The organism is Actinospineispora eucalypti (genome assembly GCF_039543365.1).
Taxonomy (GTDB): domain Bacteria; phylum Actinomycetota; class Actinomycetes; order Mycobacteriales; family Pseudonocardiaceae; genus Pseudonocardia; species Pseudonocardia eucalypti.
In genome coordinates, this window is sequence record NZ_BAABJP010000064.1 from 1 (window position 1) to 115,343 (window position 115,343).

General features: G+C 71.3%; 35 protein-coding genes (1 of these 35 running past the window's edge). 13 read left to right on the forward strand and 22 right to left on the reverse strand.

Features of this window, described 5'->3' with window-relative positions; all coding sequences use genetic code 11:
* Window positions 1-65 precede the first annotated feature (65 nt).
* Both ABEB12_RS39560 and ABEB12_RS39565 read left to right on the forward strand, forming a co-directional pair.
* Window positions 66-7,184, forward strand: coding sequence for an HNH endonuclease signature motif containing protein (locus ABEB12_RS39560; protein ID WP_345703543.1), 7,119 nt, complete (start codon window positions 66-68; stop codon window positions 7,182-7,184).
* A 61-nt stretch (window positions 7,185-7,245) separates the two neighbouring features.
* On the forward strand, window positions 7,246-7,794 hold the full coding sequence (locus tag ABEB12_RS39565) for a LysM peptidoglycan-binding domain-containing protein (RefSeq protein WP_185063275.1): 549 nt from the start codon (window positions 7,246-7,248) through the stop codon (window positions 7,792-7,794).
* Window positions 7,795-7,856: 62 nt separating this feature from the next.
* Here ABEB12_RS39565 and ABEB12_RS39570 read toward each other — a convergent pair whose 3' ends face one another.
* From ABEB12_RS39570 to ABEB12_RS39600, 7 genes are all read right to left on the reverse strand, one after another.
* Window positions 7,857-8,534 carry a winged helix-turn-helix domain-containing protein gene (locus ABEB12_RS39570; RefSeq protein WP_185063274.1) on the reverse strand — a complete coding sequence of 226 codons (678 nt, stop codon included), beginning with the start codon at window positions 8,532-8,534 and terminating at the stop codon, window positions 7,857-7,859.
* A complete protein-coding gene (locus ABEB12_RS39575; RefSeq protein ID WP_185063273.1) occupies window positions 8,535-9,347 on the reverse strand; it encodes a hypothetical protein in 813 nt (270 codons plus the stop codon).
* A complete protein-coding gene (locus tag ABEB12_RS39580) occupies window positions 9,337-10,227 on the reverse strand; it encodes an EamA family transporter (RefSeq protein ID WP_185063272.1) in 891 nt (296 codons plus the stop codon). The genes ABEB12_RS39575 and ABEB12_RS39580 overlap by 11 nt, the downstream gene beginning before the upstream one ends.
* Window positions 10,224-11,288 (reverse strand): 4-hydroxyphenylpyruvate dioxygenase, encoded by a 1,065-nt coding sequence (gene hppD / locus ABEB12_RS39585; RefSeq protein WP_185063271.1) that lies wholly within the window; start codon window positions 11,286-11,288, stop codon window positions 10,224-10,226. Before hppD ends, ABEB12_RS39580 begins: the two co-directional genes overlap by 4 nt.
* 512 nt (window positions 11,289-11,800) lie before the next feature.
* Window positions 11,801-12,535 carry a winged helix-turn-helix domain-containing protein gene (locus ABEB12_RS39590; RefSeq protein ID WP_185063270.1) on the reverse strand — a complete coding sequence of 245 codons (735 nt, stop codon included), beginning with the start codon at window positions 12,533-12,535 and terminating at the stop codon, window positions 11,801-11,803.
* A gap of 60 nt (window positions 12,536-12,595) precedes the next feature.
* Window positions 12,596-13,219 carry a response regulator transcription factor gene (locus ABEB12_RS39595; RefSeq protein ID WP_345703544.1) on the reverse strand — a complete coding sequence of 208 codons (624 nt, stop codon included), beginning with the start codon at window positions 13,217-13,219 and terminating at the stop codon, window positions 12,596-12,598.
* A gap of 290 nt (window positions 13,220-13,509) precedes the next feature.
* The gene (locus ABEB12_RS39600; protein WP_221498436.1) at window positions 13,510-13,860 is read right to left on the reverse strand and encodes a helix-turn-helix domain-containing protein; all 351 of its coding nucleotides are present in this window, start codon (window positions 13,858-13,860) and stop codon (window positions 13,510-13,512) included.
* A gap of 436 nt (window positions 13,861-14,296) precedes the next feature.
* On the opposite strand from ABEB12_RS39600, the gene ABEB12_RS39605 reads away from it, so the two are divergent.
* Entirely contained in the window at window positions 14,297-16,570 is a 2,274-nt protein-coding gene (locus ABEB12_RS39605) for a helix-turn-helix transcriptional regulator (RefSeq protein WP_345703545.1), read from the forward strand.
* Between the two features lie 95 nt (window positions 16,571-16,665).
* Here ABEB12_RS39605 and ABEB12_RS39610 read toward each other — a convergent pair whose 3' ends face one another.
* The 5 genes from ABEB12_RS39610 to ABEB12_RS39630 are packed head-to-tail and all read right to left on the reverse strand — an operon-like array spanning window position 16,666 to window position 20,676.
* Window positions 16,666-17,298 (reverse strand): hypothetical protein, encoded by a 633-nt coding sequence (locus ABEB12_RS39610; protein WP_345703546.1) that lies wholly within the window; start codon window positions 17,296-17,298, stop codon window positions 16,666-16,668.
* Between the two features lie 51 nt (window positions 17,299-17,349).
* Window positions 17,350-18,246 (reverse strand): serine hydrolase, encoded by an 897-nt coding sequence (locus ABEB12_RS39615; protein ID WP_185063266.1) that lies wholly within the window; start codon window positions 18,244-18,246, stop codon window positions 17,350-17,352.
* Between the two features lie 13 nt (window positions 18,247-18,259).
* Window positions 18,260-18,502: a hypothetical protein gene (locus tag ABEB12_RS39620; RefSeq protein WP_185063387.1), complete on the reverse strand. Its 243-nt coding sequence runs from the start codon at window positions 18,500-18,502 to the stop codon at window positions 18,260-18,262.
* Window positions 18,499-19,782, reverse strand: a complete 1,284-nt coding sequence (locus ABEB12_RS39625) for a hypothetical protein (protein WP_185063265.1) — start codon at window positions 19,780-19,782, stop codon at window positions 18,499-18,501. Before ABEB12_RS39625 ends, ABEB12_RS39620 begins: the two co-directional genes overlap by 4 nt.
* 3 nt (window positions 19,783-19,785) lie before the next feature.
* A complete protein-coding gene (locus ABEB12_RS39630; RefSeq protein ID WP_185063264.1) occupies window positions 19,786-20,676 on the reverse strand; it encodes a LysR family transcriptional regulator in 891 nt (296 codons plus the stop codon).
* 229 nt (window positions 20,677-20,905) lie between these two features.
* On the opposite strand from ABEB12_RS39630, the gene bla reads away from it, so the two are divergent.
* Together bla and ABEB12_RS39640 are read left to right on the forward strand one after the other, a co-directional pair.
* Window positions 20,906-21,886, forward strand: a complete 981-nt coding sequence (bla, locus tag ABEB12_RS39635; protein WP_425572315.1) for a class A beta-lactamase — start codon at window positions 20,906-20,908, stop codon at window positions 21,884-21,886.
* A gap of 71 nt (window positions 21,887-21,957) precedes the next feature.
* Entirely contained in the window at window positions 21,958-23,400 is a 1,443-nt protein-coding gene (locus ABEB12_RS39640; protein WP_221498435.1) for an NAD(P)-binding domain-containing protein, read from the forward strand.
* Between the two features lie 6 nt (window positions 23,401-23,406).
* Here the strand turns inward: ABEB12_RS39640 and ABEB12_RS39645 are convergent, their stop codons facing one another.
* Window positions 23,407-24,060 (reverse strand): TetR family transcriptional regulator, encoded by a 654-nt coding sequence (locus ABEB12_RS39645; RefSeq protein ID WP_185063263.1) that lies wholly within the window; start codon window positions 24,058-24,060, stop codon window positions 23,407-23,409.
* Window positions 24,061-24,103: 43 nt separating this feature from the next.
* Between ABEB12_RS39645 and ABEB12_RS39650 the strand changes: the two genes are divergently transcribed.
* The 3 genes from ABEB12_RS39650 to ABEB12_RS39660 all read left to right on the forward strand — a co-directional run bounded on the left by ABEB12_RS39650 (window position 24,104) and on the right by ABEB12_RS39660 (window position 27,861).
* Window positions 24,104-24,847 carry a WHG domain-containing protein gene (locus tag ABEB12_RS39650; protein ID WP_185063262.1) on the forward strand — a complete coding sequence of 248 codons (744 nt, stop codon included), beginning with the start codon at window positions 24,104-24,106 and terminating at the stop codon, window positions 24,845-24,847.
* A 73-nt stretch (window positions 24,848-24,920) separates the two neighbouring features.
* Complete coding sequence (locus tag ABEB12_RS39655) at window positions 24,921-25,337, forward strand: hypothetical protein (RefSeq protein WP_185063261.1); 417 nt, start codon at window positions 24,921-24,923, stop codon at window positions 25,335-25,337.
* 1,183 nt (window positions 25,338-26,520) lie between these two features.
* Window positions 26,521-27,861: an ABC transporter permease gene (locus tag ABEB12_RS39660; protein WP_185063260.1), complete on the forward strand. Its 1,341-nt coding sequence runs from the start codon at window positions 26,521-26,523 to the stop codon at window positions 27,859-27,861.
* Here ABEB12_RS39660 and ABEB12_RS39665 read toward each other — a convergent pair.
* The 7 genes from ABEB12_RS39665 to ABEB12_RS39695 form a co-directional block, all read right to left on the reverse strand.
* Window positions 27,778-28,479: a replication-relaxation family protein gene (locus tag ABEB12_RS39665; RefSeq protein ID WP_185063259.1), complete on the reverse strand. Its 702-nt coding sequence runs from the start codon at window positions 28,477-28,479 to the stop codon at window positions 27,778-27,780. The genes ABEB12_RS39660 and ABEB12_RS39665 overlap by 84 nt on opposite strands.
* A 388-nt stretch (window positions 28,480-28,867) precedes the next feature.
* The gene (locus ABEB12_RS39670; RefSeq protein ID WP_185063258.1) at window positions 28,868-29,281 is read right to left on the reverse strand and encodes a hypothetical protein; all 414 of its coding nucleotides are present in this window, start codon (window positions 29,279-29,281) and stop codon (window positions 28,868-28,870) included.
* A 907-nt stretch (window positions 29,282-30,188) separates the two neighbouring features.
* On the reverse strand, window positions 30,189-31,214 hold the full coding sequence (locus ABEB12_RS39675) for an ABC transporter substrate-binding protein (protein WP_185063257.1): 1,026 nt from the start codon (window positions 31,212-31,214) through the stop codon (window positions 30,189-30,191).
* On the reverse strand, window positions 31,211-31,984 hold the full coding sequence (locus tag ABEB12_RS39680) for a GntR family transcriptional regulator (RefSeq protein ID WP_345703550.1): 774 nt from the start codon (window positions 31,982-31,984) through the stop codon (window positions 31,211-31,213). Before ABEB12_RS39680 ends, ABEB12_RS39675 begins: the two co-directional genes overlap by 4 nt.
* Before the next feature lie 159 nt (window positions 31,985-32,143).
* Window positions 32,144-32,386: a hypothetical protein gene (locus ABEB12_RS39685; protein ID WP_185063255.1), complete on the reverse strand. Its 243-nt coding sequence runs from the start codon at window positions 32,384-32,386 to the stop codon at window positions 32,144-32,146.
* Between the two features lie 35 nt (window positions 32,387-32,421).
* Window positions 32,422-33,090, reverse strand: a complete 669-nt coding sequence (locus ABEB12_RS39690; RefSeq protein ID WP_185063254.1) for a TetR family transcriptional regulator — start codon at window positions 33,088-33,090, stop codon at window positions 32,422-32,424.
* A gap of 31 nt (window positions 33,091-33,121) precedes the next feature.
* A complete protein-coding gene (locus tag ABEB12_RS39695; protein WP_425572317.1) occupies window positions 33,122-96,925 on the reverse strand; it encodes an MFS transporter in 63,804 nt (21,267 codons plus the stop codon).
* A gap of 572 nt (window positions 96,926-97,497) precedes the next feature.
* On the opposite strand from ABEB12_RS39695, the gene ABEB12_RS39700 reads away from it, so the two are divergent.
* From ABEB12_RS39700 to ABEB12_RS39715, 4 genes are all read left to right on the forward strand, one after another.
* Complete coding sequence (locus tag ABEB12_RS39700) at window positions 97,498-97,953, forward strand: hypothetical protein (RefSeq protein ID WP_185063252.1); 456 nt, start codon at window positions 97,498-97,500, stop codon at window positions 97,951-97,953.
* A 36-nt stretch (window positions 97,954-97,989) separates the two neighbouring features.
* A complete protein-coding gene (locus ABEB12_RS39705) occupies window positions 97,990-98,637 on the forward strand; it encodes a TetR family transcriptional regulator (protein WP_185063376.1) in 648 nt (215 codons plus the stop codon).
* Window positions 98,638-98,966: 329 nt separating this feature from the next.
* Complete coding sequence (locus tag ABEB12_RS39710) at window positions 98,967-99,515, forward strand: winged helix-turn-helix domain-containing protein (protein WP_185063251.1); 549 nt, start codon at window positions 98,967-98,969, stop codon at window positions 99,513-99,515.
* Entirely contained in the window at window positions 99,512-100,534 is a 1,023-nt protein-coding gene (locus tag ABEB12_RS39715; RefSeq protein ID WP_185063250.1) for a nucleotide-binding protein, read from the forward strand. Before ABEB12_RS39710 ends, ABEB12_RS39715 begins: the two co-directional genes overlap by 4 nt.
* Here the strand turns inward: ABEB12_RS39715 and ABEB12_RS39720 are convergent.
* Window positions 100,447-101,085 carry a hypothetical protein gene (locus tag ABEB12_RS39720; protein WP_345703548.1) on the reverse strand — a complete coding sequence of 213 codons (639 nt, stop codon included), beginning with the start codon at window positions 101,083-101,085 and terminating at the stop codon, window positions 100,447-100,449. The two genes, ABEB12_RS39715 and ABEB12_RS39720, sit on opposite strands and share 88 nt — an antisense overlap.
* A gap of 83 nt (window positions 101,086-101,168) precedes the next feature.
* Window positions 101,169-101,807 carry a hypothetical protein gene (locus ABEB12_RS39725; protein ID WP_185063248.1) on the reverse strand — a complete coding sequence of 213 codons (639 nt, stop codon included), beginning with the start codon at window positions 101,805-101,807 and terminating at the stop codon, window positions 101,169-101,171.
* Window positions 101,808-102,711: 904 nt separating this feature from the next.
* Here ABEB12_RS39725 and ABEB12_RS39730 point away from each other — a divergent pair.
* Window positions 102,712-115,343: part of a preprotein translocase subunit SecA coding region (locus ABEB12_RS39730; protein ID WP_345703549.1), annotated on the forward strand (this coding region is incomplete at its 3' end). The annotated region continues 22,430 nt past the right edge of the window; the window shows 12,632 of its 35,062 annotated nt.

A 115,343-nucleotide genomic window follows, 5' to 3' on the forward strand; every position in this document is an offset into this window, starting at 1 on the left:
CCCTGGGCACACTCCTGCTCATCGACCCCGGTTTCGGGGCCGCCAGCACGGCCGTCGTCGCGCCGATGCCGGGTCGTCCGGGGACCGGCGAGCGGACCGCCCGGGCGTGGTCCGGACTGCTCCGGTGGTTCGGTCGGATCGCGGTGGTCGTGGGCACCGTGCTGGTGGGCATGCTGGCGATGGCCGGCCCGGCGTGGGCGGGGCCGGCGCTGGCCGAAGGCTTCATGTCCAGCGGGCACCTGGACTGGGCGCGCCTCATCGTCACCGTCACGGCCTCGGCACTGGCGCTGACCTGGGGAATCAGCTACCGCCTGCGCGGCCGCTCACCCCCGGACACCACCGAAGCCGAGTCGGCCCGGCGGCCCGGGTGGCTCCGGCGGGCGTGGGCGGCGGTCCGGGGGCTGTTGCGGCTGGACAAGCGGGTGGTCGTCGGGTTGGCCCTGTTCGGCGGGCTGTTCGTGGTCGGCACCCTGGGCGTGCCCGCCGCCACCTACCTGTCCGCGCCGTCCCCGCTGGCCATGACCGCCGCGATCCTGGGCGGCACGCTGACCGTGCTCGAGGCACTGACCGCACACACCATCCGCGTCGCCGAGGCCGCCGATCCGGTGCGCCAGCCGAGGGTTCCGGTACGCGTCGTGCTGGCGGCGATCGGCACCGCCGCGGTGGCCGGAGCGGCCGTGTTCGCCGTGTTCGGTTCACTGTTCGTGCCGATCAGCGCGGTCCTGGTCGCCGCAGCGGTCACCGAGGGGGCGCTGATCTGGGCCGGCCGGGCAGCGCTGGCCGGACCGGCGGCACCGCCCGCCACCCCCAGCCCCGAAACAACGAACACGACCCACGTCCCGGCGACGGTCGCGGGCACCCCGCTGGCCGCGCAATGGCCGCGGATCCGGGCGGCCCGCACCGCACGACACGCGCTGGCCGTGCTGTTCACCGCCACCGCCATCGCGTTCGGCCTCACCCTGAACCAACTGGTCGCGCAGGTGGAGACAGGCCTGCCGGCGCACGCCTTCGAGACCTGGGACCCGGAGACGTTCACCTACCAGATCGACTACCTCAAGCTGGTAATGGTGCTGGCCGGCAGCAGCCTGCTGCCCGGCGTCTTCAACTACGTGCGCACGGTCATGGCCACCATCGGGCCGAGCTTCCTGGCGCTGGGCGCGGAGCGGGTGTCCACACCGCGCCTGCTGTCGCGGCTCGGCGCCGGCATCGGGCTGGCCACCGTCGGGCTCGGTACCACGTTCGTGGCCATGACGGTCGGCTTCGGGAAGGTGTTCCTCGGCGCGCCGCTGATGACCGTGGCGATCGGCGCCACCGGCATGCTCGCCAACGCGATCGCCACCCGGCTCTACCAGACACACCGCAACCCCACCGGACGCGCGCTGTCCCGGCACGCCATCGGCGGCACCCTGATCGGCGCGGGCACGGTGGCGGTCGGCCTCGGTTCGCTGGCCGGCCTGCCGGCGCTCGGGCAGGCGGCCGGGGTGGTGATCGGTGGCCTGGTGATCGTCGTCGGTCTGACCACGATCGCGGACATGCCGCTGACGCTGCGCCACCCGCTGCGCGCCATGGCCCAGCTGGCCCGCGCGCTGCCCGGCATGCCGCTGCTGCTGGCGCGTCGGCTGCTGGACATCCCGGAGGTGGTGCGGGACGTGGTCACCCTGGTCAAGGTGTACGCGCGTTTCGCGCGGACCGAGGACGCGAGCTTCTCGCTCACCGAGGAGGAACTCGCCGACCGGGCGTTCCTGGCCGTCATCGAGTCCAGCCCGCGCTACGCCGTGCGCGGTGACCGGCTGGTGGACACGTACCGGATCTGGCGGGACTGGTCGTCGCTGACCGAGCTCCCGGACGACCTCACCGACCTGCAACGCCGCTCCGCGCGCGCCGCCATCGCGGCCGGACTCAGCCGTGGAGAAACCGCCCGACTGCTCGGCGTCAAACGACGGACCCTGCGCCGCTGGCTCCGCACGAACGAGAACGAGCACGGGGACGGTGGGCCGCTGGTCGCCGACATGCCCAACCGCCTGGCCCGGCTGCTGATGCTCCCGATCATCCGCCGGTTGCTGGCCGGCGCCCAGAAACTGTCCGCCGACGTGTTCCCCAACCTGGCCCGGGGTCCGCCGGAACTGGTCCGGCTGGTCCGGATCACCGACCAGGCGCCGCTGGGCGGGCGGCTGGTCGGCTTCGGCTGGCGCGCTCGCGGCGCGGCACCGGAGGACGGCCGCATCCTGGTCCCCCGGCACATCGCGGAACTGGTCGAGTGGCTGATCTCTGTCGACCCCGGGTTCGCCCAGTGGTGGGAAGACTTCCTGCGCCACGAGTGGGACCACATCAACGGCGCCAAGCACACCGGCCACGAGCACGATGCGCAGGCCGCCGAGCTGCTCCGCCGGCTGCACGAAGCCATCGCCCGGGCCGTCGCGAACGCCACCCGCGCGGACCTGGCCGAGACGCCCGACAGGCCGAACAGCCGGTCGCCCCCGTCCCGGTCGTGGTGGCGCGCCCTGTGGTCGTGGCTCGGGACCGTCGTGCTGGCCGTGCTCGGCTGGAACCTGGCCGCCCTCGGCGGCGCACCCGCCGCCCACGCCGCCGAACAGACCGCCACCAAGGTCGTACCGACGCAGGCCGGGGTCGCGCTCGCCTCGGCCGGCGCCGCCGCCGACGGGGCGACGCTGCTGGTCGCGGCGGTGGCCGCCGTGGTGATCACCGCGATAGCCGAGAAGGTGTGGAAGGCCCTGGTCCAGGCCAGCGAACGCGCAACGGCGGCGATCCAGGCCCGACTGGCATGGCTGCAAGCCCGAGCCGGCCGCATGGTCGCCGGGGTCTTCACCGGATTCGGGCTGGCCGCACTGGCCGACCACTGGTTGGCGGCCGAACCGCTCGTGTGGGCCGGCGTGGTGCTGGCGATCGGCGACCTGATCCTGCGCGTGATGCCGAACGCGATACTGCGCGACCTCGGCAAGGACTGGACCAAGGCCAACCCACCCGTTCGGCTGTTCGGCGCGGGCCTCGCATTCGGCGCCTTCTGGTGGCTACACGCGATGGTCCCCACCACCACCCTCGTATGGGCACTCACCCTGCCCGTAGCCGCGGTCGCCACCCTCGCCGGCGGCATCACCGCCCTGGTCCACTGGCGCCACGACATCGGCACCGCACTCCACAAAGTACTGACGACGCTGGTCAGGAACCTGAATGTCGCATATTTCCACGCAGAGCCAAAGCTGCGTGAAGCGATCCGCACGGCACTCTCCTCCCCCACCGCCCGCACCGTGCGCCGCTGGTTCCCCGCCGACCGGGTGGCGCTGCTGGCCGGCGGATTCGTCGGCGTCGGACTGGTAATGGCGATCGGGCACGCGTTCGTCGTGCTGGCCATCGGGGCGCTGCTGGTCGCGGTCGCCGCTCTGATCAACGCGGTCGGGCAGAACGCCGGTTGGCAGGGCGGCTGGTCACAGCGCGGGCCACCGCTGATTACCCGGCTCGGCGTCGGAGTGCTGCTCGGCGCGGCCGTCGCCGCGCTGCTGCTCGGCGGACCCGCCTACGCGGCAACTCGGGACGCCCCGCACGGGCCGGTCGACCCCACAGGCGGCCTGATTGCGCTGTTCGCCATGGTCGGGTTGGTCGTAGCGGCGCGCGCGGGGCACTGGATCTACGGGCGCATCTGGCGCCGCGCGGAGGTCGCCCGGCTGATCAAGCTGAACGAGCGCGGCTGGGTGCACGCCGTGCGCCGCGCCCGCTGGTACTACAACCTCGAACCCGAGGACTACGAGGACGAACTGGCCGACGCCGAATGGACCGGCGTCCGCGCCCACCCGATGGGCACCCCCGAAGCGGCCAAGATCCTGGCCGAACACAAGATCGTGCTGTGGGTGCTGCGCCTCGACGGCACCCTCTGGGTCGTCCCCGCCTTCGGCGAACGCCGCGGCACCGACCTGCGGATCAAACACACCATTGTCTCCGAGGGTGGGGCGGTGGTCGCCGCCGGCATGGTCCGGGTGCGCAACGGCCGGGGCATCCGGATCAACAACTGGAGCGGGCACTACCACCGCGACCTCAGAAACCGACCCGACCCCACCTCCCGCGCCCTCGGCCGAGCGGCGTTCGCCCGCCACGGCATCACCTTCCGCAGCCCCCTGCACCGGCTGGTGCACCGGGGCCACGACGGGGCGCTGGCCTGGTTCCTGGCCAAGGGCTGGGAGGACGCCATCCGGACCGCCCTGCGGGCGGTGCCGGTGGTGCTGCTGGTGGACCCGGTGGAGTACAGCTGGTCGCGACGCGGGCCGCCGCCGAACGTGGCGCTGGTGTCGGCCGTCGACCTGGCCCGGCTGCTGGACACCGAGCTGGGCGAAGGCCTCGGCGCGCAGGTGACGGCCCACCTGATCGCCTACACCATCGGTAACCGGATCTACGTGGTGGACGCCTGGTGGAGCCGGCTCAGCGCCGAGCAGCGGGCACTGGTCATCGCCCACGAGTACGACGCACACGTCGCCGGCGCGATCACCGACCACGAACGGCACGCCCGCGAGACCCTGCGCGACGCGGAGCTGAACCCGGCCGACATCCAGACCGTGTTCGAGGCGGTGACCGAAGCGGTCCGGGAGTCGGCGCTGTGGGTGAACGAGCCGACGGCGGACTTCGACTGGCGCGCCGACCCGTTGCGCGTCGACCTCAACGGACCGCTCGAGATCAGCCTCAGCGCCCCGACCGACCACGGCTACGACCGGCTCTACCCAAGCCCGCACACCATCGACGGCGAGGCCCAGGAGCTGCTGGGCAGCTCGCAGTGCTTCGCGCTGGCCGCCGCGCTGCACGAACTGACCGGCTGGCGGATCGTGGTCTTCGACATCTTCGTGGACGGCGCCTGGTGGCCGGCGCACGGCGCGGTGCTCACCCCGGACGGCCACGTACTGGACATCTTCGGCCGGGCCACCCTCGCCGCCACCGAACAGAAGTACCGCGAGATCAACGACGCCGAGGTCCGGCACCGGATCGTCGCCGTGCACGACATGCCCGGTGACGTGTGGGAGGAGATCGCGCACCTGCACGGCGACCCGCTGTGGTGGGCGGCGGAGAACACCATCGAGATGGTCGCTCTGTACAGCCACTTCGCGCGGCTCCTCGTCCAGGAGAACGGCCACGCGGAAGCCGTCGAGTTCGGGGCCGGTCGACCCACCGCGTTCGACGAGAGCACCCCGACCCGCGGCCCTCCGCTCTGGCAGCGGTTCGGCGGGTTCTTCCAGCGGCTGATCACCGCCACCACGACCGCCGTGCTCGGCATGGTCGCACTGGCCACACCGGCGATGGCCGACACCGGGACCCAGCCGCCGGCGGGGACGTCCACCGGCCCGGTACTCCTCGGCGTCGGCGCCGCCATCGGGCTGGCCGCCCTGGCCCACCGGATCTGGCGACACGCGCCCACCGCCGTGACCCTGCTCGGCGTAGCGGTCGCCGCCATCACCGGTGTGCACATCGCCGGCATCGGCCAGCTCACCCCGGTCAGCAACACCGTCAGCGGCTACGTCGCCGCGCCCGGCGGCTTCACTTTCCTCGCCGTCGGCATGGTCGCCATGGCCGCCGCCGTCGAGTTCATCCGCCTCGTCGTACGCGCGGACACCTTCACCCGGGTCCTGCTGCGGCTGTCCAGCATCGCCCTGGTCCTCGTCGCGGTCTTTCCCACCGTCCCCGACGACCTGGCCGCGTTCTCCTCGCGGATGCACCAGGTGGCGGCCGGCGTGCTGTTCATTGTCCTGCCCTGGGCCGCAGTCCGGCTGGCTCGCGCGGTGCCGGGAACGCGGGCCATGCGCGTCCTGGCCTGGGCGTTCGCCGGCACCGCAGCCGCCACCATCGTCCGCTCCCTGCTCACCACGATCGAGGCCGTCGACCTGCCGGAGGCGCTGTCCCTCGGCGTCGTCGAACGCGTCGCGCTCGCCATCGGTGTGGTCACGGTCGGTCTCATCGCCCGGCCGCTGCCGAGGGGTTCCCCGGTCCGACAGGTGCCGTTCGGCGGCCGCAAGCCGCACGGCTCGTCGCTGACCGCGCGGCAGATCGCCGCCGAGCTGCGTGGTGAGCGGCTGCCGCTGGGGTTGCGCCAGATCGTCGCGTCCCAGGCCCGGCAGGTGGCCGAGCTGCCCTCGGGGTTCCGGCACCAGGCGTGGTACCTGCGCCGCTGGCCGCTGGCGTTGGCCGAGCTGCTCGAGGGTCGGCGCGACGGGCCGGTGCTCACCGAGCTGGCCGACCGGGCGGAGCGGGTGCTCGGCTACCGCCCCGAACTGCCGGACGTGCGGTTCCACATGCTCGAGGCCCCGATCCCCGACCCGTCCATCGGGCTGGCCGCCGACGCGGGCTACCGCCGTTCCAGGGACGTGCTACGGATCTACGCAAGCTGGCCGGACTCCGCCGCTGGCGTAGCCGGCGCGCCGGGTCGGGCGGCCAGTTTGGCGCCCGACGGGTACGCAGCCGGGGCACTGCACGAGCTCGTCGAGGCCGAGCTGGCCCGCTGGGCCGGGCTGGGCCGCCACCAGGCGCACACCGTCGCGGTCCTGGCCGAGCGGGCACTGGTCACCCAGCGACACCGACCCCGTTCCTGGCTGACCCGCCGCGCGATCGCCGAACTGAACCATCTGGCCGCACACCACCGCGACGTCCTGCTCGCGCAGACCGCCGCCTACCCCGGCCAGCTGGTCCACCTGGAGCAGCTGTTCGCCGACCAACCCGGCTGGGGCGCGCTCGCGGCCCGCTACGCCGAGCGCTATCACCACGCCGCCACGGTCCGCGCCCGTCAGCTGCCGAGACGCTGGGCCGCCCCTCGCGGCCCACCACCGACCCGCCGGCTCAGCCGACCGGTGATCAAGCTCGGCAGCGCCGGTGGGCTCACGGCCGGCGAGCCTTTCCCTGCCCAGATCGTTCACGCGGCCAAAGCCGACGATCCCACCGCGACCTGCGTGTTCTGCGGCCGGCCGGGCACCGGCACCCAGGTCGACCACGTTATCCCCCGGGCACGCGGGGGAAACGCCACGCTGCCCAATGCCCAACTGGCCTGCCCGCACTGCAACCAGTCCAAGGGCGACCAAGACTACCCACTGCACGCCCCGCCGGGCCACCTCGGCGCCTGGCCGCCGGCGCACTGGCCGGCCCGCGCCATCGGCGGACACCACGTCACCGAGCCGACCGAGCCGGACAAGCCCCCGTAGCCGGCGCGCGCCCACATCCCCGAAGACACCCAAAACAACCACCAAATCCAAGGAGAAAATCGTGAATATCGTCCTGAACAAGACCTTCGGCGCCGTCCTGGCCGTACGGAGGTTCCTGGACCGCAACTTCGTCCGGATCCTCAAGTACGGCGCCCTCGGCCTCCTGGTGGCCCTGCTGGTGATCGGCCAGGTCAACTCCATGACCTACACCGACACCAGCGCCGCAGCCGCCCGCCCGAGCACGAACGCCACCGCGCCCAAAGCCCCAGCGGCACCGGCGCCGGCGGCGGCAGCGCCTGCTTCGGGCGGGTCCGCCACCTACCAGGTGGCGGCCGGGGACACCCTGGCCGGCGTCGCGATGCGCCACCGCGTCGGGTACCGGCAGATCGCCGCAGCCAACGGCATCACCGATCCGAACCGGATCACCCCAGGACAGCGGCTGGCCATCCCGCCGGCCGCCCCCGGGACGGTGCTGATCGCCCCCGGCGACACCCTCACCGCGCACGCCGCACGCGCCAGGCTCACCGTGGCCCAGGTGCGGGCGCTCAACCCGCAGGTCCACGACCCGGACCTGATCATGGCCGGCGACCAGCTGCGGCTGCGGCCGTAAGTTAGGCAGGTTGTGCGGGGCGCGCGCTGGGGGTCGAACCTCAGCCGCGCCCCGCGCCCCCCTCATGTCTTCTCGGCGGTTGGTTTCCGTAGGCAGAACCCGAGCCCGCGCACGGTATGGATCAAAGGCGGTTGAACCCGGTTGACCTTGCGACGAAGCCTGCCTATGCACATGTCCGCCGCTCGGTCGTCGCCGGCATAGTCATAGGGCCACACGTGTTCCAAGATCTGCATCCGGGTGAGTACCTGGCCAGCGTTGTACATCAGGTAACGCAGCAAACTGAACTCCGTGGGAGTCAGCTCAATGGTTTGACCAGCTCGACGCACGTCACGCGTATCCTCAACCAATTCCAGATCGGCACATCGCAGCACAGCGGTCGCGCCGGTCGTGTCAGTGCTGTGCACGTGACGCAGGACGGTGCGCACCGTGGCAATCAGCTCCACCGAGCTGAATGGTTTGGCGAGATATTCACCGCCGCCGAGCGTCAAGCCCGGCAACATGCTTTGAAACTGATCCCCGGGGGTGACGAAAACAGCCGGAACGCGGCGGCGTTGCCCACGCACCGACCTGGTGATCTCGAATCCGTCCTGCACCACGATGCCGGGCGCCCATTGCTCGGCCGCCTCGATCGCGTCGGCGCCCGAACCAGCCGTTCGTATCCGATGGCCGGAGCCGCGCAGCGCAGCGCCCAGAAACGCCACCATGCGCGGGTCCTCGCCAACGACCAGTACTCGAACCATTTAACACACGGCCTGTCCACCGAGCGTCGCCGTCGCACGTTGGTGGTTGGCTCGGTATGACGCAATTAGTCTCGTGTACGCAGCATAGGTGGGGTCCTGAGGTCGGTGCGCCGCCAGCCAGGCAAGGCTTCTGGACACCTCCAGATATATCTGGTTCACCGGGTCCGACGCTTGGTCGACCGATACCGCCGCCGCCCTGTCGCAATATCCGAGCATTTTGGACTCATGGATGTCACCGCCATCGGTGCGTGGCCGCGCCGGGTACCGTGCACCGTTTCCCTGAAAGTTCCACTCCACCCGAATCAAATTGGGAAGGAAGCGTTCCCAAATGATTTGAGCAGAGCTTTTCGCGGGATCATCTTGGTCTCGATACGGCGCGAGACCCTCATCGATTTGACGCATCTCCGCGGGGGTGAAGCTTGACATCTCCGTCGTGCCGCCCACCAGGACCATTCGGTCGGCCAGACGCGCGGAGCTTGGCACATGTCTGGAGTCCTCGGCGTAGACGGACACAAGGAGGTCCCACAACGTCAGCCACCAGAACTCGAACTGGGCGGCAACTTGTTGCCTGTTGGAAATCGCCAGGTGACCGCGCGGCAGCCGACGGCTCCTGATACGCGGCACGAGCTCGTCCCGAACAGCCGGATCGATTGACACGCCTTGTTCTCTAAGAATGCGGGCATAGCTTTCAATGAAATGTATTTGAAGTCTCTGGTCGCCCTGGGCGTGCCGAAACGACTCGTAGAGCAGAGTTTGAACTGTTCTTCGGAAGTCTGCGCCGGCCCGCCGGCCGGAAGGCTGGCTAGTGCGCATCGGACCTCCGGTTCGGTGACGGACTCCCGATCAGTTGGGCGCCGAGAACCAGGGTCATGCCCATGAGCTGCGCCGAGGTGAGCGCCTCACCGGCAAGGATCCAGCCCAGTAGCGCGGCCACCAGTGGACTAAGCAGGGCCGACCGGGACACCGCGGCCGGTGGCACGCCGTCGTGCAGTCCCCCGAAAAACAGCGCGAACGCGGCGGCCGTGGCGGCCATCGCCAACCAGGTCGCGGCCAGCAGCTGCCCCGGTGACATGGCCGGCGGAAGGCCTTCGGCCACACACGCCAGCGGTATCAGCGTGACCCCACCGGCCAACATCTGCCAGGAGGTGGCGGCGAGGTGGTGCACCCCGGGTGGGGTGGCCCACCGCCGAGTCAGCAGCATCCCGACGGCGGCCGAGCCGGCCAGCACCAACGCGGCACCGACCCCTACCGGGTCCAACTGGTTTCCCGCGCGCGCCACCAACAGCGCCACCCCGAACACACCCAGCGCCGCCGCACCCACCTGCCGCGTCTCGATGCGCTCGCCGAACAGCCCGACCAGCAGCGGCACCAGGAGCGCCTGGCCGGCGGTGATGGTCGCCACCACCGCGCCGGGCAGCCGGTGCGCGGCAAGGGCCTGCAACGCGAAGAACGCGCCGAAGTTCAGCACGCCCAACCCCAGCGAACGTGTCCACCAGTGCCCCCGGGGCAGCGCCGGGCGCAGCGCCAGCAGCGCGAGGCCGGCGGGGAGCACCCGTTCCACCGCGTTCCACAACGGGGTGACCGACAGTTGCTGGGTGGCCAGGAACGCGGTACCCAGGAGGCAGGGACCCAGCGCGCAGCTCAGGGCCGCGTGCCGCCGCTGCCCGGGTGCCGCACTGGTTTCGGTCGTCACGAGACGGACCGAACGTCGGAGTCCTGGTCCAGCTCGCGCTGCTTGGCCTCGAACAGCGCCTTGACGTTGTTGGCACCGAAGGTGGTGGCTCCATCACGCTCGACGATCTCTGTGAAGTACGTGCCTCGAGGGTGGCCCGACTGGGCGAAGATCTGGTAGAGGTCGCCGTTGTGGTCCCTGTCGGCCAGTACCCCGAGGCGTCGCAGCCGGAGCAGCTCGTGCCGTGTGCGGGCGAGCCGATTCGGCAGCTCCGCGTAGTAGGCCGCCGGGGTGTGCCCGAACTTCACACCCCGGGCCGCAAGCGCACCAACCGTGGCCACGATGTCGTTCGTGCGCAACGCCATGTGTTGCACACCCGCCCCGCCGTGCCGGCCTAGGAAGTAGTCGATCTGTCCCGGTTGCGCCCCGGCCGGTTCGATCAAGGTGAACACCGCCCCGCGGTCCCGGCTGGCCACCACCACCGAATCCATCGCCTGCGCGCCCACCTCGATGCGCTCGGCGAAGATGCGCTCGAACCCCCACGCGAGCTGGTAATGGGCGGCCACCCGGGCCAGTTCACCGGGTGGCACACAGATCGCGAAGTGGTCGATCTCCTGTAGTCCCAGTTCGGCGTGCACCGGTCCGCGCGGCACCGAGCCGATACCGGGCAGGAACACGGTCGGCGTGTCCGGCGGTTGCTCGACCAGGGTGTGCACCACGTCACCCACGCCGCCCACCGCGGCCATCCACACCGGCCGGAACCGGCGCGGCGGTTCGATCACACGCGCGCCACCGGCCACCGCCCGGGCGTACACCGAGCGCAGGTCCGTGCAGCTGAAGCCGATCCGCGCCAACCCATCCCCGTGTGCGTCCAGGAAGTCCCGGCCCGGCCCCGCCGCGCCCGGCTCGGTCAACGCCACCACGATCGAGCCCTGGCCCAACACCACCGACCGAGCCGCCGTCCCACCGGACGGCTCGGCCAAGAGCTCGACGAATCCGTACGCCGCTGTCAGCTCCTCGGCCGTCGCGCACAGGTCTTCGACATAGAACTGGACATGGTCACACCTGATCGCACCATTCATGGCGAGCCCCTCGGATCTTGATGGGACCTTGATTTAGCCCTCGCCGGCCTGGGCTGGCTATCCACATAGCGCACGCTCTATCCAGTGAGATCATCATTAGTAGCCCTGGACCCAGGCGGTGCACACAACCTGTTGGCCACCGAGCTGCTTCGGGAACCACGAGCACCCTCTATAGCGAGCGCCGCGCGGACCCGGCGTGTACTGCGCGAGGCCGTTCCCGTGGGCTAGGTGGTTGGCTCGATCACTATCAATCCACACATTTTCGGTTGTTCCGACGGGCCTGCCTGCCTTCACCACCGTCGGATACGCGGTGACGGTGATGAAATCGTTCCCCAAGTAGGTCCGGCAAAAGCGGTATCCGTTTTGCTGGGGGCACCCGTTGTCGGCAAGGGCACTGGGCGCACCAACCACACTAAGTGCTAGCAGAGCAAAGGTCGTACTGAGTATCACGCATATCCCGCGTCCTGGCTGACGTTCCGAGCCGCCCATCAGTTCCCTTTCCCGTTCGTGTGTCATACGTGAGCCTCACTGACGCGGCTGTGCCCAAGGCGGTATCCGCAGCCGCGAACCGTGAGCAGCAGGTTGGGCCGCGCGAGTTTGCCGCGTATGGTCGCGATATGCACGTCCAAATTCCTGGACACAGCCGTACTGGCTCGGCCCCACACCGCGCACATGATTTCTTCGCGCCCCACGACCTTGCCCGTGTTGCGGGCTAGTACCGCCACGATCTCGGACTCCCTCGGCGTCAAATGGATCAGCTTTTCCCTGGTTGCCACCACACGCGCCGCAACATGAATCTCGATGTCTCCCACACTCAGGACTTCGTCCAATGGGTCGGTTGCCACCCGACGACATAACGCATTTACCCGAGCGATCAGCTCTCGCGGCCGCATGGGCTCCACCATGTAGTCGTCCGCTCCGCGTTGAAGAGCCTCGACAACAGCATCGGCGTCCGTTCGCCTGGAATAAGCCAAGATGGGCACGGAACTTGACGACCGAAGCTCAGCCAGGAAACTGTAGCCGTCTACATCAGGAATTCCCAGGTCGAGAAGCACGATATCGGCTGTGGAGTTTCTGGCCAGCACCGCGCATGAAGCGCGACAGATAACCACCTGGTAGCCACTCGAGTCGAGGGCGGCTAGAACACTGCTGGTGGTCGGCTCACCGTGCCCGACCACAATTGCACGCTTCCGCAGCGACGGCTGTTTGCTCACATCAGTGGTCACCACTTCAGTAACTGCACTCACTATTACACCCCCAAGACTCGTCCCGAATTGACCGAGCAACCCCTTATGCGCGCGGCAACTTCAGGCTGTAGCCGACCCCACGCACGGTATGGATGAGCCGCGAGCCTGTCCGATCCAATTCCGTCGAAGTTTGAGTACGTAGGCGTCGACGAGCTGTTCATTACCCGTGAAGTCGTACGGCCAGACGTGATCCAGGATTTGCGCCCTGGTCAGCACCTTGTCCGCGTTGTGCATCAAGTAGCGGAGCAGCCTGAATTCAGTGAGCGAGAGCACGATCGGTTTACCGGCCCGAAGTACGTCGTAACTGTCCTCGTGAAGCTCGAGGTCCGCGAACCTCAGCACGCCGTCATCCCGCTGATCGGCGGATTCAGGACGAGCGCGACGCAGCACGGCGCGCGCACTGGCGATCAGTTCGTCGGGACTGAATGGTTTGGCGAGGTAACTCCCCCCGCCCACGGTCAGGCCGGGCAGCTCGCGGCTCAGTCGGTCTCCCGGAGACAGGAAGACCGCGGGAACGACATGCCGACGTCCGCGCACGTAACGCGCCACCGTGAAGCCATCTTGAACCATGAACGTCGGCGCCCATGCCGCGGCCGAGGCGGCGGCGTCGTCGCCGGCGTCGGCGATGCGCACCTCATACCCGGCAAGCCGCAGCACCGCACGCATGGCCTCGTCGTCGCTCACGACCAGGACGCGAACCGCCTCGGTCGCGCTCTGCTGGTGCCACTCGGTATCTCGCTGAACCATCGGAGCGGCCGTCACGGTTCCGCCCTCGCGAGGCCGCGCACGACCGGTACAGCATGCAACGAATTGATCATCGGCCTTCACTCCTAGGGCACGTCGAAAAGACGTCTGAACACCTAGGAACGGCCAAACCTTCTGACGGGTCCCGTGCGATAACTCCGGTACCACAATTTACCACTGGCACCCTTACATTGGTAAAGCCTCCTCTCGTCACGAATCCGGGGTTTCAGTCACGACCGCAGCGTGATGGAGGGGGCGACCCCCCAGCGCTCGCGGTACGACGCGGAGAAGCGGCCAAGGTGCCAGAACCCCCAGCCCGTCGCCACGGCCGACACCGTCGTCGTGGTCGGGTCGGCGGCCACGAGTTCGGCGTGCGCGCCGGCCAACCGTGCCTCACGCAACCGGGACAGCGGGGTGGTTCCGAAGTGACGCCTGAAGCCCACTTGGAGACCGCGCACCGAGAGCCCCACCGCTTCGGCGATGTCCGTCACCGTCAGCGGCTCGCGCGCATGCTTGACGATCAGGGCCTCGGCCCTGCGGATGGGGCGCGGCGGCACGTTGACCGTGTCGGCCCGGTGCACAGCGGTGATCCACTGGGCCAGCAGCTGCCCGCTGTGGATAACGGCGGGTCCGGCTTGGCCATGTGCTAATCGCGACCGTGACATGTGCGCGCGCTCCGTGTCGATGGCTGTTTCGGCGGACAGCGAATTCTGAGAATTCTCAAGTTTCGGTATGGCGCACGCGCGAATATCAATCGCCTATGAATCAGTTAGTGGTGGCTGGTCAAGGGATTCTTGGGCTGGAGGTCATCTGCTGCCCGACATGGTTGAGCACGCAGCGCCTGTGCCGCATCCGCCGAGATGCGTAGATCGGTACGTAGCTGGCTAGGGTTCGCCTGTGTCGGCAAGGCGGACGGGTCTTAGCTCGGTGGGCAATCTGCCCGCCGAGGTAACTGATTTCATCGGCCGCGCGGGTCAAATCAAGCAAGCCCGGACAGTGCTGGCGGAGTCCCGTTTGGTGACGATGACCGGCGTGGGCGGAGTGGGAAAAACCCGGTTCGCGTTGCGCCTGGCCACCGAGGTGTCCCACGTGTTCTCCGATGGGGTGTGGTTGGTCGAGTTGGCGAACCTGCCGGCCACCGCGGACTCGTCGTTGCTCGAGCAAACGGTCGCCGAGGCATTCGACCTCAGTGACTTCTCGGCGCAGCGACCGCGGCGGGCACTGGCCGACTACCTGGCCGATCGGCACTGCCTTCTGGTGTTGGACAACTGCGAGCACCTCGCCGAGGAAGCCACGGCGCTGGTGACCTACCTGCTGCGCGCCGCACCAGACCTGCACGTACTGGTCACGAGCCGCAAGCTGCTCGGATGCGCCGGTGAGCACATGATCTCGGTGCCGCCGCTGAGCGTCCCGGACAGCTCCGCGCCCCCCGGTGGTGAGGCGCTGGAGCTGTTAGGGCAACGCGCCGCGGCGCTCGGTGTCCCGGTGACGCCGGCCAGCCTCGACTCGGCCATGGAGATCTGCCGCCGACTGGACGGATTGCCGCTGGCCATCGAGCTCGCGGCCGGACGAATGCACACCCTGTCGGTCGCGGAGGTGCTGGAACGGCTGGAGGACCGGTTCCGGTTGCTGACCGGGGGCGTCCGGCCGGGGCAGCCCGCGCACCAGACGCTGCGGCAGGTCGTCGAGTGGAGCCACCACCTGTGCAGCGAGCAGGAGCAGCTGCTCTGGGAGCGCAGTTCCGTGTTCGCCGGCGGGTTCGACCTGGCCGCGGCGGAGGAGGTATGTGCCGGCGCGGGCATCGCCGCCGAGGACGTGCTCGACCTGCTCACCGGGTTGGTGCGGCAGTCGTTGCTCGTCGTCGAGCGCCGAAGCGAGCGCACCCGCTATCGGTTCCTGGAGACATTGCGCGAGTACGGGGCTCAGCTGCTCGAACGGCGCGGCCAGGAATCCACGTTCCGGGTGCGCCACCGCGACTACTACCAGCGCTTGGCGGCCGAGGCCGCCGACGACTGGTTCAGCCCGCGAGAGGTGCACTGGCTGCAGTGGGCACGCACCGAGATGCCGAACCTGCGCGCGGCCATGGAGTACGGCCTCTCCCACGCCGAACCGACGCGGAGCCTGGAGATAGCGATCAACCTGACCCGGTTGCGGACCTGGTTCTTCGTCGGATGGCCCGGCGAGGGACGCGCCTGGTTGGACCGCGTTCTGCGGCATGCCCGAGGACAGCTCGAGGATGACCATGCGGCCGCGACACTGCGGTTGACCGCGACGGCCTTCGCCGGGTGGCTCACGCTGTGCCAGGGCGATCCCCGAGCCGCCAAGGAGTACCTGGTGGCGATTCGTTCCGCGCCCGGGCGGGAAGACGTACATGGCGCGGTCGGGTTGTTCGAGTCGGCGTATGCCCTGTTGGTGGAGTCCGACGAGCGATCGGTCGAGATGTTCGCCCGGGTTCTGGACGACTTGCGATCGGCGGGTGTCTCCGCCGCGGACCGGGCCATGGTCGAGACGATGCGGTCGATCGCGGCCAGCTTTTTCGCCGACCGCGAGGTCGCGCTGGCCGTGTCCAACCGGCACCTGGAAAACTCGCTCCAACAGCAGGTGGTGTGGCAGATCTCCTGGGCGAAGTGGGCAGTGAGCCTCGCCCGGTCGCGGCACGCCGATCACCGCGGTGGGCTGCGGTTGGCCCGCGAGTCATTGCGCGCCCAGCGCGACATCGGCGACCAGTGGGGGACGGTATGGGGCACGCACGTCGTGGCGTGGGTGCTGGCCACCGAGTTGCGTGCCCGGTCGGACCAGGGCGAAACACCGGACACCGGCCACGTGGAGAAGATCGCCCGGATCCTTGGTGGCGCGTACCGCCTGCGACAGTGGACCGGGGTCGAGCTGACCGGGCTGGGTCCCTTCCGCACCGCGACCGTCGAAGCCGAGCAACTCGCCCAGGATCTGCTGGGCGAACGGGCGTACCTGCGCGCCTTCGAGCAGGGCAAGTTCACCGGGCTACCGCGCGCGGAGGCGTACCACCGGGTCCTCGAGCTGACCCTGGACGAGGGTCCGCACGCGCCCACGCCGAGCACACCGCCGGCGGGTACGCCGGAACGGCTGACGGAGCGCGAGGAGCAGATTGCCGCGCTGATCGCGCGAGGAGGTACCAACGCCCAAATCGCCCAGCGGTTGGTGATCTCGATCCGCACCGTGCAAACGCACGTCGGAAACATTCTGCGTAAGTGCGGCCTGCACAATCGACAAGAACTGGTCGCCTGGTACCTCCGGGAGCACCCAGAGCCCTAGCCGTCTAGGCGTCGCCCCCACGCTCACGTTTTGTACGCCGCGCACCGGTTTCAGCGGGTGCGCGGCGTACAAACCGGGTGCCTCGCGGGCGATACCTAGTTGGGCCGGGCGCGACAGGACACGCAGGCCTGCTTGAAGCTGTGCGCCACACCGCCGATGTCGGGGTTCTTCTGGCCATGGGTCACCGCGGTGATCGCGCTGCCCGCGCAGTTGCCCTGTTCGTAGAGGTAACCCTCGCGCTGCGAGCCGGCCTGGAAGGACTGCTTGCCCGAGTCCAGGTTCAGACACTGGTTGTTGCCGATGTCCTTGATCTCCATGATCGCGCCGCCGTAGTCGGGCTCGTCGAACAGGCACAAGGTCTGCGGGACGTCACACTCGGCCGACTGGTTCCAGCTCTGCGCCGCGAAGCCGATGTCCGGGTTCTGGCTGCCCTTCACCACCTGGATCGACCGTCCCTTGCAGTCGGTCGTCTCGTACAGCGTTCCGCCGTACTCGGTGCTGGCCCGGAACGACCTCTTGGAGACGCCGATGTCGGAACAGCCAGGACCGAGATTCCCGTAGAGGGTGAGGTTCCCGGTGTAGTTGGCTCCGTCGAACAGGCACATCTTCTCGCCGGGCTCATCACAGTGCAGCCTCGGCTGCGCCGAAGCCACCGGGGTGTGCACGACTGCGACGAACAATGCCGGGGACAGGGCGGCAAGCAGCCCGAAGATCCGAGAACGCATCACGGCGGCAACTTATCGAGCAGGCGCTCAACAAGCCATGACCCACATAGTTGGCTAACCGGCACGCAAGTGGTCACGCAGAGTACGGGCGACCCGGGCCATCAGCGCCTCGGCGCCGGGCTGGGTGGCGGCCGGGACCCGGGACTCGGTGAGCGCGGCAACCGCGCATACCTGGCCGTCCGCGTGTTCCACCACGCCGACCTCGTGACGCAGGTTGAGCAGCGTGCCGGTCTTGGACGACCACCGGCTGGCGTCGGAGGCGAAGTCCGGGGTCAGCCGCTGGCGCAGCAGGTTCTCCCCCATCAGCTCGCGCACCCGGGCGGCCACCGTCGCGTCGATCTTGGACGGGGTCCACAGCGCCTCGAGCAGGTTGACGAACGCGCGGGCCGAGCCGGAGCTGGCCCGGCTGATGTCCAGCTGCGGGATCGCATGCCCCTGGCCGGCGGTGGCGGAGTCGATGGCCAGCGAGTGGGCCAGGTGGATCTCCGCGCGCTCGAACCGCTCGGCGGGAGTGTCCATCAGCTCGCCGATCGGGTGGCGCGCGGTGATCCCGGGGAGCCCCCACTCGCGGAGCATCGCGGTGACCTCGGCCGTCGGGGTCAGCTCGAACAGTGCGTCGGTGGCGGTGCCGTCGCTGATCGCGATGGACAGGTGGAGCAGGTCGTCGATCGCCACCCGCGCCGGGTGGCGGAACCTGGTCAGGCCGGTCGGCCCTGGAGTGGTGACCCCGCCGGGCTGGATGTCGATCAGAGTGGCGCCGTCCAGCTCGCCCCGGCGGATCCGGTCCAGGGTCGCGGCGGCCAGTGGGACCTTCACCAGCGAGGCGTTGGGCAACTCCCAGTCCGGGTCGATGCCGATCTCCTGCCCGGTACCCAGATCACGGACCAGGAACGAGCCGCGCAGCCCGCCGTCGTCCAACTCCTCGCGCAGCCGCGCGATCAGGTTGTGCACCTCAGCCTCCCCATCAGCCCGGTTTCTTCAGCAATTCCACCAGAGCCGAGGTGCTGTGCTCGCCATAGCCCGCCGCGACCGCCCGCTTCAGCAGGTCGTGCCATTCCGTATCGATGTCCGCGCGTGCCAGGTGGTCAGGCGGGCGGTGGTGAGCGGGCTTGCCGTCACGGCGTCCCCGATCGACCGCGTGTGCCTGGCGCCCTTGGCGACCAGCGGAACGGCCTTGGCGGCGGTTCTGTTCTCCGACAGCACTCACCAGTTGGTGACCCCGAACAGCGACGGCCAGCTCTGCCGGCTGGCGAACATCCGCCCGGTGTCGTGACCGACCCCGGGGATCACCACATGATCGTGGGGCGCCTCCGGGTATACACTGTGTATGCGGTTGTAATAATAGGTGCCTCTGGCCAGCCGCGACGGACCCTCCAGGTTGGCGGGACAGGTGGTGTCCAGGTTGTGGTTGGCGAGGGTGTCGCCAGCGCCGTTGAGGATGGTCACTCGGCGGCCGAGGTAACGCCGCAGCGCCTGCTCGGGAGTCAGCGCGGCGACGTACCCCTGCCGGCGTTGCAGGCCATACCGGTAGTCGTTGTAACCCGGGCAGCTCTCGGCCGGCGGGACGGTGAAGCGCGTGCCGTCCGAGGTTGGCCGTTCCGGGCCGAAGTAGACGTAGCTGGACGGGTTCATCACCGAGAAGTTGAACGCCATCCAGGGCAGTGTCTCGGGTGCCCGGCCGAAGACGGCATAGCGCTGGGTGAACTGCCCGCCGGCCGAGTGCCCGGCCAGTGTGATGTGCCGCATCGCGGGGAACCGCTGGCGGCTGGCCAGCGAGGCGATCAGCTGGTCCATCACCATGAAGCTGGAGAGATCCCCCTGTTCGGAGGCGTAGCCCTGCTTCCACGTCTGGTCCTGCCAGGCGATCTCGTCGGGCGCCAGCCGGTCGCGGCCGTCCGCCAGGAACCACGGCGCAACGATGATCGTTTGCCGGTCGACGCCGGCGGCTCGGGCGGCGGCCAGCATCCGGTCGAAGTCGACCTTGGCGGTGCGTCCGTCGCCGTGCACGACGATCACCGCGCGGGTCACGTCCTTGGCGCCGGCCATCGGAAAGTTGGCGACGACCCGGAACCTGGCGCCGGTGGGCAGGGTCAGCGACTCCAAGTTGCCGGATCGCTCACCGGGCGTGACCAGCACCGACGCCGGGACATCGCTCGGCGGCGCCGGGACCGGTGATTCGGCACTGCCCCGCAGCACGGCACTGCCCGGCGGCACGGCACTGCCCGGCGGCACGGCGGTGCCCGGCGGAGCGGCGGTGCCCGGCGGAGCGGACCCAGCCGACGGCACGGCACTGCCCGGCGGAGCGGACCCGGCCGGCGGCACCGCACCGGGCGGAACGGCACCGGTCGACGGAACACCGGGCGGAGCGGGACCGGTCAGAGCGGCTCCGGGGGGCGCGGCACCAGGCGGGGCACCGTCGGCGTCGTTCGCGCCGCATCCGGCCAGGAGTGCCACCCCGAGCAGGACCGCAACCAGCTTCGTCGTCACGCTCTACTCATCACCCTCGGCGTCCGGCACACCGAGGCAGCGGGCGATGCCGTCGCGCAGGCGCGTGCGCAGCCGATCGGCGTCGTCGCCCAGCGTTGCGCCGACGTCGAAGCCGCGGGCCAGTGAGGTCTCACCCAGCGGCCGCCAGTGCAGGCCCAACTCGCGGGCCTGCACCGCCGAGCAGAGCAGCAGGTCCCCCGAGCCGAACACGCTGGCGGCGGCCGAGGTGAGGGAGTCGGCCACGGTGACCTGGGTCGGTGCCAGTCCCACGGAGTCGCGCACCCGGATCACCCGGTCCCGGATGTGCGGCACGTCGTCCTCCGGCTGCAGCCACACCCTGCGCGGCGGCCGGCCGGTCCGGCCCACCCGCAAGGTGTCCAGGTAGATCACGCTCGTGGTCGGCCGCACCGCGCCGGCCAGGCCAAGCGGCACGGTCCAGGCGCCCTCCGGGGCGGGCACCGCGACCAGCGCGGCCCGCACCTCCTGGGTACGCACCAGCTCCGCGCGCTCCGCCGGCGGAGCCGGCCGGAACTCCAGGTAGACGTCCAGCGCACGACCTTCGGCGTCGAGTTCGGCCAGGTCGCGGGTAGTACAGGTGTCCGGGACGGCGAGCCGCAGCGGGCGCTGCCTGGCCCGCCGAGCGTCGTGCTCCATGGCGTCGACCAGGTGTACCAGGCGCTTCGCGGTGGGCAACATGTCCCGGCCGAACGGGGTGAGCCGGGCGCGCCGGGTGGACCGGTCGAACAGCCGCTCGCCGAGGTGACGCTCCAGCGCGGCGATGCGCCGGCTGGCCACCGGCTGCGGGATGCGGGCGATCGCCGCCCCCGCGGTGAAGCTGCCGGCCTCGCTCACACTCACGAACGCCCGACACCCCCCGACCAGATCCACCACCACACTCTATGCAGATTACGCATAAAACTGTCAACTTCCATCTTTGCTGACATACCCCCCTCCCTGATTCAGTGCCTTCAGCACCCCGATTCAGTCACTTCTGCACGGTGATTCAGTCACTTCAGCAGGGTGAGTCAGCCCCGGACCGCGCCCTCGCGGACCGGGACCCGACCGAAGGAGCCCCGTGTCCCTCCCCGTTGGCCCACCGACCGCGCGGGCCTCTTTCGCCGCGCTGACCGCCGCGTTCCTGGCCGCGGCGCTCACCGCCTGCGCCGGCCCGGCACCCACCACCGCCTCCGGCCGGGCACCCACCGCTGCCTCCGGCTCGGCACCCGCTCCCAGCCCGGCGCCAGCCCCCCGCTCCCCGTCCGCGCCCGCCCCGGCCTTCGTTCCCGGCCCGGCCTCCACCCCTGGCGCGGCAGCCGCGGCCGAACGCGCCGAGTTCGAACGGTTGGAGCTGGACTTCGACGCCCGGCTGGGCCTGTACGCGGTGGACACCGCCACCGGTCGGGAGATCACATTCCGCGCCGACGAAAGGTTCGGTTACGCCTCCACGCACAAGGCGTTCAGCGCGGCCGCTGTGCTCCAACGCACCCCGCTCGACCAGTTGGACCGGGTCGTCACCTACCGACAGAGCGACGTGGTGTCCGACTCCCCCATCACCGCCCAGCACGCCAGCACCGGGATGACGCTGCGCGCGATCATGGACGCCACCCTCCGGTACAGCGACAACACCGGCGGCAACCTGCTCTTCCGTGAGCTGGGCGGACCGGCCGGACTGGCCGCCGCGTTGCGCGCCGTCGGCGACACCACCAGCCAGGTGGACCGGATCGAACCCGACCTGAACCGCGTCACCCCGGGCGATCTCCGGGACACCAGCACCCCGCGCGCGCTGGCCAACACGCTTCGCGCGTTCACCCTCGGCGACGCCTTGACCCCGGACAAGCGAAAGGTGCTGGTCGACATGATGTGCGCCAACACCACTGGCAACACCGATATCCGGGCCGGTGTACCGGCCGGCTGGCTGGTCGCGGACAAGACCGGCAGCGCCGACTACGGCACCCGCAACGACATCGCCGTGCTCTGGCCGCCCAACCGCCCGCCCATCGTGATCGCGGTGCTCACCGACCGGAAGGCCAAGGACGACAAGTACGACAACAAGCTCCTCGCCCAGGCCACCACCGCCGCGGTCAAGGCGCTCGGCGCCTCTTGACGCGTAAAGGGTGCACTCTTAGAGTCCGTACTGACTGATGATCAGTCAAAGCGGACGGAGCTGACCTTTACATGGACATCTCTACCAAGGTCGTGATCATCGGCGCCGGGTTCGGCGGGCTGTGCATGGCGGCCGCGCTCAAGCGGACCGGACACGACGACTTCGTCGTGCTGGAAAAGGGTCACGACGTGGGCGGCATCTGGCGGGACAACATCTACCCGGGATGCGGCTGCGACGTGCCCTCGCACCTGTACTCGTTCTCCTTCGAGAAGTATCGAAGCGCGCGATCGCGCTATCCGGCCCAGCCGGAGATCCTCAACTACCTGACCGGCGTCGCCGACAAGTACCGGTTGCGCCAGCACCTGCGCACCGGCGCCGAGGTGGCCAGCGCCGAGTACGACCAGACCGCACGCCGCTGGACGGTGCGCACCGAAGCGGGCGACACCTTCACCGCGGACGTCGTGGTCTGCGCGGTGGGCCAGCTGCACCGGCCGAAGCTGCCCGACATCACCGGCCGGGCGGACTTCACCGGGGCCGCCTTCCACACCGCGCGGTGGAACCCCGACCAGGACCTCACGGGCCGGGACGTGGCGCTGATCGGCACCGGCTCGAGCGCGGCGCAACTGCTGCCGCACGTCGCGCGGCAGGCCCGCCGGGTGCGCGTCTACCAGCGCACCCCGAACTGGGTGCTGCCCAAGCCGAGGCCCGAGTTCGGCCCGCTCACCCGAGCCGTGTTCCGACGAACACCCGGTATACAGAGTGCATACCGAGCGCTGGTCTACCTCGCCGCGGACCTCGCGCTCACCCCGGTGATCACGAAGGGCTGGTCGTTCCTGCCGGCGAAATGGGCCGCGCGCTGGCACCTGCGCCGCCAGGTGCCGGACCCCGCGCTGCGTGCCCGCCTCACCCCCGACTATCCGATCGGTTGCAAGCGGATCGTCGTGGACAGCGACTTCTACCCCGCCGTCACCCGGGAGAACGTCGAACTGGTCACCGACCCGATATCGCGCATCACCCGCGACGGCATCGAGGTCGCCGGTGGGCGCCACGACCGGGCGGATGTGATCGTGTACGCCACTGGGTTCCGGACCACCGAGTTCCTGGCGCCGATGACCGTGCGCGGCCGGGACGGCGCGGTGCTGCAGGACAGTTGGCAGGCCGGCGCGGAGGCCTACCTCGGCATCGCGGTCGAGGGGTTCCCGAACTTCTTCCTGGTGCACGGGCCGAACACCATCCTCGGGCACAACTCCAACATCTTCATGATCGAGTGCCAGGTTCACTTCATCATGAACTGCCTGCGGCTGCTCCCGGGCGCGGTCGAGGTCCGGGCCGAGGCGATGCGCGACTACCGCGACTGGCTGGACACCGCGATCGGCCGGACGGTGTGGCCGGCGGGCTGCCTGAGCTGGTACAAGACCGAGTCGGGGCGGGTGACCAACCCCTGGCCGGCGTCGACCCTGCACTACCGCAAGCTGGTCCGGCGGGACCCGGCCGCGGCGTTCAGCGTGACCTGAGCCGTGTCAGCAGAGCCGGTCGATCACCGACGGTCCGATCCCGATGTCCGGATCGAGCGAGTGGGCCGTGCGCAGCGTGCTCACCAGCGCCCGGATCACCAGCGTCGCGACGTCGTCCCGGCTGGTGTCGGAGTTCTGCAGGTAGTCCAGCAGGCTCTCGGTGACGTAGCCGGACCAACCGCGCATGGCGGTGCGCAGGACCGGACGGATCGGCTCGTGCACGCCGAGCATGCCGAGCAGGCGGGTGACGATGGTCCACCGGAAGCTCTCGATGATCGCGCGCACCTCGGGGTCCGAGCCGCTGCCGCCGTACATCAACGCGAGGTAGCCCTTCGCGTTGTCCTCGACGTAGGCGATGTGCCGCAAGATCCCCTCGCGGAGCATCTCGGCCGGCGTGCCACCGGTCGGCTGCGCCTGGTGCACCGCGCGCAGCCGCTCGGCGACCGCGTTCACCATCGCCAGATACAGGCCCCGCTTGTTGGCGAAGTGGTGCGCGATCAGGCCGTACGCGACCCCGGCCCGCTTGGCGATCTCGGTGGTGGTGACCTCGTCGTAGGCTCGCTCGGTGAACAGAGTCTCCGCCGTTTCGACCAGCAGTGCCCGCCGGTCCGGCCGCTCGCGCGTCTCGATCACCGCGGCGGCGGGGTCAGCGGACACCATGCTGGAAAGTATAACGACGCGTAAATGAAATGACGGTTTAGCCGTGGGAACCCGAGACCGCCTGGTGGAAAGCGCGCTCCGCTTGCTGGAGACGCACGGGCTGGAAGCGCTCAACGCCCGGCGGCTCGGCGCGGAGATCGGCGCTTCCACCATGGTCGTATACAGCCACTTCGGCGGCATGGCCGGGCTGTACGAGGCGCTCGCCCGGGAGTCCTTCACCCGGCTCGCCCGCTTCCTGCGCGAATCCCCGAGCAGCGCCGACCCGGTGGCGGACCTGCTGGTGCAGGCCATGATTTACCGGCGGTTCGCGCTTGCCGACCCCCATCGGTACCACCTGATGTTCGGGGTCAGCGCGCCGGGCGCCGGGCCACTGATCGACCGGGCGCCGGCGACCGACGGCGGCCTCGGCACGCTGGCCGAGGTCAACGCAGCGTTCGGTGAGGTGGTCGAGACGGTGCGCCGGTGCATGGGCGCCGACCGTCTCCGGCGGGACGACCCGGTCTCCACCACCGGACAGATGTGGAGCCTGCTGCACGGGTACATGATGCTGGAGCTCGCGGGCGTCTTCGGGGACGGAGCCAAGGGCATGCTCCGCGTCTTCGCCCCGGCGGCGATCAACCTCCTGGTCGGCCTCGGCGGCGAGCGGGAAGCCACGGAACACTCCGCGCTCGCCGCCATACCGCGCTTCGAGCAGTTGCAGGCGGCAATCCCACCGGAGGCGGGGAGACCGGCCACCGGACCCGAGCAACCGGCGGCGCGGCGCGGCCGGCGACCGCGGATCGGCTAGACACGTCTTCAGTGCTGTGCTAGACAACCTATTACAAAGTTATTCCAACCGCTGAGCTGCTGAAACTCGCGTAATGACTGCCTCGAACAGCCAAGGCCTTGCCCGTCTGCGTGATGCGCTGGACCGGCATTTCGCGTTCATCGAGGACAACTCCGAAGAGTTCCTCCGCCTCATGCACAACCGGAGCAGCTCGGACCCGAGAACGCGGGCGATGGTCGACGACGTCCGCTGGCTCGACGCCACGAGCCTGCTGCACGCCTTCGAGGCACCCGAGCCGGTCCACCCCGTGCTGCGCACCAGCATTCGAGGTTGGGTCGGCTATCTGGACGAGATCGCGCTGGACCATCTGCGGCACCGCGAGCTGACCCGCGACGATCTCGTCGGCCTCGCCACGGCCGCCCTCGTGTCATGCCTGCGGGCCGCCCGATCCCTCGACCCCCGGATCGACGCCGATCCCGGCGCGATCAGCCTCCCCATCCACCAGGCGTAGCCCCAGCCGCGTTGTTGACGCGCGTGGTGGTCGACATTAAAGTCGAGACTGACTGATAATCAATCACCTTCTTGGGCGCTGTCGACTCACACCGGGGGGAACCGCTATGGAGACCAGCGTCGCCAGCGCTCGGCGAGTGTGCGCGCTCGATGGCTGCGACAACCCGGTCGAGCCGGTGCTGACCGGAGAGCCACGGCGGTACTGCTGCACCGATCACCGCAGGGCGGCTCGGCGTCGACGCCGCGAGCAGGTCGAGGCGGCGCGCGATGAGTCGGTCCCTGAGCGGCCGGCCCAGCCGACGACGCCGCCGGCGCCGGTAGCGGACGGCACCGCAGCCACCCGCCCGCGCCGGGAGTCGCCGTACCGGCGCCTGGTGCCCGAGCCCCAACCACCCTGGTTCCGGCGTCGGGCGGCGCAACCGTATGCCGCCCGAGGGGTCCGCCCGGCGCGCCGGCTCAGCGCGTCGCCGGTACCGGTGACGCAGCCCGAGTGGTTGCGGCCGGCGCCCAACCACCCACTGCGGGAACGGGTGGCGGACGCCGCGGTCCGCCAGACCGATGCCGCGGAGCCGTGGCACCGGTGGTCGCCGCCCCCGCCCGACCAGCCGTCCGCCCCGGACGCCCGGGACACCGCGAGCCCGGACACCACGGCAAGCCCAGCCGACACGAGTCTGGCTCCCCCAGCTCCGGCTGCCCCAAGCCCAACCGCCCCACAGCCGACCGCCCCGCACCTGACTCCCCCACCTTCGGCAGCTCCACGCCCAACCCCTCCGCCTTCGGCAGCTCCACGACCGACTGCCCCACCGCGCCCGGCCGCGCGACCTCCGGCTCCTCCGCGCCCGGCCGCGCCGCACCCGGCTGCTCCGCCCCCGCCTCCAGCAGCCCCACACCCGACTGCCTCACGCCCGACAGCTTCACACCCGCCTGCCCCGTCTCCGGCAGCTCTGCATCCGACCGCGCCGCCTCCAGCCGGCCCACGTCCAACCGTCCCGCGCCCCGCCGACCCGGGCGCGGCCGCCGCAAGTCCGGCGGCGCCGCCGGTACGAGCGCGAGCGTCCGCCGCCCAGCTGACGAACTGGCTGGTTGGCGTATCGACCCTCCTGCGGAGCCGGGCAACGTCCCGGCGAGAGCAGACCGCCCGCCAGCGCGCGGCGAATGCGGCTGCACGCCGCGAGGCCGCGGCGGTGCTCGCCGGCACCCCGCTGCCGGGTAGCCCCGGCAAGCCGCGCACCGCCGACGGCGAGCGCCTGGTCGCGGCCGGCCGGCGCACGGTCGAGGCGCTGGCCACCGAATGGGTGCCCCAGATGCGCGAAGCGGTGGCCGCCGCGGCGCACAGCCTGTCCAACAACCGCCTGCGGGCGCTGCTCACCACGACCGGCATCGTCGTCGGTGTCGCCGCGGTGATCGTGCTGGTAGCCCTGGGCGACGGCATGCGGGCGAACTTCGACGCGCAGTTCAGCCGGCTCTCCAACCAGGCCATCATCACCACGGCGAAGGGGTCGGTGCCCAACGGCCGCGAGCCTCGCAAACTGACCGACCAGGACGTCGACGCGCTCACCGATCCTCAGCACGCGCCGCACATCGCCGCGGTGTCCCCGGCCATCCAGGGCAACGTGGTGGTGACCGCCGGGCAGGCGAAGGACAACGCCAGCCTGGTCGGCGCCACCGAGAACTACCTCGAGATGCAGAACCGGCGGGTGGTCGCCGGTACCTGGTTCTCCAAGGACGACGTGACCGGTAGCAGCCGGCACGTCGTGCTGGGCCAGCAGGCCGTGCGCCTGTTGTACGGCTCCGAGATCAGCCCACAGGAACTCGTCGGAAAGCCGATCCGGCTCGCCCAGAGCACGTTCAAGATCCAGGGCGTACTCGCCGCCGACGGCCAGAACGACAACTCGGTCCTCGTGCCGCTCACCGCCGCGCGGGCCTACCTGGTGGGTAACAAGGGCGGCGAGGTCAGCCAGGTCACGCTCAGGTCGACCAGCGTGGACACGCTGCAGACGGCCGTCGCCGAAGCCACCAAGATCTTGGACACCGAGCACTACATCCGCGAGCCCACAGGCCGAGACTTCAACATCACCACGTTCACCGAGCTGCTCAACCAGAGCACCCAGTTCCTGGACTTCCTCACCATGTTCATCGTGGCGGTCGCGGCCATCTCGCTTTTCGTCGGCGGGGTCGGCGTCGCCAACATCATGCTGGTCTCGGTCACCGAGCGAACCCGGGAGATCGGCATCCGGAAGGCGGTGGGCGCCAAGACCACCGCCATCCTGCGCCAGTTCCTCTCCGAGGCGGTGATCCTGACCGGACTCGGCGGCGCCGTGGGCGCGATACTCGGCGTGGCCGTCACGCTGGCCGCCGGGGCGACCCTGCCCGACCTGATCCCCCAGGTCCCCACGCCGATCCTGTCGGCCGGGCCGGTGGTGATCGCGTTCCTGGTGAGCCTAGCGATCGGCCTGCTCGCCGGCGGCTATCCCGCCCGCCGCGCCGCCCGGCTGCGCCCCATCGAAGCGCTCCGCTTCGAGTGACCGAACCACGGTGCGGCGCAGCCGCGCGGCAGGTTGACCCGGTTGCGGTACTTGTCGAGCTTGGTCAGCAGGGTGTCGAGGGGTTCGGTGCCTCGGTCGTGTTCGTAGAGGAACTGGATCTCGCGTTGACCCTGGTGGGTGGGTTCGGTCCAGCGGCCGTACTTCGGACCACCATTCGGCCAGCGCGGCGCCGGGCAGGGTGCGGGCGTGGCCGTGCAGCCGGGTGAAGAACTCCACCACGGCGAGCCGGTGCGCGAGGTTCGGTGAGTGTTCCAGCCGCCAGGCCTCCCGGGTGACCTCGCTCGGCTTGGGGATGGGTTCCTGTTTGGCGGCGGCGGTGAGCGCGGCGCCGAGCGGGCCGACCGTGTACTGGAAAGGCGCGGAGCCGGGCCGGACGTAGGGGCGCCAACGCGCCAGGTAGTGACGTTCGGCGAGTTGCTCCAGCCGGACACGGGCCCGGTTCGGGCAGGGGAACTCCACGCGGGCGATCTGGGCGGCGGTCGCGACCCGGTGTTCGGTGAGCAGGACCAGCACCACCCGGTCGCGCGGGGTGACCCACCGCCCGGCGTCGGCGATCTTCGCGAGGGGGTCGATGGCTCGCCGGCCGGCGCCGCTCATCGGGACACCGCCGCGGGCGACGAGCTCCGGGCGGCGGACCCGGGCGGGACCGGGCCGGGAGCGGAGGCGGGGTCGGGAGCGGAGGCGGGGTCGGCCAGAGCGAGGGCCGATGCGGAAGCGGTGTTGTTGTGGTCAGGGGTAACTCTAGTTAGTTCGGGTCGAGGACATGACCAGCTCCAGGGGTGTTGACCTGCAGGTTTGGCGGGTGGGGGTGCGGCGGTCACACCGGCGCTCTTATTGCCGGGGTGACTGCCGCACCCACGCAGGGGTGACTGCCGGGTGTTGCAGACCGAATGCAGCTCGAATGCAGAGGCAATGCAGTCCGGAACGCGACTCGACCGCACGCCGGCCACACCGGGCTCCGGTGGCCGCAGGCGGGGGCGCCCGGTTAGCGGGGTGCGCGGGTGCAGATGGCGCCGCCGTCGGGCAGGTCACGGTGTTCCCCGGGCTGGTAGAACCGGCAGGTCTGCGGGCCGGTGGAGTTCGGCCCGCCCGGGTATGCGTACGGGCCGGGGTTGGCCGGGTAACCGGGCCGGTAGTTCGGCCAGCCACCGGGCCGTCGCGGGTCCTCGTCCCGGCCGGGAGCCGGGTAGTAGTACACGTCGCCGTCCCGGTCGCGGTCGTTGCAGACGCAGCGCCGCCCGTCCCGGTCCCAGTCCTTGTCGTGGTCCTCGTCGCGGTCGTTGATGCCGTACGCGCCGGGTCGGGCGTCTGGGTCCAGGTCGAGGGCTGACGGGAACCATGCGGCCGGTGACGGTCGGACACGCCCATGCGTGCCAACCCCCCGGTACTCCGGCCACATGGGGCTACGTGGGAAGGGGAGGGGTCTACTCGCCTTCGTCGTCGTCTGACGGCGGTGGAATGACCCGGGGGGCGCGGCCGAAGATCTCGCGATTGATCTCCGCCTCGGTCCAGCCGGCCCATGGACCCACGCGACGTATCGAAACCGAGGCGGCTTGGTGGCCTCTGGGGGTGTCTCATCGGGCATTGCGCGCCACCACCCGGCACTACGCCTCGGCGGCCCGCTCCCACCAGACACACGGCCATAGCCGCAAACACAAGCCGTCGGAACACCACGCGCCGGAGTCTCGCGGCACGTGGTTCTCTAGGAGCCAAGCGACCTGTTCCCGCCGATCAAGCAGACAGCCGATCACGCCTTCCTCGGCTTCCGGATTCTCCAGGTACTCCAGATACGTCGGGTCGCTCGGCCGAACCATGGCCAGCCTGGTCACCGCGATGCACCGAGCCGCTTCGGGGTCTGGCCCGGCTCAACGTGTCGAACCTTGCGGGCGCTCCACTCGGCCAGGAAACAGAGCCAGCGATCATGCAAGGTCAACTTGCTGTAGCGCTCGTACTGTCTACGCAGCTCCGCTCGCCGCCTGCGCCGCTCCGCGCATCGTCTTGTTTCCTCAGCCGCCATCACGCTCAGCACCCCTCATCGGGGGCAAGGCAAAGCGCTAGATCGGCCACGAGGTGGTCGCCCCGGTCGCGGGCGCTAGTGGGTCTTGCCGGTACGCCCGTGCGTGCCGACCGTTCGTCCCCGTACGTGGCGCTGAGCGTGGAGTTTGCGTAGGCCCGCCGCATGCGGCAAGGCACCAGGTTAGGCATCGATGATCCCCGTAGTACGGCCAACGGGTGGACGAGCCGAACCTAGCAACTTGGTGATACAAGTGCAACAACTTGGTGATACAAGTTCGTTTGAGCCCCCCTTACCCCGTCGCCGGAGCCATGCCACCCCCTGTCCACCGGGTGAGCACCGTCTGGTGAGCGCGTTGCATGCCGGTGATCGGGTCGACAGCGAACCAGCCGAGCAGCGTCGTCGTGTCCAGGCTGGTCGCGGCAGCCCATAGGGCGGGACGGGAGAGATCGTCCGTCGTGCGAGCGCAGCGCGCGGCCAGCGCGGCGGTCGCGGCGATCTGAACGGCCGGATAGTCCGGCACACGCCCGCCAGTCTTCGCGTACTCGTGAAGGAATTCTTCCTCCGGCGGCCCCACCTGTGGGGCTATGCGGCGACCGGGCAACCACTGCGCGATTCCGTAGACGCCTTCCGGGTTTGGGACCGCCTGGCCGAATTCATGTACGCCAGCCGCTACCGCGCCCATTGTCTGCGGTGGTCGACTCACATTGAGTGCTTCACGAACGGTTGCCACATCTTCCGGAAAGCTCGCGGCACAAAAGAGATCCCAAGGTTGGCTATGATCCGTCGGGAGTGGGTCGCTCGGTGAGAGTCGATTTGTGACAATGCCGAGCTCAGCAGCGATTCTCTCGACTCCGTCGAGAACTTGAACGCCGAACCTTCCGCGTCCACTCTTTATCCATAATGTCGTGGTGGCCCCGCGGCTGGCGAGCATCCGAACAAAAGGTTCCGCGTAGCGGCTTGTCGGCGCCAGAACAGAGATTACATGCCCAGGTCTGGCCGTTTCGACATCGTCACCAGAACCGCCGTGGTTCCAAAGGAGCTTATCCAGCCGCGTGACAACTCTGTTCGCGGCGCGCATGAGCTGCGTGGAGTACGGTCCCAGAAGCAGATCGCACTGATCAGCCAAGTTGGAGAGGGCGGGGGCTACCTGGTTCGGATCACTTTGATCATCGATGATGACAGTATTAGCATTTCCGTCGAGATTGGCCCAACTACGCAGACCGTGCGCTGCTTGTTCCCCGAACATTGCGTAACGGCCGGTGAGGGAAAGGCAGGCGCCAATCCGCAGGTGCCTACCGGTGGACGTGTGACTCATCGCATGTCGACCTCGTATCGGAACTCGTGCCGATCTGCGGCCGCGATCGATTCCTGGACTTCCAGCGGCGCGTCATCGATATCGTAGATCGTGCGGAGCACGCGAACGACTGGAATTCCGGCGTTTAGACCTAGCTCATCAACTTCGGCCGGTGTCGGCATTCTACTAGTCAGATCATCAACGGAGCGGCTCACAACTCGTCGAATCGGCCCGGCCGGGTCTTCGATGAGCGAAAGCGCACCACCTCGAATTCGAGAACTCTCCGCTATCGGAGTGTCGGCCGCGATGCTGAGTGGGTAGTAACTGTCGCAGCGGGCGATTGGCTGATCATTCACGAGGAACAATCGTCGACGGACTACAACGGTTGCCGCCTCCTCGATGTCGAGCCGATCTGCGACCTCGGCAGGCGCGCTAATCATCTCAACGGCGAGTAGCCGTTGTTCGGGCCGCTGGCCCTGTTCGATGACCTGTGCGTTGAACCCGGGAAGTTTCTCCTCACGGTGCCGCCGGTAGTTCGCCCCGGTCACGCGAAGTCGCACCACAGGGACCGAGCGCACGAAAGCACCCTGGCCCTGCCTGGTGACCACTAAGCCCTCCGCTCGAAGGACCGCGATCGCTCGGCGCACAGTCGTACGACTGGCCTGGTACGTCTCGGCAAGCTTCCATTCAGAACTGAGACGTTCCCCAGCCGCAAACTGACCGGTCAAGATAGCCGAACGAAGCTCGTCAACGATCTTGCGGTACGGAAAGCTCGGGTCAGACGACTGCATCACCCGGCAAACGGTATCCGGCGAAGCGCAGGTGGAGTAATCGGTACACCTGGCCGTCTGGGCCGGTCATTTGTGGCCGTGACCGGTCGGCGGCCGGGGCGAGCGAACGGCGGCCGGGACCCACAGTTCCGCCCCGAGGCCTACCAGCGCCCCGACCCCTTAAGCGCCGTTGCGGGGCACCTCGGCGATGAGCTGGTCAACCAACTGTGCCAATAACGAATCGCTCATCGGGCAAACTGTGATCGTGGCCGCCTTACGAAGCTGCAGGTAGTGGCCGGTGGGCGTGCGGTGAAAGCCGATCACCCACGGGCCAACCCACGGCGTCCCATCGATACAGAACGTCGTGCAGTCCGATCCCGAGGTCTTTCGGCGGGTCGCGCGGCGGGCCGCGGAGAAGCTCACCGGCCAACCCAGCCCCGAGAACGACCCGCTGCGGGTCACCCGGTCGAAGACCGGCTCGTAGGGGCGAACTGCTCGACGAGTTCGGTGGCGATCCCAGTGTCCGGGTCGATCACGCACGCCGTGCGCAGCGTGCCGACCAGCATCTGGATCACCAGGGTGGCCAGTTCGTCCCGCTTGATGTCGGACCGCTGCAGGTAGTCGATCAGGCTGTCGGTGAAGTAGCCGACCCATCCGCCCATCGCGGTGCGCAGGATCGGCCGGAACGGCTCGCGCACACCGAGCGCGCGCATCAGCCGGGTCACCGCCGACCAGCGGAAGTCTTCGATGATGGCGCGCACCTGTGGGTCGGACCCGCTCCCGCCGTGCATCAGGGCGAGGTAGCCCTCGGGATTCTCCTCGACGAACGCTATGTGGCGCACGATCTGCTCGCGCAGCATCTCGGCCGGGGTATCGCCGACCGGCGGCGCATCGTGCACCGCCCGCAGGCACTCGGCGACCGAGTTGACGCTGGCCAGGTACAGGCCCCGCTTGTTGTTGAAGTGGTGCGCGATCAGGCCGTAGGCCACGCCCGCTCGCTGGGCGATCTCGGTGGTGGTGACCTCGTCGTAGGGACGGGCGGTGAACAGCTCGCGCGCCACCGCGATCAGATCGGCGCGGCGGTCGGTCCGCTCACCCGTCGCACGGCTCTGTTCAACGGCCACCATGCACAAAGTGTATCCATAACTGGAACACGTTTCACCTGGTCCGCACCGCCGCGGCGGTGGTGTCGTCGTTGCTGCCGGCGGCCCGGGCGGCGGTGGTGAGGATCCGGGTGGCCTCGGCCGGATCGGTGGCCCCGCCGAGCGCTGTGATCAGGTCATCGGTTGTCGGCAGGTAGTTGTGCAGGCCGTCGGTGCTGGCCAGCAGCAGGCCGGGGCCGCGCGCCCGCACGGTGCGCACCCGCGGCACCGGCCGGAACTCGGGCGACAGCCAGCGGGTCAGCATTCGCGCATCGCCGTGGTCGGTGGTGAGCTGGCGACTGGCTTCCGGATCCTCGAGGTCGAGCAGGTAGGCACGGGAGTCACCGACCCAGCCCGCGGTGATCCGGCCGTCCGCTCCCGCCATCGCGATGAGCAGGGTCGTGGCGTACGGGACGGCATCCGCCCGCCGGTACGGGTTCTCGACGGCGTAGGCGCGGGCGAGTGCGTCGCCGGCGGCCTGGTAGGCGTCGTGAAGCGCCCGCCGGGGGCCGCAGCGGGGCCGGTCGGTGCGGGTCAGTTCGATGCGAGCGGCGGTGACCGCGATGTAGGAGGCGTGTTCGGCGCGCGGCGTGCGGGACAGGCCGTCGGCGACGACGAGCACCCGCGTGCCGTCGGGCATGGTGAGGGTGGTGCCGGCGTCCTCGTTCGTGCGGTTGCCGGGTCCGCGCAGGGTGGTGACCGCGGTCCGCCTGTCGCGCTCGGTGCGGGTGGCGTCGGGTGTGTTCGGCTCGGGGATGGTGCCCGGGTCGGGGACGGCGGGGATCTGGCCTGGTTCGCTCGGCGGCGGTTGGTAGGAGCGGGCCGCGGGGAACTGGGTTTCCAGTGCCTCGGCGGCCTTGCGGGCGTTCTCCATCACCCGCCACCCGGTCCGGGTACGCCACAGCAGGCGCGACCAGGCGTAGTCGCGGTCCTGGTCGTGGCGTTCCAGCAAGGTCTGTGCCCGGGCGAGCAGGGGGTCGCTGGCGGTGTCCCCGTCGGGCGCCAGACTGGGCGCCCGACCCAGCGCGCCGGCTGCACCGGCGCGGAGGCGCAGGGCTCGGCGGGTCGCTTTCAGCGCCCGCGTGTTGTCGCGCAGCCACTGCTCGGCGTGCTCGGGAACGGGGTCTGCGCTGGGCGCGGCGTCCAGCGCCCGGTCGGCCGCGCGCAAGGTGCGCGCGCTCTGGTGCGGATAGGCCCTTACCCGAGCGAGTTCGGCGGCGGCCCGCTCGCGGGCCTCGGCCAGTCGCCGGTACGCCTCCAACTGGTTGGTCACGGCGGCGTTGAGCAGCGGGACGGCCACGCCCGCCGGCTCGTTCGCGGCGGCCAGGCGGGCTCGATGCAGGCCGCGCGTCGCGGCTCGGGTGGCGTCTACGCGGACCGCGAGCAGCCGGCGCTGCCGGTGCGGGACCCGGGCGCGCGCCAACGCGGACCGGATCTCCCGGGTGATGGCGTTGTCGACCAACCGGTCGCGGTTGCTCGGCGCCGGCCAGTCGAGGCCGCCGCTCGGGTAGCGCCACCGGTAGAACAGTCCGGTCAGCCGCCGCCAGGTGATGCCGATGTCGTCGATCAGCCCGTCGCTCGGGCGGCGGAAGGCCAGGTTGGCCTCGCGGAACAGGGCGAGCAGCGAGGGATAGGCATCCCCGGGCGGGCCACGCGGACGGGCCCGGTCCAGCGGCGCCAGCCGGTGTCCGCCGGGCAGGGCGGTCGGATCGGCGCGCAGCGCCCGGCGCAGTCGTGGGCTGGCCCCGCGCCAGAGCGCGACCAGTTCGGTCCGTGCCCGGTAGCCGCCAATCGGCTCACCGGTGAGCGCGCCGATGCGGTGCAGCGTGCCGAGCTTGCGCTGCCAGGTCACCGGCGAGCCGCCGAACTCGTCGGCCAGCTGTGACGCGGTCACCGCCTGATCACGTGGCCGGCCGGCCAGGGCGAGGAGCAGTTCCAGCAGCCTGGTCGGCCGGACGGCGGGCTGGCGGTTCCGGATGACCGTGCTGATCGCTCGGCTCCACAGCGCGCGTTGGGTCGCGCGCTCGCGGCGGCCGTGCTCGACCTCGCCGACCAGGCCGCCGGCGGCGTGCGCCAAGCCATGCCCGAGCGCCGGCCGGATCCGATCGGCGGCCTCGGCGCTGGAGCGTCGCTGCTCGTGGAACTCGATCGCCATGCCGGACGGGTCGGCCGCCGGCTTGCGCATCCCTTCACGGATCAGGTCGAACTCCAGCCTGATCAGCACCAACCGGGCACGGACCGCATCAGGATGACCGAATTCCCCGATGCTCGCGTAGTAGGCCACGATCGCCCGCAGCAACCGGGTCCTCGGCCCGGACAGGTAGTCGCGGCGCAGCCGCTGCCGCTCCGCGATCCGCTGGCCAAGCAGACCCGCCCAGCCGGCAAACCGCCCTGTGCCCGGCGGCAGCAACCGGACGCCGTCGGCCGTCACCGGATCGGCCAGCGCCAGCCGGACCAGCGCCTCGCCGAGCAGCAGCTGGAACTCGATCACTTCCCGGGTCCGCCCGGCACCCCGTGGTGAGCGCGTGGCCCGGGCCAGCGCGGCGGGGTTGGTGGCCGGCACCAGCAGCGCGTGCGCGGCGGTGATCCGGTGCTGGTCCTGCCTGCGCCGTTGCGCCTCGCGTTCGGCCGTCAGGGCCTCGTTGACCTCGCCCGCGCGCGGATCGGTGTCGGGCAGCGGCACCCATTCGTCGGCCGGCAGCGGGATCTGTTCGGTGAACACGGCGAACAGATCCCGGGCCAGCTCTTCGGCCAGTTCGCGGTCCAGCGGCCGGTCGCCGAGCCCGAACTCGTCCAGCACACCGGCAAGCTCACGGCGGTAGACGTCCGCGGCCCGGCCCAGCCGACCACCGGGCCACAGTGCCCAGAGCGCCGAGGGCCGTGCCGGAGCGCGCAGCGCGCGGCCGGACTGGTAGCCGTAGAAGTTCTCGCGCGGCTCGTCCTTGGTGCGGTACTCGTCCCGGTCACGGACCTTGCCGGTCACCCAGATCAGCACCGCGACCACCCCGGCGCGCAGCGCGATGTGCCCGGGGCCGTCCGCGCCGCCCCACGGGTTCATGATCATGTAGGTGAAGATCGCGTTGAGCACGGTGTCGATCGCCTTGCGGACCAGCACCCGGGTGTCGACCTTGGAGAAGCTCAGATAGTCCAGCCACGCCTGGCCGACCTTGCGGATCTGTCCGGCGATCACCGAGTCGGCCGTGCCCGCGCGCTCGGTCAGCCGATCCAGCTTGCGCTGCTCGACCTTGACCCGCCACCGGCCGAAGGCCGCCGCCACGTAGTCGGCCAACGGGGTGTTGCCGGACACCAGGATCCCGGACAGCAGCGCCGCGCCCAGCCAGCCAGTGAACGCCGCCGACGCCCCGAGCCCGGACACCAGCAGCACCGCGCCGAGCGCGGTGGACAACGAGGTGAACCCGGCGATGACCGCCTTGATGATCCGGGTCCGGCCCATCTCCTTGGCCTGCACGAACGCGTTGAGGACCGCGACGACCGGGGTGGCCACCGCGATCGAGCCGAGCAGCCAGCCCAGGCCGGCCGGGGCGAACCCGGTGGCGACCCGGTAGGCCACGGTGATCGCCACCACCGCCGCCGCCGACCGCACCGCCGCCGCCCACGGCCGCACCTGCATGCCCTTGAGCTGGTTGGACAGCTGCCTGCGCAGCACATAGCGATAGACCAGCGCCCCGGTGGCCAGCGCCGCCAACACCGCCTTGACCGCCACATACTTCGGCAGCCCGAACACCGCCGCCCACCCCGCATCCAGCCAACCCCACCAGATCGGGGCGGTCGCCCCAACAACGGCGGCCGCGGAGAACAGCCCGACGATCCGGACCGTGGCCCGCTGCCGCGGCACCCGGGCGGCGTCGGTCGGCAGCTCTCGCGGCGGGGCACGGGCCACCCGGGGCGACCACATCACGGGGACGCGACGACCGAGGTGGCGACCGGCGAAGATCGAGCCGATCAAGCCGAGGATCACCGCGCCCACGGTGAGTGCCGCCTTGATCCAGTGCCCCGAGCGGTCCGGTGGAGAGGTCACCGCCGGCGGCGGAGTTGGCTTCGGCGTCTCGCCGGGCGCGGGTGGCGGGAGCGGCGCTTGCTCCTCGACATCGACCCGCGCCTGCTCGGCCAGCTCGTCTGGGTTGGGCAGTCGTTCGATTGCCAGGTGATAGGCCCGCATCCGGCCGAACCGGTCGACGTGGATCCGCCAGTACGAGTCGCCCGGCTGGGCGATCCAGGTGCCGGTCCAGGACGCCGGGGCCGCGACCGGGCTCCCGCCGATGAAGGTGTCCCGGTCCCACTTGTCGCCGTTGGCCGCGCGGAACTCTGTCCAGCCCACCCCCTCCAGACCGCGCCACACATCGCCGGCGGTGTCCGTCGGCCCTGCCTGGAAGGTGACCTCCCGCCCGAGCGGGGAACTCCCCTGCCGCAACAGAACCTGGACCTCGGTGCCGACGATGTGCGGCGGACCGGCATCGGCCCGGACATCGGCCGGCACGGCCATGCCGAGCACGGCGAGCAGACCGCCGATGAAGATCGCCCGGCGGGCTACCGCAACCACCTTGCCGAGGAACGACCGTGCGGAGAAACGCTCTCGAATGTCAGTTAGACGCGAGATGAAGCGCCTTGGGTCGGGTGCGCCCGGTTCCGAGTCAACTCCGGAACCGGGCCCGGTTCGGTCCCACCACCAGGGCGACCACCTCCTCTTGGCCAGCCGTACCGACCGCCAGACCACCCGGAATACGCCGTACACCGCCGCCGCACCGAGCACCGCGAGCGCGCCCGCCCGGCCCGTCGCACCGGCGACCTGGTCGAGCCCGAGCGTGGCCACCAGGGCGCCGATCACCGTTGTCGGATGTGCGTGCGCGGAACCACCGCGTTTGAGCGCCTTCTCGGCGGCGCCCCGCCAACTGCCGTCGAGCAGGCCGGTGAGTGGTCCGAGGATTCGGGCGGCCAGCGTGGCCACCGCCGCAAAGGTGAACGCGCCGGCCAGTACCCCGGCGACGATCCAGGCGGCGTCGGGGATGAGGTTGACCGCCTCGGCGAGATGGTCGATCCGGCCGTCGCGTTCGAAGTAGAGGGAGAGCCGGGGCCGGAGCGCGCCACCGTTCCACAGGATGAACGCCATCTCGGTGACCAGCCAGACGGACCCGACCAGGCCGGCCTCGATGGCGAGGATGACCGGGGCCGACCGGAGGCGGTCGCGCCAGTGTCGGCCGGCGGGAGTCGGCGAGTCGTCGCGGGTGGGCGCGACCGACAGCGCGCCGTCCGCGTCCAGAACCCAGGTCAGCGGCGTGCCGCCGGCCAACAGTTGGGTCGCCTCGTGGGTGCCCAGGCGCAGCGGGCGGCCGGCGTCGTGCTGGTCCACGGCGGTGGTGCCGGACTCGAGGACCAGCCGGTGCCACAGCGAGTCGGCCCCCACGTCCGCGGTTCGGTACGTAGTGGGACCAGGTATGTGGTGCACGGTGCGCGTGCCGTCGTGCAGGATCGCCTGAACCTGGCCGCCGTGCACGACGCGGTAGACCCGCCAGATGGCGCCGTCGGGGAAGCGCAGCAACAGCCTCGGGTAGTCGGTGGCCCGCCACAGCGCATCGAGCACCTCGAAGTCGACGCCGGCCATCAGCGAGTAGCCCTGCGGGTCGCCGATCAGCCGCCGGCCGGCCTCGACGCCGATGCGTTCCCACCCGGCCGCGTCGTCGAGCTCGGCCGGCGGCGACAGGCCGAGGGCCTCGGCCAGCGGTGTGCGCAGCTGGGCAAGGCGTTTCGTGGCGGAGCGCCGTCGGAGGATGGCGTCCGCACGCCAGCCGCGCCAGGCCGAGACCATGGCGGCCGCGCCGCGCAGCACGGCGGTGACCACAGCGGCGAAGGCGGCGAGGATGAACGGTTGGTGCCACAGCGGCTGGACGGCGAACCACCATTTGAGCCGGTCGGAGAGCCCGGGAACCGGCGGCAGCTCGGCGAACCGCGTGTTCAGTGAGACCAGGTAGCGCCGGTACGAGTCGTGCGCGTCGCGCAGTCGGGCCACCTCGCGGGCGTCCACACCCGGGTTCGACTCGAGTGCGCCGACGTCGCGGCCGAACTCCTGAAGCTGACGGTCGAAGTAGTCGAGGCCGGTGCGGATATCCCCGGCCCGGCGGGTGAGCCCCTCCCTGGTGTCCCGGCCACCAGACCTGTCGGTCCACAGCAGGTCGATCATCACGCTCAGCTGGGCGTAACGGTCCTCGAGGCTCTGTTCCTGGTTCCGCACGTCACGCAGGCTCGGCGCGGGCGCCGGCTGGACGAGTGGGGGTTGACGACGCACCGGGTACTGGGCAGGCACCGTCGCTTCCTTGCCGAGAAACAACTGTGCACTGAATCGCCACGGAATGTCACATGGACGGGAGATGAAGCGCATTGAGCGGGATGAGCCCGGTTCCGAGTCAACTCCGGAACCGGGCTCGGTTCGTTCCCACCACGAGGGCGACCACCCCTTTCGGTCCGGCGGAGAGGGCCGGACCACGGCGGCGGTTCCGCCCCAGTCTGCCGTGCCGGTATCCGCGCCGGCCCGCGGGGCCAGTCCGACAACCAGCGCGGACACCGTGAGCCCGAGGAACACCAGCGGGGCGATTCGGGAAAGCAGAGCACGCACCCTGGCGGCGCCGGCGGAATGCGGTCGCTTCCACGAGCCGAAGCGTCGAGCGACCGACCATCCGGCCGCGAGCACGAGCCCGCCCAGCGCGCCACCCAACAGCACACCCAGCCGCGCGGACGGTGCAACCGGTGCCGAGAACAGCCACCAGAGCAGATCCCCGGCCAGGCCGCCGTAGCCGAAGGCCGAGACCAACGCGCCGGTCCGCTGGTAGCCGGCGCGGTCGGTCAGTCGCAGGCCGAATAGCGCGGCCCGCCGCAGCGAACGGAACCGCCCCTTCCAGTGCGCCACAGCCTTCGCGGCGAACCAGTCGGGGACCAGGCGCAGCGCCCGGGCCAGCAGCACGGCCCGCCATCCGGCGAAAAAGACGATCGCCGGCGACACGAACCACGGCAGGCCCCACGCGGTGATCCGCACCGCCACCCAGAGCCCGAGGGCAGCACCGAACGCGCCAACCAGCGCACCGGCGGCGCGGGCGACCGGGTGCGGCGTGGGGTGGGCGCCGGTCAACAGGTAGTCCGTGCCTGCCACGGTGACCCACGCGCCGGGGCCGATCTCGGCCACCTTGGCGATCGGCCGGCCATTGACCAGGACCGAGCCGGCGGCGTGGGGCGCCGGGTCAACGACCCGCCAGCCCGTTCGGTGGCGCAGCAGCACGGCGAGCACGGGCATCCCGTCCGGCTCGCCATCCGCGCGTTCGAACAAGTGGTGCGGGCCGCCGACCGGGGTCGAGTACCTGTCGGCGAGCCGCACCAGCCGGGTGCCATCCCGGACCCGCACGGTGTCTTGCCGGCTCACCCCGTCCGGGAGCAAGATCACCACATCGTGGGCCTGCGTAGACCCGGGTAGCAGGAGCAGCCGACCGGCGACGAATGCGGCGCCCTCCAGGGCCGCCAGCGACACACCCAGTTCCTCGGCCAGCTGACCGGCGGAGGCGTACCGCGCCTCGCCCAGCGCCCGGATCACCGTCGCCTCGATCACGCCGGCAGGCGGCGGTCCCCGGGCAGGCCGGCGCTGGACGGTCCGCCGAACCAGCCTCGCCACCATCGGGAGCACCGCGGTCCCGAGCAGCGCCGCGCCCACCAGCACACCGGCCACCGGCCAGCCGTGGAGGTCCCAACCTCCGCCCTCGGCGACCGAGGTGACTCCGGTGTCCGTCCGCGCCGAGCCGGTAGCGCCGGTGATCATGGCGCCGGTCAGCAGCGTGCCGATGATCAGGACGCTGGTCAGCCCGGCGTGCCCCGAGGGGTCCCATCCCCTACCGTCCAACGCGAGCATGAGGTACGCCTGCCCCCGAGAGTCCGTATGGAGCACGAACCGGGGTCGCTCCGCACCGATCGCCGCGCGGATGTCCGCCACCGTGATGCCGGGGAGCCGCTCGAACAGCCAGTCCGACGGCAGCAGCCCGTGCCCGACCTCGGCGATGCCCTGCTCGATCAGGTCCAGCAGGTCCGGCCGGGCACCCGACGGCACGGCGGCGCGAACCGCGAGCCATGGCGCCAAGATCACTATCGCGGCCTGTGTGCAGGTGTCGGCGCAATGATCGTGTCGATGCAGATGCAAGAGCTCATGGTAGGCCGTGTTCTCCCACATCCGGTCCACCTGCTCGGCAGTCAGCCGGCCGGTGGCTTCCAGGGCCTCCAGTTCGTTGAGCCGCTGGGTGGTGGTGAAAGTCAATCCGTGCTCGGCGATGGGCGCTTCTTCGTCCCACCAGGTGAAGGCGAACAGCCGGGAGAGCGCGGACACCGCCCGGTCCCGGGCCGCGGCGGACAGGTCGCCGTTGTCCACCCGATGATTGAGCACCAGCCCGGCCTGGCGCACGTTCAGTACCAGGTACTCCTCGGCCAGCGGGGCGCGCGGCCGCAGATCCGGGTGCTGTTCCATCGGGTCGAGCAGATGCGCCAGCCACGGCAGCACCTGCAACAGCAGCTCGGTGTCCGAGTCGGTCCATTCGGTTGCCAGTGGGCCACCCCCGCGCCGTGGGTCGAGGTGGGCGTAGCCGTTGCGCCGCAACAGCAGCCGGGCGTAGTGCGCGACCACCGCTACCAGCCCGTCCGGCTGTCCTTCCGCCCACCAGCTCGGGTTCCCGCGCAGATGGTCCATGTCCCGCATCACGTCGCCCGGCGTGAGCGCCGCGTCGACGGTTCGGGATGAGACCTCGACGGTGTGGCCTCGGCTGTAGCGTTGCTCGGCCTCGTCCAGCGTGGCCGGGCCGAAGATGTCCAGCACCTTGCCGTTGGGCATGCGCACCGCGCTGTGCTGGATCAGCTGGATCCCGGCAGCCGCGTGGAAAAAGACCATCACGTCCCAGCCGGTCAGGCCGTGCAACACGGCGGACAACCGATGACAGTGCCGGCAGCCGAGCAACTCTCGGGCCGGCCAGTCGATGACGTTCGCGGTGATCGTCAGCTGGCGGTAGCCGTGATAAGTGCCGTCCGGGATCCCGACCGTGGCCCGCCCGTCGAAGTCGATCAGGAACGGGTCCTCGCGCGATGTGTCGAACCCGGGCCGGCTCGGCCGAGGCTGTGGCTCCTTCGCCCGGGGCTGTTCATGCCGGCGCGCCCCGGCCCGGGGCACCATCCGGGCGGCCAGCCGTTGGGCGAACTCGTCGGCGCCGAGGCCATTGATGCCGGTGACCAGCAGCGCGGCACGGGTCAGCTCCGCATGCGAGTCGGGCTCGACCGCGCGCCGCACGCGCCCGTCGTACGCGTCGGTGACGATCGCCTTGCGCTGCTCCTTGGTCAGCGACTCCCACCAGGCGCTCAGCACATAGATCCGCGCGCCCGGCCGGGTGTATGCGATCAGCTCGGCGGCGATCTGCCCGCCCTTCCCCGGCCGGTTCTGGTCAAGTCGGTGGGCCAGCTGCTTCGAGGGCAGCAACGAGACATCTGGCCGCGGACCCCGCCGATCCCAACCGAACTCGCGCGGCCGGACCAGCCGGATCGGCGACACCGAGGGCACCGCCGGCAACCGCTCCGGTCGCCAGGCGAACACGCCATTGCCTGGACCGTCGGCACCGTGACCGCCGGTGACTCGGTCCGCGGCGGGGAGCTGGGCCGGGCCGGGCTGGGGACGCGGCATCGGGCCGGGGCGGGGCGCGGGTGGCGGGATGCCCGACCAACCGGGCGGCGCCGAGGTCAGCCGGCCGTCGAAGGCGTCATCGAGCAGCGCGGCGATCCGCGCGCGGTCCGTCTCGTGGTCACCGTGCAACTCGAGAAGTTCGCGCAGCTCGTGCAGCCAGATCTCGGCCAGCAGGTAGTCCGCCGCCGGGAGCACCCGGATCGCTTCGTACCGGTGCCGGAGCATCACCACCCTCGGCCGGCCCAGCTCGTCCAGCAGGCTGAACGCGTCCAGGTCCACGACCAGCCCAGGCAGGTCATCGAACAGCGGCCGCACCGACAGCCAGTCCAGCAGTGCGAAGTCGACCCCCCGCGCCGGGTAGGGCTCGTCGTCGAACAGCGGCCGCAACCCGTCGGCGATCCGTTGGATCCGCTCGGGCGGGTAGTAGCCGCGGGTGAGAGCCCCCTCGTGGCGGAACAACCGGCGCCACCGGGTGCTGCCCCGGTCACCGACCTCGTCGGTGAACCGGATCCGGCCGTTCGGGTCCTGGTAGGCAAGCGTGCTCGGCCCCCGTTGCTTGGCCTGCTTGCCCAGCGACCTGGCCAGGTCGACGACCCGGCCGAGCTCCGCGGCGTCCAGCGGAGCCTCGGTGTACACCACGCTGCCCCGGACGCTGAGCGGGTTCCCCTGGGTGCTGCTCGTCGCCGCCACGAACGCCTGGACCCGGTCCGCCACCGAGAGCCCGTCGGCCAGCCCGACACCGGGCAGCACGACCGCGAACTCCTTGCCGCGCAACCTGGCCAGCAGCGCCACCGGCATCGAGCTCAGCGCCGCCGCCCGCGCCAGCGCCACCTGGTTCAGCGCGGCGTCACCGGCGCCGTAGCCGGTCGCGTTGATCTTCTTCAGATCGTTGAGGCTGAACAGCACCACCGTCGCGCCACCCGGCGCCTCGGACAGTGCCGCAAGCAGGCCCCGGCGGTTGAGCAGCCCGGTGAGCATGTCGTGATTGGCCTGGTCATCCAGTGACTCGATCCGGTCGACCAGCGCATATCCGAACCGCCGCTCGGACGCGACGAGGTCGATCAGCCGGCGCAGCACCGGGTCGACGCGGCTGTCGCCCGGGACGGCGATGTGCTCGGTCGGCCGTGCCCAGACGACCTCGGCGGCCGGCCCCCCGAGACCAGCCCGCTGGGTGGTCGACGGCCCGAGGCCGGTCCGCTGCGTGGTCGGCTGCGTGGTCGGCTGCGTGGTCGGCTGCGTGGTCGGCTGCGTGGTCGGCTGCGTGGTCGGCTGCCCGGGCAGGCGGTCGGGCGCGCGGCGGTCCACCCGCTCGGGCCGGCCGGTCGAATAGTTCCAGTACACGACCGTGTCGCGGGTCTGCTTGGCCTCCTCCTGCAGCCGGCGGGCCGCCTCGATAAGCTTGTCGAGGTCGGGTGCCGGCTCGTCGGAGTACGCCACGCCGACGCTGATCGTGGGCAACGGCAGGTCGGGGCGGGACTCGCGCCGCACCTGTTGCCTGATCATCTCGGCCGCCCACACCGCCGTGTGGTAAGGCACGTCGTGCAGGAACTTCAGATACTCGTCACCGCCCCAGCGCTCCACCACAGCGTCGGGCAGCGCGACCAGGAAGATGTTGGTCAACCGGGCGATGGCGCGGTCGGCTGCCGCTTCGCCGTGCTCTTCCTTGAACCGGCGCATGTGGTCGCCGTCCAGCGCGATGACCGCGACCCCCTGACCGGTCGTGCCCGGCCGGCTCCAGGACTGTCGCACTCGTTCCTGGATGCGCCGGTTGTAGGCGCCGGTCGGGTCCCGCTCGGCCGCGTCCCGTGCCTGCGCCAGCAGCCGCCGCTGGTGGGCGGTCCACCGTGCGGTCGCCATCAGCAACGCGGTCACCAGGTCGTAGGCATCCCTCGGGGAGTCCCGCACGATCCGCGACGCCTGCCGCAGGATCTGCTCGGCGTCCGGCGGTTCGGGGGTGTCGGGGTGCGTCGGCTCGGTGGCGAGCGGGGGTGATCGGTCACCGTCCGGGTTCGCCAGCCGCCGGCGTACCAGCCACTCCCCGAGCGCCAGCTGCACCAGAGCGGGGCCGAACCGTCCCGGCAGCCGCAGCGTGCTCCCCGGGGCGGGCTCCCCGGCCGGCCGCACGGCGGGTAGCAGCACCACGGCGGACGCGACCTCGTCCGGTTCACCCGGCAGCCCGGGCCGGATCAGCCGCAGCGTGTCCCACGCCGGGTTCGGTTGGCCGCTCCGAGCCGCACCGGTGGCCGCCAGCAAGGGGCTGACCAGCTGGAACGAGTCATCACCGGTTTCCCCGACGCGAACCACGAACCGGCCGTCCTGCTCCGCAACCTGCCGTAGCTGGCGCCAGTAGTACCGGCCCCGGGCGCTGTGCGAGCGGTAGCCACGGGCCAGCAGCTCACCGGTCGGGCCGTACTCGTCGACCGCCACGATGCCCAGCGCGGTGTACACGTGGCTGAAGTGCTCGACGTGGAACTCGTGCAACGCCTTCGACCAGGCCGGACCGAGCAGTACCGCGAGGGCAGCCGCGTCCGCGTCCCCGGTCGCCCCGACGATCCACATGCCGTCGGTCGGCTCCGCGCCGAGCAGCTCACGCACGTGCTCGCCGGTCTGGTCGGAGCCGATCACCAGCCGGGCACCCAGCCGCGCGTTCCCGGACAGCACCGGGGCGATCCCGGGTAGCAACGCCTGCTCCAGATCGGACACCACCAGCAACGGCGCGCCTCGGGCGACCACCTCGGCCATCGCCTCCCGCAGCGCCGCCATCTCGGCGGCCGCGCCCGGTTCCTCACGTACGGCCGAGGCCAGCAACGACGCGGTCAACCGGGACTGCGCCCGGAGCACCAGCGCACCGGCGGCCCGGCGCAGCAGCGGCCGGTCGGACACAGCCCAGAACAGTCGGTAGGTCCGGGCCAGCGACGACCCGGCCCGCCGGATGCCCGGTTCGTGCCACGCCGCGACGACCCCGGGGCCGTCGACGACCCGGCCCAGCACCCGGTTCACCAGCTTCTGGTGCTCCTCCTCGGTGCGCAGCCGCTGGACCCGGTCCTCGACCTCGATCCACAGCAGCTCGTTGAGCACACCGGCTTCCGCCAGCCGGGCGAACATTTCCTCGGTCAGCACGATCACCGGGCCGGCCGGCCGGTTCAGCGTGTACGCGCCGAGCAGGAGCGCGAGCCGGTCCAGGCCGGCGTCGCGCAGCACCGCCGAGGGCAGCACCTGAATCTCCACCGGCGGCGGGCCGCGCGGGGAGGCCGGCAGCCGGTCCGGGCGCAGCCGCTGTGCCTGCCCATCGTCCAGCGCGTCCCGCAACACCCGGATCAGCCGGTGCTCTTCACCGGGCAGGAACCCACCCCAAACGGCCGCGCCGCCGACCGTCTCCGGCAGCCAGCGCTGGACCAGCAGCTCTGCGGTCCGCGGCAGGCGGACGTCGGGGTCTGTCCCGATGATGTCGGCCCAGAACTCAAGCCTCAGCTGGGCGACACCCGGCAGCGTGATCGACAGCGGCTCCGGACGGATGTGCTCGAAGCCGGGGATGGGCAGCCGGACGGGGTGGTAGTGGTCCGTGGGCGAGACCGCCTTGAGCAGCGGCAACCGCACTGCCTCGGCCCACTCACGCAGGTATTTGCCGAACTCCGGGCCAACCCGGTACTCGCCAGTGCCGTACGGGTGGCCGAGCGGCAGGATGCCCTGGTCGGTGACCATCACCAGTAGTTGCGCCAGCTCCTCACCCCGGCGGTCACCGGGCCCACGCCGCCACAGTTTCAGCGTCACCAGGCTCGGGTGTAGCGCGACGACCTCCGCGAAGTGGGCCAACACCCCGGTGGCGCAGTCCAAGCAGTTGCGGTTGGGGTAGCCGATGCTGAGCTTGTCCAGCGAATCGGTGTTGGCCCCGACCAGCGCCGGGATCGGCGCCACCCCGTTCGAGGCCGACGGCTGTACCTGCGTCGCTAGGTCCCCGGGTGCATCTTCGTCGGCGAAATGGGTGTGGTGGCGGTGGTGATCGAGCAACCACCGGCTCCACTGCCGTCGGAATGCCCGTTCGGCGCGCTTCGGGTCTCCGGTCACCACCAGCACCCGCAGGTAGGCCGCCACGGCCGGCCGCGCCTCGGGGCGCCAGTCGTAGCCGACGTAGCCGTTCCACAGCGGCGAACCCGGCGCGAAGTCCAGGCCCAGATCCTCATCGGGCCGCAGCCGTGTCCCCCAACCGGAGGTGGCGGCCAGGACGGCCTGGTGCCGCACCGCGGCGGTGATGTTCCGCAGCTGCTTGACCCGCTGGGGTGGCCCGCGCTTCGGCAGCGCCGTGACCAGCGCGGCGAGCATCCGGTTGGCCGGGTCTGGCTGGTTGTGCCGCAGCCGCACCGCGACCCGGCGAGACAGCGCCGCTCCGAGGTCCAGCCACGCGCCGAGGTACTCGCTGCGCGGGCCCGGCCCCGCGCCGCCCTTCTCGGTTTGCGGCCAGGCCTCGAGCAAGGCGTCCATGCCCAGGCGCACCTCGCGCAGCGCCGGGTCGGTGTAGAGCCGCAGCGGGTCGGCGAGCTGCCGCCATGACAACCGCCGAAGCGGCAGCTCGAACAACCAGCGCGCGCCGTCGGTGTCCGCCAACAACACGAGGAACGCCAGCCGCGCCCGCCGGGTCATCTTCGACCAGCGCCGGTCGAACCAGGCGTCGGCGTCGCCAAGTTGGCGGGTGGCCAGCTCCGCCACCCAACGCGGCCGGTCCAGGAACCGCCAGGACTCCTCGTCGGCGGCGAAGGTCCGCGGCACGGTTGTGGCGATCTGGTGCGACAGAGCCGATCGCAATTGCCCGGGCAGCGCCACGAGGTCGCCCAGTACGCGATCGACCGCGAGGAAGTGCTCGACCTCGACCGGGCCGTCCGTCGGCCAACCCGTCAGCAGAACCAGCGCCAGACCGAGCGCGGCCAGCTCGGCTCGCGCCGCATCGAGCCGTTCGGCGATTCCCGGCGGCGCCGCGGCGGTCAGTACGGCGACCAGCTCATGGGCGTCGCGCAGCACGGCCCGGGCGCCGTCCAGCAAGTCGGGGTGGGGCGGCGCGAAGGACTCACCGGCGCTGATCGCCGCAAGCAGCGCCTCGCCTGCCTTGGTGAGGTGCCCCCGCAGCGCGTCCAGCTCGGCTGGGTCGTCGTGGGTGGCACCGGTGATCAACCAACGTCCGAGCATCGAGCGCAACTCGGCGGGCAGCTCATGGTTGTCCCAGAAGTCGTGGACCGTGATCTCGGCGTCGGTCTGGGCCAGCGCACGCAGCTCCGCGATGCTGAGAAGGTGGGCATCCTGGGGCACCAGCCCCCAGAGCCGTGCCCGCTCGACGTCGCGCGGTGAGCCGGTGTCGGTGTGCGGCGCGGCACCGAGCAGCTCGGCGACGGAGTCGAACGGGCCCTGCACCAGGGTGCGGTCGATCCAGTCCAGTTGGTCGGCGAGCCGGTCCCGCAACCGTTGGTTGGGCAACTCGGCGAGCAGCTCCACCCGGTGCCGGGCGAGCTTGTCGAGCTGTTCCCCCAGCACGTCGGGGGTCAGCTCAGGGAACCGGGTCACCGCGAGGCTCAACGCGCCCGCCAGGTCGCTGTTGGCCAAGGTGGACTGTTCCAGGTCGATCCCGTAGTAACGGCCGTCCGCGGCTCGCAGCATGTTGTTCGGCCCGAACACGTCCTGGCCGGCGCGTAGCACCATCCCGGCGATCATGTCCAGCAACTGCTCGCGCACCTCCGGGTCGGTGTGGTCGCGCTCGACGAGCAGCCGCCCGGCCAGCTCTTCCGCGACCTCCACCGCGAGCAGGCTGCCCGCGGAGAGCCAGTTCCAGCCCTCCTCGTGTGGCACGGCCGCCGTCACGACGCCCACCTCGGCCCGGGGCGCCGAGCCGGCCAGCGGCTCGGGGAGCCGGGAGGCGGCCACGATGTCCACCACCCGCTGGTGACTCGGCCACAGGCGCAAGATCTCGGGCCGGCCGTCATCGGACTCCGAAGCCACCACCCTCGCCCGGCCGCTGTGCGTGCGGGTGGTGAGGGTCCGCACCTCCTTGCGCCGGCCGATCCGGCGCAGGTCGAAGCCGAGTCCTCGGGACCCCAGCGACCGGGCGTGCGCCAGCCGGGCCAGTACCCTGGGCTCGGGCAGTGGCATTTCCTGAACCTGCTCTTCGGGCAGGTTCGGGCGCAGGATGCGGACCAGCTCCCGCTCGGCCACCAGCGCCCGTTCGTCCAGCCGCAGCGTCACCAGCTCGGCGGCCACCACCGGGTCCACGAACACCGACGGCACGCCCTCGGCGTCCGGCGCCACGTACATCACCACCCGCACGTCGGGTGTGCTGGGGAATTCGCGCAGCCCAGGCATCAGGTAGTAGCGCACGCCGTGTTCGCGCCACCGGCCGCGTGGGTCGGCGCGCCGGTAGAAGGGGTGCTCCGGATCCAGCTGTTCCGCCTGGTCCAGGTGGGCGGCAATGGTCTCCAGCATGTCCCGCCTGCCGAGCAGAAAGGACACCGCGCGGCCGGTCTCGGCCTGCACGGTGATGCCGCCACCCGAAAGGTCCCGGTCCGGCGGCAGCGCGGCGCCGGCCAGGATCCGCAGCGTCCGGTCGATGTCGTGGTAGTACAGGTAGCCGAGGTCGCCGGCGGTCATCGTCCGGCGATAACGACCCCGACGGTCCAGCGGAATCCGGTTCCGGGTGTTTGCCCCGCGCAGCGTCGCCACCAGGAGCTCCCGCCGGGCGGAGGTGAGGCGATAGATGTCCACCAGGTGTATGACCAGCAGCAGGTAGGCCATGCCGTCGGCGAGCGCCTCGGACTCGAGCTCCTCGGCGGCGGCCTTGCCCAGCCGGGGGTGTGCCGGGCTGGACGCTCCGGTGGCGAAGCTGTGCGCGGCCAGGCTGGGCGATCCCCGGGTAGCCAACTGGTGCGCGAGCTGTGGCGCCACGTGGGTGAGCTCGTGCCATACCAGCCCTCGGACCGCGAGCGGCAGGGCCTCGGCGAGGCCGATCGGTATGCCGATGTCGCGCAGCACCCGCATCAGGTGGCCGGCCTCCCCGTAGACGCCGGGGAGCGAGATCCTCAGCTCCAGGCCGGTGAAGCCGTCCGCCGGGTAGTTTCTCGGCGGGAAGACCGCTGAGTAGGCGGCGGTGGTCTCCAGGAAGCTGTGCTCGCGGACCCAGTCGAGCACCACCCGTGCCTGGACGAGCAGCGCCCTGCCGCCGGGCAACCCGCCGAGGTGCCGCTCGAACTCGTCGAACGCCGCGAAGAAGTGCCGGCCGAACGGGTCCGCGTCGGAGACCGGGCGCCGGCCGTGCAGCAGCCGGGTGACCCGCTCGCCCATCCAGTCGTCCACCTTCCCCACGGCCTTGTCCCAGCGCGGGTGCGGGGACAGCAGCGCGGTCGGGTCGTCGGGCAGGCCGGGGTAGTCGCCACCGGGCGCGGCCAGCTCCGGGGCCAGCGACCGTCGATGCTCGAGGACCCGTGTGCGGACCGCCGCCAACCGGTCCCTGAGCCGGTCGACGGGCGCGTCGCCGGGGTCCAGCCACCAACCGCGCCGGTCCAGCGCGAGCAGCTGTTCGGCGTGCGCGAGCAACGCCAGCGCAGTCTGCCACTCGCCCGGCGGCAGCGCGTCCGCCCGAGTTATCCACGCATCGGCGGCGGCCTGGCCGGCGGCCGGTCGGGTTGCCGCCCGCTGGTCCCGCGCCCAGCGCCACAGGGAGATCCCGGGTATCCCGCCGAGGTCTCCGGGAGCCCCGGTGCCGGCGGACGCGCTCGGTTCCTGGGCCAGCACCCGCGCGGTCACCAGCTCGGTGGCTTCCCGGACGTCCCGCTCGGTGACTCCCGAGCGGTCCAGCTCCCGCCGGGTCCGCGCGGCGTGCGTGCCGTGCGCCGACTCCGGGACCCGGCCGGTCACGTGCGCGTCCTGCTCGTGACCGAGGACGATGCCGCGCTGCTCCTCGTCCAGCCGGTCCCACCAGGCGTCCAGCACGTAGATCCGACGGCCGACCGTGTGGGCGAGCTGCCTCGCGGCGAGCGCGGCGGCACCCTCGATGCCCAGCTCCGGGCGCTCGACCAACAGCTGGAACGCGAGCTCGACGGCCGAGGCCCGCCGCACGGCCGCCGGTGGCGGCCCCCGTGCCGGTGCCCAGCGGTACTCGCCCAACTCCACCGTCGTGCCCGGAGTCATCCGACGCCACGCGGCCTCCACCGCTGCCTCGTCACCGTCGTCCCAGCTCAGCGCGCCGTCATGACCCAGGTACGGGCCTGGGATCGCGCCAGTGTCCGTCGTACGTCCCCAGAAGGTGACCCGCTTGGCGTGCTTGCCGCTCGGCGGGCCGCGCCAGGCGATCCAGCCGAGTACCGGCGCGCCGGCCAACGCGGCGAACGGCGAGACCCGGTACAGGCCATAGAGCGGCAGCCCGAAAACGATCAGCGGCTTGCTCCGCTCCAGCACCGCGCGGACCGGTGTCCAGAACAGCCGGCTGCGTGGCGTCGGGGAGTCGTCCCGCTCCGCCTCGGTCCCCGGCGGGCCGCGCGGGGTGATCGACCACATCCGCACCAGCACGCCGCCGACCGCCAGGGACACCACGGTGACCGGCAGGTGCGAGAGCAGGGCGTTCAGCGCGAAGAACCCGTAGGCGGCCAGGGACAGCCGGCCGATCTGGTTGGCCACCCACATGTGCGAGGCCGAGGTGGTGTAGCCCGTGACGAACCTCTTGCGGAGCTCATCCGTGATGACGAACAGGGCCTCGAAGCCGTTGCCCAGGAAGGTCGCCATGAAGATGACCTTCGTCGGGGTGAGCAGCGGGCCGGGCAGCTCGGTGAACACCCAGCCGAACATCGACGTCTCCGAGCCGAGCACGAAGGTGAAGCCGAGGAAGGTGCCAACCCGGCCGACCTTGGCGATCAGCCCGTTCTCGTCGTCAGCCGGGTTGACCCACCTGGTGCCCTTCGGCGCGGTGAGCTTGTGTCTCAGCCAGGACGCGGCCTGCGGGAACAAGAGCGCGAGGAACGCCATGTCCAGGCCGGCGAACCAGATCGAGATCTGCCACGCCCAGTTGCCCGGGTCGGTCGTCGCGCCGTGCGCGTGGAAGTCCAGGTTCACCAGCAGGCTGGCGGCGGCGAACGTGATGACCGCACCCGTGTACCGGCCCTCGCCCTTCGCCCAGTCGTCCCGGAAGAAGTTGAAGAGGCAGCGGGACACGAATGCTGCGTTACTCAGCCAGGTGACCGGCAGCCAGATCCACCAGCCGGGGATGGCCAGCGACAGCCCGACCACGTTGCCGATCACGACCAGGCCCACGGGTGTGCGCGCCCAGGCCGACATGGTCGAGAGCCGGCCGAGGATGCGGCCGCGCCACCGCGGCAGCAGCACCAACGCCGCCATCGAAACCAGCACGCCGACAACGACCGGGTACCAGGCACGGCCCGGCGGTGGCGCGCTCGCTGACGGCGCCGGGCCCGGCGGCGGGTTGACGGCGGGCGTGCCCGGCGGTGCCGGAGCAACCACCCGAATCCTCAGGTCGGCCGGGAGGTCGGTCAGCGCTCGGCCGGCCAGCTCGTCGACGTTCCATTGCTCCAACACGTGCCAGTCGGGGATGCCGAATCGCTGGGCGGTGACGATCAGGCCCTCGCCGTTCGCCAGCTCCCAGGTGCCGTCCCACCGCCAGGTCCCGTCCGGGCTCGGCCCCAGCTTCAGGTGATCACCGGCAATGATCAAGTTCCGGTCGTGCGCCTGGGGGTTCGTGGCGGCCAACTGGTCCGGCGTCTCGCCTGCCCGTTCGGCGATCACGTCGAACCTGTCGCCGGGCGAGATCAACACTTCGAGTTGGGACGACGCCTCGGCCGGAGTTCGGGTTGGCGAGTGGGTCTGGGTGACCGCCGGCCGCGAGTCGCCTGTCGGCGGCGCCTGGGTCGTCGGGCGGTCACCGGCCAGTCCCAGCAGGCCGGAAAGGCCGATGAACGCGGCAGCCAGCAGGGTCGCGGCTTTCCCGATGATCACCGGAGCCCCCTGCCAGATCCTCGGTGTGCTCGGCGCCGGCGCGAGCGGCCGGGCCGCGCCGGCGCCGAGCGCCTCGGCGGTGTACCGGACCAGCCGGGCGGTGGCATCCCTCAGCCGCTCGGTTTGCTCCTCCGGGCTGAGCGCGCTGAGCTCGGTGCCCAACAGGTGGGGCCGCCCGAGCCGATCGAGCAACGGCTCGGCCTGGATCAGGACGTGCACCAGGTCCAGCCACCGGGCCATCGGCCCGGTCCCGCGCAGTGCGGTGATCCGGTCCCGGTAGGTGGCGAAGCGGGGCGAGTCGTGCAGGTGGATCAGGTCGGTGACCGTGCGGCGGGTGCGGTAACCGGCAGGGATGTCGGTGGCCCAGCCCGGGTCGTCGGTCAGGGCGGCCAGCACGGACAGCCCGATCTGGGCGGACGGCGCGGTCCCGGCCCAGCCGGGCGGGACATAACGGGGGAAGTTCCATTCGGCGTCGGCGGTGGGCCCGTCCAGCTCCTTGATCATCCTGTGCAACAGCCGGGTGTCCAGCCGGTCGTGTTCTCCCCTCGGGGTGCCGGCCAGCCGGGCCAGCTCGCGGTAGGCCAGCTCCTTGCGCTCCCCGTCGTAGGGCGCACGCCGGAGCAGGCTGGCGGTCCAGGACAGCCGGGCGAACTCGCCGGCGACCTCGTCGAGATCCCCGGCCATCCCCGGGTCGAGGTCGATGCCCCAGACCCGCAGCCGGTCCAGCAGTGCGATCGTCACGCCGGCGGACGCCTGCGCGGCCTCGATGAGCGGCTCGTCGTCGATCACCTCGAGCGACATCCGTGCCACGTCGATGAGCCGGTTCACCTCGTCGAACTGCCAACGCTGCGCGTCCGCCGACGGCAGCTGGGCCAACACGCCGGGCGCGCCGTTGAGCAGGGTCAGCACGCTGATCACCAGCCGGTCGGAGAACGGCGCCGAATCCCAGTTCCGGACCAGCCATTCGGGGCGGGCGAACCAGCCGGGGAACAGGTCCGCCAGCCAGCCCAGCCACGCCGCCGATGCCTCGGCGGTGATCTCGAACCCGAGCTGGAAGCCGGCCCCGTTCGCCTCCAGCGCGCGGGCGAGCGCCAGCTGGATGGCTACCAGCAGGTGGCGCTGCTGGTCGGTCATGTCCTCAAGGTGGGTGCCCGCCAGCGAAGCCAGTGTCTCCGGCACCTGGCTCCAGAACGCCGGGTCGGACGCGTCCGGCGGGACCGGCTCCGCCAGCCGCTCGGTGCGGTCCGCGCCGCCCCACAGCCCCATTGCGGCGGCGCGCGCCTCGGCCAGCGCCCGCGCGACCGGCTCCGGCAGCCGGCCGACGGTGACGATGTCCGCGACCTGGTCCAGCCGGTCATCGAGGAGAACGCGCAGCTCCTCGTCGGGCACCGAGGCCAGAATCGCCGCCCGCCTGGGTAGCAGGGCACGCAGTTGTCCGAGGACCTGCTTCTCGGTCAGCGGGCCATAGACCGGCGCGTTGAACCGGACGCTCAGCAGGCCGACGAGGCTGTCGATGATCGTGTCCGCCGCCAGGGAGCGGAGGGCCTTGCCGAGGTCGATCTCGTCGACGCGGCCGCGCCGGCCCACCACCACGTTCTCCGGCTTCACCGCGTCGTGCTCGTTGAGCAGGGCGTTCACCCCGAGGTTGCCGGCCAGCCGCTGGTGCGCGGCGACACGGCGCCGGCCGTGCAGCTCGGCAAGCAGCGGGCCGGGGACCGCCGAGGCGACCTCCAGCACATCGCCGACCGCGAACACCACGGTGCCGTCCGGGGCGCGGACCGCCCGGTCCACCACCGCCGGCCGGGTCGGCGGCACCGACCGACCCCCGGCGGCCCGGAACACAGCGGCGGCCCAGCTGGAGCGTGCCGCCTCGGCGGAGTCGCGGCCGGTGTGTTTGGCGAAGACCAGCCGGCCGTCGGGCTCGCGCAACTGGACGACGAGCCGGTCGTCGGCGGTACCCGAGCCGCTGACGGTGCGGACGTACTCCACCTCGCCGAGGAGATGCCGTTCCCCGGGCGCCGGGAGTTCCGCCGCGCCGCGCACTATCCGCACCAGGTAGCGCTCGCCGTCGTCGGTGAGGATCTCGAACCGGTCGGGCCGGCGGCTTACCGCGACCGCCACGTCGTCCTCGGTCGCCTCCGGGTGCCCGAGCTCGTGGACCCGCTCGACAACGGCCGCGATCGCCCGTACCGCCGAGCCCTCGGCCAAGGCCCGCTCCACCGCCTCGGACAGCGCGGAGAAACGGCCACGCTCCCCGATCAGCTCGTTCAGCTCGATCGCCGCGTCCTCGGTGCGCCGGCCGAGGTAGTCCAGCGCGACGCCATCCGTCTGGCCGGTCACCGAGTTCCACAGCCGGTCGAGGACGGCGACCTGGTGCCGCAGCCGCAGCATCGCCATCGAGCGGTCCGCCACGTCGGTGAAGAGGGTGTCGGACGGCTGGATCTGGGAGAGGTCCTCGGTGGCCTCGCCCAGCGCCCGGCGCCGCTCGGTGAGGGCGTCCGCCACGCTTGTGCCCGGTTCCCGCCGCTTCGCGGACTCTTGGGATTCCCGGATCGTGACCAGGGTCAGATGCGCCAGCCACAGCCGCCGCCCCACGCCGGTGTTCCCGTCCGGGCGGTAGGCGTCGTTCAGCTCGTTGAGCCTGGCCAGCACCGGCTCGACCCTTAGCCGCAGATGCTCGTCGAGGGTCACGCCGAGCAGGCGCACCCACCGGTTCGCCTCGGCGGACGCCCACTCGGTGACCAGGTCCTCCTCGACCATGGCCCGGTGCATCCGCTCGACCACCCGGTACACCTGTGCCCAGAGGTCATTGAGGGGGCCGGGGTCGGTCAGGGCCTCGGTGACCGTGTCGACGAACTCCCGCCGCGCGAGCAGCATCCCGTCGCGGTTCCGCCAGGTCGGCTCCACGTCCCAGATCTCGCGGGCGGCCACCAGGTTGAGGCGTATGCGCAGCACCCGGCGCCACGGGTCCCGCAGCCGCCGGTCCATCTGCCGGAGCATGGAAATCTCTTCGACCGAGCCGGTGGACAGCCCGTTCCGGTCCACGGCGAACGCCGCCTCGATGAGGTTGACGGCGGCCGCCTCCTTGGCCCGCGCGCTCTTCGACTCCAGGAACCGCAGCCAGCCCACCGCGTTCAGCAGGTCCCGGTAGACCGAGGCCAGCTCGTCCTTCGTTCCCGCCCTCGCCGCCAGCCGGCCGAGCACCGCGCGCAGCCCGGCGACGGTGGCCCGGTGCGCGTTGTCCGCTTCGCCCGCCAGCGCGCGCAGCGCGGCGCGGTCGCTTGACCAGTCCGGCAGCAGGATCCCCAGCCGCCGCCCGGCCAGGGCCAGCGCAAGGCCGTCGCGCAGCTCGGCGTCGCCGAGCAGCCACCGCTCGAGGCCGGCCGCGTCGGTCTCCCGCGCCGCCTCGACCAGCGAGGCAAGGCGGTCGGCGGCGGCCAGCGTCGCTTCGGCCAGCTCCCGCCGCGCGATCACCGGGCCGAGGAGCCAGTCCACCAGCTCCTGGTGCTCTTCCTCGGTGCGCAACCGCCGGACCCGGTCCTCGACCTCGATCCACAGCAGCTGGTCGAGCAGACCGGCCTCGACCAACCGGTGGAACATCTCCTCGGTCAGGACGATCACCGGGCCGGTCGGCATGAGCAGCGTGTAGGCACCGAGCAGGTCCGTGACCCGGCCGAGGTCGACGTCCCGCAGCACCCGCGAGGGGACGACCCGCACCTCGGCCGGTGGCGGGCCTCGCGGTGACTCCGGCAGCTCGCCGGGCCCGAGCGGCCTGGCCCGCCCGTCGCGCACCGCCTCGCCGAGCGCCCGCTCCGTCCGGGCACGCTCACCGGGCTGAAACCCGCCCCTGATGGCCGCGCCGCCGTCGGTCGGCGGAACCCAGCGCCGGACCAGCAGCTCCTCACCCTCGCGGGGCAGCTGGATCTTGCGGTTGAGGATGTCGGCCCAGATCGCGAGAGGCAGCCGGCCGACGCCCGGGAAGGTGATCGACAGCGGTTGTGGTTCGATCTCCTCGAAACCGGGGACGGGCAGCTGGTCGGGGTGGTAGGTCCGGTTCGGCGTGACCACCTGGAGCAGCGGCAGCCGCGCGGCCACCGCCCAGCCGCGCAGGTACCGGCCGAACGCGGCGCCGGCCTGGTACTCGCGGGTGCCGTACGGGCCGCCCAGCGGCAGGATGCCCTGGTCGGTGACCAGCACCAGCAGCTGGGACAACTCCTCGCCGCCCCACAGCCTGAGCAGCGCCAGCCCCGGGTGCAGCGCCACGGTCTCCGCGAGGTACGCGAACTGCCCGGTGACGCAGTCCAGGCAGTGCCGGTTGGGGCTGCCGATGCTGAGCCGCTCGAACGGGTCGGTGCTCACCCCGATCAGCGCCGAGACCGGCGCAACGCCCCGCTCGGCCGCCGGCGCCGTCGGCTGCACGGTGATCTCCATCGGCGCGGGTGCCCACTCGTCGGCGAACTCGGCCCGGTAGCTGTACTCGGCGAACAGCCACTCGCTCCAGACCCGCCGGAACGCCTGCTCGGCGGACTGCTGCTCCCCGGTCTCGACCAGCGCCGCCAGGTAGGCGGCCACCGCCGGCCGGGCCCCGTCCCGCCAGTCGTACTCGACATAGCCGTTCCACAGCGGTGAGCGCGGCGAGAAGTCCAGGTCGCCGTGGCGCGGCAGCCGCTCGCCCCACCCGGTAATGGCGTCCAGGACGGTCTCCCGCCGCGCCACCCCCACGACCGCGCGCAGCAGCTGGACCCGCTGCGCTGGGCCGCGTGCCGCCAGGTCCCCGAGCATCTCGGCGAGCATCCGGTGCGTGTCGTCCGGGATGTCGTGCCGGACCCGCACCATGACCTGGCGGGACAGCGCACCCCCGAGGTCCAGCCATCCCCCGAGGTATTCGCTGCGTGGGCTCGGCCCCCCACCCGCCGGTCGGGCCTCCCCCGGCCAGTGCGCCAACAGGTCGTCCATGCCCTGGCGCACCTTGCGCAGCGCGGGGTTGGTGTAGAGCCGCAGCGGATCGGCCAGCTCCTGCCAGGACAGCCGCCCCTTCGACAGCTCGAGCAACCAGTGCGCGCCGTCGGTCTCCGCGAACAGCACCAGGAACGCGAGCCGTGCCCGCCGGGTCAGCTTCGACCACCGCCGGGCGAACCAGTCCTCCGCCGCCGCGTCGCCGAGCCCGGCCGCGACCAGTTCCGCCAGCCAGCCCGGCCGGTCGGTGAACCGCCAGGAGGCCGTGTCGGTTGTGGCGAAGTCACGAGGGACGATCGCGGCGAGCCGGCGGGACAGGATCGCTCGCAGCCGCGTGGGCAGCACCGCGTGCCGGGCGAGCACCCGATCGGCCGCGACCCAGAATCCGGTACCGACCGGGCCGTCGCCCGGCCAACCCTTCAGCAGCTCGAACACCAGCTCGAGCTGGGCCAGCTCGGTCCGCGCCGCCGCCAGCTGCTCAGTGAGCTCCCGCGGCGCCGCGAGCAGCTCCGCGGCGTCCCGCAGCTCCGCGCCGGCGGCGTCGAGCGGGTCCGGGTAGGGCCTGTGGCCCTCCTTGCCGTCGGCCGAAGCGGTGAGCGCGGCCCGCGCCGTGTCGAGGCGCAGCGAGAGCAGCTCCTCGGTCTCGCGTAGGCCGGCGCGGGGCACGTCGGGAGCGGGGCGCGGCCGGGGCGTGCGCACGTCGTAGGGGGTGACGCCCAGGGCGCGGAGCCGGTCCAGCGCGCGACGCGCGTGCTCGGCGTGGTCGGCGGGTGTGAGCGTTCCGTTGAGGTGCGCGTCCTCGTGGGCCATGACCACTGCCCGCTGCTCGGGGGACAGACGCGCCCACCAGGCGTCGACCAGGTAGACGGTGTCGCCGAGGGTGTAGGCCATCAGGTTCGCGGCGACCCGCGCGCCGGCGCCCGGCGGGAGCAGGCCGCTCTCGTCGATCAGCCAGGCCATCCTGGCCGCGGAGATCATGACCGCGCCGGACCGAGCGCCGTCCAGCACACCCATCCGGCGCAACGCCGCCCGGATCGCCTGCTCCCAGCCCTTCTCCATCCGCCAGGTCAGCGCGCCGTCGTGCTGGGTCGGATAGCGCAGCTTGACGAACTTCGCGCCGGCCAGCGCCGCGACGCCCAGCCCGGACAGGTAGGCGGACAGCAGTGCCAGGTCGGCCAGCCTGGTCGGCGGTACCCCGCCCCGCGTGGCCAGCCCGCCCAGCATCGCGCTGGCCAGCTGGATGCCGGCGACCGAGCCGAACAGCGTGCCGGCGACCACCCGGGTGGCCGCCGTCTTCGTCGGGGCCAGGTCGTACAGGGTCACCAGGTACAGCTGGTAGAACACGCTGGCCCCGGCCAGCAGCGCACCCAGCGTCCACGGCGAGGGCACCGCGAGCACCAGCAGCCCGAGCGGGAGCACCGCCGCCGCGTGCGCCAGGGTGACCGTCACCGGCAGCCGGGTCTGTGCCCTGGCGGACATGCGTCCCAGCAGGGCGGGCCAGGCACCGGTGGCACCCGCGCTGGCCGCCCGGTAGACGAAGCCCAGCATCGCGGTCCACAGCAGCACCGTGCCGGCCAGCACACTTGGGCCGAGGTGAACCTTCACCAGGGTGCTCACCGGCCCGATCAACACCCCGAACGGAACACCGGTGAGGAAGGCCAACAGGGTCGGCGAGCCCCAAAGCCCCGCCCACGACCAACGTGGACCGGTGTCCCGCCCGCTGACCGCCGAGGCGGCAGACGAGGGGATGCCGCCGGACACCGCCCACAGGGCGGCCACCGCACCACCGGCCAGCAGCACCCCGACGGACAGGAACGCGCCGGACAGCCCGATCGAGTTCATCGCCAGCACGGCGAACAGCGGCAGCAGCCCGCGCACGATATTCGAGGCCAGCTGAAGCTGGGCGTTCCGCCGCTTGGCCTGCCGGTCGGCCAGCGGGTGGGCATTGTTCAGCTCCACCCGGACCACACCGGCCGTGGTCGCGTACAGCCCGACCAGGCCGAACAGCGGGATCAGCAGGGCGAAGTGGGTAGCCGGCACAAATGCCATCGCCACCGAGGACAGGGCGGCCAGCCCGCTGACCGCAGCCACCGTGCGCCGGCCCACCCGCTCACCCAGCCAACCGACCAGCAACAGCCCGGCCCCGGACGCGGCCATCGCCGCGGTGGCCAGCACCGGGACCGTGGTCGCCGGGACCCGGAACACCGAGCTGATCAGCGCGGCGGCGAAGGCCGGGACCAGCCCGGCGGCCACGCCCATCCCGTCGAAGACACCCACCGCGATGCCCCGGGGGTAGAGCCGCACCTTCGGGGCGCGGGCGCCGAGGTCGCCGGCTACCTCGATGGCCGCGTGCAAAATGAACCCGCCGACCGCGAACCCGATGACCGGGTCGGCATAGCCGGCGACCACACCGAGCAGCCCGGCCAACGCGCCGCCGGTGTGCCCGGCGACGCTGTGGCTGACCGCGCCGAGCGCAACCGCCGCGATGATCCCGATGCTGGCCAGGGCATCGGCCATGGCGTGCGCACCCTCGTGCTCCAGCTCGTCCACCCTCAGCCGGTGGCCGACCCGTCCACGGATCCTGGCGATGGCCAGGTTGGCGGCGAGGCCGACCGCGGCCGGCACCACCACACCCGGTCCAGCCAGTGGCGCTGGGTGCAGCAGGTGCTCGCCCGACTCCCAGAACACGAACCCGGCCGAAACCACGATCGCGCCGACGATGGACCAGCTGGCCGCCCGGGAGGCCCGCCTCGTGTTGATCCAGAACCCGATGACCATCGGGACCGCCGGCGCAACGTCACCCAGGTTGTGGATGATGTCCGAGGTCACCGCGACGCTGTGCAGCCCGAACCAGCTGGCGACCAGCCACTGCACCGCCGCGGTGAGCAACAGCGCCACCGCGGTCACCACCGTCACCGCCGTCGCCCACCACTGATGTCGTCGGCTCAGCTCCCGGTTTCGAACCCCGTGGTCGTCGTGGTCGAAGTGGGACCTCCAGAAGGTGATCACGGCGCGTGCACCGAGCACCACGGAGACCAGTGCGGCGGCGAACATCGCCCAATGTGCGATCGGGGTGCCGGCGATCGGGTAGCCCAGCGTCCCGGCGACCACGCCGATCGCGGCTATGGTCAGCAGGATCGGCGTCCCCCGGAGGCCGGTCTCGGCCGCGCCCGGCATCGCCTGACGCGCCCAGGTGGACACCGCTCGAGTCCGTGCGGCCGGTGACGACCGGGTCGGCCCGACGGTCCCCTCGGGGTCGGCCATCAGCCGCTCGACCTGGTCCGGCGGCCCGCGCGCGAGGAACTCGCCGAGCTCGCCCGTGGGCAGCCCGTAGCGGGAGACCCCGTCGCGCCGGTTGCGGATCAGCAGCCCGTGCTTGACCAGCTCGTCCAGCACGGCGGCGAGCCGGTCTGGGTCCTCCGGCACCCGGTCGTCACCCTCGTGCGCGGCCGCCGCCTCCCTGGCGGTGAACCGCAGCAGCCGGACGATGCCGAGCAGTTCGGTGTGTTCGGCCAGCCACGAGGAGAGCACCGCACCCCACACGTCGAGCGGATCGACACCGAGCCGACGCCAGCGGGCACCGGCGGCGAGCCGGCGCAGTCCCCTCCCGCCCAGGAACGCGAGCAGCGCCGCCGGAACGGCGCCCACCGGCGCCGCCCACCACGGGACCGGCTGGTGTGCCGGCGCGGGCGTGTTCTTCGGGGCCGGGGGACCCGGCGGACCCGGCTGAGCCCCCGGCACGGACGGAGCCGGCGGAACCACGGTGACCTCCTGGCCCACCGGCAGTTCCCGGGGATCGCGATCGACCAGCCCGGGATTCCAGGTCAATAACCGCGCTACGCCGTCGCCCCCGTCCGGATCCCTGATCCCGAACCGGGCGGCGACCTCGAACAGGTTCTCGTCCTGGCCCAGGTACCAGACCCCGCGCCAGCCGGTGGCGGGCGGGATCGGCAACCTGGTGTTGGCAATGATCAGGTTGGGGTTCCCGAGGTGGAGCTGCTCGGCCCAGCTTTCGGCCGAGATGCCCAGCTGCCGCGCGTCCGCGCCCAGCGACTCGCCCAGCTTGATCTCCACCGAGACCGGCGCGGCCGGAACCGGCTGGGTGGGCGGCGGGGCGGCCCGCGAGTCCGGAGCGGCGGGGGCGCCCACGATCGCCAGTGCGGCCAGCAGCGCCAGCACCACCTTGCCCAGCCACCGGCCGGCGGCGCCGAGCACTCCCCGACCGGTCGAACCGCTGGTGCCCGGGCGCCACCGCTGCATCGGCATGGTGAACACGGTGGGCAGCTCGTGGGTGCCGGGGCGGAGGTCGGTGTAGAAGTGGTCGATCGCGTCGCCGGTGTCCAGCTCGAGCCGCATCATCACCGGCACGGACGCGCGGGGCAGGCGCAGCCAGCCCGCCCGGTAGTAGGTGTTGCCGATCATCGGTTTGAGCAGGTCGTGTCCGGCACGGGTGCCCCACAGCGCCAGATATCCGCTGAACACGTCGTCCAGCTCGAGGTGCTCCTGACCCGGCACCGGGTAGGGGTGGCTTAGCGGCAGGATGCCGTACCGGGTGTCCCAGGCCGAGCCGACCCCGAGCCGTTCGCCCCTGCTCCCGTCGGCGTTGCGCCGCCAGGCGCCGATCACCACGATCCGGGGGTGCAGCAGGTAGGCCAGCAGGTGGCGTCCGTTCAACCCGCCGAGGTCCATGCAGCCGCCGTCCAGCCTGGGGGTGCCGAGCAGCATGATCTCGATCGGGTCGTCGGTGACACCGAGCAGCGCATCGACACCGGCCCGGCCGGGGATGCTGACCCGCACGTCGGCCGGGACGTCGTCCCTGACTGCTTCGGGGGCGCGGCCGTTCTTCGCGGTGTACCACGCGCGCCATGCGGCCCAGAAGGCTTCCTTGGCGGCGGCGCGAGCGGCGACCCGGTCCCCGGTCTCGTGCAGCACCCGCTGCCAGGTCTCCAGGTAGCGGGCGAACGGTGCCCTGGCTTCGGACTGGTGCAGGTGCTTGTACCCGACGAGCACGGCGTGCTGGTCCGGCTCGAGAACCAGCGGGATGTCCGGGTCGAGGTCGGCCCCGAGCAACGCCCCGATCTGCTCGGTCAGCGTCCGGCGCAGCACGGCGGGCACCGCCTCGAGCAGCTCAAGGCCGTTGGAGCGGGCGTTAGCCGGGATGTCGCCCCGATCCTGTGCCTCGGCCAGCCTGGCCAGCACCCCGGACAGGTACTCGGCGAACTCCTCCGGGCTTTGCTCCCTGGCATGGCCGACCAGCCCACCGGCGGTGACCCGCTCGCCGCCGGACCCCTTCGGGTTGGCATGGCGCAGCGGCGCGCCCAGCTGAAGTAGCGCCGTCCGCAGGTTGGTCAGCACCCAGGTCGGGTCGGCAACCTGGGTGCCCAGCTCCCGGTGGACCGCGTCGAACTGGCCGCCGGTGGCCGCGACCGCCCTGACCACCTTGACCCACTCGCCGAGGTAGGCGGAGTACTCCTTCGGGTGCTGTGGGGCGAGCTCGAGCAGGGCGAGCAACGGCGGCAGCCACCTGGTGAGGTCCCGGCTCGCGAACAGCCGGGAAAGGTCCAGCATCACCTTGTCGGTGCGCTGCCGGTTGGGCAGCGTGGCCACCCATTCCGCGGACCCGGTGACGGCGACCAGGACCAACAGCGCCAGCTGGTCACGGCGCGACGCCCTGCCGGCCCACCAGTCACCGGCCCATGCCGCGTCCAGGAGAGCGAGCACGCCGTCCGGGTCGGTGCCTTCGGCGATCATCGTCGCCCAACGCCGGAGGTTCGCCGTCGCCGAGTCGGCCGAGTCGTCGGCGAAGTGGGTCAGCTCATAGGCGGCCACCAGCCGGGCACGCACCCCGGCGGCCACCTCGGGCTGCTCCGCATAGGGGGTGTGCGCCAGGTGGCGCAGCGCGGGCAACGCCAGCGACCAGTAGTCCGGGTCGGTCGGGTCCAGGCGCACCGGCGCCCGGGTGTTCCGGCGCACACCGAGTTCCGCGCGCAGGTCGGGCAGCCGGTCGGTGATGTCACCGGCCAGCCCGATCCCCCATTCCGGCAGCATGCCCAGCAGCGCGACCAGGCCCTGGGCCGAGACCACGTCAGCGCCGCTGCTCTCGTAAACCACCCAGGTGCGGAGCTTCTCCAGCACCCTGTCGATCCGCGTGACCAGGTCGCGCTGCGCCTCCTCGGTGCGCAGGTCGAGCGGGGTGCCGGTGCCCAGTCCCACCGAAGCGGCCAGCACCAGGCGCTGCTTGTCCGCGTCCGACGCCCTCGACCAACCGGTGTCCAGGCCGGCGAGGACCGCGTCCAGCCACCCGGGCGGGGCGGCCGTCAACTCGAGCCGGGTCGTGTTCTCCGGTCCGTCGAGCAGGTGGTAGGCCAGCGTGAGACGCAGCTCGAGTGCCCACCCGGCGGTGTGCTCACGCTGGTCAGCCATCGGCTTGCTGAACAGCAGGTCGGAGAACACTCTCCATCGACCCTCGGCGTGCATCCACTCCGGATCGGTGAACAGACCCTCGGCGGCCATCCAGATCCGCGCCCAGTACCCGTCGTCCGGGTTACCGACCCGCGCGTGCGCCAGGTCCTCGCTCAGCACGTCCAGGATCCGCACCGTCCGCCGGGTGTACCGGTCCCGGGGAAGGATGCCGAGCCCGGCATGCCAACGCAGCTCCCGCCGGATCTGGTCAATCTTGCTTTCCGCGCCGGCCTGTTTGGCCGCCGAGGCGGATAGGGCGCCGTCGAGCAGGTCCCCGACCGCGCTTTCCAGGTCCCTGCGCGCCTCGCCGAGCGACACGGTCCGGCGCAGCGAGGTGACGAGCTCGTTCCAGGCCAGCACTACCACGACCGCCGAGGCACCGGTGATCATGACCGGCAGGGAACCGACGAGGGTCCCGACCCCGGCGACGGCCAGGCCCAACGCCGCCGGCCACGCGATCAGCTTCCGCCAGCGCGCCGGCTCGATCTCCGCCTGCTCCCGCACGATCTCCCCGGGCAGCGGGGCGAGGGACTCCTTGGTGAACTCGACCAGCCCGGCGAGGGCCATCCGCGCCCGCGCGGCCCAGCTCGGTTTGGGCACCGAGATGAACGGGGTGGACTCGGCAGAGTTCCGTGCCCAGTACCATTGATGGTCCCCACCCCGATAGCTGGGATCCAGGTCCCCGGCGGCCAGCGCGGCCTGCCAGCCGGTCGGCAACCGGTTCTCGTTGGCGTGCTGGTTGCCCTCCTTGACCAGGGCATCCGTGACGTAGCGACGCTGGCCGACCTGGAAGACCACCAACCGCTTCAGCAGGCCCGCCACGTCGGTGACACCGGCCGCGCGCAGCCGCGCGGCCAACGCCCGCTCGGAGACCACCCACAGGCCCAGGTCCGCCTCGGGCAGCCAGGATCGGGGTAGCACGCCCCAGCGCCGGTACCCGATCCGGCGCATCGTGGGCAGCACCTCGGTCAGCACCTCGACCTCGTCGACCCGCAGCTGGCCGACCCCCGGCGCTCCGCCGAACCGCTCCTCGTCGAAGTCACCGCGCCGGTGGAAGTCCAGCATCGTGTCCTCGACGCCCTGGGTGATCCCGACCGGCTCGGTGTGGCCGGGTCCGTACCCGAACAGCCGGAGCACCTCGGTGGCCTGCTCCACGAGCTCGGCCGCGTAGTCCAGCGACGCCTGCAGGAACTGCTCACGGAGCTCGGTCGGGTCAACGCCGAAGGCGTGCCGAATCTCGGCCAGCGACTCGCCGGAACCGAACCGTTCCACCAGCAGCTCGAGCAGTGGCCAGCCGTCGCCGCTGCCGACCCGCCGGAGCTTCGCCAGCACGGACGGGGGCACCCACTCTGAGGGCTCCAGCGTCCGCACCGACCCGCCGACCGCCAGCATCGCCGCCCACGGCCGCTGCGCGGGCGACAGCCCGGCCCACTCGGCGAAGCGGGTGGCCACCAACGCGTAGACCGCCAGCTCGGTCGGGTCGGCCTCGACGAACAGGTGCAGCTCGCCGTCGCGCATCCGGTACTCGCCGTCCAGGGACCAGCGCCGGGACCAGTCGCTGACCAGCTCGTTGTCCAGCAGGTGGCCGACCAGCACCGGTAGTTCGGCCTCGGTCCGTCCGGTCCGGTCCAACAGCTCGGCGGCCGCCGGCCCCGGCGTGCCGGTCATCAGCTCGACGGCCACCCGCCGCCACAGCTCGACCCAGTAACGCACCAGGGCGGGGGCATCGGCCGGCGGACGCGGCAGCGCGCCCGGGTCGGCGAGGCCGAAATCGGTGACCCGGCCGGCCGGTTCCCGGTCGTCCGCGCGGATCCGGAGGCTCGGTAGCGAGATCACCCCGGCCTCGGCTCCGGCCACCGGCAGGATCACCTTCTCGTGCCGGCGCGGCGCGGCGTTCCGGGCGGCCGGCGGCGGACCGTGCGCGACGCGAGCTCGCCAGCGGGCCAGCCGCAGCGCCACGACCACCGGTGCCGCGTGCAGGTCGTGCCACAGCCCGGTGTGCCGGTGGCCGTCCAGGTGCAGGTCCCGCTCGTGCCCCAGCGCCCACCGCCACAATCGGGCGGGCAACCGGCGGGCGGCGAGGTGCCCCTCGAGCTCCGCCGCGTCTCTGGCGAAGACCAACACGACCCGGTGCCGGCCGCTGCCGTAGAGCACCACACCGTCCGTGCCGTCCGGGCGGGCCGCGTCCGGCACCACCAGCACCGGGACGCCGCCGGGCGTCGCGGCGGCCAGGTGCGGGTACTCCTCGGCGGGCAGCGGTGCACCCAGCTCGACCAGCCGGTCCTCGGCGACCGCCATCCGCGCTCGCTCGCGGGTGCGTGTCGCGGCGCCGCCAGACGTCGAGATCAGGCCGCCGTCGTGGTCATTTGCGGAGCGGTCCCGCGCGCCGACCAGCTCCAGATAGCCACCCCATACCTCCGCGTATCGGGTGGCCAGACCGGCATACCGGGTGGCGAGGTCGGGCCACCGGCCGGCGTTCTCCAGCACCCGCAGCTGGGCCAGCACCGACCGCACGTTGCCGGCCGTCGTTTCGAAGGAGAGCCGGAAGGAGTCCTCCTGCTCGGTGGTCACGTAGTCGAGCAGCCCTTCCAGCATGTTCAGATGCACCTGGACCTGGGTCAGTTGGGCGGCCGAGACCGCCGCGATGATCCGGTCCAGGTCGGCCTGCGCCCACTCCCCCTCGGCGGAGCGCATGACCAGCACCGCCAGCGACTCGAGCACCCCGGGCGCGCCCCGGTCCTGTTGCTCCATCCGGTCGATCAGGTCGCCGGCGGTGCGCAACCCGGAGATGAATCGACCCCGGTCGCGGTCCACCACGTACAGCTCGGTACCGGGGGCGATCTCGGCCAGCCCCTCGTCCAGCTCAGGCCCCGCCGTGGCGTACCAGTACTCCTCCCACGCATTGGTCGGGGTGGCCCGGTCGCGCTCCCGGTCGGTCCTCGGCTCGATCAAACCCGCCGCGTCGAGGCGGAGCACGAGCTCGCCGACGTGGGTGCGCTGGGCGTCGGCGAGGGTGACGGGCGTGCCGTCGTCGCGGTAGCCGACCACGTCGAACCCACCGCCGCCCGGCGTCGATACCTCGGTCCGGCGGCTCACCAGGACCTCGCCGTCGGCAACCCGCACGGCAAACCGGGCCTCCGGGTCGGAGTGCACCGCGTCCCGGACCTCCCTGGCGATCACCATCTGGTGCCCGCGCAGGTGCAGCAGACCGATCAGCTCGTCGATCGGCAGCGGCCGGTTTTCCTCGGGCAGCAGCTCTTCGATGGCCGTGCGCAGCCAGCCCCAGGCCGGCGCGGCCCTCCCGGTGGAACGCGGGTCGGTTGCCCGACGCTCGCGGTGCTCGGCAAGGTCGGCGAACGCGACCGGGAAGAACGTCCCGCCGACGGCCGCCGCGGCGCGCCGCTGCGCCTGCCACGCCTGGCCGGTGATCGTCCCGTGCTCGACGATCTCGGCACGTAGGGCCAGTACCGACTCGACCTCGTAGCCGCCGAGTCCACCGACGCGCAGGATCGAGGCCAGCCGGGCCGGGGCTAGCGCCCGCACCGCCTCCAGCACCTCGGCGCTCAGCGGCTTGCCCATCTGGTCCAACACGAACTCGGAGGAGATCATGTTCCGGAAGCCGGTCAGCCAGTCGCGCGAGGGCACCGTGCGCTCGTGGTCGATCAGCCGCAACGCCCCGAGCACGTCCAGGTAGTTGGGCTCCCCACCGCCCGCCCGGTCGGTGTTCGGCAGCAGGTAGTCCAGGACCGCCACGAACTCCCGGACCACCCGCGGGTAGTCGGTCAGCTTCCTGGCCAGCCGGGCGTCGATCTCCCACTTCTGGGCCGAGCCGTCGCCGAACCGAACCGTGGCCGGCACCAGGTCCGGCCGGCCGAGCAGCAGGGCCACCCAGTAGAAGATGATCTCCCGTGCCGGTCCGCTCTCCGCCCATGCCTGGCCGTCATCCGGTGACTTCACGATCGCCGCCGGCTCCCCGCCGACGATGGCGCGCGTGTTGCCCCGCCAGTCCTCCAGCTCCACCTCTCCGGACAGCACGCGGCGCAGCTCAGCGCCGGCGTTGTCCTCCTCCAGCAACCGTGCCAGCTCGCGCAGGTCGGCGAGTCGGCGGGAGAGCAGCGCCAGCCGCTCGCCGTCCGATTCGCCGACCGGGGCGCTCGCCCGAGCGATCAGCCGCTCGGCCTCGTCCAGCAGTGCGCGGGCCGGCGGGATCTGGTGGGAGAACAGGGCCAGCTCGGCGTCCCCGACCGCCGCTTCGGCCCGTTCGACCTCCGGGTCCGCGCCGGAGCGGACCCGGACGACTTCGACACCACCCTCGGCCGGCCGCAGCTCCAAGCCGGTGTCACCGTCCAGGATCCAGCTCCGGAAGCCCTCGTAGGGCAACCCCAAGAGGCGGGCGAGGGACGTCAGCTCGGCCTCGACGAACCCGTGCGCGGCCAGGTAGGCGTCGATCGATCGGACCACCTCGGCGTCCCGCGCGGCGTTCCCGTCCGGGTCCAGGATGAGGCCGTGCCGGATCATCCCGGACCGGAGCCGGAGCCCGATGTAGCGGGCGTGCAGCTCGGCGGCCAGGCCGGCCTCGGCGCTCTTGCCGGGCTCGGCGGCGACACCAGGCACCTCGAGCAGCCGGGCCAGCTCGGCCAGCAGCCGCTCGGCGAGGTCCAGCCGGCTCAGGGTGGCCGGGTTGTCGAGGTCCTCCAGGATCGCGTCGGCCTCGTCGATCAGCCGGCCGGCCTCGTCCAGTTTGCCGGTGATGGTCCGCGCCCGAACGTTGATGACCCTCCGGGCGGCGGCCACCTTCTTGGCGTCGATCGGGGCCGGCGCGGGTTGCGGCCGGCTGCCGGCGGCATGCGTGCGGTGCACCACGGTGGTCTCCGTGTTGAGCCGCCTGACCAGCCTGTCGTTGTCCTCGGCGTGCCGTTTGCCGGTGTGCTCGGCGCGCTCGATGTGGAAGCGCCACTCGTGCAGCAAGAAGTCCTCCCACCAGGCGGCGAACGCCGGGTTCGCGGCGATCAGCCGGTTCACCAGCCGCGCGACGTGCGCGGGGACGAAGATCCGGCCCTGCTCCGGCGCTGCGCCGTCCGGCCGCCAGCCGAAGCCGATCAACCGGCCGCCGAGCGGCCGCTCATCGGTGACGCGCACCATCCGGCGCAGCCATTCCGTCTCCGGTGGACCCCGCGCCAGGTGCGGGAACTCCGTGCCGTCCAGCGGGCGCGACTCGGCGTCCATCCGGCGAGCCCGGGGCAACAACACGTCCCGCACCACGCCGTCATCCACCCGATCGGCCACCCCGCCGCCGTCGCCAGGGCCCTCGTCGGAGTCGGCGGCCTTCGGACTGGCGGAGAGCGCGCGCTCCACCTCGTCGAAGGTGGTGCCCTTGCGTAGCACGGACCGCGCCAGCAGTACCGAGGTCGCCCAGCCGCCGGCCATCAACAAGAGCAGCGACGGCCGGGGCGCGAGTGAGACCACCACCCCGCCGAACAACGCACTGATCGGGCTGGACAGGCTGCTGACCAACTGCCTGGCGGCGATCAGCGGGCTGCGCTCGTGCTCGGGCACGGACTTGCTCAGGTACGCATTGGCGCTGGATGCGCCCAGCGCACTCACGGTGGGGCGCACGGCGAGCGCGAGCCCGGCCATCAGTAGCCCCAGCGGGCCGGCCGGGCCGATCGGGTAGAGCAGCAGCAGCGGCCCGGTGACCATCGGTGCCAGCCACTGGATTCGCGCGTTGCCCCACCGTGCGGCGAACCGGGGTCCCAGCGCGCTGCCCATCATCGCGCCCAGCAGGTACGTGGTGGCGATCGCGCCGATCACGGTGTTCGAGGCGTGCAGGGTGTGCACCAGGAACGGCACCTGGGTGCTGAACACGGCGCCGAAGAAGACGTTCGAGATGAAGTCGTACCGGGCCAGCGGCCACAGGATCGGGTGGTTGAGCAGGAGCTTCAGCCCGGCGCCGAGCGGTGGGCGCCGCCGGGACGGGCCCGCGTCCGGGGTGCGGATCCGGCTCAGCGTGGCCACGCTGACCAGGTAGGTCGCCGCGTCCGCGACCAGTGCGTTGGCCACGCCGACCAGGCCGGCCAGCACCGGGCCGGCGCCGCGCCCGGCCGCCTGCGCGCTGTTCGTGCCGGTGCTCAGCCGGGCGAAGGCCACCGCGAGCCGGTCGTCGTGGCCCGGCCCGATCAGGTGCGCCAGGTAACCCTGCGAGGCGACGGTGAACACCATCCACAGCCCGCCGAGCAGCCCCTCCGCCAGATACAGGTGACCGAGGCTCAGCACCCCGGCCGCCGAGGCGATCGGGATGGAGGCCACGACGGCGAACCGGATCGCGTCCACCGTCATCATCAGCGCGCGCTTGGGCACCAGGTCCACCCATGCGCCGGCGAACAGCGCGACCAGGCTGCTCGACCCGTAGGTGATGAACATCAGCAGGCTGGTCTGGAACGTGGACGCGCCCAGCACGGTCACCGCGAGCAGCGGGATCACCACCGAGGTCACCGCGGAGCCCAGCTCGCTGACCGTGCGCCCGGCCCGGAACCAACCGAAGTCCCGCCCGACGCGGTGCTCGATGTGCTGGTACAGCCGTTCGGTGTCCGCCAGGTGCGCCGGGTCGTCCTGGCCATGCCAGGTGCCGTTCGGGTGTCCCCACTCGTGCTTGGCGAAGTCCCGCCACCAGCTCTTGCCCAGCCGCAGCGCGCGCAGCCGCTGCCAGCAGGGCTGGAACGCGGCGGTGGCACCGTCCGGCGCGTACTCCGGATGCCGCCAGGTGAACGCATCCATCCGCTCGGGCAGGTCGGCCAGATGCTCGGGCAGCACGTCCCGTGCCCGCTTCGGGTCGAGCAGCGTCAGCGGCGGACCACGGATCCGGTGCGGCCAGGCGTGCTTGCCCTCGACCCGGGCCACCTCGTACAAGGTCGGTAGGTAGGTCTCGAACTCCGCCGCCTCGGCCGCGCTGAGGTGACCGAGGGCGCCCCCGTGACCGGCGGAGCCCGGGTCGCCGCGGTTGGCCCTCCCGCCGTCGCTGCCGTGCCGCCAGAAGAACACCGCGGTAGCGGCGATCAGCATGCCCGCGCCCGCGATACCGATCTGGACGGACACCCCGGCCCAGTGCCCGGGCAGCCCGGGGGTGTGGCCCGCCCAGGTGCTGCCGGCCAGCAACGCCCCCGGCCCCAGCATGGCGGCGGCCTTGAGCTGCTGGGCCAGGTTGTTGGCGTGGCCGCGTTCCCGATCGTCCGCGATGTAGCGCTTGAGCAGCGCGTTGACCGCCAGGATCATGCCCACCGAACCGGCCTCGCCGGCGTTGGCATTGATCGCGATACCCAGGGCCGGGATGCCCAACAGGTGCTCGGTCAGCACCACGCTGGCCGCGCCGAAGGCCATCAACACGGCCATGCCGAGGGTAAACCCCCGCGAGTTCTCGTTCAGGAAGTCACGCGTCGTGCCACTACGGCGGCTGGCCCGATCGCCCAGGATCGAGATGCCGACGATCAACACCTCGCCAGCGATCAGGCCGTAGTTCAGCACGGTCGCCAACGAGCCGGGGGCATGCGCCTCTCGCAGCGCGTGCGGCCACAACTCGTCGAAGGAGCCCAGCATGGTCGCGGAGAACCCGTACACCAACACCACGGTCACCACGAACGGGTTGCACAGCGCCTTGATCGGCTCGACGAGCAGCGACCGTGCCAGCTCCCCCGGGTTAAACTTCGGCAGCGGCGTGGCCGGCCGCGACGGGGTGGTCAACCACAACCCGACCGCGGCCACCGCCGCGAGCGCCGACGTGGTCAGGACCGTGACCGGCAGCCCGAAACCGATCAACAGGTCCTGCATGGCCAACGTGGTCGCCACCGACCCCGCCAGCCCGAAGCTGATCAGCGCCAGTGACGCGGTCGGCCAGTCGACCCGTTCGCCGTGTTCGCGGCGCTTGTCGTTGCTCTCGTCCGCCCAACCGTCGGTCTGGTTGAACTGCTTGATCCAGGTCGAGGACGCCACTCCCAGCACGAACGCCGCCACCTGGAACCCGACCGGCCCGGACACCACCGCGAACAGCGCGTAAGCCGCCGAGGAGAAGGCCAACGCGGCCCCGGCCCGAGCACGGCGGGGCAGGAAGTCCCACAACGGCGCCAGGCTGAAGATGCCGACGACGTTGCCCACCAACGCCCAGATGAACATCGTGCCCTCGCCGAGCCCGGCGGCCTCGGTGAATCCCCTGGTCGCGTACAACCCGGACAACTGCACCCCGATGGCCGCCGCCGCGACCGGCAGGTGCCACTGCCGGTGCGACGCGGAGAGCCCGTCCCGCCAAACCGCGTTTCGATGCCACAGAGTCGGCGCGCGCGCCTGGATCGGCGACCACACCAACCGCGCCAACGCCACCACCCCGGCAGCGGCCGCGATCACACCGGCGATCCGCGCCGGCACGTTCCCGCCGGTGAACGCGACCAGCTCCAGGCTGACCATCCCGGCCACCAACACACCGGAGGCCAAGCCCGCCCGACGGTAGGCGGTCAACGGCGCCGCCCAGTCGCGGAACATCTGCCGTGCCCCGATGAACGCAGCTCCGACCCGCGACCGCACACCCGGCGGGCCGCGTTTGAGGATGTAACCGATCACGAACGCCGCCACCGCCGCCAAGCTGGTACCGGTGATCACCGTGGCGGTGGGGGAAACCATCCACATCAGACCGCCACCCACGACGATCATCGCCCCGTCGTCGAACCAGGTCGTCATCCGCGGCCCCGGCGTGGCATGCGACGGGTTGTTCAGCGCTTCCTTGCGGAACGCGTTGTAGGACTGCCACCCGATGGACACCGCCATCGAGGTGATCGTGATCAGAATCGCGCCCTTGAGCGCGTCGCCCGCGAGAGCGTCACCCAGGAACCCCGAGCCACCCCAGTCGGCCGGCACCGACAGCCGCACCAACCACGACCAGTGCGCGACATCGAAGATCGTGATCGCCAGGAACCGACCCCACCGCCGCACCACACTGTTCACGCCCGGGTCGTTCGCGTCCTGATCACCGGCCGCGAGCCTCGGGAGCTTGCCGGCGTACTCGAATCCGAAGTGCGCGGCGGCGAACCCGATCGTCTCGATGAACACCCACGCGGTGCCCCACGCGGTCGGGATGTTCGCGTGCAACGACACGTCGATCGTCGCGGTGTGCCCCGCGAGCAACGCCAGGTGCAGCCAACGGGCGTCCTGGATCCGCTGCCCGAGGTCTCCCGGTAGGGCATTCCGCAACGTGGACACCACCGCGCGCACGAACATGCCCATCGTGGACGCCAAGCCCCAGACCAGACCCCACACCGGACCCGCCGTGATCGCCAACACCCCAGCGACCCCACCCAGGAACAGCACGACCGTGCCGAACCCAGCCGGCGCCGGGATACCGGTTGCCGGCGGCCCGCCCGGCTGGCCCGGCGGGGTGTTCCGGTTGAGCCACCACAACGTGAGAACGGTCGCGCCCCACACCTGCGCGGCGACCGCCACACCAGCCACCAGCCCCGGACCGGCAACCCCGCCCACCACACCGGCGATGACGCCCAACCCGGCACCAACCCCGGTGATCCACCGATCCCGACCCGCCGCTGGCAACCGCATCCCGGTAAACACCGACGGCTTCGCCGCAATCACGAACGCCACCAGCACGCCCGCCGTACCCACGAACCAATCCAGGTGCCCGAGCCACAACCGCTCGAACCCGTAGAACCCCAACGAGGCGAACACCACCCGACCCGCCAGACCCGCCAGCGGGAACACCGGGGAAACCCCACCCTGCTTCGCCGCGATCCGCGCACCCCACGCGCCGATGCGACCCGCCCACTCCGCCCGCACCAGGTAACCCAGACCCACACCCAGGGCCACCAGCGGCGCCACCGCCACCGGCAACCCCGCACCACCGGCCACCCCGGCCGGCAACGCCAGTTGCACCGCCAACACCCACACCGCCGCGAACAACGTGCTGAACCCGTAGCGCTTCAACGCCGGCACCCGCGCACCCAGCAGGTACTTCGCCCCGACCACCGGCGCCAACGCCACCGCGAACAGCAACACGTCGGTCACCGTGAGCAGCCCGTTGGCCCAGAACCCGAGATGCCCGAACGCACCCCAACCGACCTGGTCCACGACCGCGGCCACGGCGGGCCCGTGGATGTACAGGTTCACCAACCACGAACCGGCGATTGCCGCCACCGCAGCCCTCGCCCAACGCGGCGACAGCCCCAGCACGTTCAGCCGCGACAGCACACCTCGCCCAGCAAACATCGCCGCCCCAGCGGCAATGGTCAGCGGCCAGGACGAACCCAGCCACAGCGCCACACCGGCCAGCGCCGGCAAACCGACAACCAGCACCAGAGTCGGCGCCCGCGCCTGAATCGGCGACCACAACGACCGAGGGGACGCCGGGTCGGTGTGCTCCGGTCGCCCGGTGGGCCGGTAGTAGGCGACCCCTCGGCGGTACTTGGCGGCCAGCAAACCGGCTTGCTCCAGCGCCGTCAGCCGGGCGGTCAGCTCGTCTTGGCCCATGCCGAGCTGGTTGGCCCGCGCCAACAGCTCTTCGGCGGAGTAGCCCCGCTCGGTGACCGTGTGCTCGGCCGCCCACCGTTCGGACACCGCCCGCCACACCGCTCGGTCGGCCGCTCCCTCATCCGGCCGGTTGGTCCGCGAGCGCCACACCCTGGTGATGACCAGCGCGGACCAGGCGCTCAGCAGCAACGGCAGGGTCCAACCGGGCGGGCTTCGGCTCGGTGCGGCGGGCGCTTCGGCGGCCGGGGGCTGGTTGGGCTGTCCGGTCGCCGGCGGTGGCGCGGCTTCCGGCCACTCGGCGGCGACGCCGGGGATGGTCCACGGCTCGCCCCGGTAGATCTTGTTCGGGTCCCGATTGGCCAGCCGCGCCGAGTTCGCGTCGGCGAGCGCCCGCCAGCCCGGCACATCGGGCCGAGCCGCCGCGACCGACGGGCCGAACCGGTCGGCGATCACGGAGAGGTTGTCGCCTGCCAGGGTCCACCAGGTGGCTCCGGTCCCCCTGGGCAGTTTCCACCAGCCGCTGGGCAGCGCCGCGTCGTCGGAAGCGGGTAACGGCTTGTCCCGGTTCAGGTACCGGAACCCCGGGGAGGTGGCGCCCGAGCCTTCGTCCACCTGGTTGACCGTGACTCCCGGCTCCAGCCAGATCCACCGGCCGGCCCAGGTCGCGGGCGGCGCGGGCTGAGCCGGCGCGGGCTGAGCCGGTTGGGTCACCGAGGGCGCGCTCGGCGAAACCGGTGTCGGGGCGTCCGAGGACAGCCCGAGCAGCGGGGCCGCCGCGATCACCATCGCCGCCCCCAGCCACCGCGCGCCGGCCCGCGCGTTCTCGTACATCCACCGCACGCCCGCATGCGCCCACCTGGCCAGCGGCGGGGCGTTCGGCCCGATGCCGGCGCGGGCCAGCCAATGCCCGGTGAACCAGACGACAGCCAGCAGCGCGGCGGCGTACAACACCATGCCCAGCGTCGAACCGCTCAACGCGGACAGCGGCGATGCCAGCTCGGTCACCCCGCCGGCGGCGAGCGCCCCGTGGCCGCCGACCGGGATCCGCATGGAGGTCGATTCCCCACCGCCAGCTGCCGCGATGGTCAGCAGCGTCGTGGGAATCCCGGAGAGCATGCCGCTCAGTGCGGCGAACCAGGCCCGCGGGCCGGTCATTGTGGTGTGCGTCGGGAAGAGCAGCCAGTCCTCGACGGCGAATACCGCGCCGGCCACCGTCGCCACGCCGAACGCCGCCAGCATGGGTGCCGGCGCCAGGCCGTTCTCCACCACATGCAGCGGCCCAAGCGGTACCGCGATGGCGATCCCGGCCAGCACGCCCAGCCCGTACACCACCCAAGCGGGCACCGCGCCGAGCAGCTTGCGCACGGGTGAGGCGAGCGCGATCCGGGCCGCGTGTGCCAGCTGAGCACGCAGCATGATCACCACCGAGGTGGTGGCGAGTACCGCGATGACCGAGACGGGGTGGACGGCCGCCCATTCGCGGGCGGGGGCCAGCGGACCGTTCAACAGCCGCGACAGCGGCGAGGCCAGCTCGGTGAACCGGCCGCCGGCCAGCGCATCCCCGCCACCGAGGGGGACGCGCACGCGGTGGTCGGCGGCCAGTGCGGCGATCGGCGCGGCCAGCAGGGACATCAGCCACAGGCCGAGACGTCCCCACCAGCCCGCTCGCCGGCTGTCCTCGGCGGAGGTCTCCTGGGACGCCGTGTCGTCGGCGGGGGTCGGCGGGGTGGCCGTCTCCTCGGCGGCCGGTCGCGGGCCCAGCGGCAAGGTGCTCGGGTCGATCGTGATCAGCATGTTGCCCGAAGGCAGAGACTGCCGGGTGGGCTCCGGCGTCGTCCGTTCGGCCGCGGGTTCGGCCGAGGGCTGGGTGATCGGCCGGGTGCTGGTCAGCGCCCGCTCGCCCAGCTCGCGCAGCGCATCGGCAAGTTCGATCAGCTCCTCGCCTTCGGCGATCGGCAGCGGTAGGGCCAGCAGCTCATCCACCCGGCGGGTCAGCTCGCGGCGCACTTCGTACGCCTGGCGCATCTGGTCCAGCTGGGCGGCCTTGTGCTCGATCCGCACGGGAAGCAGCGCGGTGGCCACCCGCAGCGGGTTCACCAGGCCGGTCAGTTTCCCGACGCTGTCCGCGGCGGCGATGTCCGCCGCGATGCTGTCCCACAGCAGGCCGGCGGCCAACTCGAGCCGATCGGCCCGGCTCAGCAGGCGCCGTCCCGCGCCCGGCTCGCGTTGGCTGTGGAAGGCGGCGGCCAGCAGCGCGCGCCGCGCCATGTCGAGCCGGCCGGCGATCCGCTCGGTGCCGATGCCCGGCTGGTACGCCAGGTGGATCGCCAGGTCGGCATGGCCCAGGTATTCCTCGGCCGCCTTGGCCAGGCTGGGGCTGTCCGTCACCGACACCGGCCAGGACGAGCGCGCGGCTTCTTCGAGCAGCCGGGCGGCGGACGCGTTGCGCGGGTCCTCGGCGAACATCGCGGTGGCCAGGACCGCGCGCAGCATGCTGGGGCCGAAGGCCACTGCCCCGGTGAGGCCGGTCTCGCCAGGGCCGGTGCCTCGGGTGATCGAACGGGGGTCCAGCGTCGTGCCGCGTACCACGCCGAGCAGCTCGGGCAGCCGTCCGTCGCGGACGTCGGTCACCACCGGCGCTCCAGGGCTGATCCACGTACCCGGGGCGATCCAGGCGGGCTCGTGGATGGTGATGGGCAGCTCGCCCGGCCGCGCGTCCGGGGTGACCGCCCACGCCTCGGGCGCGCTCTTCGCCCTGGTCGCGCCGAATGGCCCGGGCTCGAGGATGCGGACCTCGCGGCCGACGCTCGATTCACCGGCCAGCCTCGGCCAGACCAGCGAGTCATCCGCCGCCAGCTCGACGACTACGACGGCAAGTCCGCCGGTTCCCAGCCCCCGGAGATGCTCGACCAAATCGGCCCTCTGCGAGTCGGACATCCGGAAGTCCAGCCGGCCCACCCAGCCGGCGACCTGCACCGGGTCGACCGATCGCACCACCCCGGTCCGGGGGGTGCCGCCCAGCTCGACCGTCACCGGCCCGGAACCGGCCGGCAGGCCAAAGCCGAGCAGATAGCCGCGCCGGTCGTCCCGCCCGAGCGGCACGGCGGTGGCGGTGGCACCCATCGGTCCGGCGCGGGTGCCGACCGGCAGCCGACGCAGGTTCACCAGCCACGGCACCGGGATCAGCGCGGCCGCCGCCGCGCCCGGGGGCATCGGCAGGAAGTGAGCCAGCACGGGCAGGGCCGCCAGGCCCAGCACGATCATGATCCGGCTAGTCCAACGCCACCAGCCGCCGACCCACGCCGGCCGCCGGGTGACGGGCCGGTAGGTGGCGGCGAACTCGTCGTGCCCAATGAGCCTGGCCGAACCGATCTGGCTGGGGTTCGCCGGGTCATAAGCGACGGCGATCATCACATCGGGCCCGCCGTGCTGGGCACCCCAGGACGCGGTGATGGTGATGTCCCGGCCGGTGGGATTGCGGAAGGCTCGGACCATGCCCTTGGCCTGGTAACGACCGTCACCGAGGTCGATGTAGCGGGCCGCCAGCTTTTCGGCGCTGATCAGGTACTGCTCCCCATCGGGGTTCGTGATCACCCCGTCGCCCTCGGCCGCGGTGTTGGTGGTCTCGACCAGGCCATTGGCCAGCACCGTGGCCACCACCTCGTCCGGGCCCGCCGGCCGGATCCGCACAATCGCGGTCTTTCGATACACCGGCGCAGCCGCGAACAATCGCCGCATTCGCTCAGTGGTGAGGTCAAGCTCGAGCCGGCGCGAGCCGGACACGTGATCCGCATCGGTTCCGGTGCGGTTGCGCCACCGGCTGGTCAGCTTCGCCAACCAAGCCCGTGGCCCGGGCAGCGCCACGATGAATGCGAACGCCGCAGCGACGACAGCCGCACGGATCAGCACCGGGTGCGCGTGCACCCAGTCGCCCAACCAACCGTGCGGGGCGATCGCCAACGGCGCCCGGCCCGGCCCGGCGGCCAGTATCCCCGTGCTGCGGCCCGACGGCGGGCTGGCGGGCAGCGAGTCGTACCCGGTCTGGTTCGCGCCGAGGATCATCCAGATGGTGGGCACGGTCAGCGCCCCGGCCAACATGCCGAGGGCGGCCCGGAGCAACCGCTGCGCGCCGCGGCCGAAGTCGTCCGGCAGCAAGAACGCGAGCGGAGCCGGGGCCAGCCCGATCATCCCCGGCAGTGCGGCGAACCACCACGGGAGGCCGGTGTCGGCGGAGCCGCCGAGCAGGCCGGGCAGCCCAATCAGGTGGAAAATCGCCGACCCCAGCACCCCACCGGCCAGCATCCCCAGCCCGAACTGCCTCACCCAGCGCGGCCATTCGGGCCGGCTCGGCTCGAACCAGCCCTTGCCGGGCACCCCCAGCTTGTCCTCCAGGGTCCTGCCGATCTCCAGTGACCGCCGCACCTGTCCGGGCCGGAAGGGTCTGTCGTAGCCCGGCGGTGCACCCGCCGAAGCCTCCCGGATCAGGGCGTCCTCCAGCTCGAGCCTCCGGATCGCCGGGATCCCCCACCGCGCCGTTAGCCGCCGCAAGGTGGACGCCAGTGACATGCCCTCAGCCAGCCGCTCCCGGTTCAGCGCGACCCCCCGGGCGCCCTCCTCCAGCCGGTAGGTCACCGAGTACTGCTCACGCAGCGTCAGCTCCGCAAGGCCCTCCCCGAGGACCTTGGCGACCTCCTCGTCATGGACATGCGCCAGCTCGTGCTCGATACCGTGCATCTCGGACAGCTCGACGACCTCGCCGAATCTCGGCGAGATGCCCTCCGAGCGCAGCGTCCAGTAGATCGCGCTACCGGCGTCCACCAGCCCCTCGCCCAGCCAGATCTCCGGCTCGTGGTTCGACGAGTCGCCCCACAGCGAGAGGAACCGGTACTCGGCGGCCCTCGGGCCGAGGCTGGTCGACCGGTAGGCGCGGGACAGCAGGTCGTCGACCTTCGCCCGCAGCAGCAGGTCAACGGTCGGCCCCGGCACGGGCCCGAGCAATCCGATCCGGTCGGGGAAGGCCCTCATCGTCTTCAGCAGCGCCGCGTCTCTGCGCACCGCCGGATCGAGCCGCTGGTTGGCCCGCTGCTGTTGGTCGATCAGCCGCGCCGGCTCGCGCAGATCCTTGATGGCGGCCAGCACATAGACCATGTCGTCCTTGGCCCACGGTTCACCGACCAGCAGCGCCTGGTACAGCCACGGCCGCACCGCGTCGGACAGCCACCGGTAGACCCACAGCGCGTCCGCGCCCCGCCGGTACAGGTCCGCGATGGCCTCGGCGGGGTCGATCCGCTCGGGGTCGCCCGGGTGCTCCGACCGAACCTGCTCCAGCAGCGCGTTGTCGACGGTCACGCGGGCTTCGCCCACGATGATCACATCACCGAGGCGAACCGGAAGCGGCAGCTCGACGCGCACGCCGTTGACGAAGGTCCCGTTGCCGGCCCAGTCCTCGAGGTGCAGGTGGTCGCCGTGCAGCGTGAACCTGGCATGCGCGGGCCGCACCCCGGGGCCGTCCACCCGCACCTGGTGGCCGGGAGCGCTGCCCAACCACACCCTCCGAGGCGTCACCCGAATCCACGCGGCGCGGGCCCTGGCCATTTCGCGCAACCGCTTCCGCACCTGGACCACGCCGAACGCGACCGTGCCGCCGACCGCGCCGAGCCCGACCGCGCCGATGATGCCCCAGCTCACCCAGGTACCGAGCGTCGTGCCGCCGTCCGTCGCCTGGTCGGCCGGCGTGCCCGCGTGCCCGACGGGGCTGCCCGCCACGACGAACGCGAGCACCAACCCGGCCACGATGAAGATCGGCCGGACCAGCAGGGCTGTCGCCCGCCGCGCGACACCCACCCAGCGCTGCCCCGAGGGCGGCGGACCCCGCCGCATGATGTGCCACGCCAGGACACCGGTCGCCAGCGCTGCCGCGGTGATCAGGGTGGACAGCACCGGGTGCGCGGCGGTCCAGTCGGCCAGCCGACCAAGCATGCCCGCCGACCCACCTGCCAGCGGGACCACCGAGCTGAGCGTTTGGCCGCCGGTGCGCCCCGGGCCGCCGGAGGAGTCGTTCGGCGCCTGGGTATCGCTCCGCAGGCGCACCACGACACCCACCGGGCTCCGCCAGAGTTGCAGCCGAGGATCGGCGGTCATGATCAGGTGCCGGAGGTATCTCGCGTTCTGGATCTCCAGGACGTCGGCCAGGTCGACCAACTTGATCGCGGTCTGTCCCCGCGCGACCATGTAGTGGATGGCCAGCTTGATCGTTTCGGCCTCCTGCCTGGCGCTGCCTCTCTGATCAAGAATGATGTCGTAGCGGAGGCTGGCGAACCGCCGGCGGAGGCCGGTGTACCGGTCGTGCAGGGCGGTCACCGCATCGGTTTGTTCCCCGGCGGCGACACCGGGGATGTCGAGCAGCCGGCCCACTTCGCCGAGACGTTGTTCGGCCGCATCGAGCAGGCGCAGGGTCGCCTCGTTGTCGAAGTCTTCCAAGATGTTGTCGGCCTCGACGACGAGCCGCGCCGCCTCGTCCATCGCGGCGGCCAGTTCCGCGCCTCGGCCGGTGATTTCGGCCCGCGCGGCGGCGATCACCTCGGGCGCGGCCGTCGGCAGCTCGAGGCCGCCGGGCTCGTCGCTGGCCGGCAGGCGATGGACGGCCATAGTGACGTCGGTGTCCATCGGTTGTGGCCGGTGGGCCGGGTGGCCGAATATGTCGGAACGCAGGTCCTCGGCCGCTCCGTCGGAGTGCAGGGAGTAGGTCTGCTCGAGCAGCTGCCCGGAGTGGTGAGGCAGATACTGCTCCGACGGGTCGTACATCCGCTGCCCCTCGGTGGGGGTGTCCAGGTGCAGCGGACGGAGCTCGGTGTTCCAGCTCGCCAGGTAGTCGTACAGGGCTCGAGGTAGCACCGGGTCGATGAGGCCATGCGGGATCGACAGCCGCAGCAGTCGGGAGCCGTCGGAGTAGACCTCGGTCGCGCTCACCGGCACACGGTCGGATTCCCGGCGGGCCACCACCACGGCCAGGCCGGGGGCCAGCAGGTACGTCTGGGCGTCCTGGCGGTACGGGCCGACCAGCAGGTTCAAGCAGGACCGCGCCGCGAACGGGTAGCGCATGTGCAGGATCTCGATCGGGTCGGTCAGCACCTCGATCAGGTAGCCGGCGACCGGCCTCGGCTCCGACGCCAGGTCACGGGCCACCACCTCGGGGGCCGTTCCGTTGAGCTCGGTCAGCCACCGGTCGCGGGCCGTCCAGAACGCCTCGGCGGCGGCTTGGCGGTCGCCGCCGGTGCGTGCCCATTCCCGTAGCCAGACGCCCAGCAGCGCGCGCAGCTCCGGCCGGGCCACCGGGTAGTAGCCGATCAGCCCGTTGAACACCTCGGGCTCGGTGTTCGGGTCGAGCAGCACCGGTCGATCCAGCCGCACCTCGTACAGCAGCTCGAGGTTGTCCGAGATTGTCCTGATCACCGTCTCGCGAGTGCCGGAAACCGCACCGGTGGTGATCGAGGTGCGCAGTTCCAGTTCCAGCTCGAGTACCTTGCGCTGCCGGTCCGGCTGGTGGTCCTCGAGCCGGTCGGTGACCGCGTACACCTGGGCCAACAGGGTGGCCAGCCGCACCCACTCGCCGAGGAAGTGCAGGCGCTCCTGGCCGGCCGGCGGTGCCTGCCGGTACATCTCGTCCAGCGGCGCGCGCAGCGGGGCGAACAGCGGCTCGACCCACAACCGCAGCAACGGGCCGAGGTGATCGCCCGAACGACGCACCCGCTTGGGCAGCTCGGCAACCCAGCCCGCGTCGTCGGTAACGACGGCCACCAGCCACATGGCCTCCAGATCCCGCAGGGTGGTCCCGGGCCGGTACCCGGCAGTCCGCTGCCGAAGCTGGTCGACCAGCGACCGGTAATCGACCTGCTCGGCCATCTCGTCGCCCATGTGCCGGACCATCGCCCCCACCAGCCTGGTCCGCAGCGGGTCGTCCGGTCGCCGGGCCAGCTCGTCGGCCACGCGGAACGCGGTCCGCCAGAACTCGAGTGACTGGACCCCGCCCTCGAAGCCCAGCAGCCGGCCGGCATCCGACAGCCAGGCAAGCTCCGCGTCGAGCGCCTTCAGCTCCGCGTCGGCAGCCGCGATCGATTCCGGCGTCCACCCGTCGCCGTCCGAAGGCGCCGAGGGAATCCGATCGCGGAGCGAGTGGAGTGCTTCCTCGGTGACCCTGGCCCGGTCCGCCCACCCGAAGCCGAGGGCCCCGCGCAGGTTCCGCAACTGCCGCCACAACTCGGCCGTCTGCTCTGAGGCGGGGTGGTCGGATTCTGCCCTCCCCGGTACCCGGGTCTCCCGGATCAACGCGGTCACCAGTCGGTCGTTGTCCCGGGCGTGCCGGCCGCTGGTGTGCTCGTCCATGGCGATGTGGAACCGCCACTCGTGGCCAAGGAAGTCTTCCCACCAGGAGGCGAACGCCGGGTTGCGGGCGATCAGCCGGTCTACCCGCCCGGCGATGTGCGCCGGGACCAGGATCACTCCCTGCCCGTGCACCACCCCGGCGGGCCGCCAGCCGAAGCCGATCAGCCGTCCGCCCAGCGGCGCCTCATCGGTGATGCGCACCATCCGGCGCAGCCAGTCGGTCTCCGGCGGGCCTCGGGCCAGGTTGGGGAACTCCGCCTCGTCCAACGGCCGTGAACCGGCGTCGAGCAAGGACATGCGGGGCAGCATTACGTCCCGCACCACACCGCCGTACACCTCGTCGGCCAGCCCACCACCGTTGCCGTGATCGGCTGCCGCCGCCAATCGAGCCAGCTGCTGGCCCAGCCAGCCGGGTCCGATGGTCGCGGTGAACCAGCCGGCGGAGTAGTCGTGCAACCAGACCCGGCGACCCTCCTGGAGGTAGTGGCCCAGCTCGTGGGTGTTCACCACCCGCCGAGTGCCGATCGCCACCGTCCGGGGGTCGGCGCGGGTCGGCATGGCGAACGAGCCGAAGTTGAGCGTGCGGTAGTCGTACGGGGTGTCCAGCAGCACGGCCAGCTCGCGCGGGATCTGGCCTCGCCACACCGCGTCCGCCGCCTCTGCCAGGCGCTGCCCGGCAACCTCCCGCTGCCGAGGGTTGGCCAGCGTCATCGGCAGCAGCCCGGCAAGCCGGCGCAGCGCGGCGAACTGGTCGAGCGCATCGGCCCCGGTCAGCCGGTACATCTCGGGGGCGTCGCCGGCCAGCGCGGCGAACGCGTCGTAGGGCAGCTCGGCGAACGGCAGCAGGCCCCGGGAGTAGCCATCCCGGTAGAGCCGGTCCCCGCGCAGGTAGAGGCGCTCGCCCCAGTCCCCGGCCAGCGCGCCGAACGCGAACAACCGCGCCCGGTAGACCGACAGCTTCGCGTCATCGCCAGGCTCCGCCGGACCGCGCACACCAACCACCGGGATCTCGCTGACCCGGACGATCTGGCCGGAGACCAGGACCGCCGCGGCGTCCGGCCCCGGCCCGGAGAAGACGGTGCTGGACACCCTCGCCATCCAGACCCGGCCGAACTGCGCCGGCAACAGGTTGGTCAGGTTGTCCAGCGCGCCGATGTCCACGACGTCGGTCACCGGCAGGCGCTCGACCTGCCACAACCGGCCCCGAGAGTCGCTCATCAGCATCGGGCGAAGCTCGTTGCTGCCCGGCAGGTCCCGCACGAAGGTCAGGTCTCCCAGCGGCAGCAACGGCACGCCACCCTCACCCCGGCGCGCCCCGAGCGCGATCAACCCCAACCACCCGAACATCAGCCCACCGGCCACCACCGAGCCCCAGGTGACCCCGGTCTGCACCAGGTGCGGCACCGCCCCGTAAGCCGGCCCCTCAGCCAACACCGGAAGCACCCCGGTCAGCCCCGGCGGGGCGACCAGCCTGGTGCGGAACACCGTCGAGCTCGCGCGCGTGTCCAGCTTGCGCTGTGCCTCGTCGCGGGCCGTGGCGGGCACGAGCGCGTCGATCAGGGCGATGGTGGCCTTCGCATGCAGGGCATGGTCGATCTCGGGGATCGTGCCGGTGACGTGCGCGCCGAACTCGTGCAGGACGGCGAGCATGCGCTGCACGCCACTGGCGCTCTCCCACCAGGTGTCGCGGAAGTAGACGTTGGCACCGTCGCCATCAAGCGTGTAGCCGAAGACCAGCTCAACGACCCGCGCGCCCACACCGGGTCCCCGCCGGTCGTCCAGGTACCGGGCGAGGTCGGCCTCGGCGAACAACCGCACGGACGCCGGCGGGTCGCGACCGGACGACCAGCCGTAGTCCCTCGGGTTGACCGAATCGGCCGGCTCGAGCGCCCGTAGGAACGACTCGACATCGCCCACCCACGGGTCCAGCTCCGGCCGGCCGAGCGGACCGGCGTGCCCAGCGTTCGGATCGTTCGCGGCCGGGACGTCGCGGCCGCGCAGCGGCGACCGGTCACCGGAAGGTGTCTCGTCGGTGCCGCCGGCGGCGAAGGTGAAGGCGTAGGCCTGCCGGCCGCCGAGGCTGATCCGGTCACCGTCGGCCAGGGTGTGCTCGGTGGTGCGTTGCCCGTTGACGAACGTGCCGTTGCTGGAGCCGATGTCGCGCAGTACCCAGCCGCCCTTGCCGTCGGGCTCGATCTCGGCGTGCCGGCGTGAGGCCTGCCCGTGGCTGACCAGGATGTCGTTGCCGTTGGTGTGCTCGGGTGCGCCCCGCCCGACGCGGAGCGCCTGGCCCCCGGTGAGCACGACCCGCTCCCCACCGCCGACCGGGTCCAGGCCTGCCGGACCGATCCGCGCGGCGCCCTTGATCACGGTTTGCCCGGCGGCCAGCGCGGCCACCCGTGCGTCGAGCACCGGGATAGCGAGTTCGAGGAACGCGTTGATCAGCGACCCGGCGACGGCGTAGAGCGTGTCGAGACCGGCGCTGGTGATGCCGACCGGCCGGCCCGCCATGGTGACGGCCGGGCCGCCGGACAGCCCGCCGCCGCCCAGCGCCTCCACGTCCAGGTGCCCGGGCAGCCGCTCGCCGATCGGGCCGGGGATGGTGAGCCGGTGGCCCTGCGGGTTGCCGATGAAGGCGACCCAGTCCTCGGCCTCGACCGCGGGCAGCCCGACGGCGGGCTCGGTGATGTTGTAGGCCGCCGCCAGCGCCAAGTCGATGTTCGGTGTGCCTGCTTCGGGGGTGCGGATGTCGTTGAGCGCCGCGTTGCCCTCGCCGGCGAGGTCGGTCAGCTCGCCGTAGTCGCGGTCGCGCAGCGTCACCCAGTTGGCGATGGGCTGGTGGTTGATGCTGTGCACCCTGGGGTCGGACGCGACGTGCCAGGCGGTCAGTACGTACGCCGGCGTGTCCACACCGGCGGCCCGGATCACCACACCGCTGCCGATCCGGTTGCCGTCCCGGTCGTAGAAGTCCACCACCGAGGCGCCGGCGTCGGTCAGCGGGGTACCGGTGCCGGTGAGCTCGAGCGGCGCGCCCGGGGTGGCCCCTCGCAGGCCCAGCAACAGCCGCCGGCCGGGTTCGATCTCGTAGGTGATCAGGCTGACCTGGCTGGTCACCCCGGTGGTGGAGTCGAGGAGCACCGGCTCGCCCAGGTCGACCCGGCGGATCTCCAGCGCGCCGTCGCGCTGGATGACCGGGTTCGGCGCGGCGGCCGCGCGCGCGATCAGGTCCAGCAGCCACCGCGCCCGGTCCGCCTTGTCCAGCGACGAGGGCAGCGCGATCCGGTTGTGCCGGATGAACGCGGAGACGGCGGCCCCGAGGTGGGACTGGGAGACCCAGGAGCTGCGCGCCGCCTGGCGGCCGTCGAACACCAATGTGCCGCCGCCGGCCAGCGGGGTCTCCAGGACCAGCTGGCCGTCCACCAGGCCGGTGGACATGCCGGCCTCCAGCACGCCCGGCGGCGCCAACCGCACCACCTGCTCCCCGGAAGCCTCGCCGCGGAACAGCATCGGCGAGGAGTCCACCGCGGCCCACAGCTCCTCCGGGGTGCCGCCGAGCACGTCCAACTCGCTGGGCAACTCCACGTCGTTGCGGAACCGGACCAGCCAGTCCACGATCTGGTCGGCCAGCGGCAGCCGCTCCCCGTCCGCGCCCGCCCGCCGGTCCTGGTCGTCCTCGCGCAGCTCTGCCAGCGCGTCCGACCCGTCGGTCAGTGCGGCCTCCAGGACCGGGTCTGACAAGCCCTCCAGCCACAGCTCCGCACGCCCGAGCGCGGCGGCGGCCCTGGCCAGCAGCTCCTTGCCCATCCACCACTGCTCGGCCGGCAGGCCGTGAAGCTCGGCGAGCAGCGTCAGGGCGTCCAGCAGCTCGAGCGTGGCACGGGCGTGCCGGTCGTGCTGCTCGCCGTCCCCGTGCAGCTCGTGGTTGATCACCAGCGCACGCCGGGTGACGTCCGACCCGTCCCACCACGTGTCCAGCACGTAGACCGGTCCGTCCTCGGCCGGCCGGTACGCGTACAGGTTCGCGATCACCTGGGTGCCGATGCCGGCGCCCAGCACCTCGTCGATGCGCCGGGCCAGGTTGGTCGAATCGACCAGCCTGACCAGCGGCGGGCCGCGCTCGCTGGACCAGCCGTACTCGTCCGGCGATACCTCGCGCGGCGACTCGGCGACCGCCAGCATCGCCTCGATGACCGGCATCCACCCCGCCGGCAACCCCCGGGCCAAGGCGTGGCGGCTGGCCCACTCGGGGTTGGCGGGCAGTGCGTAGGTCCGGTCACCCGACGGCAGGGCGGGCTGGCTCGGTACGGACGGAGACCAGGGCGCCTCGCGGGAGGCCTTGTCCGTCGCCTGGTCGAGCAGCTCGACCTTGACCGGCACGCCGTCGATCCGAACCCAGGTCGGCCCGTCGCCGTTCCAGGCCGGGTCGGTCGGCTTGGTTTCGGTCCGCTCGGTGCCCGGCTCGTGGGCGCCGGCCGGGGTTTCGGCGCCGCCTGCCCGGTCGCCGCGCACCCGGTCGATCAGCGCGCGGGCCAGCGGCGGGCCTCGGTCGTGCAGCACCATCAGGACCAACACCGCCGCACCGGCCACCGAGGAGCTGCTCGCGCCGAGCCCGTAGGTGGACAGGTCCGTGGCCGTGCCGAACACCGACAGCCCGACGCCGCCACCGACGCCCAGCGCGGCCGCCGCGACCATCGCCGCGACCGCTTGCCGACCGGTCAGCCTGCCGACCGGTGCACCCGGCTCGGATTTCGTGGTGGTGGCAGAGGTGGTGGTCTCGGGTTCGCCGGTCAGGTCCGGCGCGGTGCGCATCAGCTCGCGGAGCATGCGCAGCTCGGTCGCCTCCGTGCGGGCAGCGGCCGCATCCGCCGCCGCCTGGGCGATCAGCTCGACGACCCACGTCGGTGCCCAGCCGCCGGTGATGGCCGTGGCGAGGCCGAGCCTGGTGTGGAGCAGCCTCAACTGGTCCACCAGGAGCCGGTGCTCCGCCTCGGCCTGCTCCGCCGACTTCTCGCCCAGCTTCTTGGTGAACTCCGCCAACAGCTGCTCGGGTGGCAACTGCTCCAGTTGTTCCGTGGGCAGGCCGAGCGCGCGCAGCCGAGCCATCGCCCAGTCGGCCCATTGGGCGCCGGCGATCTGTACGGCGGCGGCCCGCGCCGTGGCGTCATCCGCCGGGCGTTCGGCGTCCATCCGGTCGAGCTGGTCGCGGCCCTTGCGGCCGCGCTCGGCCCGCCCCCGCTGGAACTGCTCGTAGTCCCGCGCGGTGTCGGCGTCCTGGCTCAGCCCGTCCGCCATCTCCTGGTAGAAGCCCTGCCAGATCTCCAGCTCCCTGCGCACCATGGCCAGGTCGGCCTCGGCCTGGGCAATCGTGTCGGCGGAGGCGTTGGCCTCGCGGAGCTGGGCCAGCCGGTCGGCGTGCTGGCTGTACAGGGCCTGCAGCTTGCCGAGCCACGTGTTGATCCCTTCGGCCCTGCCCTGGGACATCTCGGCGAACCGGTGCCAGGCCTCGGCTCGCTCCGCGCGGCTGGCGTTCGCCCAGGTTTCCCGGTCCATGCCGGGAGGCCTGATCCGGTCGTTCCACGTACCGCGCGGGAATACGTCCCCGTGGATGTCCTCCAACGTCACGTCGACGTCCTCGGTGGGGATATTGCGTATCCGGCCCCGCCACGGATACAGCGTCTCGTTGGAGTAGGTGTTGGTGTCCCATTGCCTCGGTTGGCCGGGCCGCCCGCCGTGCTCACCGGCCGGCCGCTCCGGGGCAGTCTTGGCAAGCGGGTGTTCGCCCGCGCTGGCCACCGGCGCGTGGTGCGCCATGCCGGTCTCCATGGCGGGCAACATTCCCGGGTCCGGCGCCTGCAGCTTCAGCACCGTGACGGTGACCACGAAGACCTTCGCGAACCAGATCTTGGCCTGGCGCTTCACGGTCTGCCACTTGGTGGCCGGTACCTCGTCGGCCGCCGCGGGCATCGAGTGATGGTTGTACTGGGCGGCCAGCTCGGCGTCCGAGTGCCAGAACGGGGAGCCGTCTTGCGGGACGCCGTGCTCGTCGAACCGGGTGGGCATCTCGGGGTCGTGCAACTGGTGCGAGCCGTAGCCCAGGCCTTCGACGCTGGCCGGGTGGTGCGGGTTGCGGCTCTCCCGGTCGAACAACTGCCGCCGCAGCCGCTCGGCCTTGGCCAGCTTCTGCTCCAGCGTGTCCGCCTCGGCCTTGAGCTCGTCCGCCTTGGCCTCGAGCCGGTCCGCCTCGGCCATCCGCGCGTTCAGCTCGTCTTCTCGGGAGGCGCGCGGCTCGGCCTGGTCGGCGAGCCCTTCCGGCTGAGTTCGCAGGTCACGGGCCTTGGCCCGGGCTGAGAGCCCCCGAGACCACAGCTCGTTGGACTTGGTGCGCATCTCGCCGATCCGCAACCCCAGCCGGTCCGTGGACGACTCGTAGTAGCGGAGCTCGCCGCCGATCATGTCGGTGTGGTAGCGGAAGTACTCGAAGTCGTCGGTCTTCAGCAGCTCGAGCAGCTCGACCTTGGTGGTTCCGGGCAGGTTCTCCAGCACCGTGTCGACGGCCTGGACCTTGCGGCCCGTGCCCATCGCTCGGCGGACCCGCTCGGCGGTGAGCGTCCCGGCCTCGACGGGCTCGGACCGCTCCCGGCTGCTCTCCCTGCGCGGCGCGGACGGTGCGCGATACTCCTGGGCACCGACGTGCTCGCCGATCTCCTCGGCCAGGCGCGGCCCACGGCCGGTGCCGGAGCCGTGCACCATGGCCGCCCGGGTGTTCGCCGGTGCCTCGGTCAGCACCTGGTGACCGTCGTAGTACCGCATCCCGTCGGCGGTCTTCACGCCGTAGATGACGTGGGCCACGCCGCCCTCGCCGGTCCAGACGAAGACGCGGGTGCCTTCCGGCGCGGCGGCCATGTCCTGGTTGAGCTGCGTGTCGTCGGTCAGCTCGGTCCGGCCGTTGTAGGTCTGCTCGAAACGTCGCTGTACGGCGTCGGTGTCCTGGTCCGCCGGGGTCGCCGGCCGTACCTGATCGGGGTCGACGTCTTCGGGGTGCTTGGCGTCGGCTCGGGCGGACGCCTCACACGCACAGTTCTTGTCGCGGCCCAGCGGTGGCTCGGTGTTGTCCGCCACGGGCTGGCCGTGCTCGTTCGGGTTGGTCCGGTCGGGGGTGCCCGGAGGGCCGTTGCTCGGCGAGTTGTCCAGCGGTTCCTGAGGTACCGCGGCGGTCGTATCGGCCTCGCCAGCCAGGCCGCCCGCCTGGGCAGGCCGTGACGCGCCGGGCGCCTGATCGGCCAGAGGCGCTCCGTCGGCGCCCGTGCCGCCACCACCGCCGGCCCTCGGCGCGGTCGGGCCGGTCGGGGGTGCGGGATCGGGGTTCGGCCCGCTCGGTGAGTGGCCGCCGCTCCGGCCGCCGCCGGCGCTTCCGCCCGAGCCGTCACCCGCGCCCGAGCCGGACGAGCCGGGTACGGACCGGAACACCGCAGGCACGGCCGGGTTTCCGCCCGAGGCCGCGTCGGCCGGGGTCGTGCTGGTCGGCACCTCGGCGGGCACGGCGCCACCGGCCGATGCCGGAGCGGGTGCCGCCGGCGGCCGGGGCGCGCCGGGCTGGTGGTGGCCGGCGTTCGGCTGGCCGGCACCGCCCTGGCCCTGCTGATATCCGGCCTGCTGATACCCGGCCTGTTGGTAGCCGGCTTGCTGATACCCGGCCTGCTGTCCCGCCGGCTGCTGCTCTGCCGGCGGCTGCGCGGTGGGTACCCGCGGTGCCGGCGGCGCGCTGTTCGGGCGCTCCGCGCCGACGCCTTCTTGGCCGTCGGCCGGTTCGCCTTGCCGCGGCCCGTCAGCGCCCCTCGACCCCGCAGGTTCGGCACCGCCGACCGCCCCGGCGTTCGGCCCGCCGCCCGGCCGAAGGGCAACGGTGGCGACGATGGTCCCCCCGTCACCGGTGTGCACGGAGACGACCTGGAACGGGCCCGTCGGCTTGGTGCCGCCACCGCCCGGGCCGGCTTCGGCAACCCCGGTCCGACCGGTCGCCTCGGCCGATTCGGTGCCCTGCTCGGTCCGCCCAACCGGACGCGCGCCTTGCCCAGCGCCCTCGACCGCCTCGGCGCCCTGCCCGGCCCGTCCGACCGGATCGACGCCTTGCCCGGGCCGGTTGACCGGCTCGGCGCCCCGCGGGACCCGGTTGGCCGGACCGGAGCCGTCGCCGCCCAGCGCGACCGACTCGGCGGTCTGCGTCTCAGCATCGACCGAACCGGCCTCGCGCCCGGTCGCCTCGGTATGACCGGTGCCGCGCCGGCGGGACTCGGCCGGATCGCTCCACTGGGTCTGACCGGGCTGCCGGAGCCAGGCGGGCAGCTGGCGCTGCGGCGCGATCCAGTGCTGCCCGGTCTCCGGGTCCTGAACGACCCGCAACCGGGTGCCGGCCGGCGCGGTGTCGATGGCGGCCCGCACCGCCCCAGGGCTGACGGGCCGGCCGTCCTGGGACAGGTGCGCGGCAACGGCGGCCACATCGACCGCGTGGTACGGGTTGACCGTGTCCTGAATGCGGTCCAGCAGCGGCCGGGGCATGCTCGAGTCCACTTCCGGCCGCAGCGTCGGGCCGCCGGCGATGCGCGACCGGGCAAAGTCGCGCACCGGGCGCACGCCGCCCGCCGCCATCAACACGGCTCCCTGCGCCAGGCCCTGAGCGATCTCCCCACGCTCGTTCGGCCCGGCCTCGCCCCACCGCCTCGCGCCGCTGTACACCTGCTCACCGAACATCCCGGCGAACGTCGCGCCGGAGGTGTAGTCGGCGACCCGGCCGGTGGTTGCCACCCACGGGGCCACCCGCAGCGGAGTGCCCACCAGTGCTCTGGCGGCTACCGGCACTACGCGGGTCCCGATGCCGCCGACGGCGAGCGCCGATGCACCGATGTTGATCCAGTCCATCGCGGCCGCGCCGCTCTTGAACGGATTGACGGTCTGCCCCACGCTGGCCCGGTTGGCCAGGCTGGCGCCGGACACCCCCGCCCCGAGGCCGATACCGGCCGCCGTGATCCCCCAGCCGACCGGCGCGATCGGGGTGAACGACAGCACAGTGCCGACGGCGGTCACCCCGAACGAGGTCCAGCCGAGACCGGTCTTCCACCCCGGTGTCTCGTGCCCGTCGACCCCGATCACGTGCACATCGCCACCGACACCGGTGGGGTGCTCGGGCGCGAACAGCTTGTCGTCCGGGGAGAACATCTCGTTGTTCTCCAGGAAGTTGCGCAGGTCGTTGTAGTGGTTGCCGGCCGGATCGATCAGCTGTGCGCCACCGTTGTTCGGTTTCTCCGCCACCCACAGCGTCTGCCAGGCGAACTCGCCGGTCCGGTAGTCCTTCACCAACACGTTGCGTTGGTAGATCTTGCCGTCCTTGCCGGCGACGTCCCGCGCTCGAGAGAGCGCCTTCTCCGGGATGCCGGCCAGCTCGTCCCCGCTCAGCTCGGTGGTGCCGAACAGCCGGTTCGTCACCGCCTGCGGGTTGCCCTCGGCGGCGAACTCGGCCAGCCGGTTGGCCACCGTTTTACCCCGGAACGGCTCCCCCGGCTGGCCGTCGTGCTCCGGGGCACCCATCGAGCGGAAGTACTCGTCGTAGTCGCCGTGGTAGTTCTGCCACGCCTGGTAGTTGTGCCCCGAGCGCATGGCGAAGTAGAGGTCGGTGTTGCCGTTGTCCATCGACGGCAGCCGCAGGTCGCCGTAGCGGTTGCCCGCCGCGCGGGAGGCTGGGTCCCGGGCCACCGTCTCGTAGCCGAGCCGCCCGATGTTGCTGACCTGTTCCAGCGTGCCGGCGAGATCGGTCTCGCCCCGGTCCTTCGCGGCGACGGCCGCTTCGGCGGCGCGGGACTCGAGCCCGCGCAGGTAAGCCAGCTTGTCGGCCCAGTTCGGGTCGTTGGCCACGTCCGCGACGGCCTGGTTGTACCCGCGCAGCGTCTCGTCGTTGGGGTTCGGCCCGGCTCCGCCGCCGTACTTGGCCTGCAGTCCGTTCAGCAGCTTCTGCTCGTCGCGCAGCCCGGCCAGCTGGTCGTTCAGCTGGGTGCGCTCCTGGTCCGAAGCCGGCGCCCCGTCGTTGATCTCCTTGATCCGTCGCTGGTTCGCAGCCAGGGCCTGGTCGTGGTCGTTCCACCTCGGGACCAGGCTCGACGCCAGCACCTGCATGGCGCCCGCCGAGGCCAGCTCCTGCGGGGTCGGGTTGGGCTTCGGCTTGCCGTCCGGCCCCAGCGGCTTGCCGTCCGGGCTGACCCCGTTCGGCAGGCCGACCATCGCACCGAGCTCCTGCATCCGCCGGTCGTAGTCGCTGTTCGGGGTGAGGCCGGGGATCTTGTTGATCTCCTCGGCGAACCGGGGGTCCAGGGTCAGCTGCTGCGGGTCCACGGCGACCGGCCGATGCCCGTCGATCAGCGCCGGCCCGACCATCGAGTCGGCGCCGGTCAGCGCGCGGCGCGCGTTGTTGAATTCGGTGACCAGGTCGGCGGTGTTGTCCAGCAGGGTGCGCTGCTGCCAGGTGGCGGTGCCGTTCTTGACCGCCTCGATCGCCGCGTCGATCTCCGCGCGCTGGCCGCTCACCGTGTTGGTTGTCCAGTATGCGGTGGACGCGTAGCTGGCCATCTGGATCGCCGCGACGCCCTTGTCGGTGTCGCTGAGCGTGCCCCGGATCGAGTCCAGGTAGGTCTGCCGGTCCTTCGGGTCCAGCGCGTTGTACTGGTTGGGGGTGAGGAACGGCACCTTGCCGTCGTGCGGGAACCGGTCGTCGTTCGCCTTGAGGATCTGGTCGATCGGCAGGTCGGTGGGGGCGCGGCGGGCGTTCTGGTCGGTATAGAGGTTCAGCGAACCGTCCGCGTTGTTGCCCCGCCAACCCAAGTCCGGCACCTGCGGCGACACCGTGCCGGAGCACGTCCCGCCCTTGCCCGGGTTGCACGCCGAGCCGGCGTTGCGACCGTCGGGGTACGGGTTGAGCAGCAGCTCACCGCAGCCGGTTCCGGTGCATTCCCGGCTCTGGCCGAGGACGTTCGTGCTGGTGCACTTCGCGTCGCTGCTGCAGAACTGGCCGCCGCCCTCGCCGTTGCGCTGCACCGCGGTGCCGATGCCGAAGACGGTGGTCCGGTTGCCGTACGGATCCGTGAGCGTCACCGAGTCGCGGTCTGCCCCGGTGATCTTGACTCGGCCGGTGCCCAGCGGGTTCGGCCCGGTGCCGTCACCAAGATCGAAGTGGTAGTCGCACCGGATCTTGCACGGATCGGTCTGCACCTGGCCGGCCGGCCGGGTGTAGGCGCAGATGCCCACGCAATCGACGGTGCCACCCTTACCGGAGCCGTCCGGAGTGACGATCCGGCCGTGGTTGTCCAGGCCGACCTCCGAGACGGTCGGGATGTAGATGCCGTCCAGCTCCGCCTTGGACTGGATCGCCGCGATCGCGGCCGGGTCGCCACCGGCGAGCACCACCCGGTGGTTCGTGTCCTTCTCGGTGATCCGGTAGCCCTCGGCGGTAAGGATCTCGAAGGTCTGGCCGCCCTTGACGTCGTAGACGCCCGGTGTGCCGTCCGCACTCCGGGTGTTGATCTGGGTCCAGTTCTTGTCCGGGTGCAGGCCGTCGCCGGTGGAGGTGATCACGTCCGGCTTGCCGTCCGCGCCGGCCACCGTGGCCACGCCCTGACCGAAGTGGCTGTAGTCGGCCGGGTTGCCGGCCCCGTCGGGGCCGAACATGTCGTTGCTGGTGCCGGCGAAGTCGATGTGGTCGGTGAACTTGCCGTTGCCCAGGTCCACGTTGCTGATGTCGCCGACGCAGCCCTTGTGACAGCTGAATCGGAACGGCGCGCCGTCCTCGGTGGTGAACCAGCCTTCGTTGACCACGGGGGTCTTTGCCGACTTGTCGTCGCGTTCGGTCAGCGCGCTGCCGGAAAGACCATCGGTGATCTGGCCGGTGCCGTCGACCCAGTACCTCGGGTTCGTGTCGCCGGAGGTGGTGACGATGCCGGCTCCGCCGCTGCTGGCGACCTCATTACGACGGGGGTCACCCGTGGCGGCCGGTGCGGTCACCACAAACGGGTTGTCCGGCCGGGTCGGGTCGTAGCTTGCGATGTAGGGGCCGTCGCCGCCGGACTGGCACGGCTTGCCCGGCTGGCACAGCTGCACCGGCAGTGCCGGCTGACCGGGGATCTTGGACTGTACCGCCGGCACTGTGCCGGCCGGCTGGGGCTGTTCCTTGGTCTGGGGGATGAACTTCTGGTCGGGATCGTTGGGGTCGACGTACCCGCCCTGTGAGCCACCCTGCTCGATCGGGGCCGAGTAGAGGTTGGGCAGCGGGCCGGAGGGTTGGACGGCCGGCGGCGGCGGTGGGCCACGCGCCGGCGGCTGGTTGTTGTGGGGATCCTGCGCGGTGCCGCCGTGGTTCATCTTCTCGAGCATCCACAGCAGTGGGTTGGTGCAGGTCTTCGCATCGGTCGTGCATGGGTTCTGGCCACCGGTCGTGCCGCCGGGGCTGGTGCCATTGCTCGCGGTTACCGGGGCGGGCGGCGCGGCGGGCGGCTGCTGGCCCGGCCCGGGGCAGTCGGTGGTGCAGCCCGCCGGGGTGGTTCCGTTCCCGGTGCCGGCCGGGCTTGAGGACAGCAAGCCGGCGAACATCGGGTACAGCTTGCGGTACTTCTCCAGCTCTTCAGGGGTGGGCTGGTCGCCCGACTGGCCTGTGGCCGTCTGCGGAGCCGGCTTCCCGGGGCAGGCCGGAGGGAGGCACTCGGTGGAGTAGTCGGCCAGCACGATGGCCGGCCCGGTGGTGCTGCCCGGGGCAGGTTGCGGAGCGCGTCCATCCGGGCACTGCGTCGCGCACGGCTTCCCGGACGAGTCTGTCGGGGTGGCCGAGGTGGTCACCGCGGCGGCCGCCGGAGCCCGAGGGACACCGCACTCCTCGAAGCAGGTGACCCCGGGTTGGCCGTTGGCGTCGTCGGCGGTCGTCCCTGAGTTCGCGCTCACCGGTTGAACCGGGGCCGCGCCGCCACCGGAGGGTGCCGCCATAGCCGCCGGTGCGTTCCCGCACTGGGGTGGGCACTGCGGCTTCGGCGCCCCAGAATCGTCGGCGGCTGGTTGCGTCCCCGGAGTGGTCCCGCTGCCGGAGTTGGTCCCGCCCGTGGTCACCGCGGCGGCCGCCGGAGCCCGAGGGACACCGCACTCCTCGAAGCAGGTGACCCCGGGTTGGCCGTTGGCGTCGTCGGCGGTCGTCCCTGAGTTGGCGCTCGCCGGTTGAACCGGGGCCGCACCGCCACCGGGGGCCGCCTGCTGCACCGGCACCTCCGGACACTTCACACCCATGTCACCGCCACAGGTGGGCTTCTGCTCCACCGGCCGCGGCTGCGTACCACCGTTGGAGGCCGCCGGCGCGGGCTGCGCCTTCGCCGAAGGATCACACGCCGGGTCCCCCACCGCGCAGGTCACGCCCAGCTGACCACCCGAGGCCGCGACCGGCTCTGCCTTCGCCTCCGGGGTGTCGCCGGTGCCGGCCACCATGGCGACCGGGTTCGTGCTGGGCCCGGGGCACGGGTCGACACAGTTCGGGTCGACCGATGCGGTCGCGTCCGCCCGGATCGGGCCGACCGATGCGACCAGTGCCACCGGCCGCTCGGGCCGCGCCGTCTCCGCGGACGCCGCACCGGAAGTCAGGGCGAACCATGCCCCAACCACCCACAGCAGCGCCCACGCGCAGAGCAGCGCGGTCCGCAGGAACGCCCGCCCGAAGACCCGCCGCCAAGGCAGCCCGCGCATCGCGACCGGCGGCACGGCGCGGCTGCGCCGGCCACCGAGCGAGGCCACGGATGCCATCACGGGAAACTCCACGGATTTCAACGGGGGTCCGGACACAGACCGGCGGACCAGAAGATCAAACAAAGTTTGCACTCCGGGGCCCCTGGGCGCCCAGAGTGGATCGGCCGGAAGCCAACCGCGGTACAACTCACGCAGAGGTTCCTCAACCCGAGCGACGAGCACTCAGGCAGTCCCGATCGGCTCACACACTACCCGGACGCACACCCGGCGCAACCAATCTTGAGAATTCAATCCGGCGCCCCGTGCCTGCGCGAATCCGCGTCCGGCCAAATCTAAAGAAATGCGCGCAGATTGGCCGTGTCCGGACAAATCTCAAGGGCGCCAGGGGATTCGCCGCGCACAGCTTGCGCTCACCATGGATCACGGTATTCTGAACGCGCCACAGCGTATGTCAAATGCGGCCGCGTCCGCACTGACGGCTGGCAGAGCGGCTGCGTGACTTCCACCGCGGCTGTTTGAGGTGGCTGGGTCTGGGCGCAGGAAGCCCCGGAGTCCCGGCGTGGACCTGTCTTTCCCTGAGGGGGCCTCGAGGCCCTGACCCATTCAGCTTTCCTCGAACATGGAGCTTCATCATGATCTTGATGTCCAAGGCCAGGCGGCCCGTCCGGGCCGGCTTCACGTCCAGCCTGATCGCCGGCACCGCGCTCACCGCCGCACTGCTGGCACCCGCCGGCGTGGCCAACGCCCAGACAGCCGTCCACCCCGTCGCCCACTCCGCATCGCTGGCTCCCACGCAAGGCGGCGAGAGCGCCGGCGGATGCATGCCGACCGGCGACGTGGGGTTCTGGTGCCCCGCGACACAGGCGGCGACCGCGTCGTCCTCCGGGAGCGGTGAGTCCGCGGGTGGCTCTGAGAAGAAGGGCGGTGGCACCGACATCGCGGACTGGATCCTCCAGATGACCAAGAGCGTGGTCCAGGGCATCAGCTCTGGCTCTAGCGCGGTCACCGCGGTTGCGAACGCCCTCAACCCGGTCTCGGGTGTGGTCAGCGGCATTACCGACCTGTTCAAGACCGTTACGGGCAAGTAGTCGTCAGCGAGCGGGAGGGCGTCGATGAACGTGGGTATGAGCACCAACCTCGACGTCCTTCCGCTCGGCCGGACCGACCGCCGGGCGCTGCTGATCGACGCGGCGGAGGAACTGTTCAAGGAGCGCGCGTTCAACACCGTGACCACCGCGGAGATCGCGGCCCGGGCCGGCGTTTCCTACGGGCTGATCGCGCACTACTTCACCAACAAGCGCGGCCTGTACCTGGCCTGCGTGAACCGGGTCGCCACCCGCATGCGCGCGATGCACGACATCTCCCCCACCGGCGACACCCCGGCCGCCCAGCTCCGGGAGATCCTGGACCACAAGCTCGGCTTCGTCGAAGACCATCCGCGCGGTTTCATCACGCTGATGCACGACGGCGCCGGTCCCGACCCGCAGGTACGCGCCATCACCGAGCAGCTGCGCTGGCTGGCCGTCGTGCGCCTGCTCAACCTGCTCGGCGTGGTCGAGCCGCTACGTCCCAGCCTGCGTGCGGCGATCCGCGGCTGGGTCGGCTACCTCGACGAGATCGCACTCGACCACCTCGAGCACCAGGAGCTCACCCGCGAGGAGCTCGTCACGCTCGCCACCGCCGCCCTGGCCGCGGCGCTCCGCGCCGCCCACTCGCTCGACCCGGCCATCGGCGTCGAGCCCACGACGATCGACACACTCGCCGCGAGCTGAGCGATTCTTTACACCCCGACCCGACCCCGATAAAATAATCTTCGTCGCGCTCACGCGCTGGATTGCATCTGGCACCGGCGGTGAGTTACGAGCTGGCTTCGCGGTAACCCGCGCAGGGCTGGCGGAGCGAATGGATCTGGGCGCTGGACAGCCCCGGAGGCCAATCTCAGCCACCTTCTGCGTGCGACCACCCGGTCGGAGATTAGGGCTTACCGATGCGCATCCTCATGGTTCAAGACGTTGGTGAAATGTCAGGTGTGCTGGCCAGTCGGCTGTGGGCCCGCGGGCATTCCCTGGTTCACGGATCACTGGAAATAGACACCCCCGCCATGCACCGCAAGGACGACGCCGTGGTGCTCAACCTCGAGCTGCCGAACCGGCGGTGGCTGGACACGCTGCGCCAGTTCCGGCGAGTGAGCCAGGTGCCCGTGCTGGTGTGGGCCGCGCGCGGGGACGATTACCCCGGCGTGCGCTGGCTGCACGGCGGCGCCGACGACTACGTGCGGAAGCCGGCACAGGTGCAGGAACTGGTGACCCGGATCGAGACCCTGCGGCGCGCGCCTCGGGTCGACGGCGGCGCACCGCCGGGCCGGGTGCGGGCGATGGGCGCGTCCATCAACCTGGAGGCGCGGACGGTGGAGGTCAACGGGGTCCACCCGGAGCTGACCCGAACCGAGTTCGGCATCCTCGCCGTGCTCGCGCGGCACGTGGGCCGGCCGGTGAGCCGGCAACAGATCGTGGCCGAGGTCTGGTCCGGCAAGGTGCGGCCGACCTCCCGGGCACTGGACGCGCACATGAACAACCTGCGCAAGAAGCTCGCCCTGCCGGGCCTGATCGCCACCCTGTACGGCTACGGCTACCGGCTCGGGGCGTCATGACGTCGTCCTTCCCGCCCGCGCTCACCGAGGACGCGATCCTGCGGCGCGCCGCGGACCGGCCGACCGCCGGGTGGCGGCACGGCGTCTATGCGGCATCCGGCGGCCGGTGGAATCCGGGGATCAGCGATGCCGAAGCGTCGCGCAACGACCTGCTGCGCCGGGTCCGGCGGCAGCTGCCCGGCCTGCACCAGATCGCGGTGGCTTCGATGAAGGGCGGGGTGGGCAAGACCACGGTCGCCGCCGTGCTCGGCCTGACCCTGGCTGAGTACCGGGGCGACCGGGTGGTCGCGATCGATGCGAACCCCGACGCGGGAACCCTGGCCGACCGGCTCACCGGGGAAACCGGCGTCACCGTCCGGGACCTGCTCAACCACGCCGACAGGATCGACTCGCTGACCGACATCTCCCGCTTCACCAGCCTGGCCGGCCGGCTGCAGGTGCTGGCCTCCGAGCAGGACCCGGCGATAAGTGAGGCGTTCAACCGGGACGAGTACGCGCGGGTCTGCGCGCTGCTCGCCCGGTTCTTCAACATCATCATCACCGACTCCGGCACCGGCCTGGTGCACTCGGCGATGCAGGGCACGCTGGCGCTGGCCGACTCGCTGGTGATCGTGGGTGCGCCAACCGTTGATGCGGCGTCGCGGGCGGCGAAGACACTGGACTGGTTGACCGCGCACGGTTACCAGTCACGGGTCACCGACGCGGTGGTTGTGCTCTGCGCCAACCGGCGCAGCCCAGAGATCGACCGGGAGCGGATCCGCGCACATTTCGAGACCCGCTGCCGCACGGTCGTCGAGATCCCCGACGACCCTCACCTCGCCACCGGCGGCCGGCTCGATCTGCACGCGCTGCGCGAGCCGACCCGGCTGGCCTTCCTGGAGCTCGGCGCGCAGCTCGCCGACCAGTTCGGCGGGGAACGGGCCGGCCGATCCTATTTGCCGGAAGATCCGTTCGCCTTCGGCGCCTTCGGGTCGCCGCCGCTATCGATGTCGGAGGAGGGCTGGGACCGGCCATTCTGAGGTGAGTTGCTCACGTCGGGCTGGCTCGGGACGATCGGCTCGCTGCCCACCGAGGGCAAGACCGGCTCCGAGTCGGGGGACGCGGACTGGGTTTCCACCGTCGAGCCGGACGTCGGGGCCGGGTTATTGATCACGGGGCGCGGGTCTTCCGTGGTCTCGGCGGTCTGCCCGGCCGACGCGTCGACCGCCCCGGAGGCCACCGCCATGGCCTGGTCGTAATAGATCTTGCGCCAGTAGTCCGGCGAGTCGGAGAAGGGGCCGGCCTCGGCGGACCCCGAGCCGCTCGAACCCTTGCCCAGAACGCTCCTGAAGAACGCCCGGATCTCGTCCATGACCGACTCCGAGTAGTCGGGGTCCGCGCTGGACGTCCCGCCGCTGGACGAGCCGGACGAGACATCGCGCGACCTGGGCACCCAGAAACCCAATTGGTCCGCCGGATCACCAGATCCGTCGTCGTCCCGCGCGTAACTGACGAGCTCGACCGTGCTCGGCTGTGTTACGAAGGCCTGCGGCAGCCCACCGACCGCCAGCGGCAACGCGGCCGCGGCCAACACCTTCCCGAACGACCCTGTCCTCGACACGGGCTCCCCCTACCGCTGCCTACCGGTCGCATCGCAGAGAAATAGACTGATTATCAGTCAGTATACCAGGGCAAGCGCAGCAGTTCGCGGGTTTGCGCTTCCACCCGGGCGCCCCTGGCCGCCGAGTGCCGCAGCCCGTTGTAGACCAGATCCCACAGCTGCTGGTTGCTCTCCAACAGGCTCAACGGCAGCGGTGACATCCAGCCGGACTTCTGCCCCTGGAAGCCGCCGGCCAGCCGCAGCTTCCCGCCTTTGACGCTGATAGCGGACAGCTCATACAGGCACACCTTCTCCCCGTGCCGCCCCTCCAGGATGTGCGCGCCGGCCTGAGCGATTACCGGCGCCCGGGCGGCCAACCCGATCAGCGACACCGGAACGAAGATCAGCACTGCGGCGATCGCCAAACCGACGAGGGTGGTCCCCAGCTCGCCACCGAAGATCAGCAAGTACAGCAGCGCAATCACCACGAGGGGCACCAACACCACGCTGGCGGTGAACGTCAGCACGGACCGGACGTGCTCGAATACGGGCGGCGGCGGGCCGACGACCTTCTCCAGGACCGGGTTGGCCGCATGCCGCGCGCGTTCCTCGTCGGGCGCACGAAGCGTTCGGCCTGCCGCGGCGAACCCACGCGGGAGCCAACATCCCGGATCGACCGGCCAGCCGCCGCGCCCCAAGGGCCACACGGCCACGTTGGGTATGTCGATCGGAACGCGTCTTAAGTAAATCTAAGGCTGAGAGTTTCGGAACCCCTCTAAGCATTCGTTCACCAGTTGTTTCAAGACTGGCAAGTCTTGACCGTGCCCTGACCGGCCAGCCGGCGGCCGTCCGAGGCACCGGCGACGGCCATCCGGGTGGCCGACGTGGCCACCGGCAGGTCACCGTGGCCACCGGCCACGCCGCTCCTGGCCGACCCAGATCAGTGGCCACGCTGTTTACGCTTACCCGGCCAGTCGCACTCGTGGTGGCCGCCGTGTGGCCGTGGCCATTCCGCCGTGTCCCCGGTTGCCTGGCTCGCCCGCACGGCCGCGGTTGGCCACGGCCACGCCCCACCGACGGCCACACCGAGAAATCGGTCAGCCTTCGCGCATGGCCATTCATTCGTCGCTAATACGGATGGACACGGAATCGTCGCGGCTTCATTCGCCGGGAGGACTCCGAATACCTATTCCACGATGGACTATTGGGGCGTGCCGCCCATGGGTCCGTCCCGTGTGCGACCCATCGCGGTCGGCCGATAATCCGGCGCGCTCCCCTCCTGGGTCTCGCACGCGGCCCCGCACGCCCCTCGCTGCCCACGCGCGGCGCGTCGCCCATGATCATTATTGACCGAGGGCTGACCAGAACCGCTTAATTTAGGTTAACCCTTCGTTCATATTGGGGCTGCCAACTGACTACCCGGGACATCTAGGTTCAATCTTGCTTGGCGCCGCTATGGCGGTATGGGAGTACCCGGGTGCGTCCTTGTGGACGACCCGGCGCGTGAGTTGCACCGTGCCGGGGATCATTCGACCTTGAGCTGAGCTCTCCTAATCTCTGATCAATCGCGATCGCATGTTCGATCATTTGATTACTCCCTGATAAGGTCTTGAGGCCATGGGTTCCCTGGTTCCGGCTGGTCTGGCGCGGTGCGTGCGCACCGCGCTGGTTGCCATGCCCGGAACCTGGCTGCTCATGGCCTGTGGGATCGCCGCGGTGCTCATCGGGCTGTTCGCCGGCTCGACCGAGTCCGCCGCCGCCACCGGGGTCGTCCCGGTGGCGAACGTCAGCGCGATCGCGCCGTCGCAGGGGGAAATTCAAGACCCCGCCGACGACACCGATTCGGTACCGGCATGGGCGAATGGAAACACCGCCTCGGCCAAGCCGACTTCGGTGAGCAACAATCCCGGAAAGGCCATCAACCGGCTGGATGGGCAAGTGGCCACAATGGCCACCGCCACGCCGGCGCGGTCATTGTCCGAATTGCGCGCCCGCTATCAGCCGGCGGCCATTCAGCAACCGGAAACCGAATGGCCGCTCGTTGACCGCGGCCACGCCGGTGGCCAGCCCGCCGCCCCCCAGAGCGGCCCGAGCGGCCAGGCGCCGGTGGCCACCACCACGCAGTCGGTGGCCAAGTCGGTGACCGAGCCGGTGACCGACTTCGTGTCCGCTCTGCTCGACCGCCTCGGCCACGCGGTCTCCTTCGGCTCCAACGCCGGCGGCGCTGGCCAGTCCGACGCCCCCACCGCCAAGCCGGCGACGCGGGGCGATGTTGAACGCCAGGTGAACGAGGAAGCGGCGAACGCGGTCACCCGGATCCGGGACGCGGCGGCCGAACCACGGGGCGCCGACCGGGCCATCGACACCCGGGTGGCGGACGCCCGCGAGTTGGCGGACCAGCGGCTCACCGACAACGAGGACGTGTACCGGCTGTGGGCCGGCCGCTCCGGCAGCGGATCGTCCGGGAGCGTAGGGCAGCCCGCCGCGGTGAAGGCCCCCGCAGCCGAGCAGGTCGACCAGATGATGGGCGGAGTCGTCGACCTGGTCTCCGGCTTTGTCGGCACCGTGGCCGGCAAGCAGGCCGGCGCCCGCACCCAGCAGGCCCTGTCGAGCGTGGCCGAGGAGGTGTCCGCCGCCCTGGCCGCCAGCAACCGGCTCAACCACTCTGGCGCCGGCGGCAACGGCTTCAGCACCATCCAGGCCGGGATGCCCGAGCGCGCCGCCAAGGCCCCCGGCGGTGGCGGTTCCGGCCTGGCCCCCGAGCGCGGCGAGTCGGGCCCGATCGTGTGCCTGGCTCTTGGCTGCACCGACCGCGACCCGAACTTCTCCGACCAGCGACCCGACAGCAACTGGGGCCGTGGCCCTCCGGCCGGACACCGCCCCCACCCCCAGCACAACAACGGCAGTGACGATGAGGACGACCCGGCCTCCCGGCCCCGCGGAATCCTCGGCAACACCCTCGAGTTCGTCCAGAACCTGATCAGCGGCATCACCAAGGCCCTCCCCCACGGCGGCAGCCAGGCCGGTGGCCAAACCACCCGCCCCGAGCGCCCCAACCACGGTGACCTCGCCGACGACTTGACCGATCTCACCAACGACTTCGTCTCCGACCTCGTCAACCTGGTCGGCGGCAACACCAAGCCCGGCGCGGTCCAGAGCACGCAGCCCCAGAAGCCGGGCCAGGGCGAGCAGCTGGCACAGAGCATCACCAAGCTGACCAACGGGTTCGTGTCCGACCTACTCGAGCTGCTCGGTGTCGGCGGGTCGAACAACGGTGGCAGCCAGGCTCCGGCCCAGCAGTCCCCGACCCGCCCGCAGCGGCCCAGCAGCGGCGACCTGGGTCAGGCGATCGGCGAGTCGGTGAACGAGTTCCTGTCCGACCTGTTCGGCAAGCTCGGCCTGTCCCGCCCCTCCGGGCAGGGCCAGCAGGGCGGGGCGCAGCGGCCGCAGGCTCGGCAGGATGTGGGTGAGCGGATCGGGAAGCTGACCGGTGGGTTCACCCAGGACCTGCTCGACCTGCTCGGCACCGAACGTCCCAAACAGACCACCAGCGGCGGCAAGTCCGGTGCGGCCCAGGCCGCCCGCCCGGCCCCGAAGAAGGACGAACGCACGCCGGCGTCGGTGAAACTGCCTAAGGGCATCTCCGCCACCCAGGCCAAGAACGCCGAGACGATCATCGAGGTCGGCCAGAAACTCGGCATCCCGCGCAAGGGCCTGCAGGTCGCCCTCGCCGCCGCGTTCCAGGAGTCGGGCCTGAAGAACGTCCGCTACGGGCACCTCGACTCGCTCGGGTTGTTCCAACAGCGGCCCTCGCAGGGCTGGGGCACCGTCAAGCAGGTGCTCGACCCGGTGCATGCGGCCACCAAGTTCTTCAAGACCCTGAAGAACGTCGACGGCTGGCAGGGCAAGTCGGTCACGCGCGCGGCGCAGGCGGTGCAGCGCTCGGCCTACCCCAACGCCTACGCCAAGTGGGCCGACAAAGCCGACAAGCTGGTCGACTACGTCCTCGGTAAGCAGGGAAAGCAACAGGCCGGCACGGGCAGCTCGCAGCGCGTGCAGCAGACCAGCGCACGCCGGACCGAGCCGGCCGCCGCCCAGCGTGTGCAGACGGCCGTGGCGCGGCGGGTCGCCCCGGACGCGAGCGAGCAGCACACCGCGCGGAAGATCGACGCCCACACCGCGCGGCGGATCGACCCCCAGACCGCGCGCCGGGTAGAGCCGCAGACCGCTCGCCGAATCGACCCGACCACCACCGGCCAGTCCGGCACAGGCCAGCAGCAGTTGGCTCAGAAGATCACCGAACTGACCAACAACTTCGTCGGGAACCTCCTGGAGCTGTTCGGCGTCGGTGGTTCCAACAACGGCGGCGGCCAGGCTCCGGCCCAGCAGTCCCCGACCCGGCCGCAGCGCCCGAGCAGCGATCTAGGCGCGGCGATCTCGGAGTCGGTGGACAACTTCCTGACCGACCTGTTCAGCGAGCTGGGCATCTCCCGCCCGTCGGGCAACGGCCAGAGCCAGGGCCAGCAGGTTCAGCAGGGTTCGCAGCAGCAGGGTCAGCGGCAGAGCGATCTGAGTCAGGCGATCGGGCAGTTGACCAATAACTTCGTCGGCAACCTGCTGGAGTTGCTCGGTGTCGGCGGCGACTCCACCGGTGGCTCGGACGGTTCGGCCGGTGGTTCGGGTCAGGCCCCGCAGCCGTCCCAGCGGCGGCCGAGCCTGGAGGACGCGCTGGGGAACTTCGTGAACACCGCCTCCGGGATCGTGTCCCAGGTCGCGGGCGAGCAGGCCGGGCAGCAGACCCAGCAGGCGCTGGGCAACCTGTTCGGGCAGCTGCTCTCCGGTGGCGGGCAGAACAACGGTGGCGCCCAGCAGAGCACTAACGCGGGCGGCGCCCAGCAGAACAGCGGCGGCGGGCAGGACCTGGCTGGGGCGATCGAGGACCGGACCGAGGAGTTCGTGTCGGATCTGATGGACCGCATCGGCGGCGGCCGGGGCGAGTCGCGTGATGGCGGCCCTAACTCGGATGACCCGGGCTACTGGGAGGGTCTGTACTACGACGCGTTCATGGCCGAGGCCAAGGCCGCCGGCCAGCAGCAGCAGGCCGCCCAGCAACAGCAGCAAGGTCGGCAACAGCAGCGGGCGTCGAGTGTGGATGAGGCGTTGGGCAACTTCGTGAACACCGCCTCGGGTCTGGTCGGTCAGGTCGCTGGTGAGGACGCCGCCGAGCAGACCCAGCAGACGTTGGGTGGGGTGTTCGGCCAGATGCTGTCGGGTGGTGCCGGTGAAGGGGGCGGCACCACCCAAAACGCCACCCAAAACACCGCCCAGGGCGGGGTGCGTCAGGCCGGCATGACCACCGGCCAGGGCCGGGGACAACAGCTGGCGGGACGGATCGGTGAGCGGACCGAGCAGTTCGTGTCCGACCTACTCGAGGGCCTGGGCATCGCCCGACCGGGCACCGGGCGGCCGGCGGCGGTGAACCAGACCAGCGGCCGCCAACCCCAGCAGCGACAGAACACCGACCTGGACCCGGACGAGATGCTGGGCCACTTCGGAGATTCCGCCACCAAGATCGTGTCCCAGATCGCCGGCGACAAGGCCGGACGCCGCGTGGGTAAGGCCTTCGACGAGCTTCAGGACCAGATCGGCGACGCCTTCTCCCAGCGCGACCGGCAGTCGAGTGCGCAGCGCCCGATCCAGGCCAACCACAACACCGGCCGCGACAGCGGATTGCTCGGGTCAATCGGCGACTCGGTGAACGACTTCCTGACCGGCCTGTTCGACCAGCTGAGCATCGGCAAGGGCGGCGGCCAGGGCCAGGGGCAGTCCGCCGCTGGGCAGGGCCAGTCCGGACAGGGCCAGGGTTCGCAGCGGCCGCGGCAGGGTGATCTGGGTGAGCGGATTGGTGAGCTGACCAACGAGTTCGTGTCCGACCTGCTCGACACCCTCGGCGTCTCCGGCGGCGGCAACTCCAACGGCGGCAACAGCACCGGCGGCAACGGCGGTGGGCACGGCCAGAACCAGAGCGGTCAGGGTCAGGGGACGCGGCCGGCGGGTCTGGATGATTTCGAGCAGATCCTGGGCGGGGTCACCGACGTCGTCTCCGGCCTGGTCGGCCAGGTGGCCGGTGAGCAGGCCGGTGCGCAGGCCCGGGAGATGTTGACCGACGCCGCGCAGGACGTATTGACCGCGCTGGCGGCCGGGAACCGCTACGGCCAAGGCGGTAACGGCGCCGGGCAGCAAGGCGGCGGGCAGCAGGCCGGCCAGGGTAGCCAGGGCAGCGGCGGTGGCAAGGACAACGGCTGGGCGTTGAACAACGATGGCCAGTTCGCCGGGACCCAATGCGAGGGCGACGTGGAGTGCGCCCTGGCCGACGGCAGCTTGAAGACCCGCCAGCCAGGCTCACTGTCCAACCGCGGTCCCCCACAACTACTGGACAACCCGACCACCGGCAACACCAGCCAGCCCGTCTACTGGTGGGACACCGAGCAGACCACCCAGCAGGCGTTGAACGACCGCCTCGCTGTGATCAACGGCCAGAAGTCCCTGGATGCGGCCAAGTCGCAGCTCGACGCGAAGAAGATCACCCAGGCCGACTACGACAAGCAGGCCACAGCGCAGAAGGCGTTGCAAACCACCGCCGACACCTCCGCCGCCCAACTCGACCCCTACAACAGCGAGCTGCTCAACAACGTGGTCACCGGGCAGCAGCAGCTGGGCACCGCGAAGACCAAGCTCGACGAGAGCAAGAAGCAGCTCGACGCCGGCAAGCTGAGTCGGGCCGACTATGACAAGCAGGCCGCCGCCTACAACACCCAGCGCGACACCGTCTACGCCCAAACCGCCGAACTACGCGGCGCCGCCGGCTACGACACCGCAGCCCAGGCCAACCCGGGTAAGGACGGCGCCGGCGCCGCCTGCTCCAACGACGGCGCGTTCGCCCAGTGCTCCACCGCCGCGATCGACCCCAAAACCGGGCAACTCAAGCAGGACCAGAGCTACTGCCTGATCGGCGTCTCCGGCTGCTCGGCCTCCTCCACCGCTCGCGATCGTGCGGCGAACGCGTTCTGCGACCCGACCAAGGGCTGCGGCACCACCACCAAGGCCGGCAAGACCACCGCCGACACCACCTGCGGCAAGGGCGAGTGCAACCTGTCCGCCACCGCCGACAGCACGGGGGCGGACACGTTCTGCCAGGCACGCAACAGCTGCACAGAAAACGGGAAACTGCCCACCGCCCCCAACGCGAAGGACGTCGCGGCGGGGAAGAAGGACGGCGTCTCCGAGTTCAGCGGGGCGTGCACCAAGGACTGCGCCCTCGCCGGGTTCGCCAACGCCTCCCAGGCCGGGTCGGACTGCCAGACCCGCAACGGCACCTGTGACAACGCTTCCACCGGGCGGCGCGCCACCGAAACCGCCCCGGAGAACGAGACCCCCGCCCAGGCCGCCGCCCGCGCGAAGGAGACCGGGGAAGCCTCCAGCAAGGCGCACTGCCAGGCCAGCGCGCGCGGCTGTGACACCACCAGCACGGTGACCGCCGGTACTGACCCGCAGACCGGGCAGCGGGGTTGGCTGGCCGAGTTCCTGTTCGGCAGCGACGACGAAGGCACCACCGGTTCGGGTAAGCCGGCCGCCGAGGCTTCGGTGCGCTGCGCCACCGGGGCGAAGGACTGCAAGGGCACCGCGTCCAGCACCGCGAACGGCAAGACGGAAAACACGCAGACCACTCCCGAAATCCCGGCGGTGGCCGGTGACCCGGCCACGGGGCAGGCCGCGGTCCCGGCCGCCCCGGCTAAGACCAACACCGACAACCGCACCCACACCGGAACCGCGGGCTGCGAGGTCAACGGCGGCACCTGCACCACCTCCTCCGGCCTCGGTGAGAACACCGGCGACGGTGAGGGCGTGCTGGCGCACAGCTCGGTCTACTGCGACCAGGACAAGGGCTGCGGCGGCAAAGCGAACACCGCCACCAACGCGACCATCACCGCCGGCATCGACGGCAAGACCGCCACCCGCAAGACCGACGCCCACCACGACTGCACCGTGAACGGCGCCACCGGCGACTGCGCCAACGACTCCTCCTCCACCGTCGACAACACCGGCGGCACTGGTTTCGACACTGCGCTGACCACCACCCCGACGATCGGGGCGGATGGCAAGCCGGTCGAGCCGAAGAAGACCGACCCGATCACCGAACTCGGTAAGAGCCTCACCGCGACCAGCAAGACCACCGCCGTGCTGTTCTGCGGGTCGGCCGACTGCAAAGCCTCCGACAACGGCGCCACCTCCGGCGAAGCCTCCGGAGACATCAAGGGCGTCCGCGACTCCGACGGCATCACCCGCTGCGAGGTGCACGGCACCGGCGGCACCTGCGGCTCGGCCGCCAGCACCGAGGTGGCCTACCGCGCTGAGCAGGTCCGGGCGGACGGGGCGAAGATTCCGGCCGGCATCGTGAGCGTCAGCCACGCCGACGCCCAGGTCCGCTGCGAGAACTCGAAGACCTGCGGCGGCAAGTCCTACGCGGAGACCTCCGCCCTGGACACCTCCGGCTCCGAGCACCGCCGCGGGACCTCCGATACCGCGGAGTGCACCGTGAAGAACGGCGGCTGCCTCGGCCAAACCAGCAGCGACGCCTCCAGCGCGCCCGACTTCCTCAAGTACGACCCGAAGACCGGTAAGCCGCTGCCCGGCCAGCCCACCACCGGCCCCACCTCCACCAGCCGCGCCTCCGCGTCCCTCGACTGCCAGTCCGCCAACTGTGAGGGCACCGCGAAGACCACCGCCGCCGCCTGGGACGGCGCGGTGGACAGCGGCAAACCCCGCACCAGCGAAGGCACCGTCGGCTGTGACAAGGGCGCGAGCTCCTGCCAGGTGCAGACGCTCTCGAACGCCACCACCGGCCCCGGCGCCGCCCTCACCTATGCCAGTGAGGACCAGGCCATCAACGCCGACCGCCTCGGCCAAGGCCCCTCCGTCGCCTCCACCATCGGCGGCAAGCTGACCGGTGAGGGCGGCGGGAAGATCACCGGCACCGTCCTGGCAACCAACCCCGGCATCTCCAACGACCCCCGAGGTAACCGCGCAGAAGGATCCTGCACCGGGGCCACCGGCGGCCAGTGCGTCGCGGTCATCAACGGCGGCGCCTCGAGCAGCCCAGACGCCAACATCATCCGCCCGATGGTGCAGGACCAGCCGACCCAGAACGCCACGACCACCAACACCGAGGTCGGCGGCGATGGCCAGGACGGCGCCGCCGCTTCCGCCCAGAACGGCCAGAGCACGCAGACCGGTAAGTCTGGGCAGACCGCGAAGCAGAACGACGGCCAGAACCCGGGCCAGCCCGGCCAGCAGCCCAACCAGCCGGCCACCGCCCCCGGCAGCTCCGCCAACACCGGCGGCCCCTCCGTCCCCGGTGCCTCCAGCTGGACCTCCGCCTGGGCCAACCTGAACTGCGACGGCAACACCGCCTGCAAGGGCACCCCGCACTCCTCGGCCACCGGCATCACCGGCACCAGCCACAACAACGGCGGCGAAGGCACCCGCGGCCCACCGGAAGCCACCGGCAAGACCACCAGCACCTGCGACACCACCGGCGCCGCCTGCCAGGCGATGTCCACCTCCGCCGCCGCGTCCGGGCAGGTCGTCGCCGACATCTTCACCGAGCAGAACAAGACCGCCGTCGAGCAGGCCAAGCAGCAGGCCGCCGACCTGAAGACCAAGGCCGACCAGGCCAGCAAGACCGCCGCCGCCCAGGGCGCCACCGCGGAACAGAAGAAGCAGGCCGAAGAAGCCACCAAGGCCGCCGAGCAGGCCAACAAGGCCTACACCGACGCCGCCGAGGCGATCAAGAAGCCGCTCCCCCAGGACGCTGTCCCGGCCGCCTGGTCGCAGTCCTCTTCGATGGCCCACTGCGCCGACCCCGGCTGCACCGCCACCACCACCGGCGACACCACCGGCCTCCCCGGCACCAGCCACACCGACGCCACCTGCACCGCCGGCAGCGGCGGGTGCGTGGTCACCAGCGACGCCACCGTGATGCTGATGGCCGACTCCGGCCAGCCGCAGGCCGGTAAGGACGGCAAGCCCACCGGCAAGAACGTTCCCGGGTTCTCCGGCACCGCCGAGACCGGCTCCAACCTGATCTGCCCCGACGCCGGCTGCACCGGCAAGGTCACCGGCACCGCCCACGCGCAAGCCGGTCAGGGCAAGTTCAAGGCCACCAGCAACGGTGAGGGCAATACCGCGTGTGACGGCGCCGGCCCCTGCCAGGCTGCCATCCGCGCCTCGGTCAGCACCGCCGCCGCGGCCCCGAACCTGCCGGAACAGCAGCGGTTCGGCACGACCTCGGCCAACATCGCTGCCAGCTGCGACAACGGCAGCGACACCGGCTGCCCGGTGCACGCCACCAGCGACAGCAACTCCACCGGCGCCGAGAAGGTCAACGCCAAGACCACCACCAAGTGCGAGGGCAGCGCCGGTTGCACCACCGGCACCACGGCCACCGCCTCTCCGGACACCGCGCAGGTGCAGTTCCAGTGCGGCGGCGCCCAGGGTTGCACCGCCCACGCGCAGGGTGATGCCAAGGCGAAGAAGTCCAACGCCACCGCCACCGCCGACTGCTCCCCCACCACCGACGGCCGCTGCGCCGGAGGCGTCCAGGTCGGTGCGTCGGATGACGGCAGCGCGCTGGCCAGCGCCAGCTGCCAGGGCACCAAGGGCACCAACTGCCGCTACCGGTTCGAAGCCACCGCCAAGGACTCCTCGAGCGCCGGGCCGAACTGGGCGAAGGCCTACGCCCACGGCTCCGAGGAAGGCACCAACGGCGGCGGCGCCGTCCAGGTCATGGCCGCCACCACCGCCGGCCCCGGCCAGGCGCAGGCCTCGGCGACGTGCAAGGGCGCCAAGAACTGCGTCAACACCTACTCCGCCCACGCCGAGGCGCACGACTACGACTCGGTACAGGCCAGCGAGAAGAATCGCGACCAGCCGTCGGGCTACTGGAAGGCCGACGCCTCGGGCACCTGCCACGGCAACAAGCAGGGCGGCGGCAGCTGCGGTGTCCAGGCCCAGGCCAACGCCCGCGCCGGGTACGCCAAGGTCGACTGCTTCGGCGACTGCTCCGGCTTCGTCAAGGAGGCCGAGCACGCCACCGGGTTCGTCAAGACCGGCCCCTCCTACAACGAGCAGCTCGCCATCGCCCGAGCCCGCGCCGCCCACCAGGTCCAAGACCCCGAAGCCTGGATGAACGGCCTCAAGGACGGCGAGTCCGGCGACCTGGTAGTGAAGAACGACAAGGGCTACACGATCTACAGCAAGACCCCCGACGGGAAGGTCGTCAAGAGCGACTGCGCCCAGTGCAAGCCCGGCGAGACGTTCACCGGCGGCGGCGGCACGAACATCACCATCACCCAGGACGGCCGGGTCCAGTCCAACCGGCCCACCGGGGCACCCAGCGGCGGCAACCACACCTGCGACATGTCCCTGGGCTGCGGCCTGACCGGCGACGACAAGGGCAAGGGCGACGGCAAGTACTGGGTCAAGGGCGACGGCACCGTCCACGACGGCATGACCGGGTCCGACCTGCACTACAAGAACTCCGGCGTGGTCGGTGGCGCGGTCAACGAGGGCAGCTTCGGGAACCGCAAGGGCAAGCCGTTCGAGTTCACCTGCAACGGCGGCTGCGACGGCAGCCTCAGCAACTACGACGTGGGCAAGGGCAAGTTCACCGACAAGATCGACCTCGACGGCACCTCGAACTGGTTGACCGGCCGCAACGGCCTGGGCAACCTCGGCAACCTCGCCCACGACGGCGCCGGCACCATCACCCTGATGGGCCGCAACGGCCAGATGATGGACCCGATCAAGTCCAACGCCAAGAACGGCCTGACCGGGGATCAGTGGGCGGGCATCACCAAGAAGTACGGCTACACGCCGTGGGACGCCCAGACGCTGAACAACGTGCTCGACCCCGGCGACTCGATGACGGGTTTCCAGAAGAACGGCGACGGCTCCTACACGGTTTTCACCAAGGACCCGAACGGCAAGCTGGTAGAGAGCAAGTGCGGGGGGAACACCGGCAAGGCGTGCGACTCGAACGGCGGCGGTGACGGGACGATCGCCTTCCCGGGTCAGGGCCAGCAGGGCAACCCGACGGTGACCCAGCCGTCCGGGTCCGGCCGTGACCCGTCCACCTGCACCGCGAACGTCGGCTGTGGGCTGACCTCCGACGGCAAGGGCGGCGACGGGTTCTGGTGGCTGTTCGGCAACGGCACCGTGCACGACGGCGTCACCAGCTCGGAGATGACCTTCAAGGACTCGCGGCCGGAGGGCAGCAACGGCCCGGCCCACAACGGCGGCAACCTGGGCGGCACCGACGGCTCGCCGTTCACCTTCAGCTGCAACGGCGGCTGCAAGGGCGACGCCGGCAACATCGCCATGGGCAAGGACGGCAAGAAGCTCACCGACCACGTCGACGTGGCCGACAGCTCGTGGCTGATGAGCGCCCGCGACGGGCACGGGACCCCCGGCACCTACAACTTCAGCGGCGAGGGCGAGGTCAAGCTCGCCGACGGCACGGTCATCCACGCCGAGGGCGACGCTCGGACCAAGGACAACAACTGGACCACCATCACCACCGCCGGCGCCAACGGGACCCACGGCCACTACCTGATGGGCTACGGCCAGACCGGTTTCGTCCAGTTCCCCAGCGGTTACAAGATCACCCAGGACGAGCGCCAGACCGTGGTCATCTACCCGGATACCGCGGACGAGATGCGGGCGCAGGGCTTCAACCCCGATTCGATGGGGCTGGTGCTGACCTATGAGCAGGTGGCCAGGGGTGCGCCGTGGGCGGAGGGGCAGGTCATCGGTGGCGGGCAGCTCGATGTCTACTCGCCGGACGCCGACGGCAACGGCGGCTCGATCAGGTGTGAGGGCAAGTGCACGCTGACCCGTCCGGACTGGGCACAGGGCCACGAGCAGACCGTCGTCGGCAAGGTCTTCGAGCCGATGATCAAGAAGGGGCAGACCCCGACCGAGGCGGCGGTGGTGGAGGCCCAGTCCATCGGTGGCGGGACACAGAAGTGGATCGACCCGTACGGCAACACCTCACAGTGCAACGCCGGTGGCAAGAACGGCTGCCACATCGGCATGCTCTACGGCCCCGGCGGCGGCGTGGTCTGCACCGGCGACGACTGCAAGAGCTCCAACGTGAAGGGCCAGATCCTCGACGGCGCCGGCTACCTGCTCTTCCCCACCGTCAACGACAAGGGCGAGATCACCGGCAACAGCGGCTTCGGCTGCAAGGCCGGACCCAAGGAGTGCAAGACCAGCGAGGGGCTGAAGAACCTCGGCTGGCTCGGCGACCCGCACGCGTCCTGGTTCGCCGGCATCGACCCCACATACAAGCGGCCGGGCCAGGACACCCCGATCGACAAGAACATCTACGACGCGCTCGCCCCGCTCGGGGTCAAGCCCGGCGACCCGCTCCCGCCGCTGGACGCGGCCGGCGAGAAGCTGCTCCAGGAGTACGACCAGAAGAACGGCACCCACTACTACTCGCAGTACGTCGACAACCTGCCCGAGCTGCCCCAGGGGCAGAAGGACCTGGCCGTCATCAAGGTCGCCGGCGCGCTGGACACCCTGCAGCGGCGCAGCGCGGAGCTGGAGAAGCAGCTGCCCGGGCTCCAGGACGCGGTGGCGGCGCAGAAGCAGTACAACCAGGGCAAGCTGTCCTACGACGAGCTGCAGCCGCACCTGAAGGTCATCAAGCAGGCGTTGGCGATGGACCAGGAGTATGCCAACGCTCGCGGCATCGTCGACGGCATCGCCGGGCTGAGCTACCAGCAGGCCACCGGCGCCGACGACCAGCAGCTGGGCAAGGACCCCGAGCTGGTCGGCAAGACCCCTGGCGAGTCCCTCCAGCAGGCCCAGAAGGAGTTCTACGAGAGCAAGCTCCCCCAGTACGGCATCGACCCGAAGACCGGCAAGGGAGTAGAGCTCACCCTCGACCAGAAGGCAAAGGCCAGCGCGGCGACGGTCGTCAACATGAGCCTGCTGCCCGAGTCCCGGGCACTGGGCCAGGAGGCCGCCGAGTGGAACGCCCAGAACGACGCGCTGACCGCGGCCGGCGGCGCCACCAAGGCGCAGGCCGACGATATGAATGCCTGGAGCGGGAAGATCAAGGACAAGAAGTCCGCGATCGAGGCAGTCCAGACCAACATCAAGAACCTGACCAAGGACCTGCC

Excerpts from the sequence above, each read along its gene's own strand:
- ABEB12_RS39560 (WP_345703543.1), top strand. The coding sequence starts at position 66 with ATGCCGGGTCGTCCGGGGACCGGCGAGCGGACCGCCCGGGCGTGGTCC.
- ABEB12_RS39570 (WP_185063274.1), bottom strand. The coding sequence starts at position 8,534 with ATGGTTCGAGTACTGGTCGTTGGCGAGGACCCGCGCATGGTGGCGTTT.
- ABEB12_RS39575 (WP_185063273.1), bottom strand. The coding sequence starts at position 9,347 with ATGCGCACTAGCCAGCCTTCCGGCCGGCGGGCCGGCGCAGACTTCCGA.
- hppD (WP_185063271.1), bottom strand. The coding sequence starts at position 11,288 with ATGAATGGTGCGATCAGGTGTGACCATGTCCAGTTCTATGTCGAAGAC.
- ABEB12_RS39640 (WP_221498435.1), top strand. The coding sequence starts at position 21,958 with ATGGACATCTCTACCAAGGTCGTGATCATCGGCGCCGGGTTCGGCGGG.
- ABEB12_RS39645 (WP_185063263.1), bottom strand. The coding sequence starts at position 24,060 with ATGGTGTCCGCTGACCCCGCCGCCGCGGTGATCGAGACGCGCGAGCGG.
- ABEB12_RS39655 (WP_185063261.1), top strand. The coding sequence starts at position 24,921 with ATGACTGCCTCGAACAGCCAAGGCCTTGCCCGTCTGCGTGATGCGCTG.
- ABEB12_RS39665 (WP_185063259.1), bottom strand. The coding sequence starts at position 28,479 with ATGAGCGGCGCCGGCCGGCGAGCCATCGACCCCCTCGCGAAGATCGCC.
- ABEB12_RS39670 (WP_185063258.1), bottom strand. The coding sequence starts at position 29,281 with ATGTGGCCGGAGTACCGGGGGGTTGGCACGCATGGGCGTGTCCGACCG.
- ABEB12_RS39675 (WP_185063257.1), bottom strand. The coding sequence starts at position 31,214 with ATGAGTCACACGTCCACCGGTAGGCACCTGCGGATTGGCGCCTGCCTT.
- ABEB12_RS39680 (WP_345703550.1), bottom strand. The coding sequence starts at position 31,984 with ATGCAGTCGTCTGACCCGAGCTTTCCGTACCGCAAGATCGTTGACGAG.
- ABEB12_RS39690 (WP_185063254.1), bottom strand. The coding sequence starts at position 33,090 with ATGGTGGCCGTTGAACAGAGCCGTGCGACGGGTGAGCGGACCGACCGC.
- ABEB12_RS39700 (WP_185063252.1), top strand. The coding sequence starts at position 97,498 with ATGATCTTGATGTCCAAGGCCAGGCGGCCCGTCCGGGCCGGCTTCACG.
- ABEB12_RS39705 (WP_185063376.1), top strand. The coding sequence starts at position 97,990 with ATGAGCACCAACCTCGACGTCCTTCCGCTCGGCCGGACCGACCGCCGG.
- ABEB12_RS39710 (WP_185063251.1), top strand. The coding sequence starts at position 98,967 with ATGCACCGCAAGGACGACGCCGTGGTGCTCAACCTCGAGCTGCCGAAC.
- ABEB12_RS39715 (WP_185063250.1), top strand. The coding sequence starts at position 99,512 with ATGACGTCGTCCTTCCCGCCCGCGCTCACCGAGGACGCGATCCTGCGG.